This is a genomic window from Acinetobacter sp. IK31, assembly GCF_035615195.1.
Classification (GTDB): Bacteria; Pseudomonadota; Gammaproteobacteria; order Pseudomonadales; family Moraxellaceae; genus Acinetobacter; species Acinetobacter calcoaceticus_C.
Genome location: NZ_JANBOB010000001.1, coordinates 1 through 115,343 on the forward strand (window position 1 = coordinate 1; position 115,343 = coordinate 115,343).

Sequence of the window (115,343 nt, forward strand, 5' to 3'; positions counted from 1 at the left end):
AAACTTATTTCCAAAACCAACTTCTTATCAAATCTATCACTTAAAGTAATCTACTCAATTCCAAGTAACTGTTTTTCAACAAGTTTCTATCTGCATCACCGCCGATGGATGTGCATTATAGACCATCTAATTACGTTGGCAAGCGAAAATTTAAAACTTATGACTTGAGCGTTCATTTTTAAAACAACAACCATATTAACCAATTGTTTTATATCAATAATTATTTTAATTATTTATTTTTGACTTAAATAAGCCAGTATCATGCTCGATAATTCTTGTTTAAGTTGTTGTTCTGAGATAAGAAAATTGTTCTGACTAACATATCTCATCATTGTAAAAAGCGTACTATTGATGATTACAAAGGATTTATGCTTCACCTGTTCGAAGTCCCATTGATGGGGATTTCTACTAAATGTATATAGTCCAACTTCAAAAAAATGTTTTTCTAAAATCTGAGCAGCTTGCGAATGACTATAGTCATGCCAATGCTTCAGTACCTCTATAAAAAAACCATGATCGGCTTTTAATGCAGCAAATCCTAGTTCAATTGCTAAGGGGATAAGGATATCCAAAGGAATATTTCCTTGCTGCATAACTAATTCTTTGAGTTGCTGCCCCAATAGTTCGCTTTTACGGCGCAACAGTTCTTCTATGATTTGATCTTTATTCTCAAAGTATTGGTAAATTGAACCCACACTTACTCCAGATCTCTCTGCAATTTTAGGAGTCGTGGTATGGAGCAATCCATACTGGGCAATACAATGTTGTGTCGCCTCTAAAATATGGTCAACAATAATTTTTGAACGCTGTTGCTGGGGGGCTTTTCTCATCGGTTTTTTATTCTTTAAATGCGAATTGAATGCGAATAATTATTCATATTAGCCTATTTATTATTCAGCTCAATAAGTAAGTGACAATATGCAAACAAGTAGCCCTACTCGACTTGCCACGTTTAATGAAATGCAAGACAGTAATTTCTTTACTCAGTTTTTAAATGTCTGTTGCGAAAAACCAGCACAGCCAAACTATACGGAATATGTGACTTTACAACGTGCTCTTTATGAAGGGGACGTTGAAATGGATAAGGTGATTGATTGGGTTATGCAAAATCCCAAAGATCACCGCATGATTTTTGAGAAGATATTATTTCAAGGCCGCAATGACTTATCTGAGCCAATACCTACTGAGTTAGAAAATTTCTTTAATTACATTGAACAAAAGCCTGAATGGTTAGACCAACACCAAATTGATGAGGCTGTTAAATTTACGCATCGTTTAGGAATTAATAATGGTTTTATTCTTAGAGATTTATCATTAATGGCGGGATATTTATACCCGGGGTTTAATCAGCCTCTCATTTTAACGGGTGCATTGAAGAAACAGGCGGGTACTCGTTTAGCAGAAACTACAAAATGGTGGGTTGATATTACTGAACCTGAAGGGCTTACTCATTTAAGCGCAGGTTTTACCTCAACCATTTATGTTCGCTTTATTCATGCACTCGTTCGCCGACAATTGAAAAAGTCTGAACGGTGGGATAGTGAAGTTTGGGGAATTCCTCTTAATCAGTTTGATTTAGCAATGACCAATTTAGCGTTTAGCAGTGTGGTTTTGCTCGGTATTCGAGCTTTAGGAATATGGCCGACAAAACAGGAAACTAAGAGTTTTTTGCATTTTTGGCGTTATGTTGGCTGGCTGATAGGTATTGATGAAAAATGGCTTATTCAATCTGAAACTGAAGGCTGGCGGTTACTTTACTGGATGCAGTTTGCTCACCCGTGCTCTGATAACAGCAGTGTTGAATTAGGATCAAGCTTATCTAAAGAGCCTTTTGAGAGAAAATATCTGCATTTACGCTCTTTGCAGCAGAAGCTTGCTTATCGACAACATTTAGAACTTACTCAATTTTTTATTGGTAAGAAAAGAATGAGATTACTCGGATTGCCTCAACAATCTGCTTCTTGGTTCGCTTATTATCTGATTTTACGTAATTCACTACTTTATAGTGGTGCAAAGCTTTCACCAAAAGTTGAAAATTTTTTATCCAAATCAGGCCGCAATATACAAAAACTTGGTCTAAGGCTTTATCAAAATCAAGGTAAAGCAAAAACCTTGGCGAGTATGCATCAATAATTTTTAAAACCTAAAAATAAAAAATGGAAGCCCATTAACCAGACTTCCATTTTCAAATATTAAAAAGCTTATTGAGCTGATGAACTGTGCATTTCAGCGTGGTTCATTTGCTCGGGCGACTCCATCATCTGCTTCTTTTTTTGACTTGGCATGTAGTCAGGCTCATTGTTAATCGCCAAGTAAAAAATGATCATAAATAATAAAGCCAAGATAGAAGCCACAATAAGTAACTTCCATCCCCACCACGATTGTTCAGGCGATAATTTATTTGTCATTTCATTTCTCTCATTCAATTAATATTTTCAATTCATATAATTAAGTTAAAACGTATTAAAACTTCATGCTCATACGAACCCAGTAGTTTCTTCCGATATTGTTGAACTGCTCTTCACTCGCAAATCCAAAACCAGCACTACCCGCTTTGTTTAAGTGTTCGGTGTAGGTTTTATCTAATACGTTATCAACACCAACAGAGACATCAATATCTTTACGAAGGTTGTAACTTCCGTTTAGAGAAAGAGTCGAAAAACCTTTACTTGGTTTTAAGTCATATCCCACGATGTTACCTTGATGTAGACTCACACGGTTTTGCTCAGCAACAGCTCGCCACAACAGACCTAAATTATATTTGTCAGCCACATAGCGAATATTTAAGCGACCTTCTAAAGGTGAAATTTGAGGTAGTGGTTTGTCATCTGTGGTGTTTTTACCCCATGCATACATAGCACTTAAATCAGCCTGAATATGGTCGGTAAATTGATAGCCAATACCTGCTTCTGCACCTGCAATGGTTGCATCGACATTTTTGGCACCCGCAGTAATATCATGACTCATATCATGTCCGCCCATATCCATACTTGGGTGATGGTGATAACTCATTAGAATGTAGTCATCTACTAAGCCCGCATAAGCAGAAGCCCATGTATTTAAAGCACCATGTTGTTGCTGAAAGCCCAGATCCAACTGTAGTGTTTTCTCAGGATTCACACCGTTAAAGGTATTGGTTGAGCCAGCATTACCATGTTTAGGCGAAAAAAGTTCCCAATAATCAGGCATACGCTCTACATAACCTAAACCGATATAGCTTTTTAGGTCATGCTCAGGATGTTGATTTTCCCAGCGGACAAATGCACTTGGTAAAGTCTTTTCAAGTTTAGTATTAAAGCCTTTTGCTTGAGAATCTGCGCGCTCATCTTCAACTGTTACTCTATCTAAACGCACACCTGTAACCAGTTTGTTGAGATCGTTCCATTGATAACCGAGCTCACCAAAAGCGCCATATGATTGAAAACGCATATCTTGACGATATGGAATATTCATAGAAGGCATTGTTGGCGATGACATGCTACCGCCATGTTTATTAAATTGAGAATCTATACCTGTGATCAGGCTCCATTGATTCCATTCAGAGGTCATGGCCAAACGGGAGTTTAGTGTACGGCGCGTCACTTGCATTGCCATTGGGTTCGGCATCAGCATAGTCATACCACCATGGTTCATTTCAACTAATGGCGGTGTACGCAAGCTAAAGTTATCCATAATATGGTCGTTATAGCTGTAGTTCACCTGCCCTTCAATTTTCTTAATGACATCAGTGATATTTTTCTTTTCGAAACGTAGACCTAAGCTTTCACGCGCAAATTGTGAACCGTCCATTGAGCGTCCAGCATAAAGCGATTCGCCATCAGATTTTCCACCAGTGAGTTCAACCCATGTGTTTTCATCTGGAGTGAAACCAAGTGCTATATCAGCATTCCATTTCTTCCATGCTGAAGGCACAGTATTTCCGTCACCATCTTGATAACTATTGGACTCAGAACGATTGGCATTTAAACGAATATATTTTTTCTCATCACCAATTGCCGCTTCAACATTATGATCAATACGTCCATATGAACCTAACAAGACACTGGCTTGCCCACGATAAGGTTTCTCTGTAGTGAGCTTTTCAGGTTGACGTTCAAAAAGGACTGTTGCTGCTGAACCTGTATTGGCATATTGAACCGTTTGCGGACCTTTAATGACAGAAATACGGTCATAACTTTCTGGTGAAATATAAGAAGTTGGAGCATCCATACGGTTTGGGCATGCGCCTAAATTTTCAGTTCCGTCAGTTAAAATTTTGATACGTGAGCCAAACATACCTCGGAATGTTACATCGCCATTTGTTCCACCGCTTTGTATTGAGTTAAAACCCATAATACTTTGCAGGTAGTCTGCGCCATCGGTTGCGGGTACTGGCTGAATTGGTTGCTTTGGATCTGCATGTACGATCAGGCCGTTTGCATCGTTGCCTTGCTGTGCAGTAACAACGATAGGTGCCAATGAGTGAAACGATTTTATATCGATATCATTTTTTTGGGAATCAGCAAAAACTATACCCGAATGAGAGACAGCAAACATCGCAACCCATAAAGGTTGTAATAAGAATTTAGACTGTGACATTTTTTATACGCTCTAAAACATAAATAAAGTGATATTGAAGTCAATCAAGACCCCAACAAAAAATTGCTTTTATTTATGCAAATAGAGGCGGTGCACGCCCTTGCGGGAGTAGGAAAAGTCGCTGTAGCGCAAAATAAACATGTTTGAATGCTTGTTGATAGGCGACTAAGCGAACTTGTATGCGAACTAAAACTTCTTTTACGCCGAATTCAGGCGGTAAAACCAGATTGGCATAGACGGTACAATATTGACATTGATGGTTTGCATCATGATGGTCATGGTGTTCAGGTACTTGAGCCTGCTCAATATGATGTTCATGATGCGAATGCATGGTATGTGACATGGCTTCCGTCTGTGCTTTGGGCTTCAGCAAAGCACGGGTAATAGTTTCACAGACCGGAGCAATTTGATATTGCTTCGGTAATAGCGGCTGTAGAAATACCGCGACCTGTAAAAATACTGCTGCACATGCAAGCAGTAAACCACTACGAAAAACCAAAAATCACATCCACACTATTTTAATGTTTCAACAATAGAAATTTTTAACGTTTTACTGCAACTTTTTCACGCTCACGTTGACGAACAACTTTTTCGACTTTTTCACGCGCACGCTGACGTTTAAGTGGCGACAAATAATCCACAAATAATTTGCCATTTAAGTGATCCATTTCATGTTGGATACAAACAGCGAGAAGTCCATCAGCTTCTATCTCAAATGCTTGACCTTCAAGGTTAATTGCCTCAATTTTCACACGTGACGGGCGCTCAACTTTGTCGTATATTTGTGGCACCGATAGGCAGCCTTCTTCGTACTGCTGCTTATCTTCTGTCAGCGGAGTGATTTTGGGGTTAATAAAAACCAAGGGTTCATCTTTAGCTTCAGATAAATCTATAACGATTAACTGAATATGACGGTCTACCTGTGAAGCTGCTAAACCAATACCTGGTGCGGCATACATGGTTTCAAGCATATCTGCTGCAAGTTGACGAATTTCATCAGTAACTTCTTCAACAGGCTTAGCAATGGTACGAAGACGGGGATCAGGAAAACTTAAAATAGGTAATAAGGCCATACTGACGTCCTCACTTATGCCATTGATTGAAAAACCAAATGAAGGAAATACTTCATCGAAAAATTGTGTGTAAGCCGCTCATTATAACGCATCTGCACACATAATTTTTAGGAATTATCATAATGAAAAAGGTTTTTAACGGCATGGTTGAATTTCATGCTTTGGGGATAAAAAAGCATTTACTTGCTTTCGCACTTTTTACAGGGGTTGTAATAGGTACAGTAGCAGAGGTTCATGCTGCTAGTCCGAACCATAATCCCCCCTCTCTAAAAAGTAATGCACCACATGTCTACGTTGTAAAACGAGGAGATACCTTATGGGATATTTCAGCTCATTTCTTAAGTAAACCTTGGCGTTGGCCAGAAATCTGGGCAAGTAACCAGCATGTCAAAAATCCACACTGGATTTATCCGGGTGATCGATTATTGTTATGCAGTTTAGCTGGTCGACCATTGATAGGAAAAGATGAGGGCGATGGTTGTGTCGGCATTATTCGTCGCTACACAGGTAAAATGACAAACTTACAACCTCAAGTTCGTGTGGAGTCGCTCAACGACAACGTGCCTGTCATTCCGCTTGAACATATCAAACAGTGGTTAGAACACAGCACAATTTTACCAACTGACGCAATTGAACATACCCCTTATGTAGTGGGAACTGCCGATCAGCGCGTACTTGCGGCAAAAGGTCAAACCATTTATGCGCGCGGACAAGGTTTAATTGATGGTCAACGTTATGCAGTTTACCGTGAAGGCGAACCTTACTATTTCACAGACAGTAAAGGTAAAAAGCACAGCCTAGGTATTGAACTGCAACAAGTTGCCTCTGGGATTGCTATCTCTTCTGAAAAGGATATAACAACGCTTGAGTTAACTGATAGCTACAATTCTGAAGTACGCCGTGGCGATCGGATTATGCCAGAAGAAGATGCAACATTGCCTACCCTGTTTTATCCAGTGGATGCCAAACAAGTTACAGAGGGCGGTAAGATCATTCGTGTCATGGGCTCAATTGGTACCGCTACCAAAAATAGTGTAGTGACTTTAGACCGAGGTACAGCTCAAGGCGTTCAGGTGGGACAAGTTTTTGATATTACCCAAAAAGGTGAAACCATTCGAGACCCTAAAACCAAAGAACCAATACAGTTACCTGGACAACAAATCGGTAGCCTTATGGTATTTAGAACATTTGACCAGCTTAGCTATGCTTATATCTTAGAAAGTGACTTACCTATTAAAGTAGGTTCAAGCATTCAGCCACCTCGTCTTAACGATTAACGCTGGATATACACTTTACAATGCTTACTCAACTTTCTTCACACCATTACCACACCCTTAAAGTGTGGTATTTGGTGCAGCACTCTTTGGTCAGTTTTAAAAAAATTGTCGATTATTTTGGTACTTGTGAAAAGGCCACTCAACCTACCGGACTCGCCCAATGGCGCAATCTCGGGTTACATGCCAACCATTTAAAACGTGTAGACGAATTTCAAACTGCTCAGGGTCAAGCTCAGTTTGAAAAACTGGTTCAGCAGATCCATCAATATACTGACTTTATCTTAACCTCAGATGACTCTGGCTATCCTACGCAATTGCTACCTTACACAGACCATCCGCCCATCATTTTTGGGAAAGGCCAAGCTCAAGCTTTGTTGCAACCACAAATTGCTATTGTGGGTAGTCGAAAACCAAGTCCTCATGGCCGTCAAGTTGCTTATGATTTTGCGTATTACTTAAGTGAAAAAGGATTTTATGTAAGTAGTGGTTTGGCATATGGCATTGATGAGGCTGCCCATCAAGGAGCCTCAGCTCATCAAAGGACTATTGCTATAACAGGAACAGGTTTAGATAGTACCTACCCTGCTCAAAATAAAAAACTTGCAGAGCAGATCTTGGATCAAAACGGCGCCATCATTACTGAGTTTTTGCCCGGTACGCCGCCTTTACAACAGCATTTCCCTCGTAGAAACCGAATTGTCAGTGGTCTAAGTTTAGGCGTGTTAGTGGTAGAAGCGACTTTAAAAAGTGGCTCACTGATTACTGCCAACAAAGCTGCCGAGCAAGGTAAAACGGTATTTGCTATTCCCGGTCATATTTATAGTGAGTTTCATCAAGGGTGCCATCAGCTCATTCGCGAGGGGGCTATTTTAGTCGATCATCCTGAACAGATTATTGAAGATTTAGCCCTTCCTACCCAATGGCAAAGCCAACAGCAAAACCAAAGTGAGCTAGTTGTTTCTTCTGCACCAGAAATTCCGAAACATTTAATTAATCTTTATCAATCTTTAGACTGGGTCGGCCAAAATATTGACCAGCTTGTTTTGCACCATTCACAGCCTGTTGCAGAACTCACCTCTTCACTCATGGAACTAGAACTACTGGGTTTATGTATGCAACAATCTGGACTGTATTTACGTTGTCGTTCTTAATAGTGGAGCGCACAATAGCAATTCTGTCTGATTGAAAGGAAGAGTATTACCATGATTACCACCTCAGTTACCGAAGCAGCCGAAAGTTTACGTCAAGGTGAAGTCCTAGCGTATCCAACTGAGGCCGTTTGGGGGCTAGGTTGCGACCCTTTTAATGAACAAGCCTTTCAAAAAATTCTCGAACTTAAACAGAGGCCGATTGAAAAAGGTGTGATTTTGCTAGCAGGTCATATTAGCCAAGTTGAGCACCTATTAACCTCTTTACCAAAAACAACCCAACAAGAAATTATTGATTGTTGGACGAATCACCAACCGTCAGAAAGAGCCACAACTTGGCTCTTGCCTGCTGGCGAAAATGTTCCTTTATGGATTAAAGGTGAACATCCTCTTGTGGCTGTTCGAGTCACCACACATCCTTTGTGTGTGGCGTTATGCAATGCTTTTCATGGTTTTATTGTCTCGACTAGTGCCAACCCAAGTGGGCAAGAACCTGCTCATTCACTACAAGATGCCTGCCAATACTTTGGTTCACAATTAAACTATCTCAATGGTGACTTAGGCCAAAGTCAGCAGCCAAGTAGAATTATTAATGCGCTTACTGGAGAGATTATCCGCGCCTAATTTCAGACAAAAAAAAGCTCAGTTATATAGGGATAACTGAGCATAAAAAAGGATGGGTATATACCGCATCCAGAGGGTTTGGATATCTCTGCAACGAAAGATAATCTGCTAAAAAGAGCATCTTTCGTAGTGGTCGCTATTATGGGGTAAGCCATCAAATGAGAGAAATATATAATTTCTCTAAAAAAAGCATGAAAAGTGTAGGGAATTTACGGCTTTTCGTTTATAAATTAAAATTATATTAATATTTTTACTCGAATTTTTTAATATTTATATTTCAATCTGTTTTTATAAACTATTTATAAATCATATAGAAAAGCTTTAACTGATAGAAAAATGGCATATTTTGATCAATTTTTTTCAAAATATGCCATAGTTTTTTCACTGACTTTAGTTTTGCTCTTGTATGAGTTCACTCTTTTTAGCACTGACCTTCTTTTGAGCCATAACAATGCCTATTAAAATTATTACACCACCTAGTGTGTGATAAATGGTCCACTGCTCAGACAACCAAACACTTGCAATAATTGCTGTAAACACGGGAACTAAATTCATAAAAATACTGGTTCTATTCGGGCCTAATTGCTGAACAGCCAACATCCAAACTAAAGGCGCAATGAGTGAAGCAAATACTCCTGCATAAATAGCACTCGGAGCATTTTCTGCATTTAAAGCATCCAGTCCGAACCAGAAAATTAACGGAAGGTGAAACACAACAGAAAAACCAATCTGGACATATAAACTCGTCATGATGGGCAGAGGCAACTGCCACTTCTTAAGAAAAACCCCATAAAATGCATAAAAGAACACAGCAATAATCATTAAGGCATCACCAAGATGTCCACCGCCATTTAATAAGTGACTAATATTTCCTTGGGACATGACATATAGCAATCCTGCAAAAGACAAAATACTGCCAAACACTGCATATCGATTAGGTACATCTTTCAAAATGGCAAGAGAAACAAAGATCGTAAAGATCGGGATAAATGCATTTACAATTCCCATATTTGTGGCACTTGTATAATGGGCAGCCGTATAAGCAAGTCCTTGATAAAGCACCATTCCAAATGCACTTAAAATTGCAAGCTTAGGCAGATATGGTTTTATTAGATGTCGCTGTTTCCAAACAGGTAACAACATAAATGGGGTTAAAATAATAAATGCGATTAACCATCGGTAAAAACTGATACTTACCGGAGAGATATAATCTGAGACATAGCGGGTGACTACAATATTTAAAGACCAAATCAGTACTGCCAAAATGGGAAAGATAAATGCCCATTTGTGATATTTCATGACCTGACTCATAGTAATACACCATCTACAAAAGAGATTTTATTTTGAAGAATGTCTTAATAAATTGAAATATCGTATTTCCGACATTGATATTGAAGTTAGGACATCATCTTTTTTAGAATCTAAAATAATGTCCAAGTTTTCATGGCATGTTCCACAACTTTGTGTAATTGCTCATTACTCGCCCCATCTCTTGCCTGAATCGTTAACCCTTGGATGACTGTTGCATAAAAGTCTGTCATTTCCTGTAACGGCGCATTTGGAGACAAATCACCCTGTTCTACGCCTTGTTGAAGGCGTTTGAATAATTTGTCTTTGGTCTTTATTCGTTTATCGAGAAGGTTCTGTTGCACATCCTGAGTAGCATCAGAACAATTCATAGCAGCAACAACGAGCATACAACCAGCAGGCTTATTTGGCTGAACAAGTCGTTTGACGTTATCGTATAGATAAAGTTCAAAAGCGATTTTTGCTGTTTTTGCTTCTAAAAAGATGGTTTCAATAGGGCATGCTTCATGAGCTAAATAGTAATCAATACTTTGATAGAACAGCCCCGCTTTATCTCCAAACGCACTGTATAAGCTTGGTGCTGTAATTTCCAAAGCCTGTGTTAAATCACTGATCGATGTTGCTTCATAGCCATGCTCCCAAAAGAGCAACATTGCTTTTTGCAAAACCTGTTGCTCATCAAAGCATTTAGGACGTCCACGCTTTTTTTTCAGCGTGTCCTCAGCAGCAATCAAATTTGTTTCATGCTTATTTGTCATAAAGATCACATCTATTTTTATAACAATCGTTATTAAATTAATTGACGTTCGATTTTTTATCAACTATTTTATTTTCATAATGATCGTTAGTTAATTAATAAATTGCCTTTCTTCACTCCAAGTTTAGCCAAGTAAGGATTTCTTATGGACCAACCCAGTGTCTCTAAAGCGCGACCCACGACCTCCCCTCAAGGAAGCTGGTTTGCCATTTTGGCCGTTGCTATTACAGCATTTGCATTAGTAACAAGTGAATTTTTACCTGTTGGTGTTTTAAATAGTGTTGCAACAGATTTAAATATTTCTGTAGGTAGAGCAGGTCTTATTATTACTGTACCCGGCATTATGGCAGCAATTGCCGCCCCTCTATTGCCTGTTTCTGTAAAACTACTTGATCGACGTTATGTTCTCATTTTACTGACAGCAATTATGGTGATTGCCAATACCATTACTGCTTTTGCTGAAAACTTTCATATTTTATTACTCAGTCGTTTAATTTTAGGAATCTCAATTGGTGGGTTCTGGGCCACGGCAATCGCTTTAAGTGGAAAATTAGCTCCCCCTCATCTCCCTATTGCCAAAGCAACTGCTGTTGTAATGGCAGGTGTAACTTTTGCGACAGTTTTGGGTGTTCCCATTGGAACATGGTTAAGTGAATTTTATGGCTGGCGCAGCGCTTTTGGAATTACGGCAGGAATTGGCTTAATTGTTTTAATCTTACAATTAATCTTTTTACCTAAACTTGTTCCAGACTCGCCAATCCATCTGAGGGACTTACCAGCATTATTACGCACACCTAAAGCACGTAGCGGTATGCTTATTGTTCTACTTATCGGTCTCGCTCATTTTTGTGCATATAGCTATTTAGCACCTTTCTTCAAAAATATTGCAGGTTTTAACGGTACAACCATTAGCTCACTATTATTGCTCTATGGAATTGCAGGTATTTTCGGAAACGCGTTTGCTGGCTATAGCGGTAATTTAAATGTCCGATATACACTTGCTTTTGTTAGTGCTTGCTTTGCAATTGTATTTTTTGGATTCCCACTTTTTGCCATTCATGAATTTGGTGCTATTGTCTTAACGGCTTTATGGGGATTTGCGTTTGGTGCCTTCCCTACCTCAGCAAATATCTGGATGTTTGTACATGCGCCAAATGCAGTTGAAAAAGGTATGCCTCTTTTTGTAGGTATGTTTCAGGTCATGATTGCGACGGGTTCATTATTAGGTGGATATGTGGTTGATCATTTCAATGAAAATACTTTAATTTATGGTGTATTAAGCTTTGTTGCCTTAGCATTACTTAGTACATTTACTTTAGCAAAAGGTTTAAATAATCCTAAAGCTACTTGTGAAAATTAAAATATGAGTCAGAGCATATAGATGAATAATGAGGACCAGCAATTTTCTTTATTGAACAGTATTGAAGTTCATGAATTTCTATATCAAAAAGAAGATATTGTTCGTCCTCATGCCTCTCTTTGGGGAGATTTTAATTTCAGTCTAAATGGTATTTTAGAAATGCAGGTGGAGGAGCAATTATATTTATCCCCTCCTAGCTATGGCCTTTGGATTCCTCCACAGACCGTTCACCAATCAACTGATATCGACCATGAAATTCACTATATTTGTATTCGTTTGCATCCCCGCCTTTGCTCTATTTTAGGAGATAAGTGCCGATGCTTTAGTATTCAGCCCTTTTTTCGCACCTTAGTACTACAAATCTTGGAACAACAAAAACAGTCGAAAAAACCTGAATATTTAGAACATCTTTTACAGGTCTTATTTGACCAATTACAACAAGCTCCTGCTTATTCGCACTATTTACCTCAAACACGTCATCCGGTTTTATTACCTATTTTAGAAAAGCTTTCAGATCCATCATTTTTTGATCACTCTTTACAGCAATTACTTCAAAATTTCTCAGTCAGCGACCGTCATCTATTACGCCTGAGCCAACAAGAACTCCAGCTTTCTTTGTCTGAATGGAGAAATCGAGCCAAAATTATTTATGCGCTTCATCAAATTCGGCAAGGGACATCCATTAAACGCCTCTCTTATGATTTAGGCTATCAACACAGTTCAAGTTTTATTGAATTTTTTAAACGCTATACAGGTCAAACTCCAATCAAAATCAGGAATAACTAAACTTCATTCTATTTTTAAAATCTTTTTCTTTTTTGAACACGAATATTATTGCACTACCCCTCAATAGCAGTTAAAACAAATGCGTTACTTGATATCAACTACAAACTTTAGGAAAGACTCATGACACAATCTGTATACCACATTCCAGTAAAAGCCATTTCAGGCGAAACGGTTGACCTCGAACAATACAAAGGTAAAGTTGTACTTATCGTCAACACAGCTTCTAAATGTGGTTTGACTCCACAATACGAAGGTTTAGAAAAGCTTTATCAAGCTAAAAAAGATCAAGGTCTTGAAATTTTAGGCTTTCCTGCAAATAACTTTAAAGAACAAGAACCAGGTTCAGACGAAGAAATTCAGCAATTCTGTTCGTTAAATTATGATGTTCATTTCCCTTTATTTTCTAAAGTATCTGTTGCAGGTGAAGATAAACATCCACTTTATGAGACTCTAACAGCAGCTCAACCGGAACGCATTGGTGAAGGTCCTTTCCGTGAACGTCTAGAAGGTTTAGGTATTCCAACTAATCCAGCGCCAGAAGTTTTATGGAACTTTGAAAAATTCTTAATTAATAAAAATGGTGAAGTAGTTGCTCGTTTTGCTCCAAACCTAACTGCGGATGATGAACAAATCGTTAAAGCAGTTGAAGCAGAATTAGCAAAATAAAGTTTAAAAAAAAATCTGAAAAAGAGCGTTTTCTACGCTCTTTTTTATTATCTCGTCAAAATGTTGTTTGTTTGCAAAAATACAATCTTTCTCCATATTTTATGCCTATAGTACCTTTTTGCTTTATTTGATGTTGTTTGTAGTTATGAAAAAAGTTTTACAGGGTGCATTTCTTCCTTTTGTAATTTTTGCCTCAGGCATGCTTTTACTCGGGTGCGATCAGGCACAAGACCATGCTACTGAACAAGAAAATACTGAAATAACCGAACAGACCTCTGATCAAGCTATTGAACGACAAGAACCAGATATTGCTCCGAGCAAAACCGAACTTAAAAGCGGTAATATTTTTTATATGGTTCGAGATGCTGCTAATTTACAGCTTAAAGCTGGAGATTATGTCGAGCAACTGAAAGACACTCAACTTGACGTTGAACAAGCGATTCAAGATAAAAATCAAAATGAATTAAAAACAACTGTTTCAACGTTAAAACAGCAGTTACAAGGTTTAAATCAAGCTCTTCTCACCTTGGATATCAAAAGTCAGGAAATTGAGAATATTCGCCAAAGTTTATTACATGCCAATCAACAAGCTCTTAGCATGCCGTTACTAAATGGGAAATTAGATCAAATCAATTTTGACCAAATTGAAAAACAGCTGAATACCATTCAAATGGATATGGTTAAACTCGCAGCTATGATTATGGCTGGAGATGAGAAACCAGATTCAAAAACTGATTCTTAACTTATATCTAAATAATAAAAAAGCCACCTTACGGTGGCTTTTTTTAATCTCAAACCGACACTTAGAGTGCGCGGTTTTTGATTTTACGAATAGTTTCAAGCTGTGCAGCTGTTTCTGCCAAGGCAGCCAAAGCAGCAGCTGAGTCCAAATCACTCTTTTGGTTTGCAAGCAATTGTTCAGCATTTTTACGTGCTTCTAAAATTGCAGCTTCATCCAAATTGTCAGCACGGATTGCAGTATCTGCAAGAACCGTTACAACATGTGGTTGGACCTCTAAAACACCGCCAGATACATAGACGATTTCTTCTGTACCATTTTCCAACTGAACACGAATCGGGCCCGGTTGAAGCAAGGTTACGAGTGGTGCATGTCCTGGCAAAATACCAAGCTCACCACCAGCACCTTTCGCGATTAACATCGTTACTGCGCCAGAGTAAATAGACTCTTTAACACTTACGACATCACATTGCATAGTCGCCATGAGATGATCTCCTTAAATTAGAGTTTCTCAGCTTTAGCAATCACTTCGTCAATACCACCAACCATATAGAACGCTTGTTCTGGGATGTGATCGTATTCACCAGCTAATAGACCCTTAAAGCCACGAATCGTTTCTTTAAGCGATACTAATTTACCAGGAGCGCCAGTAAACACTTCAGCTACGTGGAATGGTTGAGAGAAGAAACGTTGGATTTTACGCGCACGGTAAACAACCAATTTATCTTCTTCAGCTAACTCATCCATACCCAAGATTGCGATGATGTCTTTAAGCTCTTTATAACGTTGCAAAATGTTCTGTACAGAACGTGCAATTTCATAATGCTCTTGACCAACAACTAATGGGTCTAACTGACGTGAAGTTGAGTCAAGTGGATCGATCGCTGGATAGATACCAGAAGATGCGATGTCACGGCTCAATACTACTGTTGCATCTAAGTGAGCAAATGTAGTTGCAGGCGATGGATCTGTTAAGTCATCGGCAGGTACGTATACTGCTTGGATCGATGTGATCGAACCAGATTTAGTAGACGTAATACGCTCTTGAAGAACACCCATTTCTTCTGCAAGTGTAGGCTGGTAACCTACCGCAGATGGCATACGACCTAACAATGCTGATACTTCAGTACCTGCAAGTGTATAACGGTAGATGTTGTCGACGAATAATAATACGTCACGACCTTTACCATTTTCGTCTTTTTGATCACGGAAGTATTCAGCCATAGTCAAACCAGTTAACGCTACGCGTAAACGGTTACCTGGTGGCTCGTTCATCTGACCGTAGACCATTGCTACTTTGTCAAGAACGTTAGAATCTTTCATCTCGTGATAAAAGTCGTTACCTTCACGAGTACGCTCACCAACACCAGCAAACACAGATAAACCTGAGTGAGCTTTCGCGATGTTGTTGATCAACTCCATCATGTTAACGGTTTTACCAACACCAGCACCACCGAATAAACCAACTTTACCACCTTTTGCAAACGGGCAAAGTAAGTCAATTACTTTAATACCAGTTTCTAAAAGGTCAGTAGAAGCCGCTTGTTCAGCATAAGAAGGCGCTTGACGGTGAATTGGCAAACGTTCTTCAGTTGCAACAGGACCTGCTTCATCAATTGGGCGACCCAAAACATCCATGATACGACCAAGCGTAGCTGGACCTACTGGAACAGAAATCGGTGCATTTGTACTAGTTACATTAAGGCCACGTTTAAGACCTTCTGTAGAACCCATTGCGATGGTACGAACAACACCATCGCCAAGCTGTTGCTGAACTTCTAATGTAGTTTCAGTACCGTCAACTTGGAGAGCGTCATAGATCTTAGGAACGCTATTGCGCTCAAACTCGACGTCGATAACCGCGCCGATGATCTGAATGATACGACCGCTACTCATTGCTGTCTCCTCAATTCAAACTTAATAATGTTAAACGGCAGCGGCACCGCCAACGATCTCAGAAATTTCCTGAGTAATCGCGGCTTGACGCAACTTGTTGTAAATGAGCTGTAGGTCTTTAATCAATTGTCCTGCGTTGTCTGTCGCTGCTTTCATCGCGACCATACGAGCTGACTGCTCACATGCAACGTTTTCAATCACACCTTGATAAACCATAGACTCGATATAGCGAACCAACAAACCATTTAACAATTCTTCTGCTTCTGGTTCGTAGATATAGTCCCAACCATAAGTACGGTTGAGATCATCGCCTTCTTCTGCCGGTGCTAAAGGAACAAGTTGTTCTACTTTAGGCTGTTGAGTCATTGCATTGATGAAGCCATTTGATACGAGGTAGATACGATCTAATTCGCCCTTATCAAATGCATCAAGCATAACTTGTACTGAGCCAGTTAACTGTTCCAAACTTGGCGCATCGCCAAGCTGGGTAGTTGCACCAAGCACTTTACCGCCGTAATTCTTAAAAAACGAAACCGCTTTTTGACCAATTAAAGCAAATTCAACTTCAATTGACTGCTGTTGTTGTGCTTTGACATGCTGCACAACTTTCTTGAACAAGTTAATGTTCAAGCCACCTGCCAAACCACGATCTGAAGACACTACGATATAGCCAACACGCTTAACTGGGCGATCAACCATATAACGGTGTTTATATTCAGGGTTTGCTTGGACTAAGTGAGCAATTACACGGCGCATATTATCGGCATACGGACGGCCCTGAGCCATGCGCTCTTGCGCACGACGCATTTTAGAAGCAGCTACCATTTGCATCGCGCGAGTAATCTTTTGCGTGCTCTTGATACTAGCTACTTTGGCGCGAATTTCTTTTAAATTTGCCATACGCTTAACCTAGTATTCGAAAGCTCTTTCGAGCTTCCGAAGGTTGATCCGTGAACCAAACTTAACTAAAACTAAACTTAGTAAGTTTGAGTCGCTTTAAAGCTTTCAATACCTGCTTTGATTGCTGCTTCGATGTCTTTGTTGTAATCACCAGTTTCATCGATTTGTTTCATCAACGGAGCATATTCTGAGCGGAAGTAAGAGATTAACGCAGCATCAAAGTCTACGATTTTCTTAACTTCTACGTCAGACATATAGCCTTCGTTAGATGCATAAACAGAAACAGCCTGGTCAGCAATTGAGTAAGGAGCATATTGCTTTTGCTTCATTAACTCAGTTACACGTTGACCATGTTCAAGTTGTTTACGAGTTGCTTCATCAAGGTCAGAAGCGAACTGAGCAAACGCAGCCAATTCACGGTATTGTGCTAAAGCAGTACGGATACCACCAGACAATTTTTTGATGATCTTAGTTTGAGCAGAACCACCAACACGAGATACAGAGATACCCGCGTTCACAGCAGGACGAATACCTGCGTTGAATAATGATGTTTCTAAGAAGATCTGACCATCAGTAATCGAAATTACGTTCGTTGGTACGAATGCAGATACGTCACCTGCTTGAGTTTCAATAATTGGCAATGCAGTTAAAGAACCAGTTTTACCAGTTACTGCGCCATTAGTGAATTTCTCAACGTAGTCAGCAGATACACGAGAAGCACGTTCAAGAAGACGTGAGTGAAGATAGAATACGTCACCTGGATACGCTTCACGACCTGGTGGACGACGTAAAAGTAATGAAATTTGACGGTAAGCAACTGCTTGCTTAGACAAATCATCATAAATAATAAGAGCGTCTTCACCGCGGTCACGGAAGTATTCACCCATTGTACAGCCAGAGTACGGAGCTAAGTACTGCATTGCAGCAGGATCAGCAGCCGCAGCAGCGACAACAGTTGTATACGCCATAGCGCCAGTTTCTTCTAGCTTACGTACAACGTTTGCAATTGTTGATTGTTTTTGACCAATCGCAACGTATACGCACTTAATGCCAGAATTTTTCTGAGCGATAATCGCATCGATCGCCATCGCTGTTTTACCAGTTTGACGGTCACCAATAATCAACTCACGCTGACCACGACCTACAGGGATCATGGTATCAACTGATTTATAACCAGTTTGAACAGGTTCGTCTACAGATTGACGCCAAATTACGCCTGGTGCTACTTTTTCAACAGCATCAGTTAATTTTGCATCAATTGGGCCTTTACCATCAATTGGGTTACCCAAAGCGTCGACAACACGGCCAAGAAGTTCCGGACCAACTGGAACTTCAAGTACACGACCTGTACAACGAGCTTTTTGACCTTCTTGAAGGCTTAAGTAGTTACCTAAGACAACGGCACCCACTGAATCCTGTTCTAGGTTCAGTGCCATACCAAATAAGCCGCCGTCAAATTCGATCATTTCACCGTACATTGCATCAGCAAGACCGTGAATGCGCACGATACCGTCGGATACCATAACAATGGTACCTTCGTTTTTAGCGGTCGCGCTGGTGTCCAGATCGCTGATACGCTGTTTAATGAGCGCACTGATCTCGGATGGATTCAGTTGTTGCATTGCGCTATTCCTCAATCTTTTAATAGTTCAGTCTTCATCATTTGCATTATGCAAGAAGACGAGTACGCATTTTTTCAAGCTTGTTAAGCGCAGAATCATCTATCACTTGATCGCCTGCACGAATTACAACACCTGCAATAAGCTCAGGTTTAACTTCAACTGAAACAGTTACAGTACTGTTAAAACGCTTTTCTAAAGCAGATTTTAACAACTGTTCTTGGTCAGCAGTTAATGGGAAAGCCGATTCAATCACGACATCCACATTGTTGTTATTCTGTGATTTAAGCTGTTCATATTCTGCTTCAATTTCAGGTAACAACATTAAACGATCATTATCTGCAAGAAGTGTCAAAAAGTTAGACACTGCTTGAGACTGATCTTCACCTAAAACTTTAGCAAAAAGCTTCACTTGCTCCACAGGAGTAAGTTCAGGGCGATTTAAATAAGCGGAAAATGCTTCGTCTTGCACCGCAGCACTGAGCACTTGTAACGCATTCGACCAATTGTCTGTTGCACCTTGCTCAGAAGCATAAGCAAATGCTGCTTTGGCATACGGACGTGCCAACGTCAAGAGTTCAGCCATGATTCGCCTCTCTTAAAGTTTAGCAGCCAGCTGAGACAGCATGGCATTATGAGCTTCTGCGTCAACTTGCTGGTTCAGGATTTTTTCTGCGCCAGTTACTGCTAAAGCAGCTACTTGTTGACGTAATTCTTCGCGAGCAGAATTGATTTCTTGGTCAACAGCTTCTTTAGCCTGTTGACGAATACGCTCACCTTCAGCCGCAGCTTGAGTACGCGCTTCTTCGATCAATTGTGCTGCACGACGGTTCGCTTGTTCGATCAATTGAGCTGCTTGTGCTTTAGCTGCATCAAGCTCTTGCTTTACTTGCGATTGTGCATCGGCAAGGTCAGCTTTCGCTTTTTCTGCTGCATTTAAGCCATCAGCAATTTTACGCTGACGCTCACTAATCGCATTGATTAGTGGTGGCCAAACAAACTTCATGCAGAATGCAACAAAACATGCAAACGCAATCGCTTGACCAATCAATGTGAGGTTGATATTCATTGCAATTCCTCAAATAGTGGATTTAGGAATTAAGATGATTAACCTACAAATGGATTAGCGAAGATGAAGAACAAGCCAATACCAACACCGATCATAGGCACAGCATCAAGAAGACCCGCGATTAAGAACATACGAGTTTGAAGTTGTGGAGCCAATTCTGGCTGACGAGCTACAGCTTCTAGAAAGCGACCACCCAAAAGACCAAAACCAATCGCAGTACCTAAAGCACCGAAAGCGATCAAGATAGCAGATGCAATTGCAACTAGACCTAAAGTGAGTTCCATGAAAAATTCCTCAGAGGTTAGGTTATTACCAAATTAAATTAAAAAAATTCAGCCCAACCATCGTTTGATAGTTAGGCAATACCATTAATGTTTTTCGCTTGCCATGCTCAAGTAAACGATGGTAAGCATCATAAAGATGAATGCCTGCAACGTGATTACAAGAATGTGGAAGATCGCCCAAGGCACAGATAACGCCCATTGAATCCAAAACGGCAATAAAGCAATTAGGATAAAGATCAGCTCACCAGCATACATGTTACCGAATAGTCGGAGAGCTAATGAAATAGGACGAGCAAGGAATGTTACCAATTCCAAAATCAAGTTCACTGGAATAAGCAACGCTTTTGCAACTGGATTACTTGGGTTAAATGGGTTAAGTGCCAACTCGCCAACGAAACCACTAACACCCTTTTCGCGGATGCTGTAGAACAAGATAAGTACAAATACAGATAAAGACATACCTAAGGTAATGTTTGGATCTGTAGATGGAACAATCTTGAAGTAAACGTGGTGAGGATTCATACCAAATACGTTTGCACCTACAAATGCTGCAACTTGAGGAATCCAGTCAACTGGAATCAAGTCCATTAAGTTCATGAGGAAAATCCACACAAAAATAGTGAGAGCAAGTGGAGCAATTAAACGTGATTTGCCATGAAAGGTGTCACGGACACTTGAGTCAACAAACTCAATGATCATTTCAATCGCAGACTGGAATTTAGTTGGAACACTTGCATTTGCAGTTTTCGCAACAATCCAGAATAACAAACAGAAAATAACACCAAGGCCAATTGACCAACCCATTGAATCCAAGTGAATTGCAGTGAACCCCATCGAATGAGCTTCTTCAGCAGTCTCAGCCAATTTCCATGTACCGTCTGGCATTTTGCCATAGGTCATATTGGTCAAGTGATGCTTGATATACTCTGTCGAAGTGAGGGCATGTTCTTCAGCAGCCATAAATCACACCTGGTCAATGTCAATTACTAAAAAGAAGGGTTACGAACATCGGCGTACTGTCGATATCTCGCCACCCTCCAAAAAATCTTCAATTCTTCTTGTTTCTACACCCGTTTTTGTTGACGTGACACCCAAAACGGAGCGACCCACGACATTGCCTGAACGAGAATAAAACCAAACAACAATGCTAACGGTGATAAAGGTTTAACATTGCTCAAAATCAAAATAAATCCAACGATCATGATTGCAAATTTGCCTAACATGCCCCTATACATGTTAGACAGCACTTGTTTTGATGCTCTCGCACCTGCTGTTCTGAAGGATTGCCACGAGAAATAACTCATAGCAAGCCAGCAAACCAGTGCACCAAGTGCCGCACTTAATGCTGCTGTCATGTCTTTTATGCTCCACGCCACGAGGGCGGAAACAGGGATCATACATGCTTGTAAGAAGACCAAAGCTTTTGCTAATCGTCGGTCAATCAAGCGACTAGTTCGGCTCATTATTTATCCACTCACAGCATAAATGCTTGACAAGTTTAGCTGATGATCGCTTTTAATCGCAGGCATTATAGAGTTACACCCCTGAACATGCAATCTTTTCCCGACTTTAGTCGGGGTTTTTCATGACAGGTGGTGCTGACGCTACAGTCAGCCTTTGTTTATTTTTTATCTTACTTTTGCGTACTTAATACACATTTATCTGTTTTTATAGCCAGTTTCTTCCATGCAGTGACGAAATCATCCTCATTATTCATGCTCTCGTCTACGGGTTGAAAAGTAATGTTACCTAATTTTTGATACTGACTTTTAGTAGTAAAACTTTCCGCTAACAAACACATCTGATTTTTCGGTCGATTATCATTAAGATACTTAATTTGAGCCGCTGTGGGTGCAACATGAGGATCATCCGTCAAAGCGCCTGCGAACTTTAAATTTAAAGAGCGTTCTAAATATTGATAGGCATCATGATATGACCAATATGGCTTACCATTACTTGTACTGTCATAAACTTGCGCAGCCTGAAACATTTTACGGGCAAAGATATTGGCATTATTCCAATATTTGGCTTTATTTTCAGGATGCTGCTGAGAACGTAAAGCTGCAATAAAGAAACCGATTCGAACTGCGTTGTTTGGTTCTAACCACACATGGGTGTCTACTGTATTAGGTAAAGCCGCACCGCGTGTACTACGCAGCGGTAAAATTGAAACTATGCCACTATCTAATAAGGCAATCGCTTTCTTATTATTACCTAACAATTTATTTAGAGGTGCTTCATGAGCCTTACCCAACCAGATCACTAAAGATGCATCATTAATTGCTTTACGGTGAGCTGGAGTTAACTGTACGTCATGACCTGTCTGACCTTTAAGTAAAAGCTGAGGTTCTTCAACACCCTGAGTGACTTCTTTTGCAATCAGATAAATCGGGTGTGTAGAAACCACCAACCCCTGACTCCACCCTAACGTACTCAAAAGAGAGAACATACTGAAAACAAAAAAACGGAACATGACAGACCATCAATTTAAATTAGCTCGAAGCATGTTATAATATAACAAAGTTACAAAAATACCTAAGATTAATCGAATGAAGCATCGCTTCATGCTAATATTCCATTAAAAATTCGAGGTTATTTCTATGAGTTCCTGCTCGCATGAACATCATGATTCTTTGCATGGTGTGCATGATCACCATAATGTCGCAAACCGTTTAGCTGAAGCAGAAAATTTATGTTCTGCGACTGGCGCACGACTTACGCCTTTGCGCAAAGAAGTTTTGGAACTCATTTTAAATGCTTCGGGCCCAATGGGCGCATATGACTTACTTGCACGCATAAAAAGTCAAACTGATCGCCCAGCTGCTCCTCCAACTGTATATCGAACTTTAGATTTTTTATTAGAAAAAGGTTTGATCCATCGCCTAACTTCTATTAATGCCTATATTCCCTGTTGCCACCCTCGTGAAGGTCATCAAGCAGCATTCTTGATTTGTACCGAATGCCACATGGTTAAAGAAGCCTCTTCTCAAGGTTTAACTCACCAGCTTGATCAACTTGCAGCGTCAGATGAGTTCGTAGCTCAACACAGCATTATTGAAATTTCGGGGAAATGCCAACAGTGCCGCACAACTCCTTAAATCCCGTATTAATTCAGCTTGAGCAGGTTTCTGTTCATCGCGATGATCGGGAGATTTTAAAAAAAGTTGATTTTTCTCTACATCAAAATGAAATTGTGTCTTTGATTGGCCCGAATGGTGCAGGTAAATCAACACTGATTAAAGTTCTACTCGGGATTCTCCAGCCAAGTAGCGGTCGTATTATCAATCATAAGAAACTTAAAATGGCTTATGTGCCACAAAAGTTCAATCCTTCACATAGCTTACCTTTGCGCGTTCAAGATCTACTTGATTTAGAAAAATGCAGCCCTGCCCTGCGTCAGGAAATTATTCAAGACACCGGTATTTCCAAGTTACAACAATCAAAAGTACAGCAACTTTCCGGTGGAGAGCGCCAACGGGTACTACTAGCACGTGCACTACTTCGCCAACCAGACATTTTAGTTCTTGATGAACCGATGCAAGGCTTAGATATTCAGTCAGAAGCTGAACTTTATGAGTATGTCCGTAGTTTACCTGAACGATATGGCTGTGCGATCTTAATTGTTTCCCATGACTTACAATGGGTGATGGAAGGAACACACCGTGTAGTATGTTTAAATAAACATATTTGCTGTAGTGGACTACCCGAGAATATTCAACAACATCCTGAATATCAGGCTATCTTTGGAACTCAACGGGTTTTCTATCAACATCATCATGATCACTGTGCTCACGGTGATGCTGCACACCCCTGCCCTCATAATGACCGCCCTCACATCCACCCAGAACCGGAAGCTTAAGCCATGATGGAATGGTTACAATTATTGTTGCCCGCATGGATTATGGGAACCTTGCTGGTGTTTTTGACTGCACCTCTTGGTTGTCTAATGCTTTGGAGACGAATGTCTTTTTTTGCTGACACCATGGCACACGGTACATTACTCGGGGTTGCCATTGCTGGTGCCTTAAGTCTTCCTCTTTGGCTTGGTGTTGCAGGCACTGCGGTTTTACTGGTCGCAATTTTATGGGCCCTACATGACAATCGCTTACCTAATGATGCTCTCTTAGCCTTATGTTCAGCGACATTACTCTGTAGCGGTTTACTGTTTATTCAACATGTTCCAAGTTTAAGACCAGAGCTTTTAAGTTATTTATTTGGTGATTTGCTCAGCATTGATTGGCCCGATTTACCCGTTTTCACTTTAGTTATTGCGATATCACTCGTGATTCTTTACCGCTTTTGGCAGCCGCAAATACAGTTTGCAATTGATCCTGATATTGCAATTAGTGAAGGGGTGAATGCAAACTGGCAACGTCTTATTTTCATGCTTTTATTGGCTTTATTTACTGTTTTAGCTTTGCGCGCTGTAGGTTCTTTGCTTATGGGTGCATTACTGGTAATACCTGCTTTAAGCGCCCGCTTACTAGCAAACTCACCAAAGCAAATGGTCATTTGGGCGTTTGTTTTAGCTCAAGTTGGGGTTAGTGTGGGCCTATGGTCAAGCGCAGCACTCAATATCTCTACAGGCTTGAGTATTGTTTTATGCATGGCATTAACTTTTGCCGTTATTTTTATAACTCAAAAGCTAAAAAATCAAACACAGGCGGCCTAAATTAGGACGCCTGATGAACTGTACTTAATAATAAAGCCGCACAGCTAAACATCACAGCAAAACCCCGATTCAAATATTTTTGCTGTTTAGGTGAGCGAAGTAGTCTTAAAACCTTTGATGCTAGACCTGTATATCCAGCCATGACAACCAAATCAATACTAATCATAGTCACAGCCATAATCACGTATTGTATCCATTGAGGCTTACTCAAATCTAAAAACTGCGGCAAAACAGCCAATAGAAATACAATCGCTTTGGGATTACTAATATTGACCACAAAACCATTTAGTAATAGTGCGAATACAGATTTATCTCTTTTTTCTTGTTGAATTTCTATATCTTTTACAGGTGCTGTCCACTGTAAATAAGCGAGATATAACAAATAAATCACACCGAACCACTTAACAAACTGAAAAGCCAAAGGTGTCGTTGCAAATAAAACGCCTACGCCCGCTGCTACAATCATAATTTGAAGTAGCAAAGCAATTTGCAAACCGATTGCATTCCAATAGCCATGCCTAAAACCATAGTTTAGACCACTCGACATTGAAGCAATTGCTCCCGCACCCGGTGAGATACTGATTACCCAACAGGCCAACATATAAGCGAACCAAACTTGCAGAGACATAGCGAAAAATAGACTATAAAAGTGGAATTATACCGTTTTATAAAGCTATCTTGGTGAGAATTCAAACAATAAAATCAAGAAATAGACTACTAACAGCTCTTCGCATCAGGCACAATAATTAAAGCTCATACTAAATTATAATTGAGGAGATACCTTCCAATGACTGCTCAATCTGTCATTTTGCCGTTGCCATCAGATCATGCACGTTTTATTGTTCTTCGTTTAAAAGACTTATCAATTGATGAATTAAAAAAACAAATTGAAGCTTTATTTGAAGCACGTGACCGCCTCATCACTCAGCACTCTGATGCCCAAATTAAAACAGCAGTCGCTTTTGGTCCCGAACTATGGAAACAGCTCTATTCGCAAACTCCTTTAGGTTTTAAACAACTTGAACCAGAACAAGGTGCATTCAATATGCCAGCTGTGCCAGCAGATGTACTCATTCATATTGCCAGCATGCGTTCTGATATTTGTTTTGCATTAAGCCAAGCATTTTTTGAAGGTATTAAAAATAAAGTCGAAGTTCTGGATGAGCGTGTTTGCTTCCGCTATTTCGATGGTCGAGATATTACAGGTTTTATAGACGGCACAGAAAATCCACAGTTTCCAGATGATCGCGCAGAAACAGCTCTTCTACCTGAAGATGCCGGAGTATTTGCCGATGGTAGTTTCATATTTGCGCAGCGCTATGCCCATGATTTAGAAAAATGGAAAAAATTGAAAGTTGATGCGCAAGAAAATATTATGGGCCGCACCAAACTTGAATCTATTGAATTAGATGATGACGTTAAACCAGAAAACGCCCATGTTGCCCGCACTGTTGTCGAAGATGATGAAGGCGAGGAAATGGAAATCTTGCGCCATAGCCTACCTTATGGAGATGGTCGAGGTGATCAGGGCTTATTTTTCATTGCCTATACTAAAGACCTCACCATTATTGATGCCATGTTAAAGCGCATGTTCGGCACAAGTGGAGATGGTATTCACGACCGCTTATTGCACTTTGTGACACCACTTGATGGCGCTTATTATTTTGCACCTAGTGAAGAGTTGCTAGAAGAAATTTTAGAGGACTAAAAATAAAAAAAGAGGAGCTTAAGCTCCTCTTTTTACACTCTCATTCTTAGAAAGGAATACGCTTATATTTGCGGTATTCAGGTTTCCAGAATGATTGATCAATTTTTTGCTGTAGCAAATCATCACTAATCGTTACCGCTACACCGTCAGCCATAGCAGCTTTCGCAACTTCAAACGCAATAATTCTAGAAACTTGTTGAATTTCACCCAACGGCGGTAATAAATCAGCATGTGGATCTTTAAGCAATGGAGAACAATTTGCTAAAGCACTACTTGATGCCATTAACATATTTTCTGTAACACGCTTAGCGCCCGATGCAATCACACCTAAGCCAATGCCTGGGAAAATGTACGAGTTATTACACTGCGAAATATTGTAAAGTTTGCCATGATGATTCACAGGAGCAAACGGACTACCTGTTGCAATTAAGGCTTTGCCTTCAGTCCACTCCACAATATCAGCAGGCACTGCTTCAACGCGTGAAGTCGGGTTCGACAATGGCATAACAATTGGTCGTTCACAATTTGCCGCCAAAGTCCTAATGATTTCTTCTGTGAACAAACCTGGCTGCCCAGAAACACCAATTAACACTGTAGGCTTAGCGTTTTTAACAACATCAAGTAGTGAAATGACTTCTTCGATATTGCCCCACTGATCAACTACCTCAGCTTTTTGCGCTAACTTACGTTGGAAGTCTAGCAAGTTTGGTTGATTCTCAGTGATCAAACCAAAACGGTCTACCATATAAACGCGAGCACGCGCTTCTGCATCGGTTAAACCTTCTGCAATCATTTGTGCAACAATTTGTTCTGCAATACCACAACCTGCCGAACCCGCACCTAAGAAAGCAATTTTTTGATCTTTTAATTGCTTGCCCGCTGCACGACTCGCAGCAATCAAGCTACCAACCGATACCGCTGCTGTTCCTTGAATATCATCGTTAAAACAGCAAATTTTATCGCGATATTTTTCTAAAAGTGGCATCGCATTTTTTTGTGCAAAATCTTCAAACTGAATTAATGCTTTTGGCCAACGGCGCTTCACAGCTTCAATCACCATATCTACAAATGCGTAATATTCATCGCCACTAATACGTGGCTGACGCCAACCCATATAGATCGGATCATTTAACAATTGTGGATTATTGGTACCTACATCAATTGTGATTGGCAATGTATAGGCTGGGCTAATACCACCACAAGCTGTGTAAAGCGAAAGTTTTCCAATCGGGATTCCCATTCCGCCAATACCTTGGTCACCAAGGCCTAAAATACGTTCACCATCTGTAATCACGATTACTTTTACATTATTTTTATTTACGTTTTGCAAAATATCATCAATCACATCACGATCTGGATATGAAATGAAGATACCGCGGTGACGACGATAGATATCAGAGAAACGCTGACATGCCTCACCCACGGTTGGGGTATAAATAATCGGCATCATTTCTTCAAGATGATTTTCGATTAAATGATAGAACAAGGTTTCGTTAGTATCTTGAATATTACGCAAATAGATATGTCGATTGATATCATCAGTGAAAGCGCAATATTGCTGATAAGAGCGCTGGCTCTGCTCTTCAATAGTTTCAATAATATGGGGGAGTAAACCGTGTAAGTTAAAGTTACTTCTTTCTTCTTCAGTGAAAGCCGAGCCTTTATTTAAAAGGGGTAACTCTAAAAGTGTAAAACCTGCATATGGGATATAAAGGGGATGTTTACTTGGGTGTCCTGATATCATTGCCTATCTCATTTTTCCAGCTTAGAGTAGAGAAAAACACGTTTTGTATGGTCTCTAAAACTCTTTGTGCGTATAAGCTTAAGCCTAATTCGTTCAAAATAGATATTTTAAACCGTGATGTTAAAATTAAAGACTATTTAGTTAAAACATGATCAAAAATTATTAATAAATATCAATATGTTAATAATTTTATATTTTTTAAAAATCTTTTATTACCTTAAGTTTAAAAGCCTAAACTATATATTTTAATACTATTAAATATTTCCACAGGAAATAATGATGGATTTACTCCCTATTTTGCTTATTAAAAATCTCCAGAAGGCTTGTATTTGTTTGTTTTTAGAATAGTGAAGCAATCCACCCTACAATATTCATTTAAGAAATAATCCTCAGTTAGTTGCACAAAAAGAATTACTGGAATATTAAATCCACTCCCCTAACTCACAGGAAATTTGCTATATTTGACGTTTTTCTGCGACATCTATTTTCGATTGATATGAATACGGCAATACAAGCAGCTCTCGACCATGCAGTGCAAAATCTTCAACAAGAAGGTGTGCTTCCTTCCGACTGGAATAATACAAGCAATTTAACGCGCACCAAAGACCGAAGCCATGGCGACTTTGCTTCTAATATTGCCATGATCGGCTCGAAAGCTGCTGGTATGAAACCACGTGATTTAGCTGAGAAAGTTCTAGCTGCATTACCAGAAGTAGCAGATATCAGTAAAGCTGAAATTGCAGGTCCTGGTTTTATTAACTTCTTTTTAAATGCAGATCAGCGCTTTGCTATTCTTGACCAGATTCAAGCACAAAAAGAAATTTTTGGTCGCAGTCAGGCAAACGCAGCGAAAAAGATTCAAGTCGAATTTGTTTCTGCGAACCCAACATCTAGCCTACATGTAGGTCATGGTCGTGGCGCTGCATATGGTATGACTGTTGCCAAATTACTTGAAGCAACAGGTGCTAAAGTTGACCGCGAATACTATGTGAACGATGCTGGTCGTCAAATGGATATTTTGGCGACCTCTACTTATTTACGTTATTTAGAATTACTAGGTCAAAACCTTGTATTCCCTAAAAACGCTTATCAAGGCGATTACGTTAAAGAAATAGCACAGACTATTATTGATAAAGATGGCAACGCATACCTTCGTGAAGTGGCTGATGTCTATAAAGATGTGCCAGAAGACGTACAATATGCAGAAGAATTAGATAGCGACGGCAATAAAGTCGTTTTATCTGGCGACAAAGAAAAACATATTGATGGTCTTATTGCCAACTCACAACAATTATTAGGTGAAGGCTACCGCGTATTCCATCAAGCTGCTCTTCATGCCATTTTAGATGATATTAAAGATGACCTTGCTGACTTTGGTGTAACATTCAATCAATGGTTTAGTGAAGCATCTCTTAGCGCAAAAATTGACGAAGCTTTAGAAACACTTGATCAACGTGGCTTCCTTTATGAAAAAGATGGCAACATCTGGTTTAAATCGACTGAATTTGGCGATGAAAAAGACCGTGTTGTTAAACGTCGTAATGGTCAAACGACTTACTTTGCATCAGACATTGCTTACCACTTAAATAAATTACAACGTGGTTATACCGACCTGATTGATATTTGGGGTTCTGATCACCACGGCTATATTTCTCGCGTAAAAGCGGCAATTGATGCGATGGGTTACGACTCTAAAAAATTGACTGTACTTTTGGTTCAGTTCGTAAGTTTATGGCGTGGCGGCGAGATGGTTCAAATGTCATCTCGTTCAGGTCAGTTCGTGACTTTACGTGACTTACGCAAAGAAGTAGGTAATGACGCGGCTCGCTTCTACTACGTGATGCGTAAGAGTGAACAACACATTGATTTCGACCTTGACCTTGCTGTGTCACAAAGTAAAGACAATGCTGTGTACTACATTCAATATGCACATGCACGTATTTGCCGTATGTTAGAAAAAGCATTAAACACAGGCTTACAGTTCGATGTAGATGCTGCACGTACACACGCTACTCGCCTATCTCTTGATGCTGAAACTGAGATTCTTGCTAAACTGGCAGCTTATCCAGATGCAGTGTTGCGTGCTGCAAATGCGTATGAACCACATCAGGTGGGTAACTACTTAAAAGAGTTAGCTGCTTTGTTCCACGCTTGGTATAATGAACATAAAGTATTAAGCGATGATGCTGAGCTTACACAAGCACGTTTGTTACTTTCAATCAATGTACAACAAGTGTTGCGCAATGGTTTAGAATTGCTTGGCGTATCTGCACCAGAATCTATGTAAAAATTATATTGCATGACAGTAAAACAAAGGTCATGCAATATATAGTAAGCAGTGGTTTGTAGAGTTAAAATAGCGAATACGAACCACTGTTTTTAGCATCGTAATACGAGAATCAAACTCGAATTAAAACAATCAAAATACAGAGGAATAATCCACGTGTTTGGCAAAACGCAACGCGGTGTATCTGAAAGACCTAACAAGCCTAAAAAGCCCCTAATTCCCAAATGGTTAGGGACACTTGTCGCTATTTTAGCGGTCTTATGTATCGCTGTAATGCTTATGCTTTGGAAACCTTGGCAACCTGTTCCTGCAAAAAATCAGATTACCTCTGAGCATTATCAAGAAGAAGATACAAATAAAGACTATCGTTTCTACGATCTATTACCCCAACAGCAAGTCACGCCTATTCCGGAACAAGCGATTCCTGAAAGCAAAAACCAAGGCACAGCTATGATTGTTGAGGCACCAAGTGCAGCTCAACCAGCGGCTTCAGAAAGTGCAGGAATTGATACCAATCAATCAGCCACAACGCCTCAGCAACCTACTTATATTTTACAAGTTCGCAGCTATAATGACCCAGATCAGGCTGATGCTCGCCGTGCAGAAATCATTTTAAATGGCTTATCTGCAGATGTAGTCAAAAGTACTGAAAATGGGCAAATATGGTACCGTGTTATTTCAGGGCCGTATGACTCTCAAGATGCTGCCTTAGCTGCTCAACAGACCTTACAACATAGCGGCATTGACTCTATCGTGATCAAACGCAAGTAAACTACAAATAAAAAGGAACAAATAATTGTTCCTTTTCTTTTAAATATCAGCACAATTCCTTTCATTAGAACCCATTCCCTTTTGTTTCGCTTTCTGAAACGCGGGTCTTTGCTGAATACGATGTAAAAAAGCCTGAATATTAGGGTATTTTCCTTGCAAGCGTGATTGCAAAGCTTCTAAAGGGAAACTCATTTGAATATCAGCAAATGAAAAGTCACCTGCGAAATATTCATGCTCTGCCAAATAGTTTTCTAAAAAACTAATATGATCTTTCATACGTGGGCGAACAAAATTTGCCTTCACCCCTTCCGTGATTTTTTTTGCTACTGGCTGAATTAACCATGGCACATGCTTATTTACACTATTCATGACCAAAGTCATGACTAAGAGTGGCATGAGTGAGCCTTCGGCATAATGCATCCAGTAAATATACTGCTGTAAATCTCGAGCTTGTGTAGGTTTGAATTGTTGCTTCTGATCATAGCGTTGTTGTAGATATTCCAAAATCACAGCTGACTCTGCGATGACTTGATCATCATCTGTCAAAATTGGAGCTTTACCTAAAGGATGAATGCATTTCAATGTTTCTGGAGCGGAATAGTTAGGTAAGCGTTGATAATAATGAATATCATAATATAAGCCTAATTCTTCTAAAGCCCATAAAATTCGAAACGATCGCGAACATTCCAGGTGGTGTAAACTAATCATGTTATTGCCTGCTTTTATTTTTCTTTTTACATAAAAAACAGCATGTGAACATGCTGTTTTATTCCATTTGTGGGATGGATATAAAATCATCCACTCCCACAAAATAACATTTTTAAATTGTAACAAGCACAGTATGAATGTCTAAACTACGTAACAAAGTTTTAGTGACCGGAGTTTTACTGCATACCACTAAGATTTTTTGCTGAAGTTCTTCATTGGGTAATTCTTTAAAAACAATACGACGTTCTATATGTTCTTCATGCTCTCTATTGGTATGAAAATCAATTTCAACCGAGAACTCACCAAAATCATAATCTTTATGCTTCGCATACATTCTTAAAGTAATGAGCGTACAAGCGGCTAAACTTCCAGTAAGCAAATCATAAGGTGCTGGGCCTTGATCTTGCCCTTCAAGCTTTTCAGGCTCATCACAAAAATATTGATGGCGACCACTGGTAATCTCACCCCTCCATTGCTCAGCAAGGGGCTTTGCTTTACTACTTGCGATTACTGCTGTCATTTTGATGCTCTCATTTGACCTGGAAGAACAGGAGCTTCTAAACGAGCACCAACATAATCTGGAATTTCACCAAAACGCGCATCGTGATTAACCCATTGCTCACGGGCTTCTTTTAAATCATCCATGGTACGTGCAACAAAATTCCACCAGAGCAAGATTGGCGTTTCAAAAGGTTCACCCCCAATTAAGAGAACGCGATTACCTTTTTTTACTTCTATTTCAATTTCGTTTAGACCAGTATCTAATACAACCATATTGTCAGCAGTTAACTCATGGCCATTCACATGAGCCATACCCTCAAGGGCCATAAAACCATATTCATAATTAGGATTTAATGGAATACGTGTTTTAGTATCTTGAGCAGCAATTAAGTCAACACCAACTAAAGGCGTATGTACCACTACTGGAGATGTAGTTGCCAAATATTCACCCACAAGAACAGTAAATTCCAGACCATCCTTTTCAACAATAGGCAGCTCAGGGTAATGTTCAAATTTCGGATCCATATTGCGCTTATGATCTGGCAAAGCAATCCAAAGCTGAGCAGCATGCATCTGAGTTTCGATATCCGGTGCAACTTCTGTATGCGAAATGCCGCCACCTGCCGTCATCAAATTAACTTGTTTAGGACGAATAAGCTGTTTTGAACCCAAACTATCGGTATGCATCATGGTTCCTTCAATCATCCAAGTGAAGGTTTGCAAACCAATATGAGGATGAGGGCCAACATCTAGCCCATTTCCCGCTGGAAAAGTGACTGGACCCGCATGATCTAAGAAACACCATGCACCAATCATTCGTTTTTGTCGGCTAGGTAAAGCCCGCTTAATGACTGTCCCCTGTCCAATTTCAGCAGAGCGAATTGGAAATTCCTGAAGAAACTGATTGGCAAATTTTTCGCAATCCTTTGAATCAGAAATATCGTAATCATTATTATTGCTCATGATATTACTCTCTTTTACCTATGCTTTTGCAATGAGTTGTTGTACTGATCTTAACAATACACTCATTATTCAATATAGTCTTTTAGTAATACACAGGGTGTTATGGATGAGACAATAATTTTTTAATTATAGAAAAATCAAGGTGACATGAAAAATGCTCAAGCAGATTGATCTTTAGCAAGCTGCTTTAGGTTCTTCATGAATTGCCCAAATTGCGGTAAAAATTCTTGAAATAACGGATGTTCCCGATTTTCCAACATAACTTCACTAAAAAGTTTTAACCCGACTCCAAAAGATTTTGTAGTCTCATCATCAAAAAAATCTGCTTTTTTTAACCGCTCAACAATTTCAAAGATATCGTCATGATTCCCCGCATAAAACTCAAGACGTTCGGTATATGTAGAAGCTTCTCCCTTTGCATTCTTTAAATGTTGCACAGTGACATGATATTGATGTTGTTTCATATATAAATTCTCTATTAAAAATTTAATGACTTTTGATGATTTCAACCTGCATAAGATTGACTTCAAACTGGCTAAATACGGTTTTTAAAGAAGCTAAAAATTGCTCCTGTTTAGCCTCCGTTAAATCTGCACAGCGAATTTGCAATAATTGACTACTCTCAACTGCCGGTAAGTTAAATTTAGCTTCATCTCGTTGTGGCTGACGATTTGAAATTAAACCAGCTCCCACTAAGTCACTTACTACTCGATAGACTGTAGCTAAACTTAACTTCTGTTTTTGTGCATATAGCTTTTGATAAATTTGTTTAACAGTTAGATCTTCTGCTTGCTGTTGAATTAAAGACAAAACAGCAAGTCTTGGATGAGTGACTTTTAGGCCCGTTTCTTTGATTTTATGCTCTAGCTCTAACATTTCTATTTCCAACTTATAGCCGCCCAATCGCAACCGCAGCTTGATCAATTTTTTCAGCAATTTGATAAATCTGCTCTTGCTGTAAACTCACCGAATTCAACTTCAAACGTAAGGCTGTTTTTAGATTTTCCATCGCACGGTGAATTTCAATTAGTTCATCATTACTGTGAATTTCACGTCTAAGTCGTAATTTTTCTAATAGCTCGGTCAACTTGTCTTGTTGTTCGGTTAAGTAAGCTTTACCAAATTCTGTGATTTGATATTGCTTACGTTCTACGTCTAACAAAGTAATGAAATTCATTTCTTCCAGACTGGTTAAAGTTGGGTAAATAGTACCTGCACTTGGTGTATAGCCGTCGCCCACGAAATCACTTATTTCTTTAATAATTTCATAGCCATGCTTTGGACTTTGCTGAATAAGATGAAGTACTAAAAGTTTCATTCTGCCCGCTTCAAAAAGTCTCCCACGGCGCCCTGAACGGTGATGGCCACCATGATGTTCGTGGTGTTCTGCATGATGATGTTCTGATTGTTTTTTCATCTTTAAAAACTCAAAATGATCAATTTACAGTTACTAAGATATATCTTAATATATCTTTTATCAAGTATAAGTAATAAGAATATCTTTATCATTTTGATAATTATTCAAATTAATTTTAAATTCTAAAACTTAAGTAATAAAAAAGGACGCTAATGCGTCCTTTTCTTTACCAACAAGCAGAGGAAAATTATTCCCACTCGATCGTTGCTGGTGGTTTAGATGACACGTCGTATACAACACGTGATACATCTTTAATTTCATTCATAATACGCGTTGAAATTTTATCAACCAATTCGTATGGTAAATGTGCAAAACGAGCTGTCATAAAGTCAACTGTTTCAACTGCACGAAGTGCGATCACCCACGCATAACGACGGCCATCACCGACTACACCAACTGACTTAACAGGTTGGAACACAGCAAATGCTTGAGCTGTTTTGTCATACCAACCGCTGTCGCGTAGCTCTTGCATAAAGATGTCATCAGCAAGACGAAGAATATCTGCATATTCTTTTTTCACTTCACCCAAAATACGAACACCTAAACCTGGACCCGGGAACGGATGACGGTAAATCATGCTGTGTGGCAAGCCAAGTGTTGTACCTAATCTACGTACTTCATCTTTAAACAAGTCACGTAAAGGCTCAACCAATTCAAATTCTAAATCTTCTGGTAAGCCGCCCACGTTGTGGTGAGATTTAATAACGTGTGCTTTGCCTTGTTTGCTTGCAGCAGATTCGATCACATCTGGGTAAATCGTACCTTGTGCCAAGAATTTCACGCCATCAAGTTTACGTGCTTCTTCAGCAAAAACTTCAATAAACTCACGACCAATGATTTTACGTTTTTTCTCTGGATCAACTTCACCAGCCAATGCAGTTAAGAAACGTTCTTCAGCATCTGCACGAATTACACGGATACCCATGTTTTCAGCAAACATTTGCATTACTTGGTCGCCTTCGTTTAAACGAAGCAAACCGTTATCAACAAATACGCATGTTAACTGGTCGCCAATTGCTTTGTGTAAAAGCGCAGCAACTACAGATGAGTCAACACCACCAGAAAGACCTAAAAGAACTTTTTCATCACCAATTTGTTTACGTAGCTGTTCCACACGCAAATCAATGATGTGTTCAGGTGTCCAAAGGCCACCACATCCACAAATTTTATGAACAAAATTTGCAAGTAATTCTTCACCTTTTGCCGTGTGCGTTACTTCTGGGTGGAATTGCACACCATAGAAACGGCGTGTTTCGTCACTTACAGCAGCAACAGGACAACTTGGTGTGCTTGCAGTAATACTAAAACCTTCTGGAATCTGGCTCACTTTGTCGCCATGGCTCATCCAGACATGAAGTTGGCCTTCACGATCTTGTAAGTTGCCAATCAGTTGGTCTCGTTTAACGATATCAACTTCGGCATAACCAAACTCATGTACAGTACCCGGCTCAACTTTACCGCCTAACTGTTCAGACATGGTTTGCAAACCATAGCAAATACCCAATACTGGAACACCCAACTCAAACACCACTTGCGGTGCACGTGGGCTGCCTTCTTCATGCACACTCTCAGGTCCACCTGACAAAATAATGCCATTTGGCTTAAAAGCGCGAACGTCTTCTTCAGACATATCAAAAGCATACATTTCAGAGTAAACACCGGCTTCACGTACACGACGTGCAATGAGCTGGCTATATTGAGAGCCGAAATCCAGAATCAGGATACGATCTTCAGTAATTTGAGTATTGGTAGTCATGACAAACCACTAAATGGCAAAAGAATTAAGCGCGCCATTTTAACATTTTTCACGCTTCGGCGCACCGCAAATCATCATATATCTTATTTTTTTCATTTCTAAACCATTTCTATACTTAAATTCTTTGATATAAATCAATATTTACTTATATTTATCAACCATCTGTATTAATCTTAAAAACTTCACACGTATTGATAAATTCATCACATTCTATGCAACATCACCATGAATTTGATGATAAGATTACCCGATAAAACAGGCATTACCATGGAAAGGTAAATACCATAAGCGATATTTGTCTGTGCTTAAACAATTATCCATTTTTATGGCTTGTTGCCCCCTATCAAAATCAATAGAAATCCAAGGAACAACAATGCTTCAAACTATGATTGCAGATTTCCAGCAACATTTTTGGTTGTATATCTCTATTCCTTTTATGAGTGGTTTAATTGGCTACATCACCAAGGTGATTGCCATTCAAATGATGTTTTCACCACTTGAATTTAAAGGCATTAAACCATTTCTAGGTTGGCAAGGCATCGTGCCACGCAAAGCTGAGAAAATGGCAACAATCGCTGTTGAACTGATGACAGCCAAGCTCATTAAACCTGAAGAAATTTTTGCCCGCCTCGATCCTAAACGTATTGCCAAAGAAATAGAAAAACCCTTGCTTGCCGCAGCTGAAGATATTACCCGTGATGTTGCGCAAGAATATCAGCCTGGGTTATGGGAAGGCATGCCCGAGTTTGCTCGCCAAAGACTGATTCGCCGTGTGCAATCGAAAGCACCCGAGATTGTTGAACACATCATGAGTGAAGTACAACGTGATGTGAACCGATATTTTGATATTAAACATCTTGTGATTAGCAATTTGCTTAAAGACAAACGCCTACTCAACAATATTTTTAAACGAGTGGGCAAACAAGAATTTAAATTTTTCAGTAATGTCGGATTTTTCTTCGGTTTTGGTATTGGTGTGATTCAAATGTTTTGCTGGATCGTCACGCAAGGAAAATACCCATGGATGCTTCCAATGTTTGGCGGCTTTGTGGGTTTTTTCAGTGACTGGATTGCACTGCAAATGATGTTTAGACCTCTTTATCCTAAAAAAATATTTGGTTATACATGGCAAGGTTTATTCATTAAACGTCAAAATGAAGTTGCAGCCGACTATGCTGCGCTCATTTCTAAACAGCTTCTGACTTCACGCCATATGATGGAAGAATTATTTTCTGGCACACATTCTGCGCGTGTTATTGATCTGGTTAACCGTCATGTAAAACAAGAAATTGATATGCAAGCAGGCGTTATTCGTCCGTTGGTCGTATATGCAATTGGCGGAGAAAAATATCAAGATATGAAATCGCAAGTTGCGGAACGCATTCTGCAACGGCTTCCAGAAACAATGAAATACGTAGAATCTTATGCAGAAGATGCTATGAATATTCGCAGTACTTTAATTGAACGTATGCAAAAATTAACACCATCCGAATTTGAAGGCATGTTACGTCCTGCGTTCAAAGAAGATGAATGGGCACTCATTGCAGTGGGTGCAGTACTTGGTTTTGTTGTTGGGGAATTGCAAATCCAGTTTATGCTCTAATCTTACAAGCCTAGAAATAAAAAAAACCGGATGAATTGATCATCCGGTTTTTATTTTGTCTTAAATATTATTTCTCGATTGCATGGTCCAGACTAATACGCCCAGCGCCATGAAGCATCAGGAAGAATAAACCACCCGCCATTGCAAGGTTTTTCATAAAATGGATACCATTGTTATATTGCGCCGCTGCATCAGCACCACCTTGGTGGAATAAAAATGCGGTAAGAATACTAAAGATCCCAAGCCCAAAAGCCGCAAAACGTGCCTGAAAACCAAATAACAAGGCTAAACCACCACCGAATTCAACCAAAATAACTAAAGGAAGAATTCCGGCTGGAACCCCCATTGCTTCCATATATCCAGCAGTTGCTGCATAACCGGTAATTTTCCCCCAACCTGCAACAAGGAAGATATAGGCGATAAGAAGACGCGCAATGAGGCTAATGAAACTGTCTGCGCCTGATTGCGTTACGATATTTTTGACCACTATATTTGGATTAAACATATTGCCACCTTTATTTAAATACTTATTTATTGATGAGCTCATTCTAGGTTTGGGACATTGATAATTAAATACTCAAAATCCATATATATCGTTGCATAAACGAGATGATCAATTTGTATTTTTTTGATGTTTTATACTGACTTTCTATAGGCTCACTGCTAGGATTTGAGCACGGTTTACCACTTGCTCTTATCATGGAACTTCTTGATTTTATTCTACACGTTGATCAACATCTCGCCGAATTTATTATAAATTACGGAACGTGGATTTATGGCATTTTATTTTTAATTATTTTTGTTGAAACCGGTTTAGTGGTTATGCCGTTCTTACCGGGAGATAGTTTGCTATTCGCGGCAGGTGCTTTAGCTGCATCTACAGGTGCGATGGATCCATGGGTATTAGGCACTCTACTCTTCATTGCTGCTGTTTTAGGTGATACGGTAAACTACCATATTGGACGTTTTATCGGTCCACGTGTGTTTGAAATGAACTCTCGATTTATTAATAAACAGCACTTATTTAAAACTCAAGAATTCTTTGCTCGCCACGGCGGCAAAACCATTATCTTTGCCCGTTTCATTCCATTTGCCCGTACCTTTGCACCTTTTGTTGCTGGGGCTAGTAGCATGAACTATAAGTTTTTCCTAACTTATAATATTATTGGCGCATTCTGTTGGGTCGCTTCTTTTGTAACTTTAGGCTACTTATTTGGAAATATGCCAATCGTTAAAGATAATTTTACCCATCTTATTTTTGGCATCATTATTATTAGCGTTTTACCAGGCATCATCGCATTTATACGTGAAAAACTAAAAAATCGAAAAGCCAACGTTTGAGATTAATTTAGAAAAACCGGAATACTACTGGAAGCATACATAAAATAAGTAACATGGCCGATCCTTTATATAAATGATCGGCTTTTATTTTTTTTATTGGACCCGTTAATAATGCCCGTCCAAAAATCATCCAGAAACTTGCAGCCGGAATGAGGATTAATGTAAAAACACCAAACACGATGAGAAAGTTTTCAGGCGAATTCCATGCTTCAGCAGGAAAAATCCCTGCTGCAAACAACAAAGCTTTAGGATTTTTTAAGGTAGATAAGAATAATTGGCGGGGGCGAATATTACGGTGACTTTGACTGAACTGTTGTAAGTGGGTGTTCTTCCATAAGTGAAAAGCAAGCCAGAATACATAGAACACACTCGTAATATGCAAAATGAGCAGCAGGGCTGGCCAGATTGGAGCAGCTAAATGAATAAATACAGCCCAAAAGCTAATCCCGTAGGCATAACCCAGCCATTCCATTGGAATAAGCCAGAATGCTTTAGATAAACCTTGAGAATGAGCAGCGGTTGCAAGTAAAGCATTTGTCGGCCCCGGAATGAGCAAAACAGCCAACATTGCCAATACAAAAAACCAACTCTCAATCATAAAATTTCCACAACATCCAAGATGGGGCCACCTTAAACGAAATAGGTAAAATATAGCAAGTTGATGAGGGCTTTTGATTATAGAAAACACAAGATTTATGAAGCTTGAAAATTCAAAATATATTGATTTATATTAATTTTATTATGAAACATTTTGCTAAACTTTATTCATCACAATATGCCTTAACTAGCATATTGTGATGCGAAATTGGCTATTAATTGGCCTTTTTTCGAACAATAATCGGGCAATTTTTAAATTGAGCGGCCTGAACTATTGCTTCTTGCTGACCTAACACACGTGAAAGCTCAGTGTTTTTCGTTGAAGAAGATTGCCCCATATTTACAGAGATGGATGGACCGAATCCCCAACCGCCTCGTCCCCAGCCACCACCGAGTCCAAGTCCAACACCCATACCGGTACTTTTCGGAGTTTGTACTCCATTTTCGATATATTGTTGAATACGGTTATATTCACTTTGCAGCTGTTGGCAGCCCAAAGATTGATATTGTGTCGGAGACACGTAAGTCGGTTTTACCGTCGTAGCACAAGCGCCTAGTAATAAAGTGGCTGCCACCAAAGGCACAATATATAAGCCTTTCATCATTTTTCTCTTATCGTTTTGGTTCAATCTCACCAAACAATGTCTCATAAGCTTGAGTCAATTTATGTTCTGGTGCCAAATGAGCCAAAGGTAAATTTTTCTGATGCGATTCTTTCATTAAAACCGAAGGCGGTAACATGCTATTAAGTACAGGCAACCCTTCATCTTTCAACTGCTGAACCACTTCCCGAGGTAATTTTGCTTGAGCTTGAAATTGGTTGACGACAATTCCTTCAATTTCCAAGCGATCATTATGATCATCTTGCGTTTCGAGAACATTTTCAATCAATGTTTGTAACGCGCGCTTTGAAAAGACATCACAATCGAAGGGAATTAAGACTTTATCTGCTGCTATCAGTGCTGACAGAGTAAAAAAGTTAAATGCAGGTGGCGTATCGATATAGATACGATCATATCGTCCAATTAAGTTTTGAATTGAATCACGCAGTTTATAAATTTTATGTTTACTTTCAAGAGCATGTTCAAGAGCACCAAGTGTTGGGCTAGCAGGAAGCACGTCTAATTTTGCAAAAGGAGTTGAGTGTACAAAGCTATCAATATCTTTATTTCGTGGAGCTTTTAAAATCGAACCTAATGCATTACCGATTAAACCCTTTTGTTGATTGTTTCCCAACACATCATCAAAGAAGTTTTCGATATTTGGTTCTATAATTGATTTTTCAGCAGAATAAGTTGCGTCATCCCCTAAAAGGTACTGACTAGAGTTGGCTTGAGGATCAAGATCAATGACCAATGTCCTTAAGCCATGCTTGGCACTAATTGCAGCCAAATTTACAGTAATACTTGATTTCCCTACACCGCCTTTTTGGTTAAACACCACACGAGTTAACATGTTTCCCTCTGTATATTTTTTTACTGTACGCAGTTTAACCTAGAGCTTAAACAAAAAGGCAAAGAATGTAGAACAATTAAGCAAAAACAGGCTTCACAATCACTAAAATAATAATAGCAATAAATGCGATAGCACTAATCATTAAACCCGCCCTACGTTGTGCCAATAAAAGAGTGTCATCTTTTTTAAAGGCTTTCATAAGGGAAGATAACAAGACTAAAAATAGAATAATTTTAGCGTAAAACCACGGCTGTACCTGAAAGTCTTTCATGACCAATAAAATTGCGCCAGTAATAAAAACTACGGTAAATGATAGATGTTGTAAGGCAACTAATATTTTACGTCCCGCCGGATTTGGTTGTTCACCTTGCACCCCCACAAACAGAGTCGAAGCGCGTAATACAAAAACCATAAGGGCGGCAGCCACCGCAGTCATATGAATAATTTTAGTCAATAAATGTGCATCCATGAAATTAACCCTTAGCTTTTAGGTGCATGCGCACATTCTGGACTTGCTGGTGCTAGCCCTTGCCACTCACTTGGTAAATAGGCATGAATTGCTAATGCATGAATTTGCCCGGGATTTATCAAATCTGAAGCTAAGGCATAAACTTTTTGATGGCGTTGAACCAATCGCAATCCATTAAATTCATCACTCACTACAATCACTTTAAAATGTGATTCTTTACCTGGGAAATAACCACCGTGTCCGGCAGATTCATTGATGACTTCTAAATGACTGGGTGCAAGGGTTTGTAACCGTTCAATCAATTGTTGTTCAAGGCTCATAGCTTTTCCTTTTACGATTATTCGTATATTTGAACCTAGTATACCCTGTCTGTACACAAACAAAAGTTGCTCTTGTACGCTTTGGCTTCAAACAAAATGTCTATTTATTCGGCAACTTATCGATAAAAATACTTCTAAATACTCATTTCTGTTTTTATTTTATGCAATCAGCATAATTATTTGCATAAAGTTGTTGACCCATGTTTCGCTTAATGTATTATAAGCGGCACGCGGGAATAGCTCAGTTGGTAGAGCATAACCTTGCCAAGGTTGGGGTCGCGAGTTCGAGTCTCGTTTCCCGCTCCAAATTGGTTTTTTTTGAGAAAGTTTTCGTAAAAACTGCTTATATATGCGGGAATAGCTCAGTTGGTAGAGCATAACCTTGCCAAGGTTGGGGTCGCGAGTTCGAGTCTCGTTTCCCGCTCCAAATTTAAAAGGCCCTAGTCGAAAGACTGGGGCTTTTTTCTTTTTATTGATTCATAATTTTTGCGGTCTATCTATTCACAGCGTACTTTATTGAGAATAGCTCAGCTCAAGGGCAAGTATTTCATTACTAGATTCACATTTTTAAATCGCCAGTTATAACGATTTAATCTCGTTATATTTACAAGGCGTTGGGATTATTCGGTGCATAGATATACACGGCAATAATTGAAAACAATCCAGATTAAATCTTTTTAGACTACGGCTTTGCTGTAAACATATAGAAAATATAAAGTTAGAATCATACATATAGCTTTCAAAATAATACTCTTCTGTTTTTTGAGCATTATTGGTTGAGTCGAAAAACTGTATACGTTCAGCCAACACATGAAAGTTGAACATCTTTAAATGACGACTCATTCCATCACCAGTACATTTGATATAAGCCTCTTTTAGCGTCCAAATTTGAAAAAATCGCTGATATACACTGAATGGATCAATTAGTTCATTCCCCTTAATCCATTCAATTTCACTCGCTGCTAACACACTATCAACACGCATCCAATCGAACTCGCGATCTACTCTTTCAATATCAACTCCTATTTCCCCCTCTTCAGTCACAGCAAGGATAATAACGTCCGCTGAGTGAGTAAGATTAAAATAAACAGGCTTGCTGCCTTGTACAAAAGGCTTGCCATTAGAATGTAATTGAATGTTGACCTCGTGGGGTAATATGCCTAGCTTATCTGCCAAGACAGTCTTCACTAACACACGAGAAATTAAGAAAAGACTAGCTGCTTTAGGGTGATATTGATCATATCTCAGCTTTTCTGCCTTGTTGAGAAAGCCAAGATAATGACTCAATACCAAATGGTCTTGTGGTACCCGTGAAACTGGGCAGACATAGACCTGCACTTGGGCACTATCAGACATTAGGAAGCTGTGGTGCTGATGTACTTCGTCAGAACTGGTGCGAGATAGTCAGAAACCGCATCTACATGTGTAACGTGCGGATTATGGCCTGCACCAGCTATGATATGCACAGGGATATCAGGATTTATTGTAGTAACCATTGGGTCGTTTTCTCCCACAATGATTTCAACTTTAGATCGAAGCTCATTTAACAAAGCTGTTTGAGTTGCACGCTGCTGCGGCAAACTAATGCGATGCATATACTCACTAATATGCTTGGCTACCGACACTCGACGTAATGAATCCATCGCATAACCAACAGACGGATTCTGTTGCCCATCTGGATGCAAGTCTTTAGCAATCACATCTTTTGGTACAAAACGAAAAATCAGATTAGATATGGTTTTTATCTGAAGCATTTTAGCGGCCTGCGCCTGAACAAAATAAGGCGATATGAGGATAAGGCGCGCAACTTTATCTGGATATTTCTTTGCAAGATTCAATGCAAAGAGACACCCTAGCGAGTGTGCAATAACAACACTATTGGGCGCTAAAAGCTTTGCAGCAGTGTCGACAAACTGACGGTTGTTATCCTCCACCACCTCATAACTGCCTGAACGCCCAAGCCCCGGCAGGTCCATCATAGCCACCTGATCATATGTAATTTTATTGATTATTGGAGACCAGCATGCACTATCGAATGGAATCCCATGTAAAAATAATGCAGATGATTTTTCTGATTTAACTGGCTGTTTAGTATAAATTTCAGTCCAACATCGATTCTGATAGCCAAAACCACTAGGTGTAGGTACTTGCATGCGACCAAAACGTGTAAGAACCAAGCGATCAATCCAGCGAGAGAAATAAGGACTGATATTGATCAGATCCGTAATCCCCATCTTCGCTGCCATCGTCTCTGCTCCAGCGACATGATAGTGCTCGGTAGAAATAAAAGAGAGTTGCTCTTTGGAACCATCAAGCAATATCTCGGGTAATTTCTCAAGCAGAACTTTGGGGACTTGTAAATGTGGTGCACTGACTCCTAAGTGCTCGGCAGCTAGGTGAACCAAGCTATGAAACTTCGGCGTCGCAGGGTCAAGCAGCATATACTCCTGAGCAATGGTTTCAGGGTAAGACATCGTTCGGATGAGAAAGCTCACGATATACTGCATATTGCACAGCGGCAGGAATGTATCACGCCCACCTGGCAATGCCAGCAGACGTCCCTGATATAGCTTATCAATCATGTCGGCAATACCAATATATTGCATATCACCATAAGTATAAAAACCATCAATGACTGTCGCTGGATTTATTGCAGTCCATGGCACATTTAAACGCTTACAGGCCTCAATGAAAGCTTGATAACCCAAGATTTTCGAAGCTTCATAGCCGCCATGTTTGCAATACAGCTCATCAGCCGACTCTTGTGGTGGAGCAGCCACACGATATCCACCAATCCAGATGAATCGCTCAAGCTGCTTCAATGTTGCAGCCCATTCAATCAAAGCGAGTCCTGATTTAATGTTCGTACGCTCTGCTTCAGCTTTGCTAATGCCCCAATTAAATGATGCAGCAAGATGATAGACAACATGGATCTTTGCCTGAGCATCCGCTAGCAGAGAGTCCAGCTTAAAGTCACGGCTTAAATCATATTCAACAAACGAAATAGATGGATCAACTAACCCTTGAGTTGCAATGAAACCTAACAGCTTATCTTTCTTGGTTGCGGCATTACGCAGCGCAGCAATCACCTGATGACCTTCACGTAAAAGTTCAACGATCAATCTACTGCCAATAAAACCTGCGGCGCCTGTTACTAATATGGTCTTCCGTGAAAAATTATCTTTTTTTGCGTTATTTAAATTATCCATATATCACCTTATTAGGGACTGCAAACTCCAGCATTATTTGGAGCGAATTATCTTAAAAATTATATCGAACTTGGGCATACACCAGACTGTTATCTCTAAATTGTCCTAACACCGTATCATTTCTGCCCCAGAAGCGATCTCCACCTGCATTCAACTGCCAATGATCATCGAGGTTGTAATTAATATGTACTCTCAACAATTCATTAGGCTCTGGTGCAAAATAGAATCCCGTTACTTCCAGCTTTAGATTATCGTTCAGCAAGTTAAGTGCATAGCGCAGCATAGCTCCATACTGATCCTGCTCATATTGGTTACTGATTGTTTGCTGATAGCGGTAGACAGTACTCAATGATGGATTTGTTAGACTGTCGGCAGATCTAAAGTCCTCCGTATGTTTGTATACGCCTACTAAACTCAGCGTGGAGTTCTTTAATGACAATTCCGGTCCCATGACCACAGTTAAATTATTTTTCTTATGTGAAAGATCTTCGCTACCGTCTGAGTCTGTCTTTGTATACGCAGCTTCACCGCGCCACACGATATCGTTATGGTTATAACTGAAATCAAAGCCATAAACGGACATCGGATTATTTTTCAGTTGCAATGTTGCCTCCCCTGTTGGAGACGCTGAAAGAACTGACAGATCGGGCATGTGATCCAAACCTGAGAAATACGATGCCCCAACATCTAGACCATCTACGGAATAATCCCAGCGCATTGCAAATGCAGGACGGCTCTTACGGTCTATGTCATACTGAACACCAGAAATCTGGCGCAATGGAATTACATCTGATCGACTACGCGGATACCACAATGCGGTCCATTTGTTGGTTCCAGATTCAGGAATATACGTCAATTTGAGTGCGTCATTTCCAAGACGTTGATCTGTCTCATCTGGCACTAGGCGCGTATAGTCACGGGGTGATAGATTATCCGTCGGATTGATTCCATCAGCTCTTCCCCAGACTACAATCTGGCGACCAACGTCAAGATAGACGGTCTGATCCCAGTTATAGGAGGCGTATAACTCGCGTAAGTTGCTATTTACCTTACTCACCTGATCTGGGTTTACAGTATGGTCCGTTTCGTCTCCAATATTTATATCGTAATGGATCTTAAACTCTGGATTAAACTTGAGCGTACCATTGGACCAGAAACTTGCTTGTCCAATGTTTTTTAACGCACTTAAATCACGATCCGATGACCACACATCAAATCTAGCTGAGTTCTGGCTCACAAAACTAATTTCGCTGTCATCTGCATAAGCATGCTGCAGTAGCATAAAGCTACTGCAGCATGCAAATACCCAATAGGTACCTTGCGTCATTTTTCAAGACTCTGCGGTGAGAAAATCTTATCAGATAAGGTTTTTTCTGCGGCAAAATCACTGACGATAACTTGTGTCATATGCTGAGTTTGCAGATTCTTTGCCATAGATTTCATGGCCTGCCATCTCGGTTTCACTTTGCCATAAGGGCGGATATCCGTGAACTCAATATGCTTTAACGGCTTACCTGCGGTATCCCAAATGTCGATGGTTGCTGTAACAAAGTTGTCTTTCATTATGCACATGCGACGTTTGCTATAACCAAAGTCACTCTTCACCGTATTATTGATTGGCGTTGCTTCAATCATGTAGCAATCTTTGCCATTAAATTTACCATCTGCCAGCTTAGTGTACTTCCAGTCACTTAGCTTATAGCCAAGTACATCACCATAGCTAAAGTCCGTACCAATAAAAGCATCGCCCTTATTCGCCGATGCCAGACGGCGTACTTTTTTCAATGCAGGCAAATAGACAAACATGCTATCACTGCCTTTTGAGTTCTCAATTAACAGCGTCGTGGTTCCCTGTACATCTGCAGGCGAGATGAACTCAGTCAAACGCATATTGTTCTGAGTATTTCCAGCAAGCTTGGTCATATTTTTAGTCAGACGCACGCGTTGCTCGCCATTTTTAGAGGTCAACACAAACTTGGCACTGGCACTTGAGCTCAGAAACTTAGAGGCATCATTACTACGATTAACAATGTCTTGAACTTCATCTGCATAAGATGTTTTAGGCATCGACATTGTGAGCGCCGTACCCAACAAGAGACTTGTTACAACAGTTTGCGCAACGGTAATGCTTTTCTTATTTGAGGGAAAGATAAAACGAGGTTTCAAGATTAGAATCATTGTAGGTACCATAATTAGAGTTGCAAATACACTGAAAAGCATCGCAATCACAATAAACATCGCCAGCCATTGATGCACATGGAAGCCTTGCGACAAGGACAGCACACCGTAACCACCAGCGACCGCAGTCGCGACAAAAAGAGAGGCCTTACCAGCAGTACTTAAGGTTTTACGAATGGCGTCTTTGATATCCCCGCCTTCTTCGCGCAAGATTTCACGCAAGCGATAGAGGAAATAAATGGCATAATCTGCACCAATACCAACAGCCATGGCCGAGATGAGAGAGTTTGGAATATTGAGTGGAATGTCGAGCCAGCCCATCACACCAAAGATCGCAAGAATTGAGAATAGAAGTGGTGTCAGGACAATCAAACCCGCTGAAAGCGAACGGAAAACTAGCGCTGAGATAAAGAATACGGCAAATGAAATCTGTAAAATGTTCATGAGCTTGCCGTGAACCATCGTTTCAGTCAAAGCAATGGTCTGGGTCACGTCACCACCAAAACTCACGACAGCTTTATCACCCAATTGACCCGCCATATGCATTTTTAGCGACTCAAGGATTTCTTTAATACGGTGATTACTACCTGTTTTCAGCAGAATCGTGATCTTGGCATAGCGCTGAGTCGTATCAATGTAAGATTCAAAATCAGTCGGTTCACCAGACATTGAATACAACAGCAGATACTGAGCAACAACATCTTTCGTTGCAGGGACCTGAAATGCCTGTGGCTGATCGGCATTCATTGCCTGATTCATTCTCTTGATATAGTCCACGATAGAGATTGTTTTACCGACCTCTGGAATTGAATTCGCAAACTTCTCTGTATTATCAATTGCTTTTAGGATTTCTGGATTTTCAATACCATCACGAACTTTAGTATCGACCATGATGTAAAGGCTGTTTGTACCACCAAGAGACTGATTTAAAAACCTGTCATCCTGCTGCATCGGTAGGTCGCGCGAGAAGAAGTTGCGGCTATCGTTATCCACCACAATACGGCTAGTACCAATAGCAAGAAAAACACCCAGTACTGCAATCACAGTCATTAGCATCATTCGCGGACGAACTGACAAAATGACATCGCCAATACGTTTTGGAATCCAGTCCCAGATAGGTAAACCTTTGCGTGCGACCTTGGTTACCGAAGGCGGTGGTAGCATAGAGCGAAGTACAGGAATAAAAGTCATCTCAATGATCAGCGTACTGATGATCCCGATTCCTGTAAAAATACCGAATGAACGGATGGTCGGAATATTAAAGGTCAACAGCGAGAAGAATCCAGCCGCTGCAATTCCGCCAGCCAATATCATAACTGGACCAACACGAACCATAGATTGCACCACGGCTTCGCTATTCGCAGCTTTAGGTTCCATACCTTGGGCAGTCAGTCGATCAAAGTCTTCATAATATCGCTTGAGCAACTGTACGGCGTGCCCTGCCGCAATGGCCAGAATCAGAATTGGTGTAGGAGAGTTAAAGATATCCATTGGCTGTTTGAACAGACCCATCATACCCATACCCCATGCCACAGCCAGTAAAGCTGTAACTAGTGGCAAAATTAGACCCTGCTTACTTCGGAATGCTTCGAAGTGCAATAACCCAATGACCAGTATGGCAATCGGGAACAAGATATTGATCCGTTTAGAGTAATCTTCAGCTTTATCCAAATAAACAGGATTACCACCGACACTGATCGTCATATCCTTAGACTGTTCAGCCGCTACGATTTTATTGATCGGAGCCATCATTTTTTGGAAGCCCTCTGGACTTTCCTCAAGCTCAAGCAAAATAGCAGCAGTTTTCTGATTTTTAGATACGACCGAATTCATGTAGATTGGGTTCAGTGCCAGCAATTTTTTCAGCTGATCAACATCACTCTCGGTTACAGAACTGTTTGGCAGTAGTTTCTTGGCATCAAATCCATCCGAATTGGCGGTGATCCCTTTGGCCTGCCGTGCAGCCAGACTCATCAGGGTAGATCGAACCACACCCGGAGCATTATCAACTTCTTCGGTAATGCGTTTGACTTTTTCTAACACTTGCGGCTGATAAATATCACCCTGCTTCGGCGTAATACCAATCACCACCATGTACTTGGAGCCGAATTTCTTTTCAATCAGCTTAGTCGAGGTGATATAAGGATGTCCTTTAGGGGCAAGCGCATCTGGATCAATAATAATTTTGACGCCAGATGCAAGATAGGCCAAGGCAATGGTCAAGAGCATGACCACTGTCAGCACAATACGGCGATGTTTGAGAATCCAACGCGAGTATTGTTCCATCACCTGATGAGTCTTGCGAAGTGGTTTATTGGTTTCGTGCGTCTGCTTACCAACCGACTCATAGGCTTCACCCTTCTGAGCCAATGCTTCAAGATTAGCAACATCTTTCTTGAACTGAGCAAGAACCATCTTTTTCAGCAATGCCGCGGGCAATACGCCAAAAAAACTGCCTGGCTCTGCCTCAAACACCCACTCAATCCATGTACCTTCAGGATGTGGTTTGAAGCGATAAGTACCTGTGTAGTGGAAAGGTCCTTCCAAGACTTTGAACGCATACAATTCGTTCGGTACTAGATGTGTGATTTCACCTTTAAAGGACATCTCACGACCAATAAAGCTAAAACCGATTTCATACTTGCTGCCTACACGCGGAGTATTGTCTAGCAGTTCAGAATGCTTACATGACAATTGCCAGCCTGCATCATTGGCTGGGTTTGCAAGATAGTTGAAAACCTTGTCAATCTCGGCCGGTATGAGGAAAGCATGTTCTATGGTCACCATAGTGGTTCTACCTTCTTGTATTTTTTATGCAGGGATTGGATACATCTGATCAATCGTCTGGGCAACAGCCACGACGTTCTCAGCGTACATAATCGATGAATGATCACCAGGCAAATCCACCTGTGTAAATGTGTCTTTGACCAATTGGTCCCAACCTAGACTTTCGCCAAAATCTTCCAGCTCATCTTTGGCCTTAACCAAGAGGATCGGAAAATCTTCAGGTTCTGGGAAATAGGTCTGAAGTGCGATGCCATTGGCTAGATAGGTATCAAAGTAAAGTCGGAAATCTGATGGGTCAGCATCTAAAGGCAGAACATTGATGGCCTTGGCTTCTTTAAGTACATGATCAAACATGTGATCTGGACTCAATTCACGCAAATATTGCGCTGGTATCGTCAGCTTTTTGCCATAAGGCGCAGCCAGATCGCGGGCAAACCAAGATAAAAGCATGGCATCGTCAGCATCATCAGGCATATTCTCAGCGATTGGAGCACGGGTATCGATCATGACAATACCTGTGACCTGCTGCCCCATTAGACGCAACTGATGACTGATCTCGTATGCAATCGCACCGCCAAAACACCAGCCACCGAGAAAATAAGGTCCCTCAGGCTGCGTCTTTTGCATTTCAGCAATATAGAGTGTCGCCATATCTTCGATTGCTACTTCAGCAGCATCTGCTTCTATCAGGCCAGGAGACTGAATAGCACGCAAAGTACGACTCGGATTGAGATGGCGCGAGAGTTCCATATAACAGAAGGTACTGCCACCAATCGGATGGAACAACCACAGCGGCTGTTCGTAGGTTCCGCGGCGCAGCTCGATTACGATAGAGGGTTTAACTTCTTTATTGTCACGAATGATCTCAGCCAGACGCTCCACGGTGGAGTACTGTGCCAGCAAGGCAACTGGTAAGTCGGTACTGAATACCTTTTTGAGATGATTGATAAGCTTTACAGCCAGCAACGAATGCCCGCCCAACTCGAAGAAATCATCATATATCCCAACCCGTTTGACCGACAGGATCTGCTCAAAGGTAGTACAGAGCTCGATTTCGATCGGATCACGTGGCGCAACATAATCGTTACTTTGCTCAAACACAGGCTCAGGAAACGCTTTACGATCTAGCTTATTGTTAGCCGTCATTGGAAACTCATCCAACGTAATAAACGTATTTGGCACCATGTAAGCTGGAAGATGGATTTGCATCGTCTTTTTCAGACTAGCAATGTCAATCTTATGTCCAGTCACATACGCCACCAGTTTCTGATCGTTGCTGGTAGTCGTTTTAACCAACACGACTGCGTCTGTGATACCGTCGATCTGTTTGAGAACATTCTCGATTTCGCCTAGTTCAATACGGAATCCACGAATCTTAACTTGGAAATCTAGACGTCCATGATGAGTCAAATGTCCATCCGTATGTAGACAGACTTTATCTCCGGTGCGATAGAGTCGACCGGCATTTGGTAGAGATAGCAAAGTTCTAAATTGCGCATCTGTCAGCTCAGGTCGATGCCAGTAATCGACTGCCAGACCATCGCCCCCAATCCAAAGCTCTCCCATGACGCCCGGCGGGACTAAACGTTGCTGTTCATCAAGAACATAGAGCTGTGTGTTCGCCAGTGGTTCGCCTAAAGCAATATATTTTGCATCAGTGATACGAGCCGCACTCGACCAAACAGTGGTCTCAGTCGGGCCATAGACATTCCAGAGACAGCCGACTTTGCCTAGCAGTTTTTCTGCCAGTATAGAATCTAGCGCTTCGCCTCCACAGAGTGCGGTCAACTCTAGATTGCCGCTCCACTCGCTGTCTAAGAGCATTTTCCAAGAGGCCGGTGTTGCCTGCAAAACGTTGATAGACTTAGCATTTAGATAATCTACCAATTGATTACCATCTTGTGATACCTCACGTGGGCAAACATGCACCACACCGCCGTACATCAGTGGAATCAGTAACTCAAGAATTGAAATATCAAACGCATAAGTGGTGATCGCTAACAGCTGAGTCTCAGTCGTTACTTGCAATCTATCATTCATAGATAGTAAGAAATTGATGATTGAAGGATGCCCAATACGCACGCCTTTAGGCTTCCCTGTCGAGCCTGAGGTGTACATCACATAAGCGGTCTCACCAAAGGCAAGCGTCTCGCGCACTTGCTCAAGGGGCACAACACCAGCTTGATTGATATCCAAACGCGGTACAGAAACTTTGAGAGCATCCATCAACTCGGTTTGAGTCAAGATGACTTTAGGTTCAGCATCTTCGATGATGTTATGTAAACGTTCACTTGGGAAATTAGGATCTAGTGGTACATAGGCTGCCCCTGCCGCCCAGATCCCGAGGATTGCTGCTGGCAATAACGCCGTGCGGTCTAACATCAGACCTACACGATCGCCGCGAGTAACGCCATGTACACGCAAATATTCAGCGATACCAGCGATGTGCTGACCCAACTCACGATAACTAACCGCATGATCCTTCGAGGTCAGAGCATGATGATCACCACGCTCATCGATCTGCTTTAGAATCATTCCTAATAGATCATGTTGAGGATAATCAGTAGCCTGCCCACGTAGGGCATCGAACTGGGTACCATCCTTATAATCGGGTGCGATATCTAACTCAACGATCTTACGCTCAGGATGAGACACCATCTCTGATAATACGGCTTGCAGCAGTTGCACCATATTCTCGGCAGACTGTGCAGAAAATAGCTCAGAGTTGTATTTCAGCACGCCAACCAGTTCGCCTTGATATTCACCGCCCATTTCCAGCGTAAGATCTAATTGACCTTCTTGCTGGCGAACCGGAAAACTTCCTAACGTCAGGTCTTGACCTACCAAGGTCGCTGGGGTCTGGATTGGTAAGAGAAGTTCTTTAAACTCATCCATGCCGCCTAGACGTTCCCAGAACATTCCCACCTGAGCCAATGGATTAATACTGCCATCACGCTTTGGTGAAACCGCCTCAACCACTCTGGAAAAGGCAACTTTTTGATGCTTGAGGCTCTGTCTTAATTGTTCCTGCACCTGCTGTGTGAACTGTCGTAAAGTCTGATCAGCATCGATGTCCATGTGAATAGCAATCGTATTGACAAACTGCCCCAGTGCATTGCGCAAAGAGCGTTCAAGTCGACCAGCTACCGGTGTGGCAATGACTAGATTATTTTCATGAGATAGTTTGTGTAGCAGAATATAGAAACCCGATAGTACAAGTCCGAATAGCGTGATCTCATAATCTTTCGCCAAGCTCACAAGACCAGATGACACTGACTCAGGCACACGGAAAACCAGTGAGCTGCCTTTATGTTGCTGCACAGCTGGACGTGGATAATCAAGCGGAATGCTATGCACGTGTGGTGCATGCTGTAACGCATTTTTCCAGAAAATTAGACTCTCATCAGCATCATCGGTCGCAGTGCTCTGCTGCTTATCTGCATACTGTGCGAACTCGATTCCGTTCACCACATCCGACTCTGTAACAAGCCCAAAACGTTTGCAGACATCACGTAGCAAGAGGCCAATTGACCAAAAATCCATTAAGGCATGATGAATCACAACCGCAATCACATAGTGATTCTGGCCGCGCTCATAGCAATGGATACGCCATAGCGGTGGCTGAGTCAGGTCAAAAGGTTGCTTCGTATCCTGCTCAACTAATTGTGTCAAATCAGACGCATCGACATGGCGAGCATCAGACACGATAATATTAGGATAGATACGATCCCAGATGAGTTGTTCAATACCCTGATCATTGGCAGGCATGCTTACACGCAGTAGCGGATAATCATGCATTACTGCCTCTAGAATCTCCATCGGCTTGTTGCCCAATGGCTGGTTAACCTTCACATCAAAGGCCACCACCATATTGTAGGCACTACACGTCGACTCAAGCCGCTGGATATACCAGATGCCGAGCTGTTCTGCAGAAATCGCATGGCGCGATAGAATTGCAGGTTCCAGTCGTACAAGGTTGTTCACGAAGCAACTCCCTGCTGCAACTGAGAAACAATATATTCAGCCAAGGCATTAATTGTTGGGTAATCCCATAGTAGTGTCGGCTCAAGCTCCAGTTGTGTCAGATCCTCGAGATCTCCAGACACTGACAAAGCAACGATCGAATCAAGGCCGTAACTGGTAAATTTTTTCTGTGAATCAAGTGTCTCAGGCTCTACACGCATTTCTTTGGCTACTAGCGTGCGAATGATTTCGCTCCAGTAAGCTTTATCTTTATTCATGGGGTAATATCCTCTTTAACCGGTTTGGCATCACGCGGTGCCAGTGCAAAATCGATGACAGATAACATATGGTTGTTTGAAATTCGGTCTAGCAGATCTGCCAATGTGCTTTCACGCAGTGATGTCATTGGAGGGGACGTCTGCCCTTCAGCAGCATTTAGGAAAATGATCAGCCATGCACCATCCTGCAAAGCAGGTCTTAGGCCACGACGGTTAAAGACCCAGAAACCCAGCACAGCAATGCGGGCAAACAGCTCGGCATAGTCGCGGGCTAAGCTGAAACGTAATGTTTCGAACTCTTTAGCCGCTTCTGAACTTGAGAAATAATCTTGAATTTTTTGATCTAGCGTGCGCTGCTCGATAAGAAGCTGATCAGCACGCTCACGTAGCTTGGACAGGTTCTCAGCAGCCAGCCCCACTGTAACGTCAGCATCGTTGAGCATCTCAATGATCGTTCCCAGTGACTCCATCACCAAGTCACCATCTCGGTTGAAAATCTCAAGCTTGCGGAAATCAATAGCGTCGTTTTCCACCTGCAAGTCATACAACTGGCGATAACGTGCTTTAGCTTCGGCTTGGTCGAGATGGTCGGCTTTTTTGCTACGCCCTTTATTGGCAGATTTGAGCTGAAAACTTAGACTGTCTAGACAGACGGTACTACTGCCGTCAAATACACTAACAATCAGATGATCTCTGAAGGCTTTCTGGTACATTCCATCAGCATATGCATTTCTTAAGAAAAACCGCGACCCAAGCACTGAAGAGGTGATTTTGGCCAGTGACTCTACATATTCAGGCACCAGTACCTTGATGATCGGTGACCATGTGCTGAATTGATTGATACAGACATGTAACCCGCGCGCACCAACGAGTGATAACACCTCAGCTGCTAATAGATAGGCATAAGCTGTAGCAAGTTGCTCACGTACCAGCGGAATGTTAATCACTTTTTTGTTATACAACTCGCGCTCGATAGCAAACTCGGTTGCGATGCGTAACATCGTATCGCCCGCACCCAGAGAGAAGCTGCTGCAATATGCACGCGTCACCTGTAGTGTCTTGAGTCCAAGCTCTAACCCCTGACCTTCTTCACCGATCAGGGCATCTTTATGAATTTCAGCATTGTTAAAGCCGATACCACTGATATCTAGCCCACGCATACCAACCGTTGGCAGGCGATTCAGGCTATAGGTTCCTTTAGACGCCATGTAACGTTTATCAAGCCAGAATGCGCTCAGACTACGCGGTCCACGATCATCTGATGTTTTAGCAATCAGACTTAAAGAGTCACCTAGAGTCGCACGATTGATCGACCACTTTTCACCATTTAAGATGTACTTGCTCTCGGCAGCTTGTGCAGTTACGTCACTGGATAGCAGGTCAGCTCCATGCGCTTTCTCGCTATAAGCCAGCGCTGGTGCAGCACCCTGCAAAATCCGGGTAGCTATGTTTTCGCATTGACTAGAGTTACCGCCGATCCATACGATCACGGACCAAGCATTCGTGCTATAGGTCGAATTAATTGTTAGATCACGTCGTGCCAGCACGCGATGCAGATATAACAACTCTTCACCAATTTCCATGCAACCTCCGAGCTCTGAAGGGACATAAAAACGGTTCATGCCCACAGCATTCAGAAAATCAACAGCACGCTGAGGGTATTGCTCCTTCTCATCACGCTCGATGGCCGCGGACCAAGAAAAATCATTATTGGTATCATGTACGGAGCCTAAAATTTGCTCCAGACGAGCAGCAGATTGAAACTGCCGCAAATTGGACGTAAGTGACATGAGTTTTTGCTCAAATGATTAAAGGGTAAGGATTAAAACAAAGCACTTTTTAGTCGATTAAAAATGAGCGCGCGCACTTCTCGTTCCTTGATCATTGAGTTGAGTAGATTGGAGCTATAACGAATCAGTTGCCCCCGCTGCTCACGATCACGCATGACTTCTAAGCCATTCTTGACATAGTTTCGGGCCATCACCGTTCTACGGTTTGGATGAGTTAAACAGATCAGTTGACCGCGCTCGATCTGCTCTTTAATTTTTCTTCTTCTGATTTTGCCGCTAGTGGTCTTGTTTATCCGACCTTGATGCAGCAAATAAACACCTTCTACAGGTAAGCCGATATCAGCTGCCACTTGCTCTTTAACCTGAGTTCTGATGGTTTCAAAATTAAGTGTCTTGTCTATCGACTTCTTTTTGATCTCAAGCACAACCGTGACGCCATCAGAATTACCGAAATTCACTGCTGCAACACAGCCTTTACGGACAGCAGGATGCGCCACTTCGACGGAGCACTCGATATCTTGCGGGTAATAGTTTTTGCCACGGATGATGATCACATCCTTAAGGCGACCGGTCACATACAAGTCTCCATTTTTGACAAAGCCCATATCACCAGTTCTTAAGTAATGTACTTGACTAGGCTTATCCGCTTTATCGAGGATGGTTGCAGCAAAGGTTTCCTGATTGACCTCAGGCTTCTGCCAGTAACCCGCAGTGACACTCTCGCCTGCTAGCCAGATTTCACCGACTTCATCAATCCCTACCTCTTTGCGGGTATGCGGATTGACAATACGACAATCAAGATGTGTAGAGATCTTTCCACAGCTCACCACTTGCACGGCTGTCTGGTCTTGGCTGGTCTGCACCAAATTGGCATTCAACTTTTCACGATCGATTGAAATCGCATTGAGAGGGCCAGTCACACCACTAACTAAGAGCGTAACTTCTGCCAAGCCATAACAAGGCAAGAAAGTATCCAGTCTCAATTTCGACTGAGTATTGAATTTTTCCATGAAGCGCTGCATGACATTAGCCTTGATCGGCTCGGCACCGTTAAACAGCACACGCACACGGCTCAAATCAAGCGATGCAGCTTCTTCATCCGAGATGCGATGTAGACACAATTCATAGGCAAAGTTTGGTCCACCACTAATCGTGATGCCTTTTTCACTAATGAATTGCAGCCACTTAAGAGGTTTACGGATAAAATCCAGCGGTGACATCACATAGCAAGTCAGACCTACATACACGGTCTGTAAAACCGAGCCGATCAATCCCATGTCGTGATAGACAGGTAACCATGTAAGACCGATATCATCGGCTTGTGTGCCAAAAGCTTCAGCAATCATGACTTCATTTGCCATGATATTTTTATGGGTGACGATTACACCTTTAGGCCAACCTGTTGACCCTGAAGTGTATTGAAGGAAACAGATATCTCCTTCAACAATGTGCGGAAAATCTTTTTTCACCAAGTCGCGCTGCAATTCGGCGTCAACGGCGTGTAATATCAAATTTTCATTTTGAGCTTTTAATGTGATAAGACCTGATAGTTCAAGAATCTTTTTAGTTGTGAGTACTATCTTTGGCTCACAGTCATTCATAATATTCAAAATATTAGAAAAACCGTTGCGGTTAAAAGGCAAGCTGACAGGTACTGCGATAATTTTAGCTTTCAGACAAGCAAAGAACGATACGATAAAGTCCAGTCCAGGCTCGAACAGCAACACGGCACGATCGCCACTGTCTACAAGGTTCATCAATACTTGAGCTTGATGTTGAACCCGCATGTTCAGATCTGCATACGTCAGAGATTGAATACCACCAGATTGTCGTCCCAAATATTCAAAAGCAATCTTGCTTCCATTTAAATTTGCGTGGGACTCCAAAGTTGCAATGATATTATCCGTACACATTACAGCCATAACTTACTCCGATTAATTATAATTCACCCTTAAAACTCGCTGATTCAGAAATTACCTTTTTAGCGGGGGCTTTTAATAAAATGAATATACTTTTTTTGTTTAAAATATAAATTCACATTATATTTTATGTGCTAGTGTCTTTTATTACACCTGTAAGGGTTTACAGGTTGATCTGTTTTTATTGAAAATTAAGGTACTAGATATCTTTCATAAATTATTTTTATTCGGTTTAATATTATGAATATTAGCTATTAAATTAAATTTCAAACTCAATTTCTCTATTTTTATAATATTTACTAAGATTTTTAGTATGCCAAATATAAGCTCTATTTGTATTCTTATCTTATTAATAACTTGACTCTAGATTTTTTATTTAAAATCTAATTTACTGTATGTTTTCTTTCCTTAATGGCAAAAAATAATTCAGGTGAAATTCCTTAATAGCCTTTGCTTACAAGGATAAAACTCCTAAAGAATCTTGCTTTAAATTACATCTGAATAGCTTAAACTTATGTATAGAAACGAAACTAATATATAAACCTACAAACCACATTGCTTGACCTATAAGTTATATATAAAATATAAATCCTACAGCAAAATTATTAATTAAAAAATATTTTTATCAACAACATTTCAATATTAGAAAAATAAAATTATTAAATTAAACAAAAATTAAAAACTTATTATAAATTATTTTTATACAAAATTAATTTTAATTAAAACCAAATTCAAATAATTAATTTTATTTTAAATATATATCTAATAATAATTTATTTTATTAAAATCCAATATTAAACTTCTCTATTGTTTATATATCTACCTCTATAAAATCCCCAACATTACGGCTCGAATAGCTGCTGAAATTTTATTATTCACATTTAGCTTCTGCATTGAATTTCCAAGATGAAAATTTATGGTTCTTTCAGCCACCCCGAGAATCTGCGCAATCTCTGCTGACGTTTTACCTTCCGCCGTCCAACGCAGAACCTCTTTTTCCCGCTTCGTTAAATAAAGATTAAACTGAGCAAATTCTGCGTCATTCACAATTTTAGCAATGCTGGAATGCACTGTCTGGGACAGCCAATACATATTTGTATATTGAGCTTTCTGCTCTTTTTCTGATAATTGGTCAGTGGATCTTGCTAGTGTTAACATCCCCCTTGTACCAATAAAGTCACGGCTTGACTGTGCCCAACCGACATTTAAACCATAAGAACGCGCCTCTTCCCAAAAATCTTTTTGAGATTGAGTGTTCGCAGATTGGCTCGACCAGACAAGAGGTTGAAGTGACAGCATACAATGCTGTACGGTTGGATCTACTACTACATATTGCTGTTTAACATAACGCTTCTGCCATGCTTCTGGATAATTATTCAACATAATCGTTTTTGGTTCAGCAATAGATAATGGTGCCTGCATACCATAAGCACAATAATCAAATCCGAGCTTTAAAGCTGTAGATTTGACGACCTCAAATAGCTGATATTCATTTTTTACCATCAGAGATGCTGATAGTAAATCCTCTTGCCAATTTTCCATTTACTCTTATTAGACCTTATTCATAAATCATTTTTTTAGTTGCATATGGTGAATTTATAATCCAATTAACAACATTTTTGAGCCTGAGAGGGTGGTAAATTCTTCGGATAAACTAGTTTCAGAAAGCTTTTTAAGGTTGTTATATTGCATATGTTAATTATGCTTGAAATTCTCAAATATAAAGGACGCATTTTATTCCAAAAATGAGTATTTTTTACTTTCAAAAGAAGTCTATTATTTATCCTTATTTGTATATTTCTATTAATTTAACTAAATAATAACCTTTACTAACAATACACTCCGTATAAGTTTTCTATTTATTATTAGGTGCAGCGTAGAATAATTATAATGATCTCAAAATATTTTTTAATAATAAGGATAGATATTATTTACAATGTACATGCCGAATTTATCCTCTTCATACTTTTGAAACGAGTAATTCTCATATTGATGCTACAGAATGCTCAATTTGTGTATAAGTAAACCTCACTACCTGAAATACTTTCTAAAGAACAACTTAACGTTGTGTACCACCAGATTACGACTGACCTGTAAAACATAACAGTATTTTGTTGGCAATAATTTATGTTATTTATCTATAGAACTGTAATTCAAGTCACTTGAACAGGTAGCATGGTCACAATCCCCACCCATTTCTCAATCTCAACTGATGGTTTTATTCGGATGAATGAAAACCAGCTTATGAATTACCCCCTCCAACACCTCATATCTACTGTTGAATCAACACAAATTGAAGATTCTCAAATTCTATATTATGGGTTTACTGAATGGGCAACATCACTGACCCCAGCTTTAAGTACCGGATGGGACTGGGAGTTCGTTGAGCAAAATGGCATCACGAGCTTAAAACGAATTGGGCTATCTCGAAGCAATATCATGATTGTTGATGTATCTGGTACAGATATTGGATGTGATGTGACTGAAACATTAATCGAGAAAAAAATAGATACTTTGTTTTGGGAACAGTTCATTTATGCTCAAATTAATACAACGCAGACAAAGACTAAATTAAGTCTAAATTTCTCTTAGAAACCTGTTAATTCTTACAGTTACCACCTTTCCAGCTGTCAAGTAAAGTCGCCTGAAAAATAAGTGGAAGCACTTGTAATGAATATTATTGCTGGATTTCAAAACAATTTTTCAGAAGGCTTATATACCAAATTTAAAAGTTACCGCTACAGGGTATTTGTTGAACACTTAGGGTGGGAGTTGAACTGTCCACATAATGAAGAACTAGATCAATTTGATAAAGTCGATACAGCTTATGTCGTCGCCCAAGATAGAGAATCCAATATTATTGGCTGTGCCAGACTACTACCCACGACTCAACCCTATTTACTCGGTGAAGTATTTCCTCAATTAATGAATGGAATGCCTATTCCTTGCTCACCAGAAATTTGGGAATTATCAAGATTTTCAGCCGTAGATTTTTCGAATCCACCTTCCTCTGCTAATCAAGCAGTGTCATCCCCAGTCTCTATTGCAATTCTGCAAGAAGCGATCAACTTTGCAAGAGAACAAGGCGCAAAACAACTCATTACGACCTCACCTCTTGGTGTAGAGCGGTTATTACGTGCTGCGGGTTTTCGTGCTCATCGTGCAGGTCCGCCCATGGTTATCGACGGATATGCTATGTTTGCATGCTTAATTGAAGTTTAGTTGGCTAAATCAAAGTCTAAAAATCTTAGTGACATTGTAAAATTATAAAGATGAGGGTCATGAGTTCGAGTCTCGTTTCCCTCGCTAAAATTTAAAAGCCCTAATCAAACGATTAGGGCTTTTTTCTATTTAAAGCATTAAACTTAATATTAAGAATGCTCAGTAATTTTGGTTTTCAAATTTAATTCTGTTTTCTTATGATAAGCCTCATCAGTTTTAGTACTCCAATCACGTGGCATAAATGAAGTCGATATAATCGCAACGATAGCCATAGATCCAATATAAATCATAATTAAGTAAGGATTACCATGCCCGATACTTAAAAGCTTCGTCGCAATTAACGGTGCTAAACCACCACCGAGCACTCCAGCTAGCTGTACCGAAATTGAGATTCCGCTATAACGGATTTCTGCCGGAAATTGACGTGCAAAAAGCTGAGCTTGTGGGGCATACATAATTGGAAAGACCACACCAATCGCTAAAACAATTGCCGTCCAGACCAATACCGGATCTTTTGTGTTGAGCATGGTAAAAAATGGATAGCAATAAAGTGCCAATACGCATAACCCAAACATAAACATATTGCGTTGACCCACTTTATCTGACAAATGTCCGCAGAATGGTGTCATAAATAGAATGACTATTGCACCGCAAATGGTGGCAAACAAAATGTCTTGGCGTGGAATCCCAAGTTGGGCAGTGGTGTAAGCCAATGTAAAAGTTGAGGCAATATAGAACCATGCATTCTCGGCAGCGCGCGCCAAAATAATCGTGATGAGTTGCTTCGGATGATTTTTAAAAACTTGTAAGGCAGGAACTTTGACTTCTTCAGACTGCTGTTTTACTTTCTCAAAATCTGGGGACTCAGGCACTTTCACTCGAATGTACCAACCTACTGCCAGTAAAATAATGCTGGCAAGAAATGGTAAACGCCAACCCCAGCTAAACAATGCTTCTTCAGGTAATAACGACACCAGTCCTAGTGCGATTGAGGCCAGCATTAAGCCACCACCCGTACTGGCTTGAGGCAAACTTCCCCAAAAACCCTTACCGCCTTCAGGTGCATGTTCAACGGCCATCAGCACTGCACCGCCCCATTCACCGCCCATTGCCATACCTTGAATGAATCGCAAGACGACCAAACCTATGGCCGCCCAGTAACCAATTGACTCGTAAGTTGGTAATAAGCCAATGAGAACCGTCGGAATCCCCATTAACATGAGCGTTAGTAACAACATCGACTTACGGCCAATTTTGTCACCAAAATGACCAAACACTAAACCACCTAATGGTCGCCCAATAAAGCCAACGGCATAAGTTGCAAATGCAGCAAGTACACCTGTAAGTGCATCCAGATTGGGGAAAAATAATTTATTAAAGATGAGAGCTGCTGCTGCGCCATAAATAAAGAAGTCATACCATTCAATGGTAGTGCCGACCATACTAGAGATGCCTGCTAGTCGATGTGACGACTTTTTAGAATGTGAACCGTTTCCTTGTATTGTTTGCATCGCAATTTCCTTTTTAGATTTTCTTGTTTTGTCTTTTTTATGCTTATGACCAGCCCTGACCATAAGCATTTTCAGGTCTCGCTTTATCTCCTTAAGCTTTTTATATTGTTGTAATGCGGGCTTAGCTTAGCTTTTCTAAAATTTGCTCTAGCTCCGGATTACGTTCTTGCCACTGCGGTTGTTTGTCTTTATCGACAATGAGCGCACGAACGCCCTCAATAAAGTCACCATGCTCAAACCAGATATCCTGTAAATCACGCTCAAGCTGCATACACTGCTGCAAAGAGAGCCCACGGCCTAAATGTTGCAGCTTCAAACTCGTTTGTTTGGCAATAAATGAACGTTGCTGCAAAATGCTGAGCATCTTGCTAGTCCAAGTTTTTAAGCTTTCATCTTTTTCATTTTCAAGACTTTGTTCAATTTCATCTAAATGCTGAAAACCGAAATGTTTACGAATGCCTTCGGCTAGTTGCTTTAATTCACTTTCGGCAGGACGAGTAATAAATCGGGTAATGATTTGCTCAATTCCTTCTTTACTTAAACTTGGTGTATCAACAAGTGCTTCTTGCAATGCTTGTAACAGCTCGCTTGGCACATGGTAGTCAATTAAATCGAGATAAAGCGCATCGCTACTGCTGATCTGCTCACCCGTAATTGCCATATAAACGCCGATATCATCAAGTCGAGACAGGAAGTGTGTTGCCCCAACGTCTGGGAAAAAACCAATCGCTGTTTCAGGCATGGCAAATCTGGATTTTTCACTGCTCACCACAATGTGACAAGCCTGAGCTAAACCAAAACCACCACCTAATACATAGCCATCAAGCACAACGATGACCGGCTTTTCATATTCACGCAGCGTGGTCAGCATTTTATATTCGGCACTAAAATAGCCTTTATAATCAGCCGTGCCATTTTTATAACTGTCGTAGAGATAGCGGATATCTCCACCTGCACAGAAGGCTTTGGGACTATTTGATTTGATTAAAATAGCTTGAACAGCGTTATCATTTCGCCACAGTTCCAATTGGGCACCAATGCCTTCAATCATATCTAGCGACAATGCATTGAGATGAGTCACACGGTCTAAGGTAATAACGCCCAACTTACCGTTTTGCTCAATCATTAAGTGATTTTCTGTATTCATTTTATTGATCTCTTATTGATTTTTAAAATTTGGCTGGCGTTTTTCAACGAAAGCCTGCATTCCTTCTTTTTGGTCAGATGTCGCAAAAATTGAATGGAACATACGTCGCTCAAAGCGTAAACCTTCGGTGAGATTCACTTCATAAGCTCGGTTAATGGTTTCTTTGAGCATCATGTTTGCAGTTAAAGATCGTGCTGCAATTTTTTCTGCTGCTTGTAGGGTTTGTTCAAGTAACTCTTCTTTGCTAAAAACGCGTGCAACCAAACCACTTTGCTCTGCTTCAACTGCACCCATTTGACGAGCGGTAAAGCACATTTCCATTGCTTTGGCTTTACCAATCGCATGAGTTAAGCGTTGTGTACCACCAATACCCGGAATTACACCTAAAGTAACTTCGGGTAAGCCAAACTTGGCGTTATCGGCACAATAGATAAAGTCACACATGAGTGCCAATTCACAGCCGCCGCCCAACGCATAACCACTGACTGCTGCAATTAAAGGTTTACGGCGCTGTGCAATACGGTCTGCAAGATGAAAAAAATCATCAAAATAAATATCTGGAAATACCAAATCAGCCATTTCTTTAATGTCTGCACCAGCAGCAAAAGCTTTTTCTGAGCCTGCCAACACCATGCAGCCAATTTCACGATCTTTTTCGAGCTGATCTAATGCCTGATTAATTTCACTAATTAATTCACTGTTTAAGGCATTGAGCGCTTGAGGGCGATTTAAAGTAATCAGTCCAACCCCATTACGCTTTTCTAATAAAATACTTTGCCACTGCATCATTTATTCCTTGTTCTGGTTTTATAGACTACGTGCAATCACTAAACGTTGAATATCACTCGTGCCTTCGTAAATTTGACAAATACGGGCATCACGATAGATACGTTCAATTGGGAAGTCTTTGAGATAACCATAGCCACCAAACACTTGTAAGGCGCTCGAACACACACGTTCAGTCATTTCTGAAGCAAATAACTTGGCCATTGAAGCTTCGTTGAGACACGGTTGACCTGCTTCTTTTAAACGTGCAGCGTAGTGAACCAGTTGTCGGGCTGCTTCAATTTCGGTTGCCATACTAGCAAGGCGAAATGCAATTGCTTGGTGCTCAAAGATTGGTTTGCCAAAAGTGATACGCTCTTTGGCATAGTGGGTCGCTTCTTCCAGCGCAGCACGTGCCAAACCTACCGCTTGTGCAGCAATACCAATACGGCCACCTTCTAAATTGGCAAGTGCAATTTTTAAACCTTCACCTTCTTTGCCCAGCATTAAGCTTTTATGAATGCGCACATCTGTCAGTGCAATCTGGCAGGTATCTGAAGCATGTAGGCCTAGTTTTTCTTCAACACGAATTACTTCGTAACCCGGTGTTTCGCGTGGGACTAAAAAGGCACTAATCCCCTTTTTACCTGCACTTGGGTCAGTGACTGCAAACACAATAATCACGCCAGCATTGTTGCCGGAGGTAATAAACTGCTTAGCGCCATTTAAAATGTAATCATCGCCATCTTTAACCGCACGAGTTTTAAGAGCTGCTGCATCTGAGCCAGTATGTGGTTCAGTTAGGGCAAAAGCACCGATCATTTCACCTTGTGCCAAAGGTTTTAAAAACCGCTCTTTTTGCTCGTCAGTACCAAATTTTAAAATAGGTACACAGCCAACCGAGTTATGTACACTCATAATAGTCGAGGTTGCGCCATCGGCTGCGGCAACTTCTTCGAGTGCCAATACATAGGCTAAATTGCCCGTGTCTGAACCGCCCCATTGCTCTGAAACAAGCATCCCCATAAAACCAAGTTGCCCCATTTGAGCCAAGGTTTCTTTCGGGAAGGTTCCGTCTCGATCCCAATCGCTGGCATTAGGTTTGATTTGTTCTTGGGCGAAACTTTTCGCCATATCACGAATAAGTAATTGTTCTTCGGTAAATTGCATTGTTATTTCCTTTACCCTGCTTTAGCTTGTTGTTTAGCAATTTCCTGATTACGCAGTAAAAAGCGCTGAATTTTACCACTTGGAGTTTTAGGTAATTCACTCAAAAATTCAACTAAACGTGGGTAGGCATGTGCAGAAAGTCGTTTTTTTACAAATTGACTGAGTTCTTCAGCAAGTGTATCTGAGGGTTGAACGCCCGCAGCTAAAATCACAAAAGCCTTAACGACTTCGGTACGGTCTGGGTCAGGCACTCCAATCACTGCTGCTTCAACCACAGCATCATGTTCTAGTAAGGCACTTTCTACATCAAAAGGTCCAATACGGTAACCTGATGTGGTGATTACATCATCACTGCGTCCAACGAAGCTCATGCTGCCATCGGCATGTAACTCGGCAGTATCTCCAGTTAAGTAGTAATGACCCACAAAAGGAGATTTTCGGCTTTCTTTATAGCCACCGAACCACATCATTGGAGACTGGCTAATATCGACCGCTAAAATTCCCGGTGTATCTTCTGGAAGCTCTTCACCTTGTTCATTAACAATCGCAACACGGTAGCCCGGACTTGGGAAACCTGCCGCACCTGCACGTATTTCATGTTTTAAACCATGATGATTACACACCACCATGCCCACTTCGGTTTGTCCGTAATGGTCATAAATCGGAGCATCAAGGACTTGTTTAAACCAACGAATTACTTCTGGATTAAGCGGCTCACCTGCACTGCTAACAACACGGAACAGTCCTTTTAACGGCGCCATTTGTGCTAGATCAGCCGCCATCATCATACGGTAAGCAGTCGGCGCACCTGCCAAATTGTTAATTTTATAATCCTTCACAATTTGGCATAGACTATCTGTGCTGAAACCACCTTCATAAAACAAAGTGGCATGGCCCAAAAATAACGGCCCAGTAATCGCATAGTACAGACCATAAGCCCAACCTGGATCGGCAATATTCCAGAACGAATCTTCTTCGGTTAGACCAATCGCATCTTGCATATATCGTCCAAAGGCAATCAGTGCTTTTAATGGCACTTCCAATGGTTTCGCTGGCCCTGTGGTTCCAGAAGTAAACATCAATAAAAATGGATCTTGGATGTTACGTATGACCAAATCGCATTGATCGGACTGCTGCTTCACTTCATTCCAAAAATTAAAATCATCTGCTTTGAGTGGAGTACCTTGCACATCGGCAACCGTCACAATTGGAGGACAATTCTCAATTTCATCGAGCTTGCTGCGGTTACCTACATCGGTCACCACCAACTTGCTTTGTGCAAGCTGAATACGATGCTCAATTGCCTTTGGGCCAAACGCAGTAAATAATGGTTGGTAAACAGCACCAATTCGCCAAGCCGCAAAAATAGTCACAAGCAATTCTGGTGTTCTTGGTAATAAACCTGAAATACGGTCACCTGCTTTCACACCTTGTGATTTTAAGAAGTTAGCAAACTGACTCGACCACTCTTTTAATTCACGGAATGTGTATTGCTCTTTTCGGCCGTCTTTTCCTTGCCAATACAGTGCAATTTTGTCGCCATCTGCGTGTCGATCACAGCATTCATAACAAGCATTTAATGCATCGAGTGAGCTTGATAGCATTTTTTTTGCAGTACTTTCCAAATCGAAAGCCTGTGCAGCATTTTGATAATCCATCATATATTTTCCCTCAGTCCGGATTTGTTGTTATTCACGACAGGGTTTAATGTATTTAAAGCCATCCTTTGGCTTTGCCGTTATGCCTCTTGTGGCAGGTATTGCTGAATAATGCTCGAAAAATCGAGATTGGCATTACCACGCATGCACATTTGCTGATAAAGCTGTTGCACCATACCGCCTAATAAAATTGGCTGTTTAACTTGGCCTGCGGCCTCGACAGCAAGACCTAAATCTTTCAGCATCAGCTGAGTCGCAAAACCGTCTTGATAGCCGCGAGACGCTGGTGCATTTTCATTAATATGCGGCCATGGGTTGCACACATCCGAACTCCAGCAGCGTCCACTTGAGGTGTTAATTACACCTGCCAATGCTTGCGGGTCAATGCCTAACTTCACACCGAGTGCCATACCTTCAGCAACGGCAGCCATTGAAATACCCAAAATCAGGTTATTGCAGATTTTGGCAATTTGACCTGCGCCAACCTCACCACAATGAACAATATTTTTGCCCATGTGGCTTAAAACAGGTTTTACCTCGTTAAAGGTTTGCTCATCGGCACCCACCATAAAGGTTAAGGTTCCCGCCTGAGCACCAATGGTCCCACCTGAAACTGGTGCATCACAGATTTTAATATTTTTGCTCTGCGCAACAGCGGCAATATCTTTAATGGTTTGCGGGTCAATGGTACTGCTATCAATGCATAAGCTACCCGCTTTTAGCACCTCTAATACACCATTTTCACCCAAGTAAACTTCTTTAACATGCTTGGCAGCAGGTAGCATGCTAATGACTACATCTGCTTGTTTGGCCGCTGCTTGCGGACTGTTACACACCACGCCACCTGCCTCGGCAAAGTGCTGAATCGCCACTTCACTGAGGTCATAACCATAAACATTGAGTCCGGCTTTAAGTAGGTTTTGGGCCATTCTGCCACCCATATTCCCTAGACCGATAAAGGCGATATTCATCCGTGATCCCCTTAACGTAAACTAATGGTTGTATTTACTGCACCAACTTCATGGCTGTCTTCAAACCAGCGACTGGTAATAGTTTTGGTTTGGGTATAGAACTGCACAGCCTGTTTGCCGTATGGTCCCAAATCACCAAGTTTTGAACCTCTTGAACCAGTAAAACTAAAGAAAGGCACTGGCACAGGAATTGGAATATTGATGCCGACTTGACCAATATCAATTAAGTTCTGGAAAGTACGCGCAATCGCACCGCTTTGCGTAAATAAGCCGACACCGTTACCAAATGGGTTAGCATTGATTAAAGCAATCGCTTCCTCAAGTGTATCTACGCAAATAATTGAAAGTACAGGTCCAAAGACTTCTTCTTTATAAATACGCATGTCGGTATTTACGCCACTAAAAATCGTCGCGCCTACAAAGTTGCCTGATTCATAGCCTTGAACTTGAACATCGCGACCATCGAGTAGTAGTTCTGCGCCTTGCTCAACACCGCTATTAATTAAATCAAGCACACGCGCTTTGGCACGTTTTGAAATAACAGGGCCAATATCGGTATTCGGCTCATGGCCTGCGTTTACTTTTAAAGTTTTCGCTTTTTCGACTAATTCTTGAATCCAGTGTTTGCTTTCACCCACCATGACTGCAACCGACAATGCCATACAGCGTTGCCCAGCAGCACCAAATGCTGCACCCACCAAGGCATTTAATGTTTGTTCTTTATTGGCATCTGGCATAACAGCCACATGGTTTTTTGCACCCATCATCGACTGCACACGTTTGCCATGTTGTCCTGCAAGGTTATAAACATGCGTTCCAACCGCAGTTGAACCCACAAATGAAATCGCTTTAATATCTTTATGCGTACATAAACGGTCAACCACTTCTTTACCGCCATGCACAACGTTGAGCACACCTGCCGGAACACCTGCTTGAATCGCAAGTTCAACCAACATCATGGTCGATAACGGGTCTTGTTCTGATGGTTTTAAAACAAAGGTGTTGCCACAAACGATCGCCATTGGGAACATCCACAGTGGAATCATCGCTGGAAAGTTAAACGGCGTAATGCCGGCACACACACCCAAAGGTTGCTGCAAGGTATAAGTGTCTACACCACGCGCTACACCTTCGACATATTCACCCATTTGTAAGGTGCCGATTGAACAAGCATGTTCAACCACTTCTAAACCACGTTGAATATCGCCTTCCGCATCTGCCAAGGTTTTGCCTTGTTCAGCCGTCAGTACTTGCGCAATTTCCTTCATGTTGGCACGAATCAAATCTTGCAGTTTAAGCATGATGCGCATACGTGCCTGAATTGGGGTTTGGCGCCAAGAAGCGAAAGCATCTTGTGCAGCTTGAATAGCAGCATCGACTTCTTGAACCGTTGCAAATGGTACGCGACCAATCACTTCTTGAGTTGCAGGGTTAACAATGTCTTGCCATTCCTGTGTTTTAGATTCGATAAAGTTTCCGTTAATGAGTAATTTAGCGGTTTCCAATTCGATTTTTTGGATTGTGTTCATAACCTCTCCGTAGGCCATATTTTTATTGTGTTCAATTATTAGAAAATACTTTTTAATCATATTTTCTTTATTCCAGTTTCAATTGAGACTAGCAAAGAAAGCTTTGACCACCAACGCAAATTCATGCACGATTGATGTGCAAATATGCACAAGGATGACAATAAAAATGAAAGTGGATTGGGATCATCTACATTTTTTTCTGGTTTTAGCTCGCACTAAAACTCTAACCAATGCTGCGCGTATTATTGGGGTAGAGCATAGTACGGTTGCTAGGCGGATTCAGGCGCTAGAACTTGCTTTAGGTACAACGCTCTTTAAGCGTGAAGCAACTGGTTATGAACTGACACTCGAAGGGATGGCACTTGTTCCTCGAGTTGAGCAAATGGAACAAGCTTTCTTACAAATTGAAAAACCACATCAACCTTTACAAGGTCGTGTGCGAATTGGCACACCCGAAGGTTTTGGTACCGCATTTTTAGCCCGCTTACTGGCTGAGTTCTCCATCCAGTATCCACTGCTTACCATCGACCTGATTCCAGTGCCAAAAATGATTAAGCTCTCGCACCGTGAAGCCGACATTGTGGTGTCAATTGACCGTCCCACTTCTGGGCCCTATATCATTACGCGGTTATCGGACTATTGCTTAAAAATTTATGGCAGCCAAAACTATCTGGCTCAAAACCCGCCTATTCGCGGTTTAGAAGATTTAACCCAACACCGCTTCGTGAATTATATTGATGATCTGGTGTATAGCCCTGAGTTGTACTGTTTAGAACGCTTGCCCTTAAAGCTCAATGCAAATTTCCGTAGTAGTAGTATTTTGGCCCAACAAATTGCGGTGAGTGCTGGCGCAGGGCTTGCGATTTTGCCCAAGTTTTTAGCAGATGATAAACCAGAACTTGACGTCGTTTTAGAACAGCAAGTTCGCTTTACCCATACCTTCTGGATGCTAACCTTTGTTGATTTACAACATGAACCACGCATTAAACTGGTTTGGGATTATTTGCGTAAGCAAGCCGATCAATATCAACATTTACTGGTTGATTAAAAATCTGAATAAAAAAGCCAATCATAGTAGATTGGCTTTTTTGAAATTATTAATAATTAATCAAAAGTTTCTTGGCCTAGTTTTTTCATGCGCGGTTTATAAAACACATGATAGCTAACGCCTAAAACAACTAGCCATAATGGACTAACATATAATGCTTTTAAAGTATCTGGCTCGAGTGCCAAAATCACTAAAGTGAACAAGAAAAATGCAATGACGACATACGCCATCAACACCCCGCCCGGCATTTTAAAGGTCGATTTGGTATGTAACTCTGGACTCAACTTACGGTAACGCAAATAGCACGCCATGATCAGAAGCCATACGCTAATAAACAGAATCACACAGAGTGAACTTGCCAAAGTAAATGCTTCCATCGTGTTAGGCACGAAGTACTGAAGTACCGCTCCGCCCATAATGAAAATACATGAGAAGATTAAACCATTTGAAGGTACGGCACGTTTTGATAAACGCCCCAATGCACTTGGCGCCTGACCATCTTTCGATAAACCGAACAGCATACGGCTGGTTGAAAACACACCGCTGTTCATAGAAGACATGACTGAAGACAACACCACCAAGTTCATGATGATGGCAGAAACTGGAATACCTGCATTTAAGAATAACTCAACAAACGGGCTTTTATCTGCGCGAATGTGATCCCATGGCGTCACTGACATCACGACAAAAAGTGCCAAGACATAAAATAGAATAATACGAATTGGAATCGCATTAATTGCTTTTGGTAGGTTTTTCTCTGGATCTTTGGTTTCAGCAGCTGTTGTACCAATCAGCTCAACACCAATAAAGGCAAATACGGCAATCTGGAAGCCTGCCAGAAACCCACTTACCCCTTTCGGGAATAAGCCGCCATGCGACCACACATTACTTACACTCACAACCTCTCCATGTGGAGCTTGAAAATGAGTAAAGATCATGTAGCCACCCACACCAATCAGGCCAATAATCGCCAAAATCTTAATGAGTGCGAACCAGAATTCAACTTCACCAAACAACTTCACCGTAAGAAGGTTAAGCCCTAAAATGAATAGTACACAGCCTGCACTAATCATGGCCTGTTGCATTGGTGAGAAACTGGCGCCTTCGGGCAGCCAGAAACTTAAATAGTTAATGACGGCAGAAAGATCGGCTATACCCACTAACACCCAACCTAACCAATAGGTCCAGCCTATATAGTAGCCAGCCCATGGGCCGATTAAGTCATATGCCATATCGACAAATGATTTGTAATGTAAGTTAGCAAGTAGTAGTTCACCCAATGCACGCATCAGAAAAAAGAACATGCCACCAATTAACATGTAAATTACGAGAATTGAAGGACCTGCGAGGGAGATGGTTTTGCCCGAGCCCATGAATAAGCCGGTTCCAATTGCACCGCCAATTGCAATCATTTGTAGATGGCGATTATTTAATTTCCGTTGTAAATGATCAGGGGAGCTTGCCTCATCTGAATGATGAACCATTGTCATATTTAGAAGTCCTTTTTATATTTTGCTTAACTTAAATCAGCAACCTATAGGGAGAAAAACGAACCGTATATCGTGGGTTGCTGAGTCTATACATCAGGACAGGATGTTCAAGTATATTTTTCCTTAATTGATATATCGTTTGTCCTGTTTTTTTAAGTCACATTATTTATGTACTGCCTTCACGGCAATTTTAATTAATTGCTCTGGATTCTCCAGATTAGCCGGAGTGTAGCATGCGATAATGCTATATGTACTTTCCCAATACCCTCAAAATCGCACCATTGGCTCAAAAATAAACAATATTATTCCGATAAAAAATCTAAAAAAAATGAAAAAAGCCAATCATGATAGATTGGCTTTTTAATAAAACTTAATGATCGTTGACGAGTTCGCGTCCTAGCTTTTTCAAGCGTGGTTTATAGAGCACATGATAGGTGACGCCTAAAATGACTAACCACACAGGACTGACATAGAGTGCTTTCAAAGTATCTGGCTCGAGTGCCAAAATCACTAAAGTGAAAAGCATAAATGCTAGAACCAAATAGCTCATCCAAATGCCACCTGGCATTTTAAAAGTTGATTTTTCATGTAATTCAGGACGTAATTTACGATAGCGTAAATAGCACACCATGATGAGACTCCAGACACTAATGAATAGAATCACACAGAGTGAACTTGCCAGCGTAAATGCTTCCATGGTGTTTGGAACAAAGTACTGAAGTACCGCTCCGCCCATAATGAAAATACAAGAGAAAATCAAACCATTTGAAGGTACGGCGCGTTTTGACAAACGACCAAATGCACCCGGTGCCTGACCATCTTTTGATAAACCAAACAGCATACGGCTGGTTGAAAACACACCGCTGTTCATTGAAGACATCACCGAAGATAGCACCACCAAGTTCATGATAATGGCTGAAACTGGAATACCCGCATTTAAGAACAACTCAACAAACGGACTTTTGTCAGCACGAATGTGATCCCACGGTGTTACCGACATCACAATAAAGAGCGCTAATACATAGAACAAAATAATACGTATCGGAATCGCGTTAATTGCTTTTGGTAAATTCTTCTCTGGATCTTTCGTTTCAGCAGCCGTTGTACCTACAAGTTCAACTCCGACAAAAGCAAACACGGCTATCTGGAAACCAGCCAAGAAGCCTTCCGTACCTTTCGGGAATAAACCGCCATGCGACCAAACATTACTCATGCTTGCAACAGCACCTTGCGGAGCTTGGAAATGGCTGAAAATCATGTAGCCACCCACACCAATCAAACCAATAATGGCCAAGATCTTAATGAGTGCAAACCAGAATTCGATTTCACCAAACAAACGTACTGTCAGTAGGTTAAGACCCATCACAAACAATACACAGCCAGCACTAATCATGGCTTGTTGAGTTGGAGAGAAGCTCGCTCCATTGGGCAGCCAGAAACCTAAATAGTTAATGACCGCAGACAAATCAGCAATACCGACCAGTACCCAACCTAACCAATAGGTCCAGCCCAAATAATAACCAGCCCAAGGACCAATCAGGTCATGAGCCATATCAACAAAAGATTTGTAGTGCAGATTTGCAAGGAGCAACTCGCCCATTGCGCGCATTAAGAAAAAGAACATTCCTCCAATGATCATATAGATCAAAAGGATTGAAGGACCTGCGAGGGAGATAGTTTTGCCCGAGCCCATAAATAGGCCGGTTCCAATCGCACCGCCAATTGCAATCAGTTGTAAATGACGGTTAGACAGTTTTCGTTGCAGATGATCAGGAGAATTTTCTGTATCTGAATGACGAGCCGTTGTCATATTAAAATTCCTTTTTGAATTCCTTTGTTAAGATCAGCAACCTATGGCGAAAATCGAACCGTATGCCATAGGTCACTGAATCTGTTCACCAAAAATAACTGGATAAACCGTATCTATCTTCCTTCTGTTAGATACATCATCATTTTTGGAGTAAACCGAATTACTTTTGCGCTGCCGTCACGGCAATTTCAATGAGCCAGTCTGGATTAACCAAATCGGCCTGAATTGTGGCACGCGATGGAGCCACACACCCTTTTAACCAGTCAACCCAAATCGCATTTACAGTTGAAAAGTCAGAAAGATTTTTTAAATAAAGCTGAGCAGAGAGCAAGCGAGATTTATCGGTATTGGCTAATGCCAAAAGTTCATCAATCGTTGCAAGAATTTCACGAGTTTGGCCTGCCACGTCTTGTTCGGTATTTTTAGGTACCTGACCTGACAGATAAACCACTTTATTAAAAACAGTCACGGCGCTCATGACTTCGTTAGTGTTAATCTTTTGTATATCTGAATTAGACATTCGGATTTCCTTATACCTGATTAATAAATTGAACACGGGCAGTAACTGCACACATCAGCTCGTAACCCACCGTACCGGATGAAACTGCGACATCATCAATAGGCAAAATAACGCCTGTACTTGATTGGCCCCAAAGCACCACTTCACTGCCGACTTTGGCATTTTCAATACCCGTTAAATCGACTGCTAACATATCCATGCTGACGCGGCCGACTGTACGAGTGCGGACAGAGTCCACTAAAACAGGCGTACCTGTTGGTGAAATACGCTGATAACCATCGGCATAGCCGCAAGCCACAATCCCAATCGTCATTGGTTGCTCTGCGACAAAATTTGAGCCATAACCTACGCTTTCATTCGCATCTAAATGCTGAACGGAAATAATTTCACTGCGTAAACTCATGGTGGGTTGTAAGCCCCAATCGGCAATACTATGCGTCGGGTAGTCTGGCGAGCTGCCATAGAGCATGATGCCGCTACGTGCATAATCTGATTTGAGCTGGTCTTGATAGCGCAGAATTGCCGCACTATTACTTACCGATCTTTCACCCGGTAAATCTTTAATAATGTCTTCAAAGGCAGTAATTTGATAATCAATACCTTGCTGACCGAAACGATCGCCATCTGCATCTGAAAAATGCATCATGTGCGTAATCTTGGAGACGTTTGCTAAATTATTTAAACGTTCCCATACCTGAACATAGTGTTGTGGTTTAAAACCAAGACGGTTCATACCACTGTTCATTTTTAGGCAAATATCAAATTGAGCTGGATAAGGATGCTTTTGAACCCACTCAATTTGCGCTTCACTGTGAATGGTGAAACTGAGTTGATACTGCACACAATCAAATAAATCTTGAGGAGAAAAAATCCCTTCAAGCAACAAGATTGGACCTGTCCAACCTAGAGCGCGAATTCGTTTTGCTTCATCAAGATCAAGTAAGGCAAAGCCATCTGCTGCTTTAAATGCCTCATAAACAAGTTCAATTCCATGTCCATAAGCATTGGCTTTTACAACAGCAAAAACTTTACTGTTTGGCATAGCCTTGCGTACCACCGCCAAGTTATTTTGTAAGGCTTGACGGTGGATGACTGCGGTAATAGGACGAGGCATGATTAATTTCCTAACGTCCGTTATGCCGCATGCGCATGAGAATAGCGCTGAATTGAAAGACCATCTGTACTGATTTCAGTCTTATGATTCAATACGATGTCGCTGATTAATTTTCCTGAACCACACGCCATCGTCCAACCTAAAGTACCGTGGCCTGTATTCAAGAACAGATTTTTAAAGCGGGTCGCACCAATAATTGGGGTACTGTCAGGCGTCATTGGACGTAAACCAGTCCAGAAAGAAGCCTGTGCCATATCACCACCCGGGAACAAGTCCTGAGTCACCATTTGCAAGGTTGCACGGCGGTCTTCATTTAAACCTAAATTGAAGCCACTTAACTCTGCCATTCCGCCTACGCGAATACGTTGGTCAAAACGGGTAATCGCAATTTTGTAAGTTTCATCAAGCACAGTCGATTGTGGAGCAAAAGCAGGGTCAATAATTGGAATCGTCAACGAGTAACCTTTCACAGGATATACAGGCAACTGTAGATCGAGTGGTTTCAAGAAATCACGTGAATAACTACCAAACGCTAAAACATAACGATCTGCGGTTAAGACTTTACCATTGACCTGAACGCCCTTAATTTCATCGCCTTCAACAATCAATTTTTCTACGTTCTGATTAAACTGAAAATTAACACCCAATTCTTTGGCAATTTGGGCTAGAGCATTGGTAAATAAATAACAGTCGCCTGTCTCATCATTCGGTAAATGCAAACCGCCAACAAGTTTATCTTGGGTATTTGCTAAAGCTGGTTCTACACGACCAAGCTCATTGCCATTTAATAATTCGTAACTTACGCCACACTCTTGCAGCACGCTAATGTCGCGTTGAACCGCTTCCATTTGTGCTTCTTTGCGGAATAACTGCAAAGTGCCTTTTGCACGGTTTTCGTAATTAATGCCTGTATCTTTTCTGAGTTCACGTAAGCAGTCACGGCTGTATTCAGCCACACGCATCATACGTTCTTTGTTCACAGCATAACTTTGTGGATTACAGTTTTTAAGCATCTGCGCCATCCACTGTAACTGCCACATGCTGCCATCTAAATTAATAGCAAGCGGTGCGTGGTGTTGAAACATCCACTTCACAGCTTTAAAAGGAATTCCTGGTGCTGCCCAAGGGGTTGAATACCCTGGCGAAATTTGACCTGCATTACCAAAACTTGTTTCTTCAGCAGGACCTGACTGACGATCAAGAACAGTGACCTCAGCCCCTTGTTGAGCTAGATAATAGGCACTTGCCACTCCGATAACGCCGCTACCTAATACAATTACGCGCATTTCTATTCCCTCACGCACACCAGTTTATTTAACTAGTATATTTCTGCTTAAATAGTTTATTTCACTGTTTTTCGGGCTATAATCTAGGTAAATATATGTATTTCTCGTGAGAATTTAAAAAAAAGAGGAAATATCTATGCGCCCCTTAGATCGTATAGATCGCATGATTCTGGATATTTTGCAGCGTGAAGGACGAATTGCGATTAGTGAATTGGCATCGAGAGTCAACCTGTCGACTACCCCCTGTTCAGAGCGCGTCAAACGACTTGAACGCGATGGCATTATCATGGGTTACTTCGCACGACTAAACCCAGCTTATGTAGACCGTAATCTGCTCGTTTTTTTAGAAATTAAACTATCGGCCAAATCAGGCGATGTATTTGATCAAGTTGCCAGAGACTTGGTCGAGATTCCGGAAGTACTCGAATGTCACCTCATTTCAGGTGAGTTTGACTACCTTGTAAAAGCTCGCTTAAAAGAAATGAGTGCCTACCGCCGCTTGTTAGGAGATCTGTTAAAGAAACTCCCCGCTTCGGCATCTTCACATAGTTATGTGGTCATGGAAGAAGTTAAAGAAACTCTATATCTAGATGTGAGTAAGTAAAGCGAGGCGCTACTAAACTCGCTTTACCCACATTTTGAACATTAGAAATATTTTAAAATCGAAATCTGTTTATTTTGATGTTTGAATTTCGAGAACCATTTAACAGCAGGATAAAGCGCAAAAGACAACACAATCGTGATTAACCACAGCATCCACACATGGTTGACCGACAAATAATTGCCATGGTTGGCTCCCCATACACTTATTGCAAATACATACATCAGTTTCAACACATATAAATGCAGTAAATAAAAGAACATAGGCACAGAGCCAAACACCACCAATGGTTTTAAAAATGAATATTGCTGCATACGCTCAAAAGCAATCAGCACAATTAAACCAATTCCAACATTTAGCAAAATAAACAGCAAAGACGGTGGATACTTGGTGAGGTTAAAAAAGCTCATTAACGTCAGTTGTAATGACTCAAAATGTTGCCACGGCTGGTCACCATAGATATTGATAAAACGCAGTAAAACAAATAGACCTATACTTGCCAGACCAATACTCAATAAATAGTGGGTTCTTTGCTTTGCAGTATATTTTGAACTAAAGAATTGGCCTAAAACATAACCCAGCAAAATAACACCAATCCAAGGCAAAACAGGATAGCTTGTTCTGAGCTTTATACCTGCAAACTCAATCCAGCCACGCTCGTGTAAAACGAACCATACATTCTGTAAAAAACCATTTGTAAAATGCACTGAATCTAATAAATTATGCCCAAAAATAATCACTAAAGCTGCGCCAGTAAGAACAGGCAACGGTAAACTCACACAACCAGCCAACACCACCATGCTAATACCAATCGCCCATATCACCTGCAAATAAATAACATCCGGTGAAAAAGTAGCTGTCCAAGCAAAGTTCACCAATGTCAGCTCTAACACAATTAAAAATAGACCACGCTTCAATAAAAATGCACGGGTTTGCTGTAAATCCTGTTTTTTTGAATGAAATAAAAAAGCCGAAATACCTGTTAAAAGAACAAAAACCGGGGCACAAATATGTGCCAATAACCGACTACCAAATAAGGCAGGTTCAGTCACTGTTACATCCATTGGATCTATGACCTGCTTATGCAAATAGAAAGTTTCTCTTACATGGTCAAGCAACATAATCAAGATGACCAAACCACGTAAGGCATCAATCGACTGTAAACGCTCAATATTTTTTTCTAAAGCCATAGCGATAATCAATAAAATAATGTAACGTTATACTATTACATTTAATTCCTTTTGTCTTTCATGGCTGCTCATTTATGCAACACAAATTAGGTTTGTTGTCTTCCTTAGGTCTATCGTTTATATCGACACTCAGTTGGGGAGAAGAAACGTCAACGGTACTGGCAACCATACGCGTTCAGGCTGAAACCACCCAAGAAGATGTAAGTCAAAATAGTTCAGCGACTAAATTTTCCCACGATGTTTTGGATGTTCCTTTTAATCGTGCTTTTGTTTCTAAGCAGGTGATGGAACAACAAGACGTTCAGCGCATTGATGATGCATTAACCTTAGTCAGTGGGGTTTTTCATCAAAACAACTATGGTGGTGGTTTTTGGGATAATTACTCTTTCCGAGGTTTTAGTGGTGATCCAAATTTAGGGGCTACCATGATTCGAAACGGTTTGAGTGTAAACCGAGGTGTTAATGCTCCCAAAGACATCGTAAATATTGACTCTTTAGAATTTTTAAAAGGACCAATGGCTGCCCTCTACGGACGTGGAGAAACAGGTGGTTTGCTCAATCTAAATAGTAAAAAACCACAGTGGGAAAGCGAAAGTGAAATTAACTTACGCGCCAATAGCCAAGAACAATATCGAATGAGTCTGGAACATACCTCGCCGATTAACGATGAATTGGCCTATCGTTTAGCAGTTGCTCATGAAGATAATCAAAGCTTCCGTGATCATGTTAGCAGTGAACGCTGGTTCTTTTCGCCGCAGCTCACATGGAAAATTTCAGACCAGACTCAACTCGACTTCGATAGTGAATTTACTCAGCACAAAGGAACCTTTGACCGTGGGGTAAGCACGGTTAATCACCAGTTTGTGATGGGCCCGAAAACCTTTACAGGCGAGCCTGACGATGGCGATATGAAAGTAAAAGATTACTTTTACCAGTTGCGTCTTAGTCATGAATTTAACCCTGACTGGAAACTGAATAGTGCGGTCAGTTATAAAGATGCTCAAATGGTCGGCTTTTCGACCGAACCACGACGCATACAAGCTAACGGCCGTACTTTAGAGCGCCAACGCCGCTATCGTGATTATCAAAGTGAAGATGTGCTGGCTCAGACAGAATTGCTTGGTAAGCTTGATACTTCATGGGCTCGACATGAAATTTTACTTTCAACTGAACTTGGTCAACTCGACTATAAGCAAAACCAGCTTCGTCGTAATCACAGCTCAGGCATGCCAAACACAATTGATATTTACCAACCTGAATATGGAAAATATTTACCAGATTTAGCACCGTTCACCAACACCAAAGAACAGCAACGTTACTTTGCCCTTAATGTACAAGACCAGATCTTTTTTAATGATCAGTGGAGTGTGCTATTCGGCAACCGTTTTGATCAGGTCGAACAAGACTTTAAAAATCACCTGACTCAGACCGAAAGCAACCAGACCCTTCATCAAAATAGTCCACGTTTCGGAGTAAATTTTAAAGCTTCTGACCAATGGGCTTTTTATACGAACTATGGTCGCTCATTTGCGATGAATAGTGGTATGAACCGAAATGGTCAAACCTTTGCCCCTGAAAAAGGTGAAAGCTATGAGGTTGGTACAAAATATAAGATTAACGACCAAAGTGTACTCAGCCTTGCTCTGTTTAAAATGAAAAAACAAAATGTGCTGACGACAGATCCAATCGACAATGCATTCCAAACAGCCGCCGGTGAAGTCAGCAGTAAAGGGATTGAATTTGACTTAAATAGCCAGATCAATGACCGATGGCTCATCAATGCCAACTATAGTTATACCGATGCTCAAATTGAAAAAGACCAAGACCTAGCGAAAGGTGCTCGTCTGAGCAATGTTCCAAAACACCAAGGTTCAATCAGCACCAATTATGAGTTTCTGCAAGAAGGCACGAAAAAGGCAGGTGTAGGTGCTAACCTCACCTATGTCGGTGAGCGCAGTGGTCATAACATTGATAATGGATTTAACTTACCAAGTTATACGCTGGTGAATTTAAATGGCTACTACGCCCCGTCTGACCGCTTACGCTATCAGCTCAATGTGAATAATCTATTTGATAAAACTTACTATGTCTCAAGCTATAGCGATTTATGGGTTCAACCAGATGAACCACTGAACGCTTCAATTTCGGCACAGTGGAAATTTTAATTCATCTATAAAATAAAAAAGCCCGAATCATTTTCGGGCTTTTCATTAAAACATACCATTTTCATTGATGAGCGGGTCGGGTTGTATTTGTCCAATATCCCAAAACTCAGCAATTTTTCCATTTTCGAAACGACAAATATGAACCACTGCCAAGGTTGTTAACCCGTTCATTTGCATTTCGAGTTTAGAATGCACAGCGACCAAATCACCATCTTCAATGACATGTTGAACATCAAAGACTTTGTTTGGCGTTTCAATTGCACTTTCACGCATTCCTTCCTTCAAAGAAGTTACATCGCCCGCATAATAAGGGTTGTGATGCTTGAAGTTAGACGCGGTGTAATTGCTATAGGCTTCATCGACTTCGCCAGCAGCGGCAAGCTCTAAAAACCGTACGGCAATTTGTTTTTGAGATAAGTTCATGATTATCTCCTACCCATTATTTTAGACCTTACTGTAACAGGTCATCTTCTTCATCTTCATCCTCATCGAAGACATAGGCCATGCAGCCCCACCCATCATATTCGCCCTGAAACTTTTCAGCGATGCTGGTAAACCATTGTTCCAAGTCAACAATATCTGAATACTCTGGTTCCATATTGACAAAGACCGTAATCACCCATTCATTTGGTTCAACAGAATCATCTTGAAAGAGTGAAACTTTTTGTTCTTGGTACAGTAAATAGAGCGCACATTGCTCTGCATTTTTCTGATCTTGAAAGGCGATAGAAAATTCAATTTCATGTAGATCGGTTAAATCATCCCCATCTTCAGCCATTTGCCAAAGTACATTACCGTTATCGTCGTCTGGAAATTGTTCGTAATCACGAGTCATAATATGATCCCTTGTTGTTGTTGCCGTATTAATATTATTCGGCATTAAGAATACCCGACTTTTATTGCAGTTTGGGTATATATTCCGTTCCCAATTGCATCAAATTAATTTTTTAATTATATAAATTTTAAAAAGGCACCTTCGATTCAATCACCACATCCGTTCCATTTAAGGGATGCTGGAAAGCCAAATATGCGGCATGTAACGCCATCCGATTTAAGTGAAAACGTTTAGGTTCGGGGTGATATAACTTATCACCCATAATCGGATGTCCAATATGCATCATGTGTACACGTAGCTGATGTGAACGCCCTGTTACTGGTTCAAGCAATACTCGACTTTGATCTGTTTGGACATCATAGACGAGAGGTTGAAATAAGGTTTTAGCATGTTTACCTAATTCAAAATGCACGATTTGTCTTGGGCGATTTTCCCAATCGGTAATGAGAGGAACCTCGACGCTCCCCTCTTGATTTACTCGCCCTTGTACCAAGGCAATATAGTGCTTTTTGACTGTTCTCGCCTGAAACATTTTACTTACCGCAACTTCTGCATCACGATGTTTAGCAAACATAAGCAAACCCGAAGTCGCCATATCTAGACGATGAGTCACTTTGGCTAAAGGGAACTTTTCCAGCACTCGTAAATAGGCACTGTCATGATGCTCAGGCAAACGACCCATAACCGACAATAGGCCCGCTGGCTTATCAACCACGACCAAATCGTCATCTTCAAATAAAATTGAAAGAGGGTCTTGTGGTGGAGCATAAACAAAGTTGTCGTTTAAAGGCATGGTCGTAGAAACAGCAATGGAGCATGGCGGCAGATCATAAAGAAATTTCCGATTTACCGCAAAATATTCTATAACTCCCCATGTTCCACGTGAAACTCAAAAAACTTTACCGTTTTTTATTCATTTCAGATAAAAGATCGAGCTGAATTTCTTGAATATGTGCAAGCCTTTCCCATTGATGCGATAAAAGATGATCCATTTTTTCATGTAAATGGCGAATCTTGAGCTCGGCTTTTAGATTAATTTGATAGTCATGTTGAGAGCGCAAACGATCTTTCGCTTCTTGCCGATTTTGACTCATCATAATGACAGGTGCCTGAATTGCAGCTAAACAGGACAATACCAAATTAAGCAAAATAAATGGATAAGGATCAACAGGATGCACCACCATCACTACGGCATTTAAAATGATCCAAGCCACTAAAAATAGTGCTCTAACCCAATATCTGTAAAGTGGCTGGTACTATTTTTCGGTGGGCAGGAATCACAGGCAACATGTACAGCCGCCCAAGTAAATTTTTAATATGCACTACTGTGGTCACGGTCAGTACTTGAGTCTCTTCATTTTTATAAATAGATAAAGTCACATTTAAATGTTTATCATCATCTCCAATCACTAACTCATTTTCAGTACGCTGTAACAAGGTAAAAATTCCAATTCGATCCCCTGCTACATATTCACTTTCTAATTTATGGGGATCAATTTGTTTAAAACTTCCTAAATCTTTAAGTCCAATCTTGGACGTAATTTTATTACGCACATTCATGCTCCACTCTATCCACTGCGGAGTGTGATGGAACAATTTAATGAGCTGTTGAAATACATTAAGGTCGGGTTGACCAAGCACAATGCTCCAAGAATCATGAAAATAAGCATTGTTCAATTGAGAAGAGATTTGGCTATCACTTGGTAAAGCGGAAAGATAAGGCTTATTCATAAATTATGTTCTTATAAAGTATTTTTTTATTATAGCGAATTTTTTAGGGTGTCAAGGGAAAACATCTATGGTTTACCTCAACAATCATAACTTTGTAAGTTATAACCTTGTGCCTATAAACTTTTGATTTATAGCGTCCTAAGCCGAATCGAGACCTTTTGGGTGAGTACACACTAACGTTATACGTTTTGGTGCATGCTACTCTTTTCGATCCCTATCACACCCTTGAGATATAGTTTAGCCAGCACCCTGCGGGATTGTTTTTCTAAGAACAGCTAATTTTCATTATTTTTGGAAATTTTTACGCCATTAAGTAAATTAAAAAGAATTTATTCCCATTTCAATATATTTAGTTAAATTTAAATTCCACTTTATTTGATTTTTACGGTTTATTTTACCAAGCCATTAACCATTTTTAGCAACATTGCATCAAAATATAAAAATTAAATCACCCTTCACTTCTTCAGTCATGAAGGGCAAAAATCTTTTATGAAGAGATAAAACCATGCTTACGAGCGTTGTAAACGGTGCATAACGCGATGAGAGCAAAAACCAGCATAATCCATGGAAAAGAAGCTGCACCAAAACTTTCAAGTAGCCCACCGCCAACCATTCCACCGAATGCGATAGCAAGGTTAAACATAGTGACTAACATCGACTGTGCGACATCTGCTTCATGACCCGCAGTATTTGCTAAAGCAGTCTGTAATAATGTTGGAGCGCCGCCAAAAGTTACTCCCCACAGCACAACGCCAGTTATAACTACAAAACTCGAAGAGCTGTAAGCACCTAACAGTATTGTTGCGATAGCAAATACAAATAAGCTTAAAAGCGTTATTTTTCTTAATGATCGATCGATAAACATACCTGTAATCAAGATGCCTACAATTGAAGAAATACCAAATACAAAAAGTATCGTCTCGACTTTGTATGCCTGCCCTGTTGAAGCTAAGAAAGGCGAAATATAAGTATAAAGAATGCTATGGGCTAATATCCAAAGGAATACTACTGCTAAAACAGCTCTAATGCCGGGCATTAAAAGAACTTTTAAAATGGGCAACCTTTTTTGTGCTGATTGTCCAGCAAAATCAGGAATACTAAAACGAATCCAGACAAATAAAATCAATGCCAGTAAAGACATTATCCAGAATACGCCACGCCACTCAAACAGCGTTCCCAACCACGCACCCAAAGGAACACCAATAGACAAAGCAATTGGCTGCCCAACCCCAGCAATTGCTAAAGCTCGACCTTGATACGATGCTGAGACCATGCGCCTTACATAACCCGCTAAAAGCCCCCATATAACGCCCGCCGCCATACCTGCAATGAAACGAGCAATCAAAGTCAAAATATAATCATTTGATAAGGCAGTAATCGCATTAAATAAAAGTAAACCTGCAATAGCACTGAGTAACAAGGGTCTCCGATTCCAACTACGGGTAAGACTAATGAGAGGTATTGCCGCTAAAACCGAACCTAAGGCATACACTGCAATAAGCTGCCCTGCGTATGCCTCTGAAATATTTAGTCCTTGACTGATTTGAGGCAAAAGCCCTGCTGGCATAGTTTCTGTCATAATAGTTAGAAAACCTGCAACTGTAAAAGCCAACAGTTTCCAAATCGGTAATTGAGCAGAGAACTCTTCACTTAACTGATGAGATGTTTCATCACTCTTAATATTCATAAGGGTTTACTCTCAAATTCTTCTGCAGCGAACTTACCATGCTCTGCATAGCTATACGCTTGTTTTACAACGTTAGGATAGGAAGACATTTGTTCTCCATGTGTACTAAAATTTAGTATTTTGGAATGATCATTCCGATTTAAATTAAATAAAAACCTTAACTATTCAGCTCAACAATAGTTAAGGTTTAAATGAGTTTTATAAAACGTTTAAAGCAACCTCGACCACATCCATTAAGCATTGCTTTCTTTGTTCAAGCGGGCTGCCTTTGCCTAAAACACGTAAACCTTGCATGGTATTTAGAAAGAAACTTGCTAATGCACGTGGGTTTTGGGTAGAAGCAATTTCACCAGATTGTTGAGCTTTAATTAATAAATTCTCTAAAGCATGCTGTAGTTTCTGTAGATTACTTACAACAAATTGAGCGACATCTTCATCATGGCCAGACAACTCTAAACAAGCATTTGCGACCAGACAGCCTTTGTGTTCTGCATCATTTAGCTCATCTTCAACTACATTAACAAGTAATTGCCGAATCAGTTCTTTCGGTGAGCCTGAACCAGACAACAACTTTACATTATTAAGTGTAGTTAAAAGTTCATAGCGTTGTAATGCTTTTTGATAAAGCCCTTGCTTACTTTGAAAGGTACTGTAAAGACTACTTCTAGATAATCCTGTACCTTCAACTAAGTCTTGAACTGAAGTCGCTGCATATCCATGATGCCAAAAAACATGCATGGCTGCATCAGCAATTTCATCAATTTCAAATTCCTTTGTTCTCATAAGCAGCCTTAACAGGAACGATCGTTCCAATTAATTTATGATATGAAGATAAATAAGTCAAATTAAAAGTTATTTTATCAATCGTTGTCCCATCTGGATCATTCAAACCAAACTTACTCATTACTGCTTTTAAGATTTTTTGTTTTGCTCTTTCAGTATTATTTTTTATAGATAACTTTTTCGCTTGAATACATTATAAAAACATATTATAAACTATTTCTAACCAAATAATTGGTTTTTGGAACTTTATAATGAACAACAATATTATAATCTTTGGTTATGGAACAGGTATTTCCAAAGCCGTAGCACATAAATTTGGTAAAGAAGGCTATAAAATCGGGTTAGTGGCACGAAATGCCGAAAAACTCGAAAAGGCCATTTTAGAACTTAAAACACATGGTATTGAAGCTTACGCTTTTACATGTGATTTAGCTGTTCTTGAAAACATACCAAATCTTATTAAATGCATTAAAGATCAATTAGGAGAGATTAAAAATATTCATTGGAATGCTTTCCATGATATTGAAGGCAACATATTAGAAACCCCTCCACTGGAACTCACCAAAAGCTTTCATATTCGCGTTTCGAGCTATATTGCTACGGTACAGGCTTGCCTAGGTGATTTAGAAAAGAATCATGGCAGCATTTTATCGACAAATGGAATTTTCGCGTTCGATGCAGTGGGAATAGATTTAGTTGCTAAAGAATATTCATCATTAGCCATTACTGCTGCCGCCCAATATAAAACCACCAACTTACTTGCTCATAGTCTAGCTGACTCAAATGTTTACGTGAGCCAAGTGATTGTGAATGGTTTTGTTGATGGGACATCTGGCGCACAAGATAAGACCTACACAGTACATCCCGAAACCATTGCAGAGCAGTTCTGGTACTTACACCAACGTAAACAAGAAACTGTTTCTCTTTGTGGGGAAGCAATCCAAGCTGCTTAAAATTATTTCTTATGACTGAAGAAGCGTAATAAATTACGCTTCTTCAAATTTTTAAATTTATACGAATATACCGCAGAATTATTTAATTATTTCTCATATTCTGAAGGATCAATTTTGTATTTTTTAAATAAAATAGAGCGTACAGAATCATTTATACTGTCATCATATTTAATAATTAAATAAATATCTTTCTTAGTTAAAGGAATAGTTTTTAAAATATCACTTAGCTCTGTACTTCTAATAGAACGTACTTCACTTGGTTGTTTAGATATTTCAGGATCTTGCTCTTCAAACTTAAAATCCACACCTTGCAAATTAAAGTAAACCATAACCCTTCTGTTCAAAGAGTCACTATCATCATATAGAACTGTTCCTGCTGGAAGGATTGTATATTCTGAATAATTATCGAAATTAGATGCTATTCGTAAAGGTTTCTCTAGAACATGAATTTCTGGTGTTTTTGTAAGTTTCGAGAAGTAATAGTTTAATAAAGACTGAACGATGAAAAGTAAAATTAGTATGATAATTAATAAGTTCTTTTTCATATCCACACTTCTTATTAAAAATATCTTTTATTCTTTAACTATAAATTTATAGGTTTTAGTTAGCTTGTCATCGCCTCGCCCATAAAAGTATGCATTAATTATGATTTCGTATTTTCCTTTATATTTAGGAATACCCTCTATTTTTATATGATCGTATCCATCTATATCATCTACTGGAGCAATTTTAACTCCCTGATTTTCTGGAATATTAAAAGTTAATTCAAAATGTTGTTCAGAAACTTTCCCTCCTGTAATTTTAATAAATTGACTATATGGCTTTCCAACGTAGGCTACTGGAAGCTCATGCGATTCAATATTGTAATCTCTACTACACCCTAAAAAGCTTGTCATTAAAAAAAATATTATTACCTTTTTAAAGTTCATCTTTAAGCAAGGCACTTAAAATCTCTTCTTCATCTGCTGATCAACCTCATCATTATAGCCCACGCAACTACCTAGTTATACTTCCCAACGAACGAGTGCACCAATACCCGCTGACATCTAAGACATCCATAAAATCCTACCTGTAGCAGATCTAGAAAAATGAAGCTTGCGATAACACCCTCATCTAATCCACCAATAATTTTAGAGGTTCGTACAACGGTAGTTCTGGTCCTTTCTTTAGGCATCCAATTACCAAATACTTAACTTAAAAAAATTTATCAGCAACATATGCCAAGCCCAGAAAAATCAACCAGAATATTCCAAACAAACAAGCTAAATATTGTATTTTAAAAAAATAAGGATATTTTTCAAGTAATCCAACTAATTTCACTTCATCAATAGGATAGTAGAATTCTTTCCTATACAAATTATTAAAGTTCTTATCATATTTAATATTCAGAATTTCTCTCCAGAATGTCGTTGGCAATATACTTATAAAGAAAAACCTAAAAGGCTCCAATGGCCGTTTATATTCTCTATCCTCTGGAAAAATAATTTCTAAAACCCCTCTAAAATTAATATTTATATATACATACAACATCAAATAACAAAACAAAAAAGAAAAAAGAAAACTCATCACTATTAATGGAATAGTATTAAATAAAACAACTACAAGTTCCATAAAAGTTACATTCCATATCTAGTATCAAAAATCTTCACTCTAACCGCTATGATTTAAGCAAATTAAAAATATTTAGTTGAAATAAAATCTAAAAATAAAAAAAACATACCTATTAAAATTGACAAAATTGCCATATATTGTATTTTAAAAAATTTAGGATATTTATCTAAAATATTTTTTAACTGATCACTATCAATTTCATAATAAAACTCCTTTCCATACAGTTTTTTAAAAGGCTTATTGAATTTTATATTTAGTACCTCTCTCCAAAAAACAGTTGGCAACATACTAATAAAAAAGAAGTTAAAAGGTTCCAACGGAGCACTATATCGTTCTTCATCGTTAAACATAATATAAGAAATTCCTTTTATATTAAAATTAACATAAATGTATAAAACAATATAAATAAAAAAATAAATAGACAAAAAAAATAAGAATAACAAAAAATATGGAAATTTCTCAAACAAAATAAAAAAAATGTTCATTACAATTTATCTAAGCAAAAAACGTAACAGTCGCACAAAATGGCACCAATATATTTCGCTATCTTACATAAAATATTTATCAAAAATAAAAGAAAATATTATAAAAAATAAAGCAAAACCACCTGAACAAAAAATCATGTATTGAATTTTAAAAAATAAAGGATATTTATTCAACAATTCAATCAATTGACTTTTATCAATGGGATAATAAAACTCCTTACTATACAAATTCTTAAATGACTTATTATACTTAATATTCAATATCTCCCTCCAAAAAGTAGTGGGCAACATACTCATAAAAAAGAAATTAAAGGGTTCAAGTGGTATCGTGTATTTTTTCTCATCTTTAAAAAAAATTTCACATATTCCTTTCAAATTAACACTTACATATATGTAAGATACAACTATTAAAACCAAACCTAAAGCAACGAAAATAATGCCTAATCCAGCTAAAAATAAATCCAATCTCTCTCCATACAAATAGAATATGATATCCATATTTATGTACTCCAACAATAAACGACATCATGAATCCCTTCAACTCCAGTAGGTCCCTAAAAACAATCAATGATGCACACCCACTAACAATCTTTAACACAATAAAAATACTAATAAATCTTTCTAAACTTTATTTACAAACACAAAAATTCATATAAAATTATTAATTGAGCCAAAAAAATATAGAGAAAACAACTATAAAAATCATAAAAAATGAAGATAATTTAATATAAAACCATAATTTTTTATGATCCTTTATAACCAATATACAATTTTCATAAGTGAGACCATTAAACATTAAAAATTTTCTTTTCGTGAAAAAATTGGGGAATCTTTTTCCTGAAAAATAACTAATAATATTAACCAAAGTAATACCAACTATAATAGATTCTATATTAGCAACATCTAAAGATTTATTTTTATAAATATCTGACCCATAAACTAGTCTTTTTAAACTACTTGATTTATTAATATATCTCGATGCTAATTGATGAAATATAGCCCATAACATCACACTTACAAGCAATAGAATAACTACAATATCCTTTATATTCATTTTAACCTTTCATACCCATACTCTACAACTGCCTGCCCTGTAACACCACCGAAATATCCACCAGTTAATGTTGCACCCACAGCAATAACCCCGACAACAGCAAGAACAGGTATTCCAACAGTTAAACCTGCAGCAGTTGCTACACCAATAACTAATCCGCCGAGATAAGCTCCTGCCGTAGCACCTATACGTGCTCCGACCAATCCGCCATTTATTTTCCCTGTTTGCTTGAGGATTTCTTTCCTTGTCGCATCTGGGTCACCCGTCTTATATACTTTTCTAACAGAATCTACACTCCCATAAATATCCCAAGCAAAGACCAACCGCCCCCCCCATTTCAATGTTTTGCTAACTTTAGATGTTTCATCCATATTATTAATATAATTATCAATACTACTAAAGTTCTTTGCTCTTACAAACACTGTTCTTCGAATAGCATCCCTATTATTTTTTAAATCAATCCCATGATTCCAAGAAAAAAATCTTAAATTTGCAGCTTGTTTCATTCTTGCAATATCAGCTGCATATTGCCTTTCAAAACTAGCAAAATTTCTTCTAGTGGATATCTTACTTTTTAAAGTTTTTTCATTATCCATATGTCTTAGTAAAGTAGCATAACTTTCTGCAGCTTCTTTATTCGCTTCACCTATTAAGTTCACTCCACTATCAATACTTTCTTTAGAGCCAAAGATAAATGGATCAGACTTCATATTTTTGATGAAAAGCTCAGAAAAATCAGCTTCAATTGGTTCTTTCGTTAAACCAACTATATCACTATTCATTTTAATTGCTTGTAACTGATCATAAGTATTAGCAAAATATAAAGGATCAAATTGTGAGTCTTTAAGAAATAAAGATAACTTTTTCTCGACTTTCTTTGCCTTAGATTTATAACTTTCCAAATCTTTTGCAGTAATATTATTGCATAAAATTATTACTTGCCCTGGTATAAGGATTTTTATTGGAGCTATATTTGTTATGTGAGGATTATTCGCTCTAATAATATCCCAATCTGATCCAACTAATGGTTTTTTAAATACTCTCTTAGACCAATCAAGCATAGTCTCCTTTTGGCGAACTAAATACCAACCGACATTACCATCGTCCAAATAAATTTCTTTAATATTTTCTTTAACTTTCTTTGTAATTTCAGTGGTTGTTTTAAGCGTATAAACGCTATGCTTTTTTTTCTCTGAATATGCCTTTACAGAAACTTTCTGCAAAAGTTCTCCACGTAGATAAATTTCATAAATTAAAGTGGTATTTAAATTATTTATCTGAGTCCAGCTTGTTAACCCTTCATCATTAAATCGACCATCAAAAACTATTTTCTTTTTAGTACTATTGGTCGTAACAACAAATTTATAAGTTAAATCTTTTAACTTTAATGGAGCTTGGACATTAAGCTTTAAACGACTGAAATACGCACTCATTCCTCTGACCCAGCCTCTTCTTCCTCTGCTTGTTCAATTTCATTCACCATGACTCTTGTCGTAATGTTCTGTGAAGTTGATGTCGTTTTTAGCTTCATAAATCCATCTTTATCTGTTGTCCCTCTATGAATATTTCCCTCATCATCCAAAAAGATATAAGGCTTTCCAGTCATTACCTGATTTTCTTTATTCTTGACTAAATACTGAAGCACAAAAGGATTATCAGCTTCAGGTAATTGCGGTAATGAACTATTTACACTCCCGCCTCCCATAAACAAATGCTGCCCAGCCTTCACCTCAAACTTACCGCCTGTAGTCATAAAAATGCCTGAACTAGTAATTTTGACTTGAGACCCACCTGCGGTGAGCACAATTTCTTTGGCTGCGGTCGCTTCAATTTTGTCTTCTGCTGAAATAATCTGAACAGCTTTACGGGCAATTAAATCTGCGCCATCACCCTGAGCCTGTATCTCGACTTTACCTTTACCTGCATATAGTCTTGCCCCTTCTTGCGCGGCAAAAAGGCTGATTTTATTTTGGGCATGTGCAATCAAGTTCTTTTGGGTAGACAGGTTAATACTGTCTCCGGCAGTTTGGTTTAACTGCCCATCTGCACTTAGGTGAATGTCTTCATTACTGCTTAGCGCGATGCTATTTGGGCTCGCTAGCAGCATAATCGCCTCTTTAAAGGTTTTGGCTTTTGCGTTGTCTTGCTGCTCAAGTTTTTCAATAAACGACTTTAGGTTTTCTAAATTTTCTAGCGGGTCAGTTTGCTGATTTTTAGCAACTTCACTGAGTGCCTTGGCATTGTTAAGGCCACCTTCGATTTGCTGTTTAGCCTCAGCTGCATCAAGGTGTACGCCTTGAGCTTGATCCTGTTTATGGGTGCTAACGAGTAAGCCGCTACCCGCTCTTACTGCGCCACACTGGTCAGTTCTGAGTTCGAAACCTTCACCACGACCTTCACTTTCCGCCTTGTCTTTTGGATGGCTTAAGTTACCCAAGTTTAGTTGGCTTGCCGCATGGCTACTTTGGAGCTGGGCACTGATCTGGCCTGTGGTGTCATCAAAACGTAGCTGGTTAAAACCTTTACCATCAACTTCTTCGGAGCGAATGCCGCTCAGTTTTTTTGTGTCGGGTAGTTGGCCTTTCTGGTCGAATTGGGTTGGGTTACGTTCAGCTTCGTGAATTCGACCCACCACAAACGGACGGTCAACATTGCCGTCAAAGAAGTCGATCACTACGATCTCGCCGACACGTGGCAAGAAGCGCGCCCCATAACCTGCACCTGCCCACGGGGTGAGTACATCGACCCAAGCTGAGTCGGTGTCATTGTCGTTACTTCCTGCTCCACCGTCATGGCTATGGTCGTCAGTTCGGGTAAACAGGAAACGGACTTTAATGCGTCCCCATTGATCGACATGGATGCTTTCGCCTTCCAGTCCCACCACTCTAGCGCGCTGCGGGTAAGCCGCGGGGCGATGCTCGAGCGGGTGATATTCAGGAACAGTTTTAATGTTACGTCGAACGACATTCAGCTCAGCAAAGTGGCGCTGCTCAGGATTTTGCGTGTCGAGTTGGGCAGCTTTGAGCTTGTCTTTTGGTAATAGGCGCTCGAGTTGCTGTTGTAATTCTTTCGGTAAATTATTCTGGTTATAGTAGTGCTTGCTTAAAATTAAAAATTCTTTGTCCGAATTGTCATGTTGATCAAGCTCAGGGTGGTCATTCAGCTCAAACCAGTAACCCACCTGTGCATCACGAACGTTTCCTGAAACGGTAAACTGTTTAGAGCTAAGGTGATGGTAAGCATTAATGTGTTGGTTAAGCTTTTCGATCTGGTTATTGCCTGAAGCGGTGGCTTGGTCTTCGCCTTTTAGGTCCTGCATCCACGCGGGGCTAACATGCCATGCATCTTCAAGGTTCAAGCTCGCATTGTCATAGTGTTCGCTGTGCTGCTGGGTGCCTTGTACGCTACCGCTACCTTCTTCTTGTTGTAAGGCGTCGGCTTGCCAACGTTGCACATGAACAGAAGTCGGCTGTAAGCGGCGCTCTGCTTTAACTTGAGTAATCGTATCGAACTGTTCTGTGGCACTGCTGCGTTGGTAGCGTAGGCTACGGCGTTCAAGGGCCTGATAATTTTGGTTATCGTCAATTAAACGCAGTACTTGTGGCTGAATAGAAGCACTTGGATCAGCGACTAAAAGCTGCGATTCATCAACCAGCCAGTTAATGCCTTCACTGCGCCACAAACGGGTTAAAAAGTCATAATCGCTTTCGTTTGACTGCATCACAAATGGACGCACATCGTAGTCTTTAGTTAAGCCTGCCGTGTCGAGCGTTAAGCTTGATGCAAATAACGGGCTTTTCTCCTGCCATTCTTTAAACAGAATTTCGCTAATATCCCGCACACTTTTATTCATAAACACGCGGCTATTACGGCGTTTATGCCAGAGTGCAGTTGGATCTTTTAAGGTGAGGTTATAAATAGTGAGTGAGCCGTCGCTTTGCCCTTGGCTCGCTTCAGTAATAATGCCTGTCGTTCTAAAAAACTGGCCTGTGTCCGTGACTTGATCGACAGCAACCTGACAGCCAATAAATTGTTTTAATGCAATATGTGCGTTTGTCGACAGACACAGTAATTCAGCAACGCTGCCCTGATTGAGCGTATGTTCGCCATCAACACGTTGCAAGAAGACTTGCTGATTTAAAGACTGATTTGAGAATTGGATATGAACAGCACGATTTTGTGAAACAAGGCCTAAACGCTCCAATATACTCGACACACTCATCTGCATTTTTATTATCAATCAAACTTATATTTAGGCCGCATTTTAATTAAAAAAAGACTAACCTGTCTATCTATACTCATTTTCAAAATGTAACTGGTCTAAATATGCTGTTTTAGGTTAACTTCTTATTAAATAGGTATTTAAACCGTAAAGTCAGATCATTTTAAAGCGCTATAAACCACCCAGATATATTTAATATTTTTCTTTTGAATTCAAATAGATATTAAAGAAAAATAAATATTCAAATTAATAAAATTCAGGATGAGATGTGAAAATAAAAAAGTCTGCTTTTTATATATTTATGGTGATTTTCTCACTTCATTCTTCAGCATTTGCTGAACCGAGTGTTGCCGATATTCAATATCGTGCGGAACAAGGGCAACCTGTGGCTCAATATCATCTTGGTATGATGCTTTTAAGCGGCGAACAAGGCGTTGTTAAAAACTATGAGCAAGCTTTTAAATGGCTAACTGCGGCTGACCAAAATGGAAGTGTGGGCGCAAAATATAGTTTAGGCATGATGTATTACACAGGCACGGGTGTTGAAAAAGATGCCAAGCGCGCTTTTGATTATTTTACTAAGGCTGCGGCCAAGGGTCATGCTAAAGCGCAATATAACTTAGGGGTGTTATACGACAAAGGTGAAGGAACTGCGCAAAATTATGTGCAGGCGTTTGAATGGTTTAGTCGTGCTGCCGAGCAAGGCTATCCACCCGCAGAATATAATTTAGCTCAGCTATATAATAAAGGTCACGGTGTCTCAAAAAGTGATGAGCAGGCGCTTAAGTGGTATACCAAAGCGGCTGAGCATGGCGAAAGTGATTCCCAGTACAACTTGGCCCAGATGTATTTAAATGGTGAAGGCACGCCGAAAAACCTGCAATTGGCAAAGAAATGGTTTCAGCAAGCTGCCAATGCAGGCGATGTAGATGCCAAAGAAATGCTTAAAAGTTTAGAATAAAGTCGGTCATGCCTATAATATTTTTATATATAAAATGATAAATTTATATTATTAATAAAATTACACACTCAAACCATTTTATTATTTATTTTTTCTAATTAAATATAAACATTAATTCTATTATTTTAAAAATACATTTAGTTTTATTATTAAATCAAAAATATTTTAAATATTAAATTGACGTAATTAAAATCACAGATTATTATCTCGTTGCTGGCCTACATTGCCAGACGGTTTTGACAGACCGTAACTCGTAGCGGATTATAGTTCTACTATAATTCGTTAGACCCTTGCGTCCCCTTTCTTTGCGGTAGGACGGGAGGGGGACGCCCTGTGCGTGCTGGTTCTACGAGTCCAGTCTGTCAACCCCCTTTCGTTCTACCACCATAAATTAATTCGCGGTAATCTGGTGGTAGGACTCCATAATTTTAAGGAGTTGACCATGACACTTTTCAAACTTATTTCCTCTCTTATTTAACTATTTTATTTATTTAAAATTTAGGTTTTCTATTGCCTATTTTTTTAAATTTATAAATTAATTTTATTTTAAAAATTTAATTATTTTATTTTCCTATATTTTTAGGAGGATTAATTATTACCTAAAATTTATTTAAAACCTTAAAACTAATTATATTTTTATTCTACTCATAGATATAAATCATTATGAGAATAATATGACAATTTATAAACCTATTTTGGCTTTAAGTTTCATTCTAGGTAGTTTGGGTGTTTCGGGTTGCAACCTCCACACTCAGCAGGAGTTTGAAAAAATTTGCCTGTCGGGTGGGCACACCCAAGCCAGTTGCGACTGTATTTACCAGCGACTTGAACAAGCTTACTCACCTAAGCTGATGCAGCGCCTAGAACATGTCAGTTTGCAAAGTCCTGTTCTCCCACGGGACTTTGCCCCTACTTTTTTCAGTGTCATGCAGCTGTGTGACAAAAGTAGTATGGGCTAAGCGTTTGGCTTAGCTCCTTTATCTCTGTGTTGCAATGGTTTCTTACTTTAAATCAGCGCAAAAGATTAAAGCCTGTTGTGGCACAGGGACCTAAAGAAGAATATTTTTAAGAAATTTGCACTCTTATAGTTTAGATATTTCTATACTCAGCTCGTTTTTAACGATAAAGTCATGTTTAATAAGTAGTATTTTTTATCATTAATATCATAGAGCTAATAAAAATGAGTTTTTATACAGAACTACAAGTCCGTTATACAGATTTTGACACGATTGATTTATCGACTGAAAAGCAAAAAATTCTAGAAATATTAACAGAGGATTCAATCCACGAAGATGTTTATGGTGATTTAGTAGAAGCCTTTACTAATGGTCATGCAGGTCTTCGTATTGATTCCGTTTATTGCCTAGAACTCATAGAAAAAATTACCGCCCTATTTCCAAATGCAAATTTTGAATGTCGAGGGTTAGGAGAAGAGTACTTCTATACGTGGATTCTTTGTGTTGAAAATGGCCAGATTATTTTTAGCAGCAAGCCTTGGGAAAGTGAAAATCCTTTTATATAAGGATAACCATACGTTCATATTGTTTTGTACGTTTTAACCTACAAACTTTTAGCGGTTTTGCGGATTGGCTATCCCCTACTTTTTTCCTATGATGAGTTCATACAGGAACAGGATGTTCCGGAACACAAAACAACAATAATAGGTTCATGCACTAGGAGCGTGAGATACGACAGGAGTCATATCTAGCAACCAAATACGAAAAAGCTCGACAGGATGTCGGGCTTTTTTTATATCTGAATATTGATAAAATTTTAGAGTTTAAAAATCTCAGGCAAGCTATCTACAAGAATATTAGGAATGTTATTTGGATAAACAATCTCGTCTGTTTGGCTCAGTTCATCAAATGTCCACCAACGACTTTTGCTAATCACAAGCTTCTCATGTTCTGACCAGTTTGCTGTATTCACTTCTTCATTTTTAATAAAAACAATAAAGAGCCTTTCATCAGAAATCACAACTTCTGCACTCGGCAACATCATTTCAAAATTGCGTGTTGCGACATGAGTGCCCACTTCGCTTCTTACTACACCTAATTCTTCATAAAGCTCTCGGCAAGCTGCTTGCTCGAAGGTTTCCCCTTCTTCAAGCCCACCGCCTACGGTTGCCCAATATGATTGACCAGCCAAAGCATCATTTGTATGAGTAAATTGAAATAACAGGATTTGATGATTTTCATTAAGAACTAATAGTCTTGAAGATTTTCTAATACGCATTTGATTTTTTTCTTGAAGTAACAAGGTGGCTATTATTCATATTCACTTTGAAAAGTTAAATCATTTCTGAATGTACGCTTTAACCTACAAACTTTTAGGGATTTTGCGGATTGGCTGCACCCCGCTTTTTTCCTATGATGGGTTCATACAGGAACAGGATGTTCCAGAACATAAAACTACAATAATAGGTTCATGCACTAGGAGCGTGAGATACGACAGGAGTCATATCTAGCAACCAAATACGAAAAAGCCCAACAGGATGTTGGGCTTTTTTTATGGTCATTTAAAAATGATATTGAACCTAACCTATAACAGGCTATGTGCCTGTTCTTGCTTTTTATAACGTATCCAACGTATTGCCAAAATAACAGCAATAACCACCACAATCGCAACAAGCGCGGGAACTAGCAAAGCTGAAACCGAAAGTAAGATTGCTCCAATCCACTCCCCTGTAGCGACGACAAAATTCCCTAAGCCGCCTGTGGTTGCAGTTGAAACACCGCGTGCAGCGACTGTACTCATTTGCACCACACCAGCCGTACCACCGCCCACAATAATCGCTGCCGCCCAACCTGCGAACTGTGACATTTCACCACTACTCACAGCCATGGTCGCTAGCGTACCCGCAATCATAGCCGCAGGGGTCGCAACAGTGTCTAAGGCATTATCGACCCATGGAATATAGTAGGCTGCAACTTCACACACCGTTGCCACAGCTAAAGCCAAGCAAACCGATGGCAAAGCTAACCACTCGAAACCTTTTGATGGCTCAAACCATCCCATCATGGTTGCAATGCTCATGACCAATAGCGGCACAAACACGCGAAAACCGCAGGCAGCGCTCAGGCCCACACCAATACATAAACCCAATATTGTTTCCATAAGGTTTCCTTTTCATGCCCATCACGGGTCTTGTTATGTAAGTCTTATTTTAAACTAACAAAAAGCCCCATCGGGTGACAGGGCTTTTTGTTAAATGCGAACGCAAATATTATTTTATTCTTAACGTTTAAACTCAGTGCAATAGCATTTAGTGCACGGCGGCAAACGATCTGTATTAATTTCTAAAAACACTCTCTGGCCACATTGAGCGCAGAAATAGAAGCCTGTTCCGGGTTTTTCGCCAGCTGTTACCATGATTGTGTTCCCATAATCGTATAGATATTAAACAGGAATATAACCCAGTTAGAGTGATTGTCAATTGTCCATTTCGCCCGATGATGATGGCATAAATGCAAAAAATGTTATTTGTACGATTTATCTTACAAACTTTTAGGGATTTTGCGGATTGGCTGCACCCTGCTTTTTTCCTATGATGAGTTCATACAGGAACAGGATGTTCCAGAACATAAAACTACAATAATAGGTTCATGCACTAGGAGCGTGAGATACGACAGGAGTCATATCTAGCAACCAAATACGAAAAAGCCCGACAGGATGTCGGGCTTTTTTTATTGATCTAAGATAATTGCGGAACTTCAATTAAGTTAACCGTAAATAAATTTAAAATATCTTCTCTATCCATAAAAATTATTTGGCTTCTCTTATGAGCATCTAATTTGCCTCCCAGCCAATTTCTAGCGGCTTTTGTTATCTCACCACCAGCAATAATATAAGCATGATCAACTAAAACTCTTTTATTTGTTTCAGGATCAAAAATTTCATGACCTAACATCATAGTCGTCTGGTTGTAGATTTCAGCAATATTATGATTGCCTGTTTTTGTCACTCCTGAAGAATCAAGCTTTCCTTTCTTAACTTGTATACCAAAATAAATTATGTGCTGTGTTGGCAATATAAATTTCATCCAAATATCTTTTCCATACTCGAGTGCTTTATCTTTGTGCCCAGCCACAGTAATTCGCTGAAAACCTAAAATTCGAAATAATGGCAATAATACATTTTCTATAAGTTGATCCTCAGAGCACATGTCCAAATAACTTATTAATTGTTCTCTCTTTTTTATCTCAACTTCAGAAAATATTCTATGTGGATTTTCAACAGGTTTTATAGTCTGATTGTTATGTAAATTTTTAATATATAAATTATTGTCTGTACCGTAAAAAGCCTCATACCCTTCTCTACTTAAAGGCTTATTTAATTCAATTAAGGCATTTATCCGTTCAGGATCATCTTCTGTCGCATCAGATTTATGCATTAAAGCTCTTAATACATGTACAAACCTTGGTGGCAATGCATTTGGAGGACAAGACTCCTCCAACAGTTCTGCTAATCTGTCTGATGTCCAAGCCCAACGTGTTGAGCCATCATGCACAAAGGGTAAGCCACAATCTTCAAAAAACTCTGAAATATATCGACTACTTTTATAATCAAAGTAATTTTTATCACCAATAATACATTCAGCGATTTCTCTTAAATTTTTACTTTTGAATTTCATAACTTTTTATTTTTCGTAAAGGTTATTTGCATTTAACTTAATATAAGAGTTTAAGCCATCGCCACGTCTAGCTAATCTTTTCATCTCTTCAACATGATTAACTCCAGCACTTTGATAACTATAAGTATAAATTTTAAATGTTCTATCAAACTTTACCCTTATATAAGTATCAGCAATTTCATATGCAAGGATTCCAGAATCACCATCTAAATCTAAATATCTTTCCACTATTATTCTCAATAAAAAACCCCATCATTAAGATAGGGCTCTTCTGAATAAATTTCAATCAGTTATAGACTAAATATCAAGCCACTTGGCCTTCTAAAAAGTCTTGCGCAAAACGTTGTAATACACCGCCCGCTTCATATACAGAAACTTCTTCTTCTGTATCTAAACGGCAAGTTACAGGTACTTCAACAATCTCTTCTTTACCATCCGCTGTGGCACGTTCAATCACTAAAGTTAAAGTCGAACGTGGCGCGATATTACCAATCACGCTATAAAGCTCTGTACCATCTAGCTTTAAAGTCTTGCGGTTAACACCCGCTTTAAACTCAAGTGGTAACACGCCCATACCCACCAAGTTCGTACGGTGAATACGCTCAAAACCTTCTGCCACAATTGCTTCAACACCTGCAAGGCGTACACCTTTCGCAGCCCAGTCACGGCTTGAACCCTGACCGTAGTCAGCACCTGCAACAATAATTAAAGGCTGTTTACGATTCATGTAGGTTTCAATCGCTTCCCACATACGCATTACTTCGCCTTCTGGCTCTACACGCGCTTTTGAACCTTGCTTGATCGTACCGTCTGAACGGACCACCATTTCGTTATACAGTTTCGGGTTAGCAAATGTTGCACGTTGTGCAGTCAAATGGTCACCACGGTGCGTTGCATATGAGTTGAAGTCTTCTTCTGGTAGACCCATTTTGTGAAGATATTCACCCGCAGCCGAGTCCATCAAAATCGCATTCGAAGGCGACAAATGATCGGTGGTGATGTTATCACCCAAAATGGCAAGCGGACGCATGTTCGCTAAAGTACGTGGTGCAGCCAACGCCCCTTCCCAGTATGGTGGACGGCGGATGTAAGTACTTTGTGGACGCCAGTCGTAAAGCGGACTTTCGGCCTCTACTGTTACGCCTAAGTCAAACATTGGAATGTAGACTTTACGGAACTGTTCAGGCTTCACAGCTTCTTTTACTAATGCATCAATTTCAGCGTCAGATGGCCAAATGTCTTTCAGGTAAATCGGGTTACCGTCTTTATCGTGACCCAAAGCATCTTTTTCGATGTCAAAACGAATCGTGCCCGCTATTGCATATGCCACAACTAGTGGTGGGGATGCCAAGAACGCTTGTTTTGCATATGGATGGATACGACCATCGAAGTTACGGTTACCAGACAGTACTGCGGTTGCATACAAGTCACGGTCGATAATTTCTTGTTGAATGACTGGATCTAACGCACCCGACATACCATTACAAGTCGTACAAGCGTAAGCCACAATACCAAAACCAAGTTGCTCTAAGTCTTTTAGAACACCCGCTTCTTCGAGGTAAAGTGCAGCTGCTTTTGAACCCGGTGCAAATGATGATTTCACCCAAGGTTTACGAACTAAACCTAGCTCATTTGCTTTACGCGCCAACAAACCTGCCGCCACAGTGTTACGTGGGTTAGAAGTGTTAGTACACGAAGTAATTGCAGCAATAATAATTGCGCCATCAGGCATTAAGCCGTCAGAACGGTTTTCAACAACACCCGCAATACCTTTTTCTTTGAGGTCCGCAGTTGAAACACGTGCATGTGGGTTTGATGGGCCAGCAATGTTACGTGTTACTTCTGATAGGTCAAAACGTAGTACGCGTGGGTACTCTGCTTTGGTCATGTCAGTTGCCCAAAGACCGATTTCTTTTGCGTACTGTTCAACCAATGCCACTTGAGCATCTTCACGACCTGTTAGGCGTAAGTAGTCAATTGTGTTTTGGTCGATGTAGAACATCGCAGCCGTAGCACCGTACTCTGGTGTCATGTTCGAAATGGTTGCACGGTCGCCCACAGACATGCTATCAGCACCTTCACCAAAGAACTCTAGGTATGCACCCACTACACGTTCTTTACGCAAGAATTCAGTTAAAGCAAGTACGATATCTGTTGCGGTAATACCAGCCTGACGCTGACCTACAAACTCAACACCAATAATGTCTGGCAGACGCATCCAAGAGGCACGGCCTAACATTACGTTTTCAGCTTCTAGACCACCTACACCTATAGAAATTACGCCCAAAGCGTCGGTATGTGGGGTATGTGAATCTGTACCCACGCAAGTGTCTGGATATGCCACGCCATCACGCGCCTGAATCACCGGAGACATTTTCTCTAGGTTAATCTGGTGCATGATGCCGTTCCCCGCAGGGATTACATCGACATTTTTAAATGCTGTTTTAGTCCACTCAATAAAGTGGAAACGGTCTTCGTTACGACGGTCTTCAACAGCACGGTTTTTTTCAAAAGCGTCTGGGTCAGCACCACCATATTCCACTGCTAAAGAGTGGTCGACAATCAGTTGTGTCGGCACAACTGGATTGACTTTAGATGGGTCGCCGCCTTTGTCGGCAATTGCATCACGCAAACCTGCAAGGTCAACCAATGCAGTTTGCCCCAAGATATCGTGACACACGACACGCGCAGGGTACCAAGGGAAATCCAAGTCCTGACGGCCTTCAATTAACTGCGTTAAATAAGCAGTTAAGTTCTCGGCATCAGCACGGCGTACCAATTGTTCCACGAGTACTTTAGAGGTATAAGGCAGTTTTTCGTATGCGCCTGGCTGAATATCTTCAACGGCTTGACGCACGTCGAAATATTCAAGCTGGGTACCTGCCAGCGGTTTACGGTATTTTGTGTTCATTAACCACGCTCCGCCAATGGTTTAAATTCGAGGTTTTCAGGGCCTGTGTAGTTCGCGCTTGGACGAATGATTTTGCCGTCTTGGCGTTGTTCAATCACATGAGCTGACCAACCTGCTGTACGTGCAATCACGAACAATGGGGTGAACATGGCAGTTGGAACACCCATTAAGTGATAGCTCACCGCACTGAACCAGTCGAGGTTCGGGAACATGTTTTTCACTTCTTTCATCACTGCTTCTAAACGCTCAGCGATTAAATACATTTTGATGTTCTCTTGTGCTTCTGCCAACTCATGCGCAACTTTCTTGATCACTTCATTACGTGGGTCAGAAACTGTATATACAGGATGACCAAAACCGATCACGACTTCTTTATTTTCAACACGTTTACGAATATCTGCTTCTGCTTCGTCTGCGTTGTCGTAACGTTGTTGAATCACGAATGCAACTTCGTTTGCACCACCATGTTTAGGTCCGCGCAGTGCACCAATACCACCTGTAATTGCCGAGTACATGTCAGAACCTGTACCTGCAACCACACGTGACGTAAAGGTAGATGCGTTGAACTCGTGCTCAGCATACAAAATAAGTGATGTATGCATTGCTTGAATCCATTCTTCAGATGGTTTTTCGCCATGAAGTAAGTGCAAGAAATGCGCTGCAATTGAGTCGTCATCAGTTTCAACTTCAATACGACGACCGTTGTTGCTGAAGTGATACCAATACAACAACATTGAACCTAGGCTTGCCATTAATTTGTCGGCAATGTCTTTTGCGCCAGCTTCGTTGTGGTCTTCGTGTTCTGGTGTTAAACACCCTAGAACTGAAACACCAGTACGCATTACATCCATTGGGTGTGCAGACGGTGGTAATTGTTCAAGTGCAGTTTTAAGTGCTGCTGGTAAGCCACGTAGTGCTTTTAATTTTGCTTTATACGCTTTGAGTTCAGCTTTGTTTGGTAATTTGCCATGTACGAGCAAGTGAGCAACTTCTTCAAACTGGCTGCCGGCTGCAAGGTCAAGAATGTCATAACCACGATAGTGTAAGTCGTTACCGCTACGTCCTACGGTACAAAGTGCTGTGTTGCCTGCAACTTGTCCACTTAGTGCAACTGATTTTTTTGGTTTGAAGCCTGTTGTTGTTTCATTTGAGCTCATAAGATTGTCCTTTCCTATCTATCTGAATTTATTTATTAAACACGACGGATTCGTACCGTTTTCACTTCTTATTTCTTTTTAGCAAATGCGTTGTCTAAGTAGTCTTCAAACGCATAGTAATTAATGCGTTCATATAACTCTTTACGTGTTTGCATAATATCAACCACGTTCTTTTGCGTGCCTTCTTTACGTAAGGTTTCATACACAGTTTCGGCTGCTTTGTTCATCGCACGGAATGCAGAAAGCGGATAAAGCGCAAGGCTTACATCAGCAGATGCTAACTCTTCAGTGGTAAACAGTGGTGTAGAACCAAACTCGGTAATGTTTGCCAAAATTGGTGCGCCAGTTGTTTGAGCAAATTGCTTATACATATCAAGCTCGGTAATTGCTTCAGGGAACAACATGTCAGCACCAGCTTCAATGTAAGCACCCGCACGGTCAATTGCAGCTTGTAAACCATCTACAGCCAATGCATCAGTACGGGCCATAATCACGAAGCTGTCATCACCACGCGCATCAACCGCAGCTTTAATACGGTCAACCATTTCTTCTTGAGTCACAATGGCTTTGTTCGGACGGTGACCACAACGTTTTGCGCCCACTTGGTCTTCAATATGCATTGCCGCAGCACCAAACTTGATGAGTGCTTTTGTGGTACGCGCAATGTTAAATGCAGAAGCACCAAAACCTGTGTCCGCATCGACCAATAATGGAAGATCGCATACATCGGTAATACGGCGCACATCTGTCAACACATCGTCAAGGTTACTGATTCCTAAATCAGGCAAGCCTAAAGAACCAGCTGCTACACCACCACCTGATAAGTAAATCGCTTTATAACCTGCACGTTTTGCCAAAAGTGCATGATTGGCATTAATAGTTCCAACCACTTGTAATGGCTTTTCTTGGGCTACAGCTTCGCGAAATAGCTGACCTGCGGATTGTTTAGCCATTGTTATGTTCTCCTTGTGCTTGTAGCAGTGTTTGCTCAATAATTTTGTAAGAGGCATTGATATGTCGATGCATGAGCAGCTCGGCAAGTTCACCATCGCCTTCTGCAATTGCATCTAAAATACGGATATGTTCGTCCCAAGCTTTGCTCGGACGATCGGGTGTGTTTGAAAACTGAATTCGGTACATACGGATGAGGTGATAAAGCTCATCACACAACATTTTTTCTAGGGTTTTATTGCCACTACTTTTAATAATGCAGTAGTGAAAATCGTCCTGCCCTTCTTGCAAGTAATATCCTTTACCTGCTTTAAAATTTTCATCTTCAGCATGCATACGCAATACATCGCGTAGCGCCAAAATTTGCTTTTTATCAATATGCTGTGCAGCAAGTTTACAAGCCAAACCTTCTAAAGACGCACGAATCTGGTAAAGCTCTTTAAACTGTTGCAGCGATAGCGAAACCACACGCGCACCCACATGTGCAGTGCGCTCAACTAATTTTTGACCTTCAAGACGATGAATTGCTTCACGCAAAGGTCCACGGCTAATGCCATAAGTCCGTGCCAGTTCAGGTTCAGATATTTTGCTACCTGCCGGAATTTGACCCAAAACAATAGCCGTCTGTATTTGTTTAAATACATTCTCGGTCAGTGTTCTACCCTGACTTTGTAGAGGCTCTGGTGCGAAGGTCAAATCTTGCATATTGTCGACAATTTTTAATCAATTATGGCTTTTATAGCGGTATGAATGAAAAAAATCAAGGTGATTGTTGACACTTTAGAGAACGCACTAGGTCAATTGTGCTCAATAAAGTACTTTATTTGCCATAAATTCAGATTATCTCACTTCTCCTTGTTAATACTTATAAAACAAATGGTTATTTACATATTTTCATAAATACGGAAGAGATTTATATCTAGATTAAATAGAGATATTTATCCCTTCAAACTTTAGTCTACAACCCATGTATGACAGCAAGATTGTAGACAATCCGATTGAATACGATTTTTATGGATAAATTAGTATCTATTTACCGTAATTTCATTTAATCCGTTTTTATTATTTATTTGCCAGAAAATATCAATATTAATGAAATTATCAGGTGCTTCACGGTAGCTTTATTGATACATTATTGAGCATCGACATAGAAGTAATGCATTTTTCGAGACAGAAAAAGCTTAACTCTATGCATATTGTTGAATGAAAGGACTTTTTTGATGTTTCAACATATCCCCCCATACGCAGGCGACCCAATTCTCTCTTTAATGGAACAGTTCAATGCTGATACTCGTTCTGAAAAAGTAAACTTGAGTATTGGTCTTTATTATAACGAAGACAGTATTGTTCCTCAGTTAGAGACCATTATTGAGGCGCAAAAGCGTATTGAGCCTAAAAACGGTAAGACTAAACTTTATTTGCCAATGGAAGGCTTCAAACCTTACCGTGAAGCAATTCAAGCACTTTTATTTGGTGCAAACAGCCCAGCAGTTAAAGCTGGCCGTGCTGTAACCATCCAAACGCTTGGTGGTTCAGGTGCATTGAAAGTTGGTGCTGACTTCTTAAAAACCTATTTCCCAAATTCAGACGTTTGGGTAAGCCAACCAACTTGGGATAACCACGTTGCAATTTTTAATGGCGCTGGCATTAAGACTCATTTCTACCCATATTTCGATAACGAAACTCGTGGTGTAGATTTTGACGGCATGTTGTCTACGCTTAAAACGTTGTCTGAGCAAAGCATTGTGTTGTTGCACCCATGCTGCCACAACCCAACGGGTGCTGACCTAAACCCAGCGCAATGGGATCAAGTGATTGCGGTATTAAAAGATCGTAACCTTATTCCATTCCTAGACATCGCTTACCAAGGTTTTGGCGATGGTATGGAAGAAGATGCGTATGCTATCCGTGCTTTAGACCAAGCGGGTTTAAACTTCATTGTGAGCAACTCGTTCTCTAAAATCTTCTCTTTATATGGCGAGCGTGTTGGCGGCTTAACTTTCGTATGTGACGATGCAGAAGCTGCTCAGTGCACATTCGGTCAGTTAAAAGCGACTGTACGCCGTATTTATTCTAGCCCTCCTACAACAGGTGCATGGTTAGTTGATGAAGTGTTAAATGACGCTGAACTTAACCAACAATGGCAAGGTGAAGTGAAAGAGATGCGTGAGCGTATTATCAAAATGCGTAGCATCTTAAAAGACGAACTCACTAAAGCATTACCAGACCTTGACTTTAGCTACCTTGTAAACCAAAAAGGTATGTTTAGCTACACAGGTTTAACTGCTGAGCAAGTTGATATCTTGCGTGAAGAATATGCAATCTACTTAGTACGTAGTGGTCGTATTTGTGTGGCAGGTTTAAACATGAACAATGTTTACACCGTTGCAAAAGCAGTTGCTGAAGTGCTTGCTAAATCAACAGCAGCAGCATAAAACAGCTTTAAAAGAAAAGGCGCTTCGGCGCCTTTTTTTATATATCGATATTAGAATTTCCTTTTGCCCCAATACTTCAGTTTTGATGTGTGTCCAATACCCACATTAAAGCTATTGGTTGGGTCGAGTTTTTGGTAAAAGTTCGCTAAAGCAGGTTTAGCAATGTAAAGATGCCCAACATTATGCTCTGCTGGGTACTCAGCACGGCGTGCATCAAGCAGTTTCCACATTTGGTGTTCCATTTCTAATGGATCATTACCCTTTTTGAGAATATAGTCCTGATGGAAAACATGACAAAAGAAATGTCCATAATAGAGTTTATGGAGGATGTTCTTTTCCATCTCGGCTGGCAGTTGCTCTACCCATTCACGGTCATTACGACGTAACGCAATATCAAGCGCGACAATATCTTCAACTTCACTACGGTGTGTATCGCGATAACGAATTGCAGCTCCCGCAATTGCAAAGCGGTGTAAGAAAGCCTTTCGCCCTTCCTCTTCGCTACATACGAAATAGCTACCTGACGGATGCACTGCAAAATATTCTTTTAAAAATTGCTCAGTCTGTGTTTTCGAATTATTTTCAACGCGTAAGACTAAATGATGCTCATAACGGTCTCGATATTCCGTCATACGCTTAGGCAAATGGCTTGGTAAAAAGAAAGTAATGGCCTGTAAAACATGATCAGTTAAGCCTTTAATTTTAAATCTTTCTAAAAAGCCATCGACTTTATCTTTCATGGCGAAGGCTTTTGGAACATTGGCTGTGCCGAACTTTTCAATAAACAAAAAAGTGTCTTTTCCGTACTTTTCACCAATCAGATAAGCATCGCGGTGAATATATTCACCTGCGATCGGTAGGCTTGGCAACGAGGTAAGTAAGTAACGACGTAACGCTGTTAAATCGTCAGCATCATTACTACCAATATAAAAGACATTGCTCTCTACTTTTTCATAAGTATCAAGGCGTACAGCAAACACACAGACTTTACCTGCTGAACCAGATACTTCAAACAAACGTAACGGGTCAGCATTAAAACGTGCTGGTGAATCTTCATCGACTTGAGTCACATCATGTGCATAACGATGGTCCGAGGCCTGCTTTTCACCATCATCTAAAACATCTACAGCTTGATATTGCTGTTTCTCTAAACGCGTCAAAATTTCTTCGGGCGTCGAGCCTAAATTCACACCTAAATGGTTCACCAGTTCTAATTGACCGGCAGCATTCACCTGAGCATATAACGCTAGTTCAGTATATGCAGGACCACGGCGTACCAATGCACCACCAGAGTTGTTACACACACCACCGAGTACTGATGCACCAATACATGATGAGCCAATTACCGAATGCGGTTCACGGTCATAACCTTTTAAAATTTGCTCTAGATTATCTAAAGTCGCACCCGGCAAACAAATGACTTGCTTACCATCATGAATGACTTGAATGCCTTTTAATCGGCGTGTACTCATGACCAAAACAGGACGATCATAATCATCACCATACGGGGTTGAACCACCAGTGAGCCCCGTATTCGCCGCCTGCATAATCACCACACAATCTGCATCAATTGCAGCTTGTAACACCTGCCATTGCTCTAGCAATGTTCCCGGCACCACCACAGCAAGCACTTTCCCCTCACCAAAACGACGACCTTGGCGGTACTGGCGCGTGCTTTGATCATCGGTCAGAACATGCGAGCGCCCTACAATATTCTGTAAACGTTCAATCACTGCTTGAGGAGAAAATGTTTGCATGATGGTTTCCTTTTGGTCATCCATTTATCAAATTAGACCAACACGACGGCGTCTTACCGTTTGTAATTTATAATTTAATTAGCTCATTCTCTAATTCGAATCAGCCCTATATTTACTATCTCGGTTGGCGGCATGGATGCCGCCTGTTGAGCAACAGTACAAGGAAGTACTGTTTGCTCAACAAAAGGTTTTTGGTTACTTTTGACCTTTCAAAAGTGACAAACACCTATACGTAAAACATTAGCAAATCACCAAATTTTAAGGCTGTGCTTACTGCTTCACTTAAAAAGTTATTTCTTAAAAACCTTGCTTCATCGCCTGTACTAAACAATCCGCATTAATATCCTGAATTGACTTAGCACCCGTGAGCGTCATCGCAACACGCATTTCCTTATCAATCAAATCAAGCAAGTTCGACACCCCTTGCCCACCTGCTGCTGCCAAGGCATAAACAAATGCACGGCCAAGTAACACTGTATCGGCACCAAGTGCCAGCATACGCACCACATCCAAACCATTACGAATGCCTGAGTCCGCCAAAATCGCCAAATCACCTTTGACTGCATCTGCAATCGCAGGCAATGCACGAGCAGAAGACATCACGCCATCTAACTGACGACCACCATGGTTAGACACCACAATGCCATCTGCACCAAAACGCACAGCGTCTTTGGCATCTTCTGGGTCTAAAATGCCTTTAATCACCATTGGGCCATCCCAAAATTCACGGATCCACTCAAGGTCTTTCCATGAAATCGATGGATCGAAGTTTGAGCCCAACCAGCCGATATAATCTTCAAGTCCAGTTGGTTTACCTAAATATTTAGAAATATTACCTAAGTCGTGCGGACGACCCATTAACCCCACATTCCATGCCCAATGCGGATGAAACATTGACTGCACATAACGGCGCATAGCCGCATTAGACCCACTCATTCCAGAATGGGCATCGCGATAACGCGCACCCGGCACAGGCATATCTACAGTAAACACCAGTGTTGAACAGCCAGCCGCTTTTGCACGTTCCAAAGCATTTCGCATAAAACCACGGTCGCGTAATACATAAAGCTGGAACCACATTGGACGATTAATTGCAGGTGCCACTTCTTCAATCGGACAAACAGAAACCGTTGAAAGCGTAAATGGAATACCCTTTTTATCGGCTGCCATCGCGGCCTGAACTTCACCGCGGCGCGCATACATGCCTGTTAAACCGACAGGTGCCAAAGCAACTGGCATCGACAAAGTTTCATTAAACAGTTTTGTCTCTAAACTTAAAGCTGACATGTCATTCAGCACACGTTGACGCAATGCAATTTCTGACAAATCTTGTACGTTGCGCTTTAATGTATATTCCGAATACGCTCCACCATCGATGTAATGAAATAAAAATGGAGGTAAGCGACGCTGTGCCGCAGCACGGTAATCATTGCCAGAAGAAATAATCATTTTAAATCAACTCTATTTAAACGGTTTGCACGTTTCTGGCGAGCTTCATCTTCATCCAGAGAACGCACATGATTAATCACAAATTCAATATGACCGCAGACAGCTTGGCGTGCGGCCTCGGGATCTTTACGATCGATCGCATCCATCACCTGAAAATGCTGTTCACTCAGCAAGTCACCATTTATCGGATCGTTATAGACTTTTTTACGTCCTAACAAGACGTTGTATTGCAGCAAATCAAACAAGCTACGCATCATTTGAATCAGCACAACATTATGCGAAGCCTCAGCAATAGCTAAATGAAATTCGGCATCTGCAACCGCCGCCTGCGCTGAGTCACCCGCATTTTGATGGCGACTAATTTCATTAAAATAATGATGAATTTTGGCGCGATCTTCAGGTGTTGAGCGCAATGCGGCATACCATGCCGTGCCCCCCTCGAGTAATAGCCGCGCCTCTTGTACATCAAAACGGTAAAGCGGATCTTCTTCCATCAAGTTGCTAATTGGATTCACAATGAGTTGCTGTGGCCACTGTTCAGGCAACTGTTGAATGTAAGTCCCATCTCCACGGCGGCTAATGAGTACCCCTTGACTGTTAAGCTGCTGAATCGCTTCACGCAAAGATGGACGAGAAACTCCTAAGCTAGTTGCAAGCTGGCGTTCGGCAGGTAAACGGTCACCTTTTTTCATGTGACGCTCTTCAATTAATGCCTGCAATTTCATGACCACTTGATCGGAGATTCTCATCACTTTTCCTTCACTGAAGTTACGGAATCATCCACGGAACCAGATAAGCCTGAACCGTAATAATGATGCCAACAAAGACAGTGAATATGATGCTATGTTTTACCGTGAAACGGAACAAGTCAGATTCTTTTCCAACCAAGCCTACTGCTGCACAAGCAATTGCAATTGACTGTGGAGAAATCATCTTACCTGTCACACCACCACTGGTATTCGCTGCTACAAGCAATACTTCCGGAATACCAATCTGCTGAGCAGTAGTTGCTTGTAATGCGGAGAACAAAGCATTTGAAGATGTATCTGACCCCGTCAGGAAAACACCAAGCCAACCTAAGAATGGCGAAAAGAAAGTAAAAGCATGACCCGTATGCGATAGAGCCAAAGCTAAAGTCGCAGATAAACCTGAATAGTTCGCAATAAAAGCAAAAGACAACACCATACCAATGGAGTAAATCGGTGTTTTTAACTCATTTAGCGTTTCACCAAAGGTTGTTACTGCCTCACTCGCTTTCATTTTCAAGAAAATAGCGGTGATGATTGCAGCAATAAAAATTGCAGTGCCTGTCGCAGAGAACCAGTCAAACTTATAAATCGCTTCATATGGTTTCATCTCTGACACAATCGGCGGCATTTTTTCGACCAATTTATGCAAATAAGGCACTTCAAGTTTAAAAATTAAATGTTCCAGTGCACCATCTTTTGCAAATAATGCTTTAAACGGCTTAACACTCCAGATCGTCACCATGACCGTTAAGATTGCAAATGGAGACCACGCCTTAACAATTTTTCCAATGCTATAACGCTGAATCGTTGTAGGTTGCTGAGTTAGCGTTTGGCCAGCTTCAGGTTCAAAACGGAAAATATGTTTTGGTTTCCAGAAACGGAACAACACAGTCAGGCTGATCAATGAAGCAATTGCCGCTGTAATATCAGGTAATTCAGGACCAATAAAGTTAGATGTTAGATATTGTGCAATCGCAAAAGCGCCACCACCCACTAACACCGCAGGCCAAGTTTCTTTAACGCCACGCCAGCCATCCATAATGGCCATGATCCAGAACAGCACAATTAGCGTTAAAAACGGCAACTGACGTCCAACCATCTGGCTAATTTCCATGGTATCTACACCAGAAACCTGCCCCGCCACAATAATTGGAATACCCATCGCACCGAAAGCAACTGGCGCAGTATTCACAATCAAACATAAACCAGCAGCGTAAAGTGGTTTAAAACCTAAACCGACGAGCAGTGCAGCAGTAATTGCGACAGGAGCACCAAAACCGGCAGCTCCCTCAAGGAAAGTACCAAAAGCAAAGCCAACCAATAACATTTGTAGCCGCTGATCTTCGGTAATTGACAAAATGCTTGAGCGAATCACCTCAAACTGGCCAGTTTTTACCGAAATTTTATATAAAAAGACTGCCCCAATAATGATCCATGAAATTGGCCATAGACCGTAGAAGAAACCATAAATAATGGATGCAAAGGCCATTTGTCCCGGCATTTGATAGAAAAAGAGTGCTATCAACAATGCAATAATGACTGTGCCCGTACCCGCAATACTGCCTTTTAAACGAAAAACCGCCAAGGCCAAAAAGAAGAAAATAATCGGGATTAATGCAACTGCACTGGACAGCCAAATATTATTTAAAGGGTCATAAAGTTGTTGCCACATATTGAGCATTGTCATCTCCTTGAAATGCTGGGGCGAATTTTTTGTACCTTAAAATTTTAAACATTTAGCACAATTGGTATTACCAATTAAAATTTAAGCGCAAATGTTATTCCTTAAACCACAGTTCGCATCATAAATACACCTATTAACAAGATCAACCATTAAATAAGCAATATAATTGGTATGACCAATAAGCCCAAGTAAAATCAAGCTATTTCTTATTTATAAATTTTATTGTTAGACTAAAGTCGTAAAAAATATCTTATAAATTTAGATCTGATCTACAGAAATAAAGCGTAAAACTTGAATATAAAAACTATAAACATAACCATTAATTGAGGAATGTATAATAATGCTCAAAACTCAAATCATTTGTATTGAACTGAATAATGACTACTTTAACGTGTTTTAAAGCCTATGATATCCGAGGCAAACTCGGCACCGAATTGAATGAAGAAATTGCCTATAAAATTGGCCGTGCTTATGGACAGATCTATAAACCAAAGACTGTGGTAGTCGGTTGTGATATTCGTCTAAGCAGTGAGTCTTTAAAACAAGCGACCATTCGCGGCCTAAATGATGCTGGTGTGAATGTGCTTGACTTAGGCATGACGGGTACTGAAGAGGTCTATTTCGCCGCTTTTCATTTAGATGTACAAGGTGGTATTGAAGTTACCGCTAGTCATAACCCAATGGACTATAACGGTATGAAACTGGTACGAGAAAATGCTCGTCCAATTAGTGCAGATACAGGTTTAAAAGAAATTCAGGCTTTGGCAGAAACCAATCACTTTGAAGAGGTTAGCCAAAAAGGCACTACTCAAAGTTATAACATCTTGCCTGAATTTGTTGAACATTTACTCACTTATATTGAACCAGCAAAAATCCGCCCATTAAAATTAGTGGGAAATGCGGGTAATGGTGCAGCTGGTCACGTCATTGATGCCATTGAAGAAAAATTCAAATCGCTTAACGTACCTGTTGAATTTATCAAAATTCACCATGAAGCAGACGGCACCTTCCCAAATGGGATTCCTAACCCAATTTTAATTGAAAACCGTGACAGTACCCAAAATGCTGTACTTGAGCATCAAGCAGATATGGGAATTGCATGGGATGGCGACTTTGACCGTTGTTTCCTGTTTGATGAAAAAGGTCAGTTCATTGAAGGCTACTACATTGTTGGCCTATTAGCTCAAGCTTTCTTAATTAAACAACCTGGCGAAAAAATTGTTCATGACCCACGGTTGGTTTGGAACACCTTTGATATTGTTAATCAATACAACGGCGTTGCTGTACAGTCAAAGTCTGGTCATGCCTTTATTAAAGATGTCATGCGTGAACACAATGCCGTATACGGCGGCGAAATGAGTGCCCATCACTACTTCCGTGACTTTGCTTACTGCGACAGCGGCATGATTCCGTGGTTACTCACCGTTGCCCTACTCTCGGAAACTGGACAATCCCTCTCAACTCTGGTTGAAAATATGATTGCCAAGTTCCCTTGTAGCGGTGAAATCAACTTTAAAGTGGAAAACACACAAACCACTATTCAAAAGATTTTTGATTACTACGCAGAACAGCAACCAC

At 40.3% G+C, this 115,343-nt stretch carries 105 protein-coding genes, 2 tRNA genes and 3 pseudogenes (1 of these 110 running past the window's edge); 29 read left to right on the top strand and 81 right to left on the bottom strand.

Features of this window, described 5'->3' with window-relative positions; all coding sequences use genetic code 11:
- Positions 1–259 precede the first annotated feature (259 nt).
- Positions 260–830, bottom strand: a pseudogene (locus MSG66_RS00005) (TetR/AcrR family transcriptional regulator).
- 88 nt (positions 831–918) lie between these two features.
- On the opposite strand from MSG66_RS00005, the gene MSG66_RS00010 reads away from it, so the two are divergent.
- Positions 919–2,133, top strand: a complete 1,215-nt coding sequence (locus MSG66_RS00010; RefSeq protein WP_324651296.1) for an oxygenase MpaB family protein — start codon at positions 919–921, stop codon at positions 2,131–2,133.
- Between the two features lie 68 nt (positions 2,134–2,201).
- On the opposite strand, the gene MSG66_RS00015 is transcribed toward MSG66_RS00010, so the two are convergent.
- From MSG66_RS00015 to def, 4 genes are all read right to left on the bottom strand, one after another.
- Positions 2,202–2,408 carry a hypothetical protein gene (locus MSG66_RS00015; protein ID WP_324651298.1) on the bottom strand — a complete coding sequence of 69 codons (207 nt, stop codon included), beginning with the start codon at positions 2,406–2,408 and terminating at the stop codon, positions 2,202–2,204.
- Between the two features lie 55 nt (positions 2,409–2,463).
- Positions 2,464–4,578, bottom strand: a complete 2,115-nt coding sequence (locus tag MSG66_RS00020) for a TonB-dependent copper receptor (protein ID WP_324651300.1) — start codon at positions 4,576–4,578, stop codon at positions 2,464–2,466.
- A gap of 73 nt (positions 4,579–4,651) precedes the next feature.
- On the bottom strand, positions 4,652–5,077 hold the full coding sequence (locus MSG66_RS00025; RefSeq protein ID WP_003655503.1) for a DUF2946 family protein: 426 nt from the start codon (positions 5,075–5,077) through the stop codon (positions 4,652–4,654).
- Between the two features lie 43 nt (positions 5,078–5,120).
- Positions 5,121–5,651, bottom strand: coding sequence for a peptide deformylase (gene def, locus MSG66_RS00030; protein ID WP_004795267.1), 531 nt, complete (start codon positions 5,649–5,651; stop codon positions 5,121–5,123).
- 122 nt (positions 5,652–5,773) lie between these two features.
- Between def and MSG66_RS00035 the strand changes: the two genes are divergently transcribed.
- From MSG66_RS00035 to MSG66_RS00045, 3 genes are read left to right on the top strand one after another with little or no spacing between them, the layout of a single operon-like run.
- Positions 5,774–6,928: a LysM peptidoglycan-binding domain-containing protein gene (locus MSG66_RS00035; RefSeq protein ID WP_324651304.1), complete on the top strand. Its 1,155-nt coding sequence runs from the start codon at positions 5,774–5,776 to the stop codon at positions 6,926–6,928.
- Positions 6,929–6,948: 20 nt separating this feature from the next.
- A complete protein-coding gene (dprA, locus tag MSG66_RS00040) occupies positions 6,949–8,079 on the top strand; it encodes a DNA-processing protein DprA (RefSeq protein WP_262473732.1) in 1,131 nt (376 codons plus the stop codon).
- A gap of 51 nt (positions 8,080–8,130) precedes the next feature.
- The gene (locus tag MSG66_RS00045; protein WP_262473729.1) at positions 8,131–8,700 is read left to right on the top strand and encodes an L-threonylcarbamoyladenylate synthase; all 570 of its coding nucleotides are present in this window, start codon (positions 8,131–8,133) and stop codon (positions 8,698–8,700) included.
- 390 nt (positions 8,701–9,090) lie between these two features.
- Here MSG66_RS00045 and MSG66_RS00050 read toward each other — a convergent pair whose 3' ends face one another.
- Both MSG66_RS00050 and MSG66_RS00055 read right to left on the bottom strand, forming a co-directional pair.
- Entirely contained in the window at positions 9,091–10,011 is a 921-nt protein-coding gene (locus MSG66_RS00050) for a DMT family transporter (protein ID WP_324651308.1), read from the bottom strand.
- A 110-nt stretch (positions 10,012–10,121) separates the two neighbouring features.
- Positions 10,122–10,775 carry a TetR/AcrR family transcriptional regulator gene (locus tag MSG66_RS00055; RefSeq protein WP_128814552.1) on the bottom strand — a complete coding sequence of 218 codons (654 nt, stop codon included), beginning with the start codon at positions 10,773–10,775 and terminating at the stop codon, positions 10,122–10,124.
- Between the two features lie 135 nt (positions 10,776–10,910).
- Between MSG66_RS00055 and MSG66_RS00060 the strand changes: the two genes are divergently transcribed.
- The 4 genes from MSG66_RS00060 to MSG66_RS00075 all read left to right on the top strand — a co-directional run bounded on the left by MSG66_RS00060 (position 10,911) and on the right by MSG66_RS00075 (position 14,319).
- Positions 10,911–12,125 carry an MFS transporter gene (locus MSG66_RS00060; RefSeq protein WP_324651312.1) on the top strand — a complete coding sequence of 405 codons (1,215 nt, stop codon included), beginning with the start codon at positions 10,911–10,913 and terminating at the stop codon, positions 12,123–12,125.
- Positions 12,126–12,146: 21 nt separating this feature from the next.
- Positions 12,147–12,911, top strand: coding sequence for a helix-turn-helix transcriptional regulator (locus tag MSG66_RS00065; RefSeq protein WP_324651314.1), 765 nt, complete (start codon positions 12,147–12,149; stop codon positions 12,909–12,911).
- A 120-nt stretch (positions 12,912–13,031) separates the two neighbouring features.
- Positions 13,032–13,577: a glutathione peroxidase gene (locus MSG66_RS00070; protein ID WP_042898442.1), complete on the top strand. Its 546-nt coding sequence runs from the start codon at positions 13,032–13,034 to the stop codon at positions 13,575–13,577.
- A gap of 145 nt (positions 13,578–13,722) precedes the next feature.
- Positions 13,723–14,319 carry a hypothetical protein gene (locus MSG66_RS00075; protein ID WP_128814551.1) on the top strand — a complete coding sequence of 199 codons (597 nt, stop codon included), beginning with the start codon at positions 13,723–13,725 and terminating at the stop codon, positions 14,317–14,319.
- A gap of 61 nt (positions 14,320–14,380) precedes the next feature.
- Here the strand turns inward: MSG66_RS00075 and MSG66_RS00080 are convergent, their stop codons facing one another.
- The 10 genes from MSG66_RS00080 to MSG66_RS00125 all read right to left on the bottom strand — a co-directional run bounded on the left by MSG66_RS00080 (position 14,381) and on the right by MSG66_RS00125 (position 22,557).
- Positions 14,381–14,800, bottom strand: a complete 420-nt coding sequence (locus MSG66_RS00080) for a F0F1 ATP synthase subunit epsilon (protein ID WP_002114076.1) — start codon at positions 14,798–14,800, stop codon at positions 14,381–14,383.
- Between the two features lie 17 nt (positions 14,801–14,817).
- On the bottom strand, positions 14,818–16,212 hold the full coding sequence (gene atpD / locus MSG66_RS00085) for a F0F1 ATP synthase subunit beta (protein ID WP_003655528.1): 1,395 nt from the start codon (positions 16,210–16,212) through the stop codon (positions 14,818–14,820).
- Positions 16,213–16,242: 30 nt separating this feature from the next.
- Positions 16,243–17,112: a F0F1 ATP synthase subunit gamma gene (gene atpG / locus MSG66_RS00090; protein ID WP_016139574.1), complete on the bottom strand. Its 870-nt coding sequence runs from the start codon at positions 17,110–17,112 to the stop codon at positions 16,243–16,245.
- 77 nt (positions 17,113–17,189) lie between these two features.
- Complete coding sequence (gene atpA, locus MSG66_RS00095) at positions 17,190–18,734, bottom strand: F0F1 ATP synthase subunit alpha (protein WP_004640548.1); 1,545 nt, start codon at positions 18,732–18,734, stop codon at positions 17,190–17,192.
- 46 nt (positions 18,735–18,780) lie between these two features.
- Complete coding sequence (locus MSG66_RS00100; protein WP_042898440.1) at positions 18,781–19,317, bottom strand: F0F1 ATP synthase subunit delta; 537 nt, start codon at positions 19,315–19,317, stop codon at positions 18,781–18,783.
- A 12-nt stretch (positions 19,318–19,329) separates the two neighbouring features.
- Positions 19,330–19,800, bottom strand: a complete 471-nt coding sequence (locus tag MSG66_RS00105; protein WP_042898439.1) for a F0F1 ATP synthase subunit B — start codon at positions 19,798–19,800, stop codon at positions 19,330–19,332.
- Between the two features lie 38 nt (positions 19,801–19,838).
- Positions 19,839–20,084, bottom strand: a complete 246-nt coding sequence (gene atpE / locus MSG66_RS00110) for a F0F1 ATP synthase subunit C (protein WP_000424060.1) — start codon at positions 20,082–20,084, stop codon at positions 19,839–19,841.
- A gap of 84 nt (positions 20,085–20,168) precedes the next feature.
- Positions 20,169–21,044: a F0F1 ATP synthase subunit A gene (gene atpB, locus MSG66_RS00115; RefSeq protein WP_324651321.1), complete on the bottom strand. Its 876-nt coding sequence runs from the start codon at positions 21,042–21,044 to the stop codon at positions 20,169–20,171.
- Positions 21,045–21,148: 104 nt separating this feature from the next.
- A complete protein-coding gene (locus MSG66_RS00120; protein WP_016139579.1) occupies positions 21,149–21,547 on the bottom strand; it encodes an ATP synthase subunit I in 399 nt (132 codons plus the stop codon).
- A gap of 170 nt (positions 21,548–21,717) precedes the next feature.
- Complete coding sequence (locus MSG66_RS00125) at positions 21,718–22,557, bottom strand: metal ABC transporter solute-binding protein, Zn/Mn family (RefSeq protein ID WP_324651324.1); 840 nt, start codon at positions 22,555–22,557, stop codon at positions 21,718–21,720.
- Between the two features lie 127 nt (positions 22,558–22,684).
- Here MSG66_RS00125 and MSG66_RS00130 point away from each other — a divergent pair, with 127 nt between their 5' ends.
- Genes MSG66_RS00130 through znuB form a run of 3 tightly spaced genes read left to right on the top strand, consistent with a single transcriptional unit; the run spans position 22,685 to position 24,756 of the window.
- On the top strand, positions 22,685–23,182 hold the full coding sequence (locus tag MSG66_RS00130) for a transcriptional repressor (RefSeq protein ID WP_003655556.1): 498 nt from the start codon (positions 22,685–22,687) through the stop codon (positions 23,180–23,182).
- Positions 23,155–23,943, top strand: a complete 789-nt coding sequence (gene znuC / locus MSG66_RS00135; RefSeq protein ID WP_042898437.1) for a zinc ABC transporter ATP-binding protein ZnuC — start codon at positions 23,155–23,157, stop codon at positions 23,941–23,943. The genes MSG66_RS00130 and znuC overlap by 28 nt, the downstream gene beginning before the upstream one ends.
- 3 nt (positions 23,944–23,946) lie before the next feature.
- On the top strand, positions 23,947–24,756 hold the full coding sequence (gene znuB / locus MSG66_RS00140) for a zinc ABC transporter permease subunit ZnuB (protein WP_133975875.1): 810 nt from the start codon (positions 23,947–23,949) through the stop codon (positions 24,754–24,756).
- Position 24,757: 1 nt separating this feature from the next.
- Here the strand turns inward: znuB and MSG66_RS00145 are convergent, their stop codons facing one another.
- Entirely contained in the window at positions 24,758–25,384 is a 627-nt protein-coding gene (locus MSG66_RS00145) for a LysE family transporter (RefSeq protein ID WP_202743616.1), read from the bottom strand.
- Between the two features lie 159 nt (positions 25,385–25,543).
- On the opposite strand from MSG66_RS00145, the gene MSG66_RS00150 reads away from it, so the two are divergent.
- The gene (locus tag MSG66_RS00150) at positions 25,544–26,464 is read left to right on the top strand and encodes a Dyp-type peroxidase (RefSeq protein WP_202743615.1); all 921 of its coding nucleotides are present in this window, start codon (positions 25,544–25,546) and stop codon (positions 26,462–26,464) included.
- A gap of 46 nt (positions 26,465–26,510) precedes the next feature.
- Here the strand turns inward: MSG66_RS00150 and MSG66_RS00155 are convergent, their stop codons facing one another.
- On the bottom strand, positions 26,511–28,208 hold the full coding sequence (locus tag MSG66_RS00155) for an NAD-dependent malic enzyme (RefSeq protein WP_324651332.1): 1,698 nt from the start codon (positions 28,206–28,208) through the stop codon (positions 26,511–26,513).
- Positions 28,209–28,704: 496 nt separating this feature from the next.
- On the opposite strand from MSG66_RS00155, the gene argS reads away from it, so the two are divergent.
- Complete coding sequence (argS, locus tag MSG66_RS00160) at positions 28,705–30,495, top strand: arginine--tRNA ligase (RefSeq protein WP_324651334.1); 1,791 nt, start codon at positions 28,705–28,707, stop codon at positions 30,493–30,495.
- Between the two features lie 156 nt (positions 30,496–30,651).
- Positions 30,652–31,266 (top strand): SPOR domain-containing protein, encoded by a 615-nt coding sequence (locus MSG66_RS00165; protein ID WP_133975884.1) that lies wholly within the window; start codon positions 30,652–30,654, stop codon positions 31,264–31,266.
- Positions 31,267–31,305: 39 nt separating this feature from the next.
- Here the strand turns inward: MSG66_RS00165 and MSG66_RS00170 are convergent, their stop codons facing one another.
- From MSG66_RS00170 to guaA, 7 genes are all read right to left on the bottom strand, one after another.
- Positions 31,306–31,974, bottom strand: a complete 669-nt coding sequence (locus MSG66_RS00170; RefSeq protein WP_324651338.1) for a glutathione S-transferase — start codon at positions 31,972–31,974, stop codon at positions 31,306–31,308.
- A 112-nt stretch (positions 31,975–32,086) separates the two neighbouring features.
- Positions 32,087–32,494 carry an OsmC family protein gene (locus MSG66_RS00175; protein WP_324651340.1) on the bottom strand — a complete coding sequence of 136 codons (408 nt, stop codon included), beginning with the start codon at positions 32,492–32,494 and terminating at the stop codon, positions 32,087–32,089.
- Positions 32,491–33,438, bottom strand: a complete 948-nt coding sequence (locus MSG66_RS00180; RefSeq protein ID WP_133975890.1) for a pirin family protein — start codon at positions 33,436–33,438, stop codon at positions 32,491–32,493. Before MSG66_RS00180 ends, MSG66_RS00175 begins: the two co-directional genes overlap by 4 nt.
- A gap of 158 nt (positions 33,439–33,596) precedes the next feature.
- Complete coding sequence (locus MSG66_RS00185; protein ID WP_324651344.1) at positions 33,597–33,902, bottom strand: DUF3861 domain-containing protein; 306 nt, start codon at positions 33,900–33,902, stop codon at positions 33,597–33,599.
- Between the two features lie 22 nt (positions 33,903–33,924).
- On the bottom strand, positions 33,925–34,314 hold the full coding sequence (locus MSG66_RS00190; RefSeq protein WP_133975894.1) for a Fur family transcriptional regulator: 390 nt from the start codon (positions 34,312–34,314) through the stop codon (positions 33,925–33,927).
- Positions 34,315–34,327: 13 nt separating this feature from the next.
- A complete protein-coding gene (locus MSG66_RS00195; protein ID WP_133975896.1) occupies positions 34,328–34,855 on the bottom strand; it encodes a PadR family transcriptional regulator in 528 nt (175 codons plus the stop codon).
- 187 nt (positions 34,856–35,042) lie between these two features.
- Complete coding sequence (gene guaA / locus MSG66_RS00200) at positions 35,043–36,611, bottom strand: glutamine-hydrolyzing GMP synthase (protein WP_133975898.1); 1,569 nt, start codon at positions 36,609–36,611, stop codon at positions 35,043–35,045.
- A gap of 385 nt (positions 36,612–36,996) precedes the next feature.
- On the opposite strand from guaA, the gene MSG66_RS00205 reads away from it, so the two are divergent.
- Positions 36,997–38,214 (top strand): DUF445 domain-containing protein, encoded by a 1,218-nt coding sequence (locus MSG66_RS00205; protein ID WP_171459103.1) that lies wholly within the window; start codon positions 36,997–36,999, stop codon positions 38,212–38,214.
- Between the two features lie 67 nt (positions 38,215–38,281).
- Here MSG66_RS00205 and MSG66_RS00210 read toward each other — a convergent pair whose 3' ends face one another.
- Positions 38,282–38,719 (bottom strand): DoxX family protein, encoded by a 438-nt coding sequence (locus MSG66_RS00210; RefSeq protein WP_262473705.1) that lies wholly within the window; start codon positions 38,717–38,719, stop codon positions 38,282–38,284.
- 194 nt (positions 38,720–38,913) lie between these two features.
- On the opposite strand from MSG66_RS00210, the gene MSG66_RS00215 reads away from it, so the two are divergent.
- Positions 38,914–39,555, top strand: coding sequence for a DedA family protein (locus MSG66_RS00215; protein WP_324651350.1), 642 nt, complete (start codon positions 38,914–38,916; stop codon positions 39,553–39,555).
- Positions 39,556–39,562: 7 nt separating this feature from the next.
- Here MSG66_RS00215 and MSG66_RS00220 read toward each other — a convergent pair whose 3' ends face one another.
- The 5 genes from MSG66_RS00220 to MSG66_RS00240 form a co-directional block, all read right to left on the bottom strand.
- Complete coding sequence (locus MSG66_RS00220) at positions 39,563–40,153, bottom strand: LysE family translocator (protein WP_017391531.1); 591 nt, start codon at positions 40,151–40,153, stop codon at positions 39,563–39,565.
- A gap of 214 nt (positions 40,154–40,367) precedes the next feature.
- The gene (locus MSG66_RS00225) at positions 40,368–40,754 is read right to left on the bottom strand and encodes a hypothetical protein (RefSeq protein WP_042898424.1); all 387 of its coding nucleotides are present in this window, start codon (positions 40,752–40,754) and stop codon (positions 40,368–40,370) included.
- Between the two features lie 10 nt (positions 40,755–40,764).
- On the bottom strand, positions 40,765–41,607 hold the full coding sequence (locus MSG66_RS00230; RefSeq protein WP_003655596.1) for a ParA family protein: 843 nt from the start codon (positions 41,605–41,607) through the stop codon (positions 40,765–40,767).
- A gap of 76 nt (positions 41,608–41,683) precedes the next feature.
- The gene (locus tag MSG66_RS00235; RefSeq protein WP_004640503.1) at positions 41,684–42,076 is read right to left on the bottom strand and encodes a SirB2 family protein; all 393 of its coding nucleotides are present in this window, start codon (positions 42,074–42,076) and stop codon (positions 41,684–41,686) included.
- An 11-nt stretch (positions 42,077–42,087) separates the two neighbouring features.
- Positions 42,088–42,396, bottom strand: a complete 309-nt coding sequence (locus MSG66_RS00240; RefSeq protein WP_202743604.1) for a BolA family protein — start codon at positions 42,394–42,396, stop codon at positions 42,088–42,090.
- Between the two features lie 230 nt (positions 42,397–42,626).
- On the opposite strand from MSG66_RS00240, the gene MSG66_RS00245 reads away from it, so the two are divergent.
- Positions 42,627–42,702, top strand: a tRNA-Gly gene (locus MSG66_RS00245).
- A 45-nt stretch (positions 42,703–42,747) separates the two neighbouring features.
- A tRNA-Gly gene (locus tag MSG66_RS00250) sits at positions 42,748–42,823 on the top strand.
- A 152-nt stretch (positions 42,824–42,975) separates the two neighbouring features.
- Here the strand turns inward: MSG66_RS00250 and MSG66_RS00255 are convergent.
- The 9 genes from MSG66_RS00255 to abaR form a co-directional block, all read right to left on the bottom strand.
- The gene (locus MSG66_RS00255; RefSeq protein WP_324651356.1) at positions 42,976–43,752 is read right to left on the bottom strand and encodes a 4'-phosphopantetheinyl transferase family protein; all 777 of its coding nucleotides are present in this window, start codon (positions 43,750–43,752) and stop codon (positions 42,976–42,978) included.
- The gene (locus MSG66_RS00260; RefSeq protein WP_324651358.1) at positions 43,752–45,605 is read right to left on the bottom strand and encodes an alpha/beta fold hydrolase; all 1,854 of its coding nucleotides are present in this window, start codon (positions 45,603–45,605) and stop codon (positions 43,752–43,754) included. The genes MSG66_RS00255 and MSG66_RS00260 overlap by 1 nt, the downstream gene beginning before the upstream one ends.
- Positions 45,606–45,657: 52 nt before the next feature.
- A complete protein-coding gene (locus tag MSG66_RS00265; RefSeq protein ID WP_324651360.1) occupies positions 45,658–46,932 on the bottom strand; it encodes a porin in 1,275 nt (424 codons plus the stop codon).
- Positions 46,929–50,570 carry an outer membrane lipoprotein-sorting protein gene (locus tag MSG66_RS00270; RefSeq protein ID WP_324651362.1) on the bottom strand — a complete coding sequence of 1,214 codons (3,642 nt, stop codon included), beginning with the start codon at positions 50,568–50,570 and terminating at the stop codon, positions 46,929–46,931. The genes MSG66_RS00265 and MSG66_RS00270 overlap by 4 nt, the downstream gene beginning before the upstream one ends.
- 24 nt (positions 50,571–50,594) lie before the next feature.
- Positions 50,595–54,554, bottom strand: coding sequence for an amino acid adenylation domain-containing protein (locus MSG66_RS00275; RefSeq protein WP_324651364.1), 3,960 nt, complete (start codon positions 54,552–54,554; stop codon positions 50,595–50,597).
- Positions 54,551–54,811, bottom strand: coding sequence for an acyl carrier protein (locus MSG66_RS00280; RefSeq protein WP_324651366.1), 261 nt, complete (start codon positions 54,809–54,811; stop codon positions 54,551–54,553). Before MSG66_RS00280 ends, MSG66_RS00275 begins: the two co-directional genes overlap by 4 nt.
- Entirely contained in the window at positions 54,808–56,583 is a 1,776-nt protein-coding gene (locus tag MSG66_RS00285; protein ID WP_324651532.1) for an acyl-CoA dehydrogenase, read from the bottom strand. Before MSG66_RS00285 ends, MSG66_RS00280 begins: the two co-directional genes overlap by 4 nt.
- 50 nt (positions 56,584–56,633) lie before the next feature.
- Positions 56,634–58,523, bottom strand: a complete 1,890-nt coding sequence (locus tag MSG66_RS00290; RefSeq protein WP_324651368.1) for a fatty acyl-AMP ligase — start codon at positions 58,521–58,523, stop codon at positions 56,634–56,636.
- An 822-nt stretch (positions 58,524–59,345) separates the two neighbouring features.
- Positions 59,346–60,062: a LuxR family transcriptional regulator AbaR gene (abaR, locus tag MSG66_RS00295; protein WP_133975919.1), complete on the bottom strand. Its 717-nt coding sequence runs from the start codon at positions 60,060–60,062 to the stop codon at positions 59,346–59,348.
- Between the two features lie 633 nt (positions 60,063–60,695).
- On the opposite strand from abaR, the gene MSG66_RS00300 reads away from it, so the two are divergent.
- Positions 60,696–61,112, top strand: a complete 417-nt coding sequence (locus MSG66_RS00300; RefSeq protein ID WP_133975921.1) for a DUF4902 domain-containing protein — start codon at positions 60,696–60,698, stop codon at positions 61,110–61,112.
- A 63-nt stretch (positions 61,113–61,175) separates the two neighbouring features.
- On the top strand, positions 61,176–61,742 hold the full coding sequence (abaI, locus tag MSG66_RS00305; RefSeq protein ID WP_133975923.1) for an acyl-homoserine-lactone synthase AbaI: 567 nt from the start codon (positions 61,176–61,178) through the stop codon (positions 61,740–61,742).
- 149 nt (positions 61,743–61,891) lie between these two features.
- Here the strand turns inward: abaI and MSG66_RS00310 are convergent, their stop codons facing one another.
- The 7 genes from MSG66_RS00310 to MSG66_RS00340 all read right to left on the bottom strand — a co-directional run bounded on the left by MSG66_RS00310 (position 61,892) and on the right by MSG66_RS00340 (position 70,493).
- The gene (locus MSG66_RS00310; RefSeq protein ID WP_324651372.1) at positions 61,892–63,253 is read right to left on the bottom strand and encodes an MFS transporter; all 1,362 of its coding nucleotides are present in this window, start codon (positions 63,251–63,253) and stop codon (positions 61,892–61,894) included.
- A 121-nt stretch (positions 63,254–63,374) separates the two neighbouring features.
- On the bottom strand, positions 63,375–64,400 hold the full coding sequence (locus tag MSG66_RS00315; protein WP_324651374.1) for an enoyl-CoA hydratase/isomerase family protein: 1,026 nt from the start codon (positions 64,398–64,400) through the stop codon (positions 63,375–63,377).
- A gap of 12 nt (positions 64,401–64,412) precedes the next feature.
- The gene (locus tag MSG66_RS00320; protein ID WP_045126167.1) at positions 64,413–65,186 is read right to left on the bottom strand and encodes an enoyl-CoA hydratase; all 774 of its coding nucleotides are present in this window, start codon (positions 65,184–65,186) and stop codon (positions 64,413–64,415) included.
- 21 nt (positions 65,187–65,207) lie between these two features.
- Entirely contained in the window at positions 65,208–66,335 is a 1,128-nt protein-coding gene (locus tag MSG66_RS00325; RefSeq protein WP_324651376.1) for an acyl-CoA dehydrogenase family protein, read from the bottom strand.
- Between the two features lie 11 nt (positions 66,336–66,346).
- Positions 66,347–67,996 carry an AMP-binding protein gene (locus MSG66_RS00330; protein ID WP_324651378.1) on the bottom strand — a complete coding sequence of 550 codons (1,650 nt, stop codon included), beginning with the start codon at positions 67,994–67,996 and terminating at the stop codon, positions 66,347–66,349.
- A 77-nt stretch (positions 67,997–68,073) separates the two neighbouring features.
- The gene (gene mmsB, locus MSG66_RS00335; RefSeq protein ID WP_324651380.1) at positions 68,074–68,964 is read right to left on the bottom strand and encodes a 3-hydroxyisobutyrate dehydrogenase; all 891 of its coding nucleotides are present in this window, start codon (positions 68,962–68,964) and stop codon (positions 68,074–68,076) included.
- Positions 68,965–68,975: 11 nt separating this feature from the next.
- Complete coding sequence (locus tag MSG66_RS00340) at positions 68,976–70,493, bottom strand: CoA-acylating methylmalonate-semialdehyde dehydrogenase (RefSeq protein ID WP_324651382.1); 1,518 nt, start codon at positions 70,491–70,493, stop codon at positions 68,976–68,978.
- 166 nt (positions 70,494–70,659) lie between these two features.
- Here MSG66_RS00340 and MSG66_RS00345 point away from each other — a divergent pair, with 166 nt between their 5' ends.
- Positions 70,660–71,541 carry a LysR family transcriptional regulator gene (locus MSG66_RS00345; RefSeq protein WP_324651384.1) on the top strand — a complete coding sequence of 294 codons (882 nt, stop codon included), beginning with the start codon at positions 70,660–70,662 and terminating at the stop codon, positions 71,539–71,541.
- A 56-nt stretch (positions 71,542–71,597) separates the two neighbouring features.
- On the opposite strand, the gene MSG66_RS00350 is transcribed toward MSG66_RS00345, so the two are convergent.
- The 5 genes from MSG66_RS00350 to MSG66_RS00370 all read right to left on the bottom strand — a co-directional run bounded on the left by MSG66_RS00350 (position 71,598) and on the right by MSG66_RS00370 (position 77,761).
- Positions 71,598–73,031, bottom strand: coding sequence for an amino acid permease (locus MSG66_RS00350; RefSeq protein ID WP_324651386.1), 1,434 nt, complete (start codon positions 73,029–73,031; stop codon positions 71,598–71,600).
- A 370-nt stretch (positions 73,032–73,401) separates the two neighbouring features.
- Positions 73,402–74,841, bottom strand: a complete 1,440-nt coding sequence (locus MSG66_RS00355; RefSeq protein ID WP_324651388.1) for an amino acid permease — start codon at positions 74,839–74,841, stop codon at positions 73,402–73,404.
- Between the two features lie 160 nt (positions 74,842–75,001).
- Positions 75,002–75,361, bottom strand: a complete 360-nt coding sequence (locus MSG66_RS00360; RefSeq protein WP_000071347.1) for a RidA family protein — start codon at positions 75,359–75,361, stop codon at positions 75,002–75,004.
- Positions 75,362–75,371: 10 nt separating this feature from the next.
- The gene (alr, locus tag MSG66_RS00365; protein WP_324651390.1) at positions 75,372–76,475 is read right to left on the bottom strand and encodes an alanine racemase; all 1,104 of its coding nucleotides are present in this window, start codon (positions 76,473–76,475) and stop codon (positions 75,372–75,374) included.
- A gap of 20 nt (positions 76,476–76,495) precedes the next feature.
- Entirely contained in the window at positions 76,496–77,761 is a 1,266-nt protein-coding gene (locus tag MSG66_RS00370) for a D-amino acid dehydrogenase (RefSeq protein ID WP_127494532.1), read from the bottom strand.
- A gap of 136 nt (positions 77,762–77,897) precedes the next feature.
- Here MSG66_RS00370 and MSG66_RS00375 point away from each other — a divergent pair, with 136 nt between their 5' ends.
- Positions 77,898–78,365 (top strand): Lrp/AsnC ligand binding domain-containing protein, encoded by a 468-nt coding sequence (locus MSG66_RS00375; RefSeq protein WP_003655656.1) that lies wholly within the window; start codon positions 77,898–77,900, stop codon positions 78,363–78,365.
- A gap of 41 nt (positions 78,366–78,406) precedes the next feature.
- On the opposite strand, the gene MSG66_RS00380 is transcribed toward MSG66_RS00375, so the two are convergent.
- A complete protein-coding gene (locus MSG66_RS00380) occupies positions 78,407–79,552 on the bottom strand; it encodes a DUF1624 domain-containing protein (protein ID WP_324651395.1) in 1,146 nt (381 codons plus the stop codon).
- Positions 79,553–79,626: 74 nt separating this feature from the next.
- Here MSG66_RS00380 and MSG66_RS00385 point away from each other — a divergent pair, with 74 nt between their 5' ends.
- A complete protein-coding gene (locus MSG66_RS00385; protein ID WP_324651397.1) occupies positions 79,627–81,717 on the top strand; it encodes a TonB-dependent siderophore receptor in 2,091 nt (696 codons plus the stop codon).
- A 45-nt stretch (positions 81,718–81,762) separates the two neighbouring features.
- Here the strand turns inward: MSG66_RS00385 and MSG66_RS00390 are convergent, their stop codons facing one another.
- The 7 genes and pseudogenes from MSG66_RS00390 to MSG66_RS00420 all read right to left on the bottom strand — a co-directional run bounded on the left by MSG66_RS00390 (position 81,763) and on the right by MSG66_RS00420 (position 86,753).
- Entirely contained in the window at positions 81,763–82,140 is a 378-nt protein-coding gene (locus tag MSG66_RS00390; protein WP_262473667.1) for an ester cyclase, read from the bottom strand.
- Between the two features lie 28 nt (positions 82,141–82,168).
- The gene (locus MSG66_RS00395; protein WP_003655664.1) at positions 82,169–82,552 is read right to left on the bottom strand and encodes a ribonuclease E inhibitor RraB; all 384 of its coding nucleotides are present in this window, start codon (positions 82,550–82,552) and stop codon (positions 82,169–82,171) included.
- 127 nt (positions 82,553–82,679) lie between these two features.
- Positions 82,680–83,345, bottom strand: coding sequence for an RluA family pseudouridine synthase (locus tag MSG66_RS00400; RefSeq protein ID WP_324651400.1), 666 nt, complete (start codon positions 83,343–83,345; stop codon positions 82,680–82,682).
- A 106-nt stretch (positions 83,346–83,451) separates the two neighbouring features.
- Positions 83,452–83,778: pseudogene (locus MSG66_RS00405) on the bottom strand (DUF1003 domain-containing protein); the annotation flags it as partial.
- Position 83,779: 1 nt separating this feature from the next.
- Entirely contained in the window at positions 83,780–84,283 is a 504-nt protein-coding gene (locus tag MSG66_RS00410; protein ID WP_324651403.1) for a DUF2867 domain-containing protein, read from the bottom strand.
- Between the two features lie 487 nt (positions 84,284–84,770).
- Positions 84,771–85,970, bottom strand: coding sequence for an MFS transporter (locus tag MSG66_RS00415; protein ID WP_324651405.1), 1,200 nt, complete (start codon positions 85,968–85,970; stop codon positions 84,771–84,773).
- 198 nt (positions 85,971–86,168) lie between these two features.
- The gene (locus MSG66_RS00420) at positions 86,169–86,753 is read right to left on the bottom strand and encodes a TetR/AcrR family transcriptional regulator (RefSeq protein WP_324651407.1); all 585 of its coding nucleotides are present in this window, start codon (positions 86,751–86,753) and stop codon (positions 86,169–86,171) included.
- A 251-nt stretch (positions 86,754–87,004) separates the two neighbouring features.
- On the opposite strand from MSG66_RS00420, the gene MSG66_RS00425 reads away from it, so the two are divergent.
- Positions 87,005–87,706: an SDR family NAD(P)-dependent oxidoreductase gene (locus MSG66_RS00425; protein ID WP_133975960.1), complete on the top strand. Its 702-nt coding sequence runs from the start codon at positions 87,005–87,007 to the stop codon at positions 87,704–87,706.
- An 86-nt stretch (positions 87,707–87,792) separates the two neighbouring features.
- Here MSG66_RS00425 and MSG66_RS00430 read toward each other — a convergent pair whose 3' ends face one another.
- From MSG66_RS00430 to MSG66_RS00460, 7 genes are all read right to left on the bottom strand, one after another.
- Positions 87,793–88,251 (bottom strand): hypothetical protein, encoded by a 459-nt coding sequence (locus tag MSG66_RS00430; RefSeq protein WP_324651411.1) that lies wholly within the window; start codon positions 88,249–88,251, stop codon positions 87,793–87,795.
- 27 nt (positions 88,252–88,278) lie between these two features.
- On the bottom strand, positions 88,279–88,635 hold the full coding sequence (locus MSG66_RS00435) for a hypothetical protein (RefSeq protein ID WP_324651413.1): 357 nt from the start codon (positions 88,633–88,635) through the stop codon (positions 88,279–88,281).
- Between the two features lie 265 nt (positions 88,636–88,900).
- Positions 88,901–89,317, bottom strand: coding sequence for a hypothetical protein (locus MSG66_RS00440; RefSeq protein ID WP_324651415.1), 417 nt, complete (start codon positions 89,315–89,317; stop codon positions 88,901–88,903).
- Positions 89,318–89,379: 62 nt separating this feature from the next.
- The gene (locus MSG66_RS00445) at positions 89,380–89,667 is read right to left on the bottom strand and encodes a hypothetical protein (RefSeq protein ID WP_227574870.1); all 288 of its coding nucleotides are present in this window, start codon (positions 89,665–89,667) and stop codon (positions 89,380–89,382) included.
- A 198-nt stretch (positions 89,668–89,865) separates the two neighbouring features.
- Entirely contained in the window at positions 89,866–90,300 is a 435-nt protein-coding gene (locus MSG66_RS00450) for a hypothetical protein (RefSeq protein ID WP_202743578.1), read from the bottom strand.
- 552 nt (positions 90,301–90,852) lie between these two features.
- Complete coding sequence (locus tag MSG66_RS00455) at positions 90,853–92,289, bottom strand: hypothetical protein (protein WP_324651417.1); 1,437 nt, start codon at positions 92,287–92,289, stop codon at positions 90,853–90,855.
- Positions 92,286–95,084, bottom strand: a complete 2,799-nt coding sequence (locus MSG66_RS00460; protein ID WP_324651418.1) for a type VI secretion system Vgr family protein — start codon at positions 95,082–95,084, stop codon at positions 92,286–92,288. Before MSG66_RS00460 ends, MSG66_RS00455 begins: the two co-directional genes overlap by 4 nt.
- A 295-nt stretch (positions 95,085–95,379) precedes the next feature.
- Here MSG66_RS00460 and MSG66_RS00465 point away from each other — a divergent pair, with 295 nt between their 5' ends.
- From MSG66_RS00465 to MSG66_RS00475, 3 genes are all read left to right on the top strand, one after another.
- Positions 95,380–96,039 (top strand): tetratricopeptide repeat protein, encoded by a 660-nt coding sequence (locus MSG66_RS00465; protein ID WP_324651535.1) that lies wholly within the window; start codon positions 95,380–95,382, stop codon positions 96,037–96,039.
- 674 nt (positions 96,040–96,713) lie between these two features.
- The gene (locus MSG66_RS00470) at positions 96,714–96,998 is read left to right on the top strand and encodes a hypothetical protein (protein ID WP_324651420.1); all 285 of its coding nucleotides are present in this window, start codon (positions 96,714–96,716) and stop codon (positions 96,996–96,998) included.
- A gap of 221 nt (positions 96,999–97,219) precedes the next feature.
- Positions 97,220–97,561, top strand: a complete 342-nt coding sequence (locus MSG66_RS00475; RefSeq protein ID WP_133975968.1) for a hypothetical protein — start codon at positions 97,220–97,222, stop codon at positions 97,559–97,561.
- 251 nt (positions 97,562–97,812) lie between these two features.
- Here MSG66_RS00475 and MSG66_RS00480 read toward each other — a convergent pair.
- From MSG66_RS00480 to MSG66_RS00520, 9 genes and pseudogenes are all read right to left on the bottom strand, one after another.
- Positions 97,813–98,314: pseudogene (locus MSG66_RS00480) on the bottom strand (NUDIX hydrolase).
- 266 nt (positions 98,315–98,580) lie between these two features.
- Positions 98,581–99,156 carry a DUF4126 domain-containing protein gene (locus MSG66_RS00485; RefSeq protein WP_324651422.1) on the bottom strand — a complete coding sequence of 192 codons (576 nt, stop codon included), beginning with the start codon at positions 99,154–99,156 and terminating at the stop codon, positions 98,581–98,583.
- Between the two features lie 120 nt (positions 99,157–99,276).
- Positions 99,277–99,411 carry a zinc ribbon-containing protein gene (locus MSG66_RS00490; protein ID WP_004640417.1) on the bottom strand — a complete coding sequence of 45 codons (135 nt, stop codon included), beginning with the start codon at positions 99,409–99,411 and terminating at the stop codon, positions 99,277–99,279.
- A 322-nt stretch (positions 99,412–99,733) separates the two neighbouring features.
- Positions 99,734–100,672, bottom strand: coding sequence for a hypothetical protein (locus tag MSG66_RS00495; protein WP_281834281.1), 939 nt, complete (start codon positions 100,670–100,672; stop codon positions 99,734–99,736).
- A gap of 6 nt (positions 100,673–100,678) precedes the next feature.
- Positions 100,679–100,900, bottom strand: a complete 222-nt coding sequence (locus tag MSG66_RS00500; RefSeq protein WP_281834280.1) for a hypothetical protein — start codon at positions 100,898–100,900, stop codon at positions 100,679–100,681.
- Between the two features lie 76 nt (positions 100,901–100,976).
- Positions 100,977–103,583, bottom strand: a complete 2,607-nt coding sequence (gene acnD / locus MSG66_RS00505; RefSeq protein WP_324651427.1) for a Fe/S-dependent 2-methylisocitrate dehydratase AcnD — start codon at positions 103,581–103,583, stop codon at positions 100,977–100,979.
- The gene (gene prpC, locus MSG66_RS00510) at positions 103,583–104,740 is read right to left on the bottom strand and encodes a bifunctional 2-methylcitrate synthase/citrate synthase (RefSeq protein WP_324651429.1); all 1,158 of its coding nucleotides are present in this window, start codon (positions 104,738–104,740) and stop codon (positions 103,583–103,585) included. The genes acnD and prpC overlap by 1 nt, the downstream gene beginning before the upstream one ends.
- A 68-nt stretch (positions 104,741–104,808) precedes the next feature.
- Positions 104,809–105,693, bottom strand: coding sequence for a methylisocitrate lyase (gene prpB / locus MSG66_RS00515; RefSeq protein WP_042898382.1), 885 nt, complete (start codon positions 105,691–105,693; stop codon positions 104,809–104,811).
- The gene (locus tag MSG66_RS00520; RefSeq protein ID WP_003655709.1) at positions 105,686–106,396 is read right to left on the bottom strand and encodes a GntR family transcriptional regulator; all 711 of its coding nucleotides are present in this window, start codon (positions 106,394–106,396) and stop codon (positions 105,686–105,688) included. The genes prpB and MSG66_RS00520 overlap by 8 nt, the downstream gene beginning before the upstream one ends.
- A gap of 515 nt (positions 106,397–106,911) precedes the next feature.
- Between MSG66_RS00520 and MSG66_RS00525 the strand changes: the two genes are divergently transcribed.
- Positions 106,912–108,126: an aromatic amino acid transaminase gene (locus tag MSG66_RS00525; RefSeq protein ID WP_042898381.1), complete on the top strand. Its 1,215-nt coding sequence runs from the start codon at positions 106,912–106,914 to the stop codon at positions 108,124–108,126.
- A gap of 50 nt (positions 108,127–108,176) precedes the next feature.
- Here MSG66_RS00525 and dld read toward each other — a convergent pair whose 3' ends face one another.
- The 4 genes from dld to lldP all read right to left on the bottom strand — a co-directional run bounded on the left by dld (position 108,177) and on the right by lldP (position 113,768).
- Complete coding sequence (dld, locus tag MSG66_RS00530) at positions 108,177–109,883, bottom strand: D-lactate dehydrogenase (protein WP_324651433.1); 1,707 nt, start codon at positions 109,881–109,883, stop codon at positions 108,177–108,179.
- A gap of 297 nt (positions 109,884–110,180) precedes the next feature.
- Positions 110,181–111,332 (bottom strand): FMN-dependent L-lactate dehydrogenase LldD, encoded by a 1,152-nt coding sequence (gene lldD, locus MSG66_RS00535; RefSeq protein WP_324651435.1) that lies wholly within the window; start codon positions 111,330–111,332, stop codon positions 110,181–110,183.
- Complete coding sequence (lldR, locus tag MSG66_RS00540) at positions 111,329–112,081, bottom strand: transcriptional regulator LldR (RefSeq protein ID WP_202743566.1); 753 nt, start codon at positions 112,079–112,081, stop codon at positions 111,329–111,331. The genes lldD and lldR overlap by 4 nt, the downstream gene beginning before the upstream one ends.
- 19 nt (positions 112,082–112,100) lie before the next feature.
- Positions 112,101–113,768 (bottom strand): L-lactate permease, encoded by a 1,668-nt coding sequence (gene lldP / locus MSG66_RS00545; protein WP_324651437.1) that lies wholly within the window; start codon positions 113,766–113,768, stop codon positions 112,101–112,103.
- Positions 113,769–114,142: 374 nt separating this feature from the next.
- Here lldP and MSG66_RS00550 point away from each other — a divergent pair, with 374 nt between their 5' ends.
- Positions 114,143–115,343: the 5' portion of a phosphomannomutase CpsG gene (locus tag MSG66_RS00550; RefSeq protein WP_324651439.1), read on the top strand. Its footprint extends 170 nt past the window's final position; 1,201 of the gene's 1,371 nt are visible here — the first part of the coding sequence; the start codon lies at positions 114,143–114,145; its stop codon lies beyond the right edge, outside the window.

Coding starts and splice junctions, on each gene's coding strand:
- MSG66_RS00010 (WP_324651296.1), top strand. CDS start 919: ATGCAAACAAGTAGCCCTACTCGACTTGCCACGTTTAATGAAATGCAA.
- MSG66_RS00015 (WP_324651298.1), bottom strand. CDS start 2,408: ATGACAAATAAATTATCGCCTGAACAATCGTGGTGGGGATGGAAGTTA.
- MSG66_RS00020 (WP_324651300.1), bottom strand. CDS start 4,578: ATGTCACAGTCTAAATTCTTATTACAACCTTTATGGGTTGCGATGTTT.
- def (WP_004795267.1), bottom strand. CDS start 5,651: ATGGCCTTATTACCTATTTTAAGTTTTCCTGATCCCCGTCTTCGTACC.
- MSG66_RS00035 (WP_324651304.1), top strand. CDS start 5,774: ATGAAAAAGGTTTTTAACGGCATGGTTGAATTTCATGCTTTGGGGATA.
- dprA (WP_262473732.1), top strand. CDS start 6,949: ATGCTTACTCAACTTTCTTCACACCATTACCACACCCTTAAAGTGTGG.
- MSG66_RS00045 (WP_262473729.1), top strand. CDS start 8,131: ATGATTACCACCTCAGTTACCGAAGCAGCCGAAAGTTTACGTCAAGGT.
- MSG66_RS00050 (WP_324651308.1), bottom strand. CDS start 10,011: ATGAGTCAGGTCATGAAATATCACAAATGGGCATTTATCTTTCCCATT.
- MSG66_RS00060 (WP_324651312.1), top strand. CDS start 10,911: ATGGACCAACCCAGTGTCTCTAAAGCGCGACCCACGACCTCCCCTCAA.
- MSG66_RS00065 (WP_324651314.1), top strand. CDS start 12,147: ATGAATAATGAGGACCAGCAATTTTCTTTATTGAACAGTATTGAAGTT.
- MSG66_RS00070 (WP_042898442.1), top strand. CDS start 13,032: ATGACACAATCTGTATACCACATTCCAGTAAAAGCCATTTCAGGCGAA.
- MSG66_RS00075 (WP_128814551.1), top strand. CDS start 13,723: ATGAAAAAAGTTTTACAGGGTGCATTTCTTCCTTTTGTAATTTTTGCC.
- MSG66_RS00080 (WP_002114076.1), bottom strand. CDS start 14,800: ATGGCGACTATGCAATGTGATGTCGTAAGTGTTAAAGAGTCTATTTAC.
- atpD (WP_003655528.1), bottom strand. CDS start 16,212: ATGAGTAGCGGTCGTATCATTCAGATCATCGGCGCGGTTATCGACGTC.
- atpG (WP_016139574.1), bottom strand. CDS start 17,112: ATGGCAAATTTAAAAGAAATTCGCGCCAAAGTAGCTAGTATCAAGAGC.
- atpA (WP_004640548.1), bottom strand. CDS start 18,734: ATGCAACAACTGAATCCATCCGAGATCAGTGCGCTCATTAAACAGCGT.
- MSG66_RS00100 (WP_042898440.1), bottom strand. CDS start 19,317: ATGGCTGAACTCTTGACGTTGGCACGTCCGTATGCCAAAGCAGCATTT.
- MSG66_RS00105 (WP_042898439.1), bottom strand. CDS start 19,800: ATGAATATCAACCTCACATTGATTGGTCAAGCGATTGCGTTTGCATGT.
- atpE (WP_000424060.1), bottom strand. CDS start 20,084: ATGGAACTCACTTTAGGTCTAGTTGCAATTGCATCTGCTATCTTGATC.
- atpB (WP_324651321.1), bottom strand. CDS start 21,044: ATGGCTGCTGAAGAACATGCCCTCACTTCGACAGAGTATATCAAGCAT.
- MSG66_RS00120 (WP_016139579.1), bottom strand. CDS start 21,547: ATGAGCCGAACTAGTCGCTTGATTGACCGACGATTAGCAAAAGCTTTG.
- MSG66_RS00125 (WP_324651324.1), bottom strand. CDS start 22,557: ATGTTCCGTTTTTTTGTTTTCAGTATGTTCTCTCTTTTGAGTACGTTA.
- MSG66_RS00130 (WP_003655556.1), top strand. CDS start 22,685: ATGAGTTCCTGCTCGCATGAACATCATGATTCTTTGCATGGTGTGCAT.
- znuC (WP_042898437.1), top strand. CDS start 23,155: ATGCCAACAGTGCCGCACAACTCCTTAAATCCCGTATTAATTCAGCTT.
- znuB (WP_133975875.1), top strand. CDS start 23,947: ATGATGGAATGGTTACAATTATTGTTGCCCGCATGGATTATGGGAACC.
- MSG66_RS00145 (WP_202743616.1), bottom strand. CDS start 25,384: ATGTCTCTGCAAGTTTGGTTCGCTTATATGTTGGCCTGTTGGGTAATC.
- MSG66_RS00150 (WP_202743615.1), top strand. CDS start 25,544: ATGACTGCTCAATCTGTCATTTTGCCGTTGCCATCAGATCATGCACGT.
- MSG66_RS00155 (WP_324651332.1), bottom strand. CDS start 28,208: ATGATATCAGGACACCCAAGTAAACATCCCCTTTATATCCCATATGCA.
- argS (WP_324651334.1), top strand. CDS start 28,705: ATGAATACGGCAATACAAGCAGCTCTCGACCATGCAGTGCAAAATCTT.
- MSG66_RS00170 (WP_324651338.1), bottom strand. CDS start 31,974: ATGATTAGTTTACACCACCTGGAATGTTCGCGATCGTTTCGAATTTTA.
- MSG66_RS00175 (WP_324651340.1), bottom strand. CDS start 32,494: ATGACAGCAGTAATCGCAAGTAGTAAAGCAAAGCCCCTTGCTGAGCAA.
- MSG66_RS00180 (WP_133975890.1), bottom strand. CDS start 33,438: ATGAGCAATAATAATGATTACGATATTTCTGATTCAAAGGATTGCGAA.
- MSG66_RS00185 (WP_324651344.1), bottom strand. CDS start 33,902: ATGAAACAACATCAATATCATGTCACTGTGCAACATTTAAAGAATGCA.
- MSG66_RS00190 (WP_133975894.1), bottom strand. CDS start 34,314: ATGTTAGAGCTAGAGCATAAAATCAAAGAAACGGGCCTAAAAGTCACT.
- MSG66_RS00195 (WP_133975896.1), bottom strand. CDS start 34,855: ATGAAAAAACAATCAGAACATCATCATGCAGAACACCACGAACATCAT.
- guaA (WP_133975898.1), bottom strand. CDS start 36,611: ATGACTACCAATACTCAAATTACTGAAGATCGTATCCTGATTCTGGAT.
- MSG66_RS00205 (WP_171459103.1), top strand. CDS start 36,997: ATGATTGCAGATTTCCAGCAACATTTTTGGTTGTATATCTCTATTCCT.
- MSG66_RS00210 (WP_262473705.1), bottom strand. CDS start 38,719: ATGTTTAATCCAAATATAGTGGTCAAAAATATCGTAACGCAATCAGGC.
- MSG66_RS00215 (WP_324651350.1), top strand. CDS start 38,914: ATGGAACTTCTTGATTTTATTCTACACGTTGATCAACATCTCGCCGAA.
- MSG66_RS00220 (WP_017391531.1), bottom strand. CDS start 40,153: ATGATTGAGAGTTGGTTTTTTGTATTGGCAATGTTGGCTGTTTTGCTC.
- MSG66_RS00225 (WP_042898424.1), bottom strand. CDS start 40,754: ATGAAAGGCTTATATATTGTGCCTTTGGTGGCAGCCACTTTATTACTA.
- MSG66_RS00230 (WP_003655596.1), bottom strand. CDS start 41,607: ATGTTAACTCGTGTGGTGTTTAACCAAAAAGGCGGTGTAGGGAAATCA.
- MSG66_RS00235 (WP_004640503.1), bottom strand. CDS start 42,076: ATGGATGCACATTTATTGACTAAAATTATTCATATGACTGCGGTGGCT.
- MSG66_RS00240 (WP_202743604.1), bottom strand. CDS start 42,396: ATGAGCCTTGAACAACAATTGATTGAACGGTTACAAACCCTTGCACCC.
- MSG66_RS00255 (WP_324651356.1), bottom strand. CDS start 43,752: ATGTCTGATAGTGCCCAAGTGCAGGTCTATGTCTGCCCAGTTTCACGG.
- MSG66_RS00260 (WP_324651358.1), bottom strand. CDS start 45,605: ATGGATAATTTAAATAACGCAAAAAAAGATAATTTTTCACGGAAGACC.
- MSG66_RS00265 (WP_324651360.1), bottom strand. CDS start 46,932: ATGACGCAAGGTACCTATTGGGTATTTGCATGCTGCAGTAGCTTTATG.
- MSG66_RS00270 (WP_324651362.1), bottom strand. CDS start 50,570: ATGGTGACCATAGAACATGCTTTCCTCATACCGGCCGAGATTGACAAG.
- MSG66_RS00280 (WP_324651366.1), bottom strand. CDS start 54,811: ATGAATAAAGATAAAGCTTACTGGAGCGAAATCATTCGCACGCTAGTA.
- MSG66_RS00290 (WP_324651368.1), bottom strand. CDS start 58,523: ATGGCTGTAATGTGTACGGATAATATCATTGCAACTTTGGAGTCCCAC.
- abaR (WP_133975919.1), bottom strand. CDS start 60,062: ATGGAAAATTGGCAAGAGGATTTACTATCAGCATCTCTGATGGTAAAA.
- MSG66_RS00300 (WP_133975921.1), top strand. CDS start 60,696: ATGGTCACAATCCCCACCCATTTCTCAATCTCAACTGATGGTTTTATT.
- MSG66_RS00310 (WP_324651372.1), bottom strand. CDS start 63,253: ATGCAAACAATACAAGGAAACGGTTCACATTCTAAAAAGTCGTCACAT.
- MSG66_RS00315 (WP_324651374.1), bottom strand. CDS start 64,400: ATGAATACAGAAAATCACTTAATGATTGAGCAAAACGGTAAGTTGGGC.
- MSG66_RS00320 (WP_045126167.1), bottom strand. CDS start 65,186: ATGCAGTGGCAAAGTATTTTATTAGAAAAGCGTAATGGGGTTGGACTG.
- MSG66_RS00325 (WP_324651376.1), bottom strand. CDS start 66,335: ATGCAATTTACCGAAGAACAATTACTTATTCGTGATATGGCGAAAAGT.
- MSG66_RS00330 (WP_324651378.1), bottom strand. CDS start 67,996: ATGATGGATTATCAAAATGCTGCACAGGCTTTCGATTTGGAAAGTACT.
- mmsB (WP_324651380.1), bottom strand. CDS start 68,964: ATGAATATCGCCTTTATCGGTCTAGGGAATATGGGTGGCAGAATGGCC.
- MSG66_RS00340 (WP_324651382.1), bottom strand. CDS start 70,493: ATGAACACAATCCAAAAAATCGAATTGGAAACCGCTAAATTACTCATT.
- MSG66_RS00345 (WP_324651384.1), top strand. CDS start 70,660: ATGAAAGTGGATTGGGATCATCTACATTTTTTTCTGGTTTTAGCTCGC.
- MSG66_RS00350 (WP_324651386.1), bottom strand. CDS start 73,031: ATGACAATGGTTCATCATTCAGATGAGGCAAGCTCCCCTGATCATTTA.
- MSG66_RS00355 (WP_324651388.1), bottom strand. CDS start 74,841: ATGACAACGGCTCGTCATTCAGATACAGAAAATTCTCCTGATCATCTG.
- MSG66_RS00360 (WP_000071347.1), bottom strand. CDS start 75,361: ATGTCTAATTCAGATATACAAAAGATTAACACTAACGAAGTCATGAGC.
- alr (WP_324651390.1), bottom strand. CDS start 76,475: ATGCCTCGTCCTATTACCGCAGTCATCCACCGTCAAGCCTTACAAAAT.
- MSG66_RS00370 (WP_127494532.1), bottom strand. CDS start 77,761: ATGCGCGTAATTGTATTAGGTAGCGGCGTTATCGGAGTGGCAAGTGCC.
- MSG66_RS00375 (WP_003655656.1), top strand. CDS start 77,898: ATGCGCCCCTTAGATCGTATAGATCGCATGATTCTGGATATTTTGCAG.
- MSG66_RS00380 (WP_324651395.1), bottom strand. CDS start 79,552: ATGGCTTTAGAAAAAAATATTGAGCGTTTACAGTCGATTGATGCCTTA.
- MSG66_RS00385 (WP_324651397.1), top strand. CDS start 79,627: ATGCAACACAAATTAGGTTTGTTGTCTTCCTTAGGTCTATCGTTTATA.
- MSG66_RS00390 (WP_262473667.1), bottom strand. CDS start 82,140: ATGAACTTATCTCAAAAACAAATTGCCGTACGGTTTTTAGAGCTTGCC.
- MSG66_RS00395 (WP_003655664.1), bottom strand. CDS start 82,552: ATGACTCGTGATTACGAACAATTTCCAGACGACGATAACGGTAATGTA.
- MSG66_RS00400 (WP_324651400.1), bottom strand. CDS start 83,345: ATGCCTTTAAACGACAACTTTGTTTATGCTCCACCACAAGACCCTCTT.
- MSG66_RS00410 (WP_324651403.1), bottom strand. CDS start 84,283: ATGAATAAGCCTTATCTTTCCGCTTTACCAAGTGATAGCCAAATCTCT.
- MSG66_RS00415 (WP_324651405.1), bottom strand. CDS start 85,970: ATGAATATTAAGAGTGATGAAACATCTCATCAGTTAAGTGAAGAGTTC.
- MSG66_RS00420 (WP_324651407.1), bottom strand. CDS start 86,753: ATGAGAACAAAGGAATTTGAAATTGATGAAATTGCTGATGCAGCCATG.
- MSG66_RS00425 (WP_133975960.1), top strand. CDS start 87,005: ATGAACAACAATATTATAATCTTTGGTTATGGAACAGGTATTTCCAAA.
- MSG66_RS00430 (WP_324651411.1), bottom strand. CDS start 88,251: ATGAAAAAGAACTTATTAATTATCATACTAATTTTACTTTTCATCGTT.
- MSG66_RS00435 (WP_324651413.1), bottom strand. CDS start 88,635: ATGAACTTTAAAAAGGTAATAATATTTTTTTTAATGACAAGCTTTTTA.
- MSG66_RS00440 (WP_324651415.1), bottom strand. CDS start 89,317: ATGGAACTTGTAGTTGTTTTATTTAATACTATTCCATTAATAGTGATG.
- MSG66_RS00445 (WP_227574870.1), bottom strand. CDS start 89,667: ATGTTTAACGATGAAGAACGATATAGTGCTCCGTTGGAACCTTTTAAC.
- MSG66_RS00450 (WP_202743578.1), bottom strand. CDS start 90,300: ATGGATATCATATTCTATTTGTATGGAGAGAGATTGGATTTATTTTTA.
- MSG66_RS00455 (WP_324651417.1), bottom strand. CDS start 92,289: ATGAGTGCGTATTTCAGTCGTTTAAAGCTTAATGTCCAAGCTCCATTA.
- MSG66_RS00460 (WP_324651418.1), bottom strand. CDS start 95,084: ATGCAGATGAGTGTGTCGAGTATATTGGAGCGTTTAGGCCTTGTTTCA.
- MSG66_RS00465 (WP_324651535.1), top strand. CDS start 95,380: ATGGTGATTTTCTCACTTCATTCTTCAGCATTTGCTGAACCGAGTGTT.
- MSG66_RS00470 (WP_324651420.1), top strand. CDS start 96,714: ATGACAATTTATAAACCTATTTTGGCTTTAAGTTTCATTCTAGGTAGT.
- MSG66_RS00475 (WP_133975968.1), top strand. CDS start 97,220: ATGAGTTTTTATACAGAACTACAAGTCCGTTATACAGATTTTGACACG.
- MSG66_RS00485 (WP_324651422.1), bottom strand. CDS start 99,156: ATGGAAACAATATTGGGTTTATGTATTGGTGTGGGCCTGAGCGCTGCC.
- MSG66_RS00490 (WP_004640417.1), bottom strand. CDS start 99,411: ATGGTAACAGCTGGCGAAAAACCCGGAACAGGCTTCTATTTCTGCGCT.
- MSG66_RS00495 (WP_281834281.1), bottom strand. CDS start 100,672: ATGAAATTCAAAAGTAAAAATTTAAGAGAAATCGCTGAATGTATTATT.
- acnD (WP_324651427.1), bottom strand. CDS start 103,583: ATGAACACAAAATACCGTAAACCGCTGGCAGGTACCCAGCTTGAATAT.
- prpC (WP_324651429.1), bottom strand. CDS start 104,740: ATGAGCTCAAATGAAACAACAACAGGCTTCAAACCAAAAAAATCAGTT.
- prpB (WP_042898382.1), bottom strand. CDS start 105,693: ATGGCTAAACAATCCGCAGGTCAGCTATTTCGCGAAGCTGTAGCCCAA.
- MSG66_RS00520 (WP_003655709.1), bottom strand. CDS start 106,396: ATGCAAGATTTGACCTTCGCACCAGAGCCTCTACAAAGTCAGGGTAGA.
- MSG66_RS00525 (WP_042898381.1), top strand. CDS start 106,912: ATGTTTCAACATATCCCCCCATACGCAGGCGACCCAATTCTCTCTTTA.
- dld (WP_324651433.1), bottom strand. CDS start 109,883: ATGCAAACATTTTCTCCTCAAGCAGTGATTGAACGTTTACAGAATATT.
- lldD (WP_324651435.1), bottom strand. CDS start 111,332: ATGATTATTTCTTCTGGCAATGATTACCGTGCTGCGGCACAGCGTCGC.
- lldR (WP_202743566.1), bottom strand. CDS start 112,081: ATGAGAATCTCCGATCAAGTGGTCATGAAATTGCAGGCATTAATTGAA.
- lldP (WP_324651437.1), bottom strand. CDS start 113,768: ATGACAATGCTCAATATGTGGCAACAACTTTATGACCCTTTAAATAAT.